Source organism: Streptomyces sp. SD15 (genome assembly GCF_054462255.1).
In genome coordinates this window covers 170699-285195 of sequence record NZ_JBTLMO010000005.1, presented here as the reverse complement: position 1 = coordinate 285195, position 114497 = coordinate 170699, and the positions used below count along the sequence as shown (strand labels likewise).

Genomic DNA, 114497 nt, shown 5'->3' with positions numbered 1-114497 from the left:
ACTCCCGCACGAGGACGGAGCAGGGGGCCGAGACGGTGATCGGGCCCGCGCTGCCGGCGGAGAAGAAGTTGGCGGCGGTCACACCGGTGGCGGTGTCCGTGATCGCCTGGACGGAGGCGGTGTTGGCCAGGACGGTGACCGTCGGGTCGGCCGCGCGGGCGGCGGTGAGGCTCGGCGTGGCGCCGGGCAGGAGGACGTAGCTGTAGGAAGCGCCGGTGGGGTCGGTGCCGTGGTCGACCCACAGGGTCAGGTAACGGCGGGTCAGGGAATCCGTCGAGCTCTCGGTGTTGATGTCGCTCCAGGCGCCGGTGCGGGCCCCGCGCAGCGCGTTCAGGGTGGCCCCGCCGGGGAAGACGTAGCCGCCGACCCCGGTGATCGACGCCCAGGAAGCATCGGTGAAGCTGCCGGACCAGCCCAGTGTGGTCGACTGGGCGGTCCCGTCGACGGTCAGCGCGTTGGCGGCGACGGAGCCGAGGTTGCGGTTGTCGACGGTGGTCTCGACCGCGTATCCGTCGGTGGCGGTGATCCCGGCGCCGAGGCAGACGACCTGGTCATCGAGGCAGAACCAGGACTTCTTGGCGGCCAGTGTGGAGCCGAGGCCGCGGGCGTCCTGGCCCAGCGCGCTGTACGTTCCGTCGGTGGCACCTCCGGCCCAGACGGCTCCCGCGGGCGGGGTGGGCCGGGAGGCTCCCTGTCCGTCCGTCAGCGGGATGCGGGACACGGTGGTACCGGGCAGGCGGTAGGGGTCGACGGTCGGCCAATAGGCGTCGGAGTACTGGCCGTTGCCGTAGGTGCCGCCCCACCAGTAGGTCATTCCGGAGCCGGTGTGCCAGCCGCGCAGGTTCTCGCCGTTGATGCACTCGTAGAACGCGGTTCTCGCGGAGCACATGGAGACGGCGAGGGCCCAGGAGCCGCGACGGTGGGTGGCCCGGTCCATGCTGCCGAAGACCCGGGAGGCGACCGGTTCGGCGACCGCAGTGATCGAGGTGTCGTCGAGGACGGACTGGCCGAGGGCCAGTACGGGCAGCGTCTGGTAGAAGTCCTCCAGGAACGGGGCCCAGTAGTCGCGCTCCAGCCAGCCTTTGGCCATCGCCTTCCAGGTGGCGGCCTCGTCGGCCGAGGCCGCGTCCGCCAGCATCAGGATGCTGCCGATGATGAGATGGCCGCGCACATGGTCGTCCTGCTGGATGCCCAGCGGATTGTCCACGGTCTTGACGCCGCGGCTGGTCGCCCGCCCGGACACGCCGTCCATCATCAGCCCGTTGAACAGGAACGGGGCGAAGGCGTCGGTGACGGCGTCGAGGACGAGCTGCCGGCTGTCGTCGGTCACCTCCCAGCTCGATCCCGCCAGGAGCGAGAGCAGACCGGCCAGTCCGCTGATCAGGACGGAGCCGTAGGACCCGGTGTAGGGCACGTTGGTGTGCTGGATGAACGATCCGTCGGCGTAGAAGCCGTCGCCGCTGCGGACCAGCGGGAACACGGGGGAGAGACCGGCGACGCCCGTGGCGATCTTCGCCGAGCTCTTGGCGAGGATGCCGCGCAGGATGAGCACGCGGCACAGGTCGACACGGTTGGCTCCGGTGCTGACCCCGCTGTAGGTGGCGACCGCGGAGTCCGGCACGAAGGCGTCGATCGCCGCCAGGTAGTTGGCGAGTTGGCCGCTGCTGAGCTCGGCGTGGACCAGGCAGGCGATGTCGAGCGAGAGACGCGAGGCGCCGATCTGCCAGTCCCACCAGTTGTCGTAGGTGGTGGTCGTCGGTGTGTACACGTTGGCGTACATCCAGTCGAGGCCGGTCAGGACGGCGGCGAGGAGGTCGGCGTCCCCGGTCAGCCCAGTGCCGTCGAAGGCCCATGCCTGGGCCATCCACTTCAGGCGCACGTAACTGGAGGTGACGTTGCCGCTGACGTCGCCGATCGGCAGGTCGTCCCAGAGAGAGGCGGTCGACGGGTTCATGTCAGAAAGGAAGCCGGACGCGGTGCTGCCCGTGCGGGCGAGCAGGGTGGCGAACGGCTCCTGCGCGGCGTCGTAGCCGCTGCCCAGCAGGGTCCTGTCGATCCAGCGCAGGCGAAGGGTGTCGTACTCGTCGGCGGCGAAGGCCGGCGGTGAGCCGATCGCGGCCATGCCCAGGGTGATGCCGGCCGTGGCGGTGGCGAGGTGCAGCAACTGTCGGCGAGTGAGCATCGGGGATCTCCTCTGCACCCCGTGCGGGGCGCGGTCATACGGACGTGGGCGCCCGTCGTCGGGTGGTTGTCCAGCTGCCCCGCTGGCCGGGTGGGTCAGTTGGGCGGGGACGGTAAACCGGTTTCATCCAAGGAGGCAACCCATCGGACTCAACTCGCCCCGGACTCACAGCTTGCTGACCGGTGGAGGGCCATTTCTGTGGAGGAACTCTTGACGGAACGTCTCGACGCTCAATAGCTTGACGGCCATCTCACGTGAAACCGGTTGCACATCATGAAGCAACCCCATCCCACACCCAAGGAGCAGTGAATCGGTGAGCCGTCGCATGACCGTCGCGATCGCGATGCAGCCAGAGGTCGCCGCCCTCGCCCTCACTGAAGAGCTCACCGCTCGGCTGGACAGGAGCGTGGACGTCCAGCCCGGCATCATCGTCGACTTCGCGGACCCGGCCTCCCGCAGAAACCTGGCGGACGTGAACGTGCTGCTCACCGGCTGGGGCTGCCCGCTCATCGACGGCGCCGTCCTCGACGCGGCTCCCCGGCTGCGCGCGATCGTGCACGCCGCGGGATCGGTCAAGCACCACCTCACACCCGAGGTCTGGCAGCGCGGAATCCTCGTCTCCTCGGCGGCCTCCGCCAACGCCTTCCCCGTCGCGCAATACACCGTCGGCGCGATCCTGCTCGCGGGCAAGCGTGCCTTCCGGCTGGCCCGCGACTACACACGGGGCCAGTACAAGAACAAGCTCGCCGACGACACCGGCAACCATGAGCGCGCCGTCGGGATCGTCGGCGCGTCCCGCACGGGCCGTCTCGTCCTGGAGCTGCTCGCCCCGCACGGCTTCCAGCTGCTGGTCAGCGACCCGACCCTGGACGCGCCCGCGGCGGCCGGGCTGCATCCGGCCGGACAGGTGGAGCTGGTCGAGCTGGACGACCTGCTGCGCCGCAGCGACATCGTCAGCCTGCACGCCCCGGCCCTGCCCGAGACCCACCACCTGCTCGACGACCGCCGCCTCGCCCTGCTGCGCGACGGCGCCGTCCTGATCAACACCGCACGCGGACAACTGATCGACACCGAGGCGCTGCTCCGGCACTGCGCAGACGGCCGGATCGACGCCGTCCTGGACGTCACCGACCCCGAGCCCCTGCCCGCCGGCCACCCGCTGCTGTCCCTGCCCAACGTCATGGTCACGCCCCACGTGGCCGGGGCGATGGGCACCGAGATACGCCGGCTCGGCGAGTTCGCCGTCACCGACATCGAACGCCTCACCACAGACGAGCCCTTGCACGGGGGCATCCGCGCCGACCAGTTGGCGCTGCTCGCCTGAGCCGGCCTTCCCCGTGCCACCCCTCGCACAGCGAACCCCGTCGCACAAAGGAGCACCAGTGAACACCCAGCCCCCGACGTTCTCGAGACGATCCCTGCTGAGAGCGACAGCGGTCGCCGCTTTCGCTGTGTCCGGCTCCGGCCTGCTGGCGGCCTGCGCCTCCGCCGACGGCGATGCCGACGCCGGCTCGGCCAAGGGCAAGGCCAGCGCCACCAACCCGTTCGGCATCGACGAGAGCGCCGCGCTGGACGTCGTCGTCTTCAAGGGCGGTTACAGCGACGAGTACGCCAAGTTCGACGAGAAGCTGTACGCCGAGAAGTACCCGAAGGCGAAGATCAGCCACTCCGGGATCACCGAGATCCAGACCGAACTGCAGCCGCGATTCGTCGCCGGCGACCCGCCGGACGTCATCGACAACAGCGGCGCCAAGAAGATGGCGATGGGCACGCTGGTCGCCGACGGCCAGCTGGCCGAGCTGGCCGACCTGCTGAAGGCCCCCTCGGTGGACGACCAGGACACCACGGTCGAGGACACGCTCCTGCCGGGCACGCTGGACGCAACCACGTTCGACGGCAAGGTGATGGGCCTTCCGTACGTCTTCACCGTCAACGGCTTCTGGTACTCCAAGGCACTGTTCGACAAGCACAGCTGGACCTGGCCGACCTCCTGGGACGGCCTGACCGAACTGGCCGCCAAGATCAAGAAGGCGGGCATCGCCCCCTTCGCGTACGGCGGCACGACGGCGCCCGACTACTTCTTCAGCCCGCTCATGGCCCTCGCGGCCAAGCAGGGCGGCGTCGACGTGATCAAGGCGATCGACAACCTGGAACCCAAGGCGTGGCAGGCCGAACCGGTCAAGGCCGCCGCGGAGGCGATCGCGGGGCTGGCCTCGTCCGGGTACTTCCTCAAGGGCAGCGAGGGACTGGACCACACCCAGGCGCAGACCGCGTGGGTGCAGGGCAAGGCCGCGATGTACCACGCCGGTTCGTACGTCGAGAACGAGATGAAGGCGATCACCCCGGACGGGTTCGACATGGTCTTCGGCCCGGTCCCCCCGCTCTCGTCGGACGGTGCCCTGCCGCAGAGCGCGCTGCACGCCACCGCCGGGGAGATCTTCGTCGTCCCCGCCAAGGCCAAGAACCTCCGCGGCGGCATGGAGTTCCTGCGGATCATGCTCTCCAAGGAAGCCGCGTCCAACTTCACCGAGACGACCCATGCCCTCACCGTCGTCAAGGGGGCCACGGGCGACAACGACTTCGGTTCCACCGCGCTGGGCTCGGTACTGCAGGCCGTCACCGCGGCCGGGGACGACCTGTTCAGCTACCGGTTCACCGGCTGGTACGCCGACCTGACCACCACGCTGAAGTCCGAGTTCGCCAACCTGCTCGCCGGGCGCATCGACGCGACCGAGTTCCTCTCCAAGATGCAGGCCAAGGCCGACGCCATCGCCGCCGACTCCGCCATCACGAAGTTCAAAAGCTAGGCCCTGTCCGGCGGATCACGCCACAGGCACAGAGGATGCGCCGTTCCTCGCCCCGCAGGGACGGCGGATCCCATCTCCCCCATCCCCGGAGTCGTTCGTGAACCACGGAAAAACCCGCATCATCCTCCTCTTCCTGGCACTGCCGCTCACCTTGTACGGGGCGCTGGTGGTCTCTCCCTACGCGCAGGCGTTCTCGATCTCGCTGACCAGCTGGTCGGGGTTCACCGCCGACAAGCCCTTCGTCGGGTTCGACAACTTCCAACGCCTCTTCCAGGACCCGGACTTCTGGCAGGCCCTGGGGCACAACGGGCTGCTCCTGCTGGTGGTCCCGCTGGTCACGATCGTGCTGGGGCTGTTCTTCGCCGCCATGCTCAATGTGGGCGGCTCGGGCGGCAAGGTGGCGGGAGTACGGGGCTCGGCCTTCTACCGCCGGGTCTACTTCCTTCCGCACATTCTCCCTGTGGTGATCACAGCGATCCTGTGGCAGTTCATCTACAACCCGCAGATCGGGCTGCTCAACGGCGGACTGGAGGCGACCGGTCTGGGCGGGCTGGCACGCACATGGCTCGGCGACCCGGCCGTCGCTCTGTGGTCACTGATCGCAGTGATGGTCTGGGCCGGTGTCGGTTTCTACGTCGTGCTGTTCAGCGCCGCGATGCAGTCCATTCCGAAGGACATCTTCGAGGCCGCCGAACTGGACGGTGCCGGACGCTTCCAGACGCTGACCCGCGTCACCCTGCCGCTGCTGCGGGAGTCCGTCCAGGTCGCCTGGATCTACCTGGGCATCCACGCGCTCGACGCGTTCGCGCTGTTCATGGTCCTCGCCCCAACCGGCGGCCCGGACAACTCCACCATGGTGCTCTCCCAGTACCTGTACCTGTCCGCGTTCGGGAACGGCAAGTTCGGTTACGCCACGGCGATCGGCGTGATGCTGAGCCTGCTGAGCCTGCTGCTGACGGCTCTCACCTTCCGCGGCTCCCGCAACAAGAACACGATCGAGTTCTGAGGCCCACCACGATGAAGACTTCGTCTCACCCCACGCATGCCGGCGCGAGCCTTGCGCACCCCCCGCGACAAGAGCACGACCGAGTCCCGAAGCCCACCACGACGGCAACTCCGCCGCGCCTCACCCGCGTCGGTGCCCCCCTGGCCACCGGCGCGACCCATGCCCTGCTCGTCTTCTGGGCCGTGCTGTCCACCGTGCCCCTGCTCTGGGCCCTGATCAGCGCGTTCAAGGACAACCGAGAGCTGTTCGGCAACCCCTGGCAGCTGCCCGGCACCTGGCATGCCGACAACTTCACCCGCGCCTGGTCCAAGGCGAGCATCGGCGACTACTTCGTCAACACCCTTGTCGTCGTGTTCGGTTCGCTGGTCCTCACGATGGTCCTGGGCTCCATGGTTGCCTACGTGCTGGCCCGGTTCACCTTCCCCGGATGCCGACTGATCTACTACGCGTTCGTCGCCGGAATGGCGTTTCCCGTCGTGCTGGCCCTGGTCCCGCTCTTCTTCGTTGTCAAGAACCTCGGCCTGCTCGGCAGTTACCACGGCCTGATCCTCGTCTACACGGCGTACGCGCTGCCGTTCACGGTCTTCTTCCTGACCAGCTTCTTCCGGACGTTGCCCACGGCGGTGGCCGAGGCCGCCCTCATCGACGGCGCCTCGCAGGAGGCCATCTTCTTCCGGGTCATGCTGCCCATGGCCAAGCCGGGCCTGCTGTCGGTCGGCATCTTCAACTTCCTCGGCATGTGGAACCAGTACCTGCTGCCGGTCGCGCTCAACACCGACCGCGACAAGTACGTGCTGTCCCAGGGGCTGGCGAACCTGGCCAGCCAGCAGGGCTACGAGGCGGACTGGAGCGCTCTGTTCGCCGGACTCGTCATCGCGGCGGTCCCCGTGATCGGCCTCTATCTCGCACTCCAACGACGCATCCAGGCCGGCCTCACCGTGGGGATGCTCAAGTGAGCCCGTTGTCCCCGGAGGAAACAGACAGGCAACCGTATACTTCAGGCATGCACGACCCCCAGGACGCGCCTCCACGAGCCGCCACCATCCGCGACGTCGCTGCAAGAGCCGGAGTCTCCCCAGCGACCGTCTCCCGGGTTCTGACCGGCAGCCGCCCGGTGTCCTCCGCGGCGCAGGCGCGCATCCAGCGGGCCATCAAAGAGCTGGACTATGTGGTCAACGCCCAGGCACGCGCCCTGTCGGCCCCGCACTCGCGCACCGTGGCGATCCTGCTTCCCGCACTGTCCTGGCAGTTCCACAACCGGGTCGCCAGCGGTATCGAACAACAGGCCGTCAACGAGGACCGGCTCTGCATCGTCTGTTCCACCAGAAGCAACCCGGACCGGGAGATCGCGCTGCTGGAGACACTGCGCCAGCACAACACCGAGGCCGTCGTGCTCATCGGCGGGACGGTTGTCACACCCCACTACGCCGAGCGCATCTCCCGCTTCGCCAGGGTCCTCGACGCCAGCGGCTCCAGGCTGGTGCTCTGCGGACGGCCCGCCCCGGCGCCCGACCTGCCGATCACGGTCGTGAACTACGACCATGAAGGTGGCGCCCACGCAGCTGTCAGCCACCTGTTGTCCCTCGGCCACCAGCGCATCGCCCTCCTCGGCGGCCCGCGTGACCACACCACGACCGACCTGCGCGTCGCTGGATACCGTCGCGCGCACCAAGACTACGGCATCACTCCGGATCCGGGCCTCCTCCACATCGGAGGAGCCGACCGGACGTTCGGCTACGAGACCGTGCGGTCCCATCTGGCAGCCGGGCGCCTGCCGTATACCGCGGCCTTCTGTTTCGACGACTACCTCGCGGCGGGCGCTATGGCCGCCGCCCGTGAGGGAGGTCTGTCACTCCCGGACGACCTGTCGCTCATCGGCTACAACGACGAGCCGATCTGTGCCGATCTCTACCCGCCGCTGAACTCGGTGCACGTGCCCTTCGACGAACTGGGCCGCGCCGCGGTGCGGATGGCACTGCACCGCGACGACCCGATGTACAGCGAGCAGAACGTCATGCTGGGCACGCACCTGGTCATGCGCCAGAGTGTGCGCTCCGCCCGTGCGAGACCGTAGGCAGTCACGTGGGCCGCCCCTGGCCGATTGGATCTCCGGGGCCCGCCGGGCCGGGACGCCGCCGGCTGACCAAGACGACGAACTGCTCCGGATCGCGACCTGGATCACAGACTTCCACAACGCTCGACGGCTCCACAGCGTGTGTCGCTTCAAGAGCCCGATCGACTACAACGCCGCAGATGTGCGTGCCACACCCCGCGTCTCCGCCGTGATCGACCGGACAGGTCCTAGTGGGCCGGCGTCAGCGAGGGGCTGGCTGCATGGGAAGGTCTCCACGATGCGAGGGGATTGACAGTGCCCGCCTTCCCCCGGAGTTCCTCGTGGATGTGCTGTCGCAGTAACAGAACTGGTTCCCGGACGAAACACGGAGCCGCCAGGCTGACTTCATCGCGCATGGCCCCTGTCGACGGGGGTGTGCCAGCCCACGGCGCCGGGCCCACGAACGGGTCCGAGGCCGACCGTGCCCGCGGACCTCTGTGTGTCCGCGGTGGGGGTGCAGGGGCGGTGACTGCACCTCGTAGGACTCGGAGAACACCACTCCGACGTACCCAGGAGTACTTGCCGCGATGACTGACATCACGACGCGTGCTGTGCCGCACACGACGCCTCAATCGACGTACGGCCTCGCCGAACTCGACAAGGAGACCCGCATGGGCGGGGCCGGAACCGAGACCACGGCGCGGGAGATCCGCCGCATCGACCTCTCCGACTTCGAGGCCCGCAAGGCCGAGATCACCGAGGAGCTGTGGGCGGCGGCCACGGACATCGGGTTCTTCCAGCTGGTCAACCACGGCATCGAACAGGCCCTGGTGGACGAGGCGTTCACGAACGCCGAGGGATTTTTCGCGCTGCCCGAGGCCCACAAGGCCCGGCATGGGCTGAAGAAGGGCCTCAACTCCGGGTGGGAGTCCATGACCCAGGTCAGGCCGTCCGTCGGGACACCGGACCAGAAGGAGTCGTACCAGGTCACCCGCCCTCACATGGAGGGGCTCTGGCCCGACGACGTCCTGCCCGAATTCCGGCTGCGCGCCCTCGACTTCGAGACGCACTGCCGCGAGGTGGCGATGCGGGTCCTGTCCTGCTTCGCCGACAAGCTGGGCTTCGCCGGCGACTTCTTCGCCCGCGCCCACGACCCTCAGAGCATGCACTATCAGTCCACCCTGCGGATGCTGCACTACTTCGCGATCCCCGAGGACGCCGAGCCCGATCCGAACGTGTGGCGGGCCGGTGCGCACACCGACTTCGACTGCCTGACGCTGCTCTTCCAGCGGGACGGACAGGGCGGGCTGCAGGTGTGCCCGGGGAAGGAGGCCGAGGCCCAGGAGTGGACCCCCGTGGTGCCGTCGGCCGACGCCATCACCTGCAACATCGGCGACATGCTGATGCGGTGGAGCGACGACCGGCTTCCGTCCAACTTCCACCGGGTCAAGTCCCCGGGCCCCGGCGAGGACCGGGGCGCCCGCTACAGCATCGCCTTCTTCGCCCAGGCCGACCGTGACGTGGTGGTCGAGGGGCCGGAGGGCCGGTATCCGCCGATCACGGCGGAGCAGTACATCCAGCAGCGCATCGCCGCCAACTTCGCACGGTAGAGGGGACTGTTGTGATGATGTCCGCGAAGCGGCGGGCGCCGTTCGGGCGGCTCGCGGTGCTGGGCCTCCAGCACGTTCTGGTGATGTACACGGGCTGTGTCACGGTGCCGCTCGTCTTCGGCGCGGCCGCCGGGCTCGATGCCTCGACCATCGCTCTGCTCATCAACGCGGACCTGCTGGTCGCGGGCGTCGTCACGATGATCCAGGGCGCGGGCGTCGGGCGGGTGCTCGGCGTCCGTATGCCCGTGATGGCCGGCGCTGCCTTCACCGCCGTGACGCCGATGATCCTGATCGCCGGTGAGTACGGGCTCCAGGCCGTATACGGTTCGATGCTCGCCGCCGGGATCTTCGGCCTGCTCGTCGCCTGGCCGTTCGCCAAGGCAGCGCGCTTCTTCCCGCCGCTGGTGAGCGGTGTGGTGATCACCGTGGTCGGCCTGGCGCTGATCGGTGTCGGCGTCAACCTTGTCGTCGGCAGCGACCCCAAGGCGGCGGACTACGCGGCGCCGTCGCGCCTCGCCCTCGCCGCCCTCGTCGTCATCGTGATCCTGCTGGTGGCGAGGTTCGGCCGGGGCTTTCTGGCCCAGACCGGCGTCCTGCTCGGGCTGCTGGCCGGTACCGCGGTCGCGGTACCGCTGGGTCTGGTGGACCTGTCCGCCGCCCGTGGCGCCGACTGGATCGGGGTGAGCGCTCCGTTCCACTTCGGGGCGCCCGAGTTCCCGCCCGTCGCGGTCATCTCCATGTGTGTCGTGATGCTGGTCCTGTTCGCCGAGTCGACCGCGGACCTGATCGCGGTCGCCGAACTCACCGGCAAGGAGCTGACGACCGCGGACATGGCGCGCGGGCTGGCCGCCGACGGCCTGTCCGGGGTGCTCGGCGGAGTGATGAACGCCTTCATCGACACCGTCTTCGCCCAGAACGTGGGCCTGGTGTCGATGACTCGGGTGCGCAGCCGCCATGTGGCCACCGTCGCGGGCGCCATCCTGGTTGTCCTGGGCTTGGTTCCCAAGCTGGGGGCGGTGGTGGCCGGGCTGCCCGGACCGGTCGTGGGCGCGGCGGGACTGGTCATGTTCGCCACGGTCGCTGCCGTCGGCATCAGCACACTGCGGAAGGTCGAGTTCGAGGGAACGCACAACCTGCTGATCGTCGCCGTGTCGATCGGCGTGGGCATGGCGCCCGACGTGGCACCGGACCTCTACTCCCGTTTCCCGGACGGTGTGCGCATCGTGCTGGGCTCACCGGTGACGAGCGCGACCCTGATCGCGTTCGGGCTGAACCTGGCCTTCAACCGGACCCACCCGGCACGCACGGGGGACGACGAGACAGAGGCAGAAAAGCAGACCCGGCCGACGTCCACCACCCCGGCGGAATACGTCCCATAGCGCGGGTGCCAGGGCGACCGCGCACGTCATCAGCGCGGGCTCGGGTCGGCGGGGTGCTGGTCGTCGGTGCCGGGTGTGTTCTGGACCGCGAGCTTACGGACGCGGTCGCGGTCGCCGAGGGCACGCCGGCGGTGCGGGACGCCACCCGGGTAGACGAGGCTGTCGCCCGGATCCAGGCGTTCGAGACGCGGGCCGGACGGAGTCTGCAGCTCGACTTCTCTCTCGCCGTCCACCACGTGGACGAACTCGTCACCGGGGTGCCCTCTACCCCTGTCGCTCTTTGGTCGGCGTTCTAGGGCCTGTCCGGCGGATCAGGTCGCAGGGAAGCAACGGCGCCTGATAATCGCCGGTGAGCGGGGCCTGGTGCGTGCAGCTGCAAGGCGGAGGAGGGCGTCGACGCGATGGGGGTCCCCCCTGTTCGAGCGAAGCCGAGAACTTGGGGGAGTCGGCAACCGACGACAACGCCGGAGGGGGTACCTCCCTGCTCGAGCGAAGCCGAGAGCTTGGGGGCGGGCGTGCCAGGCCCCGCGTCTGCGGCATGATCCGCCGGACAGGCCCTAGCGAGGGGCGTTCTGTACGGTGAGGACGTGCACCTCGGAGAGATCCTGATTGTCCGTCAGAACCCGCCAGCGGTGCGGGGTTCCGCCTGGGTAGAGCAGGCTGTCACCGGCGTGGAGGCGGTGCAGTTCGCGGCCGCCGGGGCCCAGTAGGTCGACCTCGATCGCGCCGTGCACCACGTAGAGGAACTCATCGCCCGGGTGGTCGTAGTACTCCTCGAAGTCGGTGGGTCCTCCCGTGTATTCGACCGGATGGACGGCGAATCGGGGTGCCCCGAGCATCCGGGCCGAGCCGCCGCTGTTGGCGACGGGGGTGCCGGTCCCTTCCCGTACGACATGGATGTCGGCGGGGGAGGTTGCCGAGTGTGCCAGCAGCGCCTGTTGGGTGGTGCCGAGCGCCTGGGCGATCCGGTGCAGCGAGGGCATGCTCGGGCGGGTCAGCCCGCGCTCCAGCTGACTGAGGAAGGGGTGTGAAAGGCCTGCGCTGCTCGCGAGTTGGACAAGGGTGAGGCCGCGCTTCTTGCGTAGCCGACGGATCGCGTTACCGAGCTGCTGGTCCGGATCGGCGGGGGTTTCGGTGGGGCGGTCTGCCATGGTGGAAATCCTAAGCGGTCACTTCGGAGGGGGATTTACTCCCGCGAAACACATGTCTCCTACGCTCAATGTTGATGTGACGAACATTCTAAGCGAGGAGCCCGAATGACCGCGACCACAGCCGACCGACCCGCCGCGGCCGGATTCCTCGATGCCATGGCCGCCCTCGCAGGCGGCGTCTGCGTGGTGACCGCCGCCGCAGCCGATGGCACACCTGCCGGATTCACCAGCACCGCCGTGATGAGCCTCAGCCACACGCCGCAGCTGATGGCGATCGGCGTCCAGCGCGGCAGCCGCACCCTGCCGCTGCTGAAGGACGGCGGCAGGCTCGCCCTCAACATCCTTGCCGCGGACGGCGAATCCGTCTCGCGGCGGTTCGCCGATCCGGCCGCCGACCGGTTCGCCGAGCTGGAGTGGACGACGGGAGAGGGAGGTGTGCCGCTGCTGCTCGCGCAGAGCACGTACGCCGTTCTGTGCCGCGTACGGGAAGAGGTGGCGGCCGGGGACCACCTGCTGCTGATAGCCGACATCGAGGAGATCATCCCCGGCCAGGGCGGGGTCAGCGCTCTCGTCCACCACGCCCGCCGCTACCACGCCATCGGCGCATGAGCGGGCGCGACTGGTTCTCCGTACAGGAGACCGCACCCGGGACCTTCCTCATCGCCGAGCCCGGGCACGTCAACAGCTATCTCGTCGTGGGCGACGACCTCGCCCTGCTGTACGACACCGGGATGGGTATCGGGGACATCGGGCGCGAGGTGCGCGCACTGACCTCGCTGCCGCTGCTCGTCGTCAACTCCCACCACCACTACGACCACCGGGGCGGCAACGCCTCACTCGTGGGCGAGGCCAAGGACTTCGCCGTCCACGAGGCGGGCGCAGACCTGCACGGCGAGCCCGCACCGCGCGAGTGGCTCGAGACGTACGAGCACATCGCCCAGGACATGCGACAGCGCTACATCGAGCTGAGCGCACTCTCCGCCGAGGGCTTCTTCCTCACCGACTCGCGCATCGAGGTGCGGCCCGTCCCCGAACTGACCCAGTGGCGTATCGACGCGGTGCGCCCGACCCGGCTGCTCAGGGAAGGGGAGCAGATCGACCTGGGCGGGCGGAGGCTGCACGTCCTGCACACCCCCGGCCACTCGCCCGACGGCATCTGCCTCTGGGAGCCCGGGAGCGGCCAGCTCCTCGCCGGCGACACGCTGATCAGTGGTGCTTTCTTCGCCCATGTGCCGGGCGCCGATGTACCCGCCTTCGCCGCATCGACTCGGCGATTGGCCGAACTCCCGGTCAGAACGGCCCTGTTGGGACACAACCTCCGCCACCGTGAGGACCATTACTTCGTGGGACGGGTCGCTGAAGCTTTCGACCAGGTGGTACGCCGACGGACCCGCCCGGTCCGCCGCCAGGACATGTTCGGCGCGCCCGCGATGTGGCACGCCTTCGACGGCTTCGCGGTGCTCACGGCACCGGAGAGCGGAGACACGCGATGACGGCGACGGCGCTGCTGCTGCGCGGGGCGCGGCTGCCCGAAGGGCAGGTCCGGGACGTACTGATCAAGAACGGGCGGGTGTCGGCCGTCGCGCCGGCCGGTCAACTCCTCTCCTCGTGCGAGGAGATGGACCTCTCCGGCTTCCTGTTGCTGCCCGCCCCCGCTGAACCCCACGCCCACCTCGACAAGGCCCTCACCTGGGACCTGGCCGGTGCACCGCCCTGCGACCTGCCGGGGGCGGTCGCCGCCTGGCGCGGCTATGCCGAGCAGGTGACGGAGGAGGACGTGCTGGTCAGGGCCCGCCGTGCCCTGGACGAGCTGGTCGCCAATGGTGCGACCGCCGTCCGCACCCACGCCGACGTCCTGCCCGGGCCCGATCCGCTCCGGGGGCTGCGGGCGCTGTTGCGGCTGCGCGAGGAGCTGAGCGAGCGGGTTGCGCTGCAGATCGCCGTACTGCACATCGAGGCGCCCGACGAAGTCCTTGACGAGGCACTGGAGTTGGGGGCCGATCTGCTCGGTGGCTGCCCGCACCTCTCCGACGACCCGCAGGCCGCTGTCGCCCGCGCCCTGGCCATCGCCGAGCGGCACGGCGTCGGCGTCGATCTGCATGCGGACGAGCATCTCCGTCCGGACCCGAAGGATCTGCTGCTGCTCGCCCAGGCGGTACGGGAGCGGGGCTTCGCCCACGGTGCGACCGCCAGCCACTGCGTGGGACTGGGCGGCCTGGACCCGGCCGAGGCCGCCCGGATCGCCAAGGAGGCGGCGGCATCCCGGATCGGGGTCGTCGCACTGCCGCTCACCAACCTCTACCTCCAGGGCCGCGACACCCCTGCCCGCACCCCGCGCGGTCTGACCGCCGTACGCGCCCTCCTGGACGCGGGCGTGCCCCTGGCCGGGGGTGGCGACAACATCCGCGACCCCTTCAATCCGGTGGGCAGGGCCGATCCCCTGGAGACCGCCGGACTCCTCGTCGCGGCAGGTCACTTGACGCTGCCCGAGGCCGTCCACGCGGTGACCACCGGCGCCCGCACGGTCCTCGGGCTACCCGCGGCAGGGCCGTACGAGGGTGCGATCGCCGACCTCCTCGCGGTACGGGCCGACTCGCTCTCCGGGGCTGTCGGGGCCTCGTACCCGGACCGGATCGTCTTCAAGGGCGGGCGAGCGGTGAGCCGTACGACGGTGATCCGCGAAGCGCTCTGACTGGTCCAGGGCGTAAACGCCCGGGACATCCCCCCGAAACAAAGAATGTTGATGCTACGAACATCGGTGAACGCACCACAGGCCCACAGGAAGGAGTTGACGTGGCGACAGCAGTGCAGACGGCGCTGAGCTTCGTAGCCGTCGACAAGCGTTTCGACAGCGGGACCACCGCGCTCTCGGGAGTGGAACTCCACGTCGGCGCAGGGGAGTTCGTCGCAGTCGTCGGCCCCTCCGGTTGCGGAAAGTCCACCCTGCTGCGGCTCGCCTCCGGTCTCGACGCCCCCAGCGCGGGCGAGATCAGTACCCCCGGCGGGGACATCGGCTACGTCTTCCAGGACGCCACCCTGCTGCCCTGGCGCAGCGTCCTCGCCAATGTGGCGCTGCCGGCCGAACTGGCCGGCCGTCCCAAGGCCGAACGGCACGAGCGCGCCAGGGACGCCATCCGTCTCGTGGGCCTGGACGGCTTCGAGGAGCAGTTGCCGGGACAGCTCTCGGGCGGGATGCGGATGCGGGTCTCGCTGGCCCGCGCGCTGATGATGCGCCCCGCGCTCTTCCTCTTCGACGAACCTTTCGGCGCGCTGGACGAGATGACCCGGCTTCGTATGCAGGAGGAGCTCCAGCGGATCTTCGCCGAGACGGGGTTCGCGGGTCTCTTCATCACGCACTCGGTGACCGAGGCGGTCTTCCTGGCCAACCGGGTCGTGGTGATGTCGGCCCGACCTGGACGCATCACCGCCGCATTCGAGGTCCCGTTCGCCCACCCCAGGCCCGCGTCGCTCCGTTACGAACCGGAGTTCGCCGCGATCGCGGGCGCGGTCTCCGGGGCCCTGCGAGGAGACGCCCAGTGACCGCGAACATCCCGGCCGCCCCGGCCGCCGACGCGCCGACTGTCCGCGCAACCACGGCCGCCTCGGTCACCGTCGGCCCGAGCGGCGAACCGTGTGCCGCTTCCGAACCGGCCGTCACCGGTTCGGGTGCTGCCGCTCCGGCCGACGAGGGGAAGACCCCCGTGCATCAGTCCGATGCTGCCGCCGGCGTCACGGCCGAGACTTTCCCGGCCGCCGAGGTGTCTGTCCGCACACGCCGGGGCCCCGTCGCGCTGCTCGCCCCCATCGGCTCGCTCGCCGTCGCCATCGGCCTCTGGTACGCGGTGAGTTACCTGCTTCTCGCCCCCGCCCGCCGCTTCCTCGTGCCGCCCCCGCATCAGGTCCTCCAGGTCGCCGTCCTCGACTGGACTCACCTGCAGCCCATGCTCCAGGCCCTCGCCCTCACCGCGCAGGTCGCTCTCGCCGGGCTCGCCATCGCCGCCGCCCTCGGCATCACCGGGGCCGTCGTGATGAGCCGCGCCCGCTGGCTGGAGCGCTCCCTCTATCCGTACGCCGTCATTCTGCAGACTGTTCCGATCCTCGCCATCGTCCCCCTCATCGGCCTCTGGTTCGGCTTCGGCTTCACCAGCCGGGTCATCGTCTGCGTCCTCATCGCCCTCTTCCCGCTGATCGCCAACGCCCTCTTCGGACTGCAGTCCGTGGACCGCGCCCACCACGACCTCTTCACCCTCCAGAAGGCGAGCCGCTGGGACCGCCTGCGCAAGCTCGAACTGCCCGCGGCGCTCCCAGCCATCTTCACCGGGCTGCGTACCTCCTCCGGGCTCTCCGTCATCGGCGCGATCGTCGGCGACATGTTCTTCAAGCAGGGCGCGCCCGGCATCGGCACCCTCCTCGACGTCTACCGCTCACGCCTCCAGTCCGAGGACCTCTTCGCCGCGATCATCCTCGCCTCCCTCTTCGGGGTCGCCGTCTTCGCGCTCTTCACGCTCCTGTCCCGCCTCGCCATCGGTTCCTGGCACGCGTCCGGCCGCAGCTGAGCCGGCCCACCCCCTCTCCGCTTCCTCGTCAGAGCCCCTCCCGGGAGACAGCCATGCCAATTTCCGTCAGAAGAAGCCTTGTTGCGGGACTGAGTACCTCGCTCATCCTCGCCGCCACCGGCTGCGGCGCCGGCGCCACCACAGCCGGGTCCTCTGTCGACCTCGAGCCCGCCCCCGCCGCCCAGCGCCTCGACAAAGTCTGCCCCGCCACCATTGTGGTCCAGGCCGACTGGGAGCCCGAGGCCGAACACGGCCCGCTCTACAACCTGGTCGGCCCCGGCTACACCGTCGACACCGACAAGAAGCGGGTCACCGGCCCGCTCGTCATCGGCGGCAAGGACACCGGCGTCAAGATCCAGGTACGGGCGGGAGGTTCGGCCGTCGGGTTCCAGAGCCCCGCCTCGCAGATGTACATCGACCAGTCCATCACCCTCGGCATGGTCACCACCGACAGCGCCATCCAGGCGGCCGGCAAGCAGCCCGTCACCGCGGTTGCCGCGCTGATGAAGAAGAGCCCGCAGGTCCTGATGTGGGACCCCAAGACCCACCCGGACTGGCAGACCGTCGCCGACATCGGCAAGAGCGACGCAAAGGTCGTCTACCGTGACGGTGAGATCTTCGCCCCGATGCTGGTGTCGAAGGGGCTCATCAAGAAGAGCCAGCTGGACGGGAGTTACGACAGTGCGCCGTCCCGCTTCGTCGCCGACCCCTCCATCGCCCAGCAGGGCTTCGCGACCGCGGAACCGTACCTCTACGAGCACGAGATCGCCGCCTGGAAAAAACCGGTCAAGTTCCAGCTGCTGGCCGATGTCGGCTACACCGTCTACCCGCAGGCACTCTCCGTCCGCACCGGCGCACTGAAGAAGCTCAGTCCCTGCCTGAAGAAGCTGGTCCCCGTCATCCAGCAGTCGGCCGCCGACTTCGCCGCCGCACCGGACACAGCGATCACGCTCATCGACGACATCGTCAAGCAGTACGGCACGAGCTGGGTCTACTCCAAGGGCACCGGCCAGTACGCCGCCAAGGAGATGGTCAAGCTCGGCATCCTCGGCAACGAGGCCGACGGATCGATCGCGAGCTTCGACAAGAAGCGCGTCGCCGACTCCCTGAAGACCTTCGGACCGCTCCTCACCAAGGGCGGCGTCAAGATCCCGGCCGGCCTGAGCGCCGACGACCTGGCGACCAACGCATTCATCGACACCAAGATCGGAATGAAGTGATGGCCGTCGACCCCAAGGGCACGACCCTGTCCGCCGCCGAACTGCGCCGGATGACCGAACTGGTCGTGGACGACGCGATGTTGGGCGCCGGCCCAGGTGCCACGCACCGCACCCCCGGCATCGACGCATTCTGTACGGAGGCCGCCGCACTCCTGGGCGAGGAAGCCGTCGTACGCGAGGACTCCGCCCTCGACAAGGCGTCCCGCGACTGGGCGCACATGTCGCCGATCCTCGCCGCCAAGCTCCCCGCCGGTCGCGCCGAGGTGGTGCTGCGCCCGTCGTCATACGAGCAGATCCAGCCCCTCGTCGCCCTCGCCCACCGCCTGCGCATCCCGCTCACCCCGCGCGGCAAAGGCACCGGCAACTACGGCCAGGCGATCCCGCTGCACGGCGGCGCCGTCCTCGACCTCACCGGATGCGGACGCATCCTGGGCGCGGGCGACGGGTGGATCAGGGCCGAGGCGGGCGCGAAGATGTCCGACCTGGAGGCGCATGCGCGCACGCTGGGCCAGGAGCTGTGGATGTTCCCCTCCACCTTCGGGACATCGCTCGGCGGCTTCCTCTCCGGTGGGAACGGCGGCACGGGATCGCTCGCCAACGGCACCAACGGGGACGGTTTTGTACGTGAGTTGACCGTCGTTCCGTGCACAGCGGAGGCCGAGCCCTTCACCGTACGCGGCGAGGAAGCACTCCCGTACATCCACGCCTACGGCACCACCGGCATCACCACGACCGCGACCGTCGCACTTCAGCCGGCCCGCGTCTGGACCGGCCTTTTCGCCTCCTTCGACACGTGGGCCTCCGCCACCGCCGCGCTCAGCGACCTCGTACGACTGGAGCCCGCCCCGCGCCTGGTCTCCCTCGACGAGCCCGGCCTCGTCGAGACCTTCGAGGCCGACCCGGCCCTCGACCCGGCCGAGCTGAGCGTCCGCGCGATCATCGAGGAGCAGGCCGGAGACGACGCTCGGGCAATCATCGAGAAGCGCGGCGGCCGGGTGACGGAGGTACGTCCCGCGCCGCGCGGTCCCGCCCTCATCTCCTCGCTCTCCTTCAACCACCCCACGTACCACCTGATGAAGGCCAAGGACGGCTACTTCCACCTGGAGATCGGCGGCGACGTACTGCTCGGCGACCCGGCGGCGGTCAAGGCCGTCTTCCCCGGGACGGTGCTGCACCTGGAGGGGATGCGCTCGGGGACCGTCGGCATGCTGATGGCGCACTACCAGGACGAAGCCACCGTGTACGAGGGGATCGGCGCCCTGGAGGCACTGGGCGTCGGCGTCCATGACGTCCACAACTGGTACGTCGACCGGCGCCTCGACCTCGTCCGTGCCACCGCCCGCACCGCCGACCCGCTGGGGTTGCTCAACCCCGGCCACCTCCTGGGAGCGCGCTGACCATGGCCTTCACCCGCTTCACCGACCTCAGCGGACCGTCGGTCACCGACCTGTCCGCCGACACCGTGGCCGTCCTTCCCGTCGGTGCGATCGAACAGCACGGGCCCCATCTTTCCGTCGCCACCGACTACTTCATGGCGGAGGCGATAGCGGAGGGCGCCGCCCTGGCCGCATCCGACGGCTGCGACATCACGCTGCTGCCGGGCCTCGCGTACACCAAGTCCGACGAACACGCCTGGTCGCCCGGGACGCTGTGGCTCAGCGCCTCGACGCTCCTCGCGGTACTGGACGACCTGGGACGCTCTCTCGCCACGGGGCCCGTCCGGCGGCTCGCGTTCCTCAACGCGCACGGCGGCAACAGTGCGCTGCTGGGAGTGGCTCTGCGCGAACTCCGTACCAAATACGGTCTGTTCACCTTCCTGCTGCACGCCGCGCTCCCTGCGGACCAGGGCGGCGCGTCCCCGTCCGGCGAGCTGGGTCTGGGGGTGCACGGCGGGCTGAACGAGACCGCGGCGATGCTCCACCTCCACCCGGAGACGGTGGACATGTCGCTGGCCGAGCGGAGTGTCCCCGAGCACCTGACCGCCTACGAGCACATCGGCTTCGGCAAGTCCGTCTCCTTCGGCTGGACGAGCGACGACTTCGGTACGGGCAACGGCGTCATCGGCGACCCCACCGGAGCCACGCCCGAACTCGGCCGCAAGCTCGTCGACACCGCCATCGCCAACAACGCGGCCGCACTGCGCGAATGCGCCCGCTTCCTGCCTTCCGCCTGACCGCCTTCCGCCTGACCACCTTCTGCCTGAACGCCTGACGTCGAGGACACCCGCCATGGCCATCCCCCCGCTCCACACGCCGCTCAGCAAGATCACCGCCCACCACATCACCGCGGGCGACACGGTCAAGCTCGCCGTCCTCACCGGACCGGCCGACGGCTCACCGACCACCGTCGTCTTCGAGGTGTGGGAGCCGGGCGGCGCCCAGCCGCTCAACTGGCACCCCGAGTCCGTGGAGACCTTCGTGGTGCTCGCGGGCGAGGGCCGCGCGGTCAGCGACGAGCACGAACGCGACCTCGCACCGGGTGATGTCCTCGTCCTGCCCCTCGGCTCCAAGCACCGGATCACCAACACCTCGGCCACCGAACGTCTCTACACCCTCACGATCATGTCCCCCGACGAGGGCTTCGCCGACCTGATCCAGCGCGGCCCCTTCGCGGTGCTCGACGACGCGGACCTGGCCGTCCTCGGAGCCGCCCGATGAGCACTGTGCCTTCCCGGGGGGCAACCCCCGGACCCCCGGCCGGACAAGCCGGTCGGCCCGCCACGCCCCACCGCCCTCGCGGGGCGAACCGCAGCGAACTGCTCGACGCCTTCTGGTCGTACGAACAGGCCCTCGGCGCCAATGACGTGGCGGGCCTCGACCACTGGTTCCTGGACGCCCCGGACACGGTGCGCGCCGAGGGTTCCATGGTGCTGAGCGGGCACACGGCCATCTCGGACTTCCGTCGCGGCCGCAGCGGGGGAGCCCCGGCCCGTAGGGTCGAGCGCGTCCATGAGGTGCGGATCGCCGAGGACGTCGCCGTACTGACCGCCGAAACGCTACGGGCCGACGGGTCGCGCGGGATGCAGACACAGGTGTGGCGGCTGACGGGGGAGGGCTGGCGGATCGCGGCCGCGCACGTCAGCGCGGTGCCGGACCCGGTGGCGGACGAGGCTTTGGACCCCGCGGTGTGGCGGGTCGTGGGCGAGCCGCTGGTCGCCGGGGCGGAGGAGGGGCCGCTCGCCGGTGTACGTACGGCCGTCAAGGACCTCTTCGCCGTCGCCGGACAACGGATCGGCGGGGGCAACCCGCAGTGGCTGGCCGATGCGCCGATGGAGCACCAACATGCCGACCCAGTAAGGGAATTGCTCAGCGCGGGCGCTCAGCTCGCGGGAATCGCCCAAACCGACGAACTCGCCTTCAGTCTCGCCGGGACCAACATCCACTACGGCACCCCCGTCAACCCCGCCGCCCCCGGCCGGATCACCGGCGGCTCCAGCAGCGGCCCGGCGGCGGCGGTCGCCCGCGGTTGGGCGGATCTGGGGCTGGCCACGGACACCGCGGGCTCGATCCGGGTCCCCGCCTCCTACTGCGGCCTCTACGGCTGGCGCCCCACCCACGGAGCCGTCCCCACCGGCGGCCTGCTCCCGCTGGCCCCGTCCTTCGACACGGCGGGACTGCTTGCCCGGGACCCCGACCTGCTGCGTACAGCGGCGAAGGTGCTCCTGCCCCGGGACGACGAAGCCCCGATGACCGCGCTTCTGGTCGACGACGCCCTCACCGCGCTCGCCGAACCCGAGGTCCAGGCATCCTTCGAGGCGGCATGCCGGGCGCTCTCCCTCCGTATCGGCCTGGAGCTCGTACGGACCGACACCGGTATGGCCCCACACCTGGAGGAGTGGCTGCCCGCCTTCCGTACCGTCCAGGCTGCCGAGGCGTGGGCCGCGCACGGGGAGTGGATCGAGAAGCACCCAGGCGCGCTGGGGGCCGACATCGAGGCCCGGTTCGCAGGGGGGAGCCAGGTCGCGGAGGGTGAAGTGCGTGACGCCACCTCCGGGCTCCTGTCCGCCCGTTCGGTCATCGTCGAAGCCCTTCCGCCCGGCGCCGCGCTCCTTCTTCCCGCCACGAGCAGCCCGGCCCCCCGCGCCGATGCGACACCGGCCGAGGTCGAGACCGTACGAGCCGCAACCCTCCGCCTCACCTGCCTTGCCTCGCTCGCCGGGCTGCCCGCCGTCACCATGCCACGGCTGCGGGTCCGCGACCTCCCGGTCGGCCTCTGCGCGATCGGCGCACCGGGCACGGACCACGCCCTCCTGGAGCTGACCCATGCATGAAATCGGCCCCAACTCCCGCAACTCCTGGAGCGCGGACGCCACACACGTCGACCTCCGCCGTCCGCAGCGCCCGGCCCGCCCCGTGACCGTGGAGGCCCAGCCCCAGATCCTGACGCTCGACCTGGCCTCAACGGCGATCGTCGTCATCGATATGCAGAACGACTTCTGCTCGCCCGACGGCTGGCTGGCCTCGATCGGCGTGGACGTGTCCCTGGCCCGCACCCCCATCCCCGTACTCCAGCGGCTCCTCCCCGCCCTCCGGGCGGCCGACGTCCCCGTCGTCTGGCTCAACTGGGGCAACCGCCCCGACCGCGCGAACCTCCCGCCCGGCGTCCTCCACGTCTACGACCAGGAGGGAACCGGAGGCGGCCTCGGCTCCCAACTGCCCACCGGGGCCAGGGTCCTGGAACGCGACAGCGCGTCCGCCGGTATCACCGCACCCCTCGTTGCGGCACCCGGCGACCTGCACATCGCCAAGTACCGCATGAGCGGCTTCCAGGACACCGAACTCGACAGCGTCCTGCGTAATCTCCGCGCCGACACGCTTCTCTTCGCCGGAGTCAACGCCGACCAGTGCGTCCTCGCCACCCTCATGGACGCAGCGAGCCTCGGCTACGACGTGCTGATGCTGGAGGACGCGGTGGCCACCACCTCACCCGCGTACTGCATGGACGCCACCGTCTACAACGTCCGCCAGTGCTTCGGCTTCACCCTCACCGCCGCCGACCTCCAGGAAGCCCTGTGACCCTGCTCCAACCCCACCGGGGCCCCGTCGACGGAGACCACTACCTGCCCGCGGACCCAGCCGCAGTCCACTGGGGTCTGCTCCCCAACGCCCGCTCCAAGCCGGCCCTTTCGGTCCTCTCCGGCGCGGTCGTCAGCCTCGACACCATCAGCCACGAGGGCATCCTCGCCGACCAGGGCCGAGACCCGGCCGCCTTCTTCGCCGCGGCCGGCATCCACGGCATCCTCCACGACACGGCCGAGCTCGCCGCTTCCACCCGCCTTCACGACCCCGCCGCCCACGGCCCGCACGTTGTCACAGGACCCGTCCACATCCAGGGGGCCGAGCCCGGCGACGTACTCGAAGTGGAAGTCCTCCGCCTGCGCCGTCGCGCCCCCTACGGCGTGATCAGCAACCGCCACGGCAAGGGCGCGCTCCCCGGCGAATACCCCCAGGGCCCCGGCCCCGACCCGGTCAGCCTGGTCGCCACCGTCGACGACGACGGCCGTGGCCGCCTCCCCGTGGGCGACGGTCGCGACATCCGCTTTCCGCTCCGTCCCTTCCTCGGCATCATGGGCACCTCCCCCGCCACCGAAGCCCCGGTCCACTCGGTGCCTCCCGGTCCGCACGGAGGCAATCTCGACGTACGCCACCTCGGCGTCGGCGCCCGCCTCTTCCTCCCCGTTGCCGTCGAGGGCGCCCTCTTCTACGCCGGCGACCCGCACTTCTCCCAGGGCGACGGCGAAGTGGCCCTCACCGCCTTCGAAGCCCCTCTGCGCGCGACCCTCCGCCTCACCGTCCACCGCGACCCCGCCCTCCGCCGACTCGCATCCCGCCTGCGCGCCCCCTTCGCCGAGACCGACACCGAGCACATCGTCATGGGCCTGGACACCGACCTCGACGAGGCGATGCGCCATGCCGTACGCGATGCCCTCACCCTCCTCGACGAGCGCTTCTCCGTCCCCGGCCCGGTTGCCCTCGCCTACCTCAGCGCGGCCGCCGACTTCCAGGTCTCCCAGGTGGTCGACATCGTCAAGGGCGTCCACTGCCGCATTTCCAAGGCGGACCTGACCTTCTGACGCCACACTGCTCGCGCTCTGCCAGGGGGAGCGATCCTGGATCTCAGGTCTCGACTTCTCCCGCCCCGGCATCCGTCCGACCCAGCCGGTCTGCCTTGCGCAGACCGGCGTGACGGCCGAGTGGGGAGCCAAGTCGGCTCTGGTTCCGCCGGTGGCGCAGTGACGATGGGCACGCCGACACGAGGCCGACGGCTGATCTCCGATTGCCCGCTCACCCGTGAGGTGTGACAAGTCCTTCCCCTGCCCATGCCGAGCCAGCGGCTGGGCGGCGGCATACAGTCACAGTGCCCCTGAAGCTCATCGGGAATTGTTTACGCTCGTTCGACGCTCATCGGCCTGCAGCGCTTCAGTTGCCTCAGATCGGGCAGGCCGCGGCCGAAGGCGTTGGTGTCGAACACGACTGCGTGCAACTGCGCTCGAGCCGTGGCATCGAGCGGTTGGGGCGACGTTGCGTTCATCCGCCTACCACCTCGTTTCCGGATGGACGCGAGTGGCCGTCCTGAGGCAGGGAGTTGCGGTGCGCTGCGGGAAGGAGCATTCCTGTTCTGCGCCAGCAACAACCAATACTTGAGGGGAACTTGGGGAGTAGAAAGCCGGAGGTGTTTCGCGAAACCGGCGAGGGTTCCCGCGGGTGGCCGACGGGAACCTCCTGATGGCGCGGCCCACGGAACGCGTGTGGCTGCCCGCAGTGAACCGCGCGTTGTCGCGGACAGCGGAGTTTGACGCCCAGTCATCGGATCGCTGCGGGTGATTGGTTAATTGCTGTATGTAGCCCGACATTCGCATGGCGCCCGAGGAGGGCATGCGCACGCACCTGGACCTCCAGGGCGGGCAGCCCGGCGGCGTGATGCTGCCGATCCATTGGGGCACCTTCAATCTGGCCCCGCATGCCTGGGCCGAGCCCGGCGAGTGGACCAAGGACGCCGCCGCGGAGGCCGGCCAAGCGGTGGCGCTGCCTCAGCCCGGCGAGCCCTTCGAACCCGCGGGAACGCTCCCCACCGATCCGTGGTGGCGAGCCGTCTCCGCGCCTCTCGCTCATCCGTGGCGGCGTACGAAAGGGCCGCACGTCACACCGGAGGCCACGGATGATTTCGACCTTGTGGGCGAGCGGTGACGCCCGCCTGGACGGTCTCACCAGGCTTGCGCGGCTGCTGGTGACATGCCGCACCAGGTGGTGACGACCCCGTAGGGCCGCGCCCGGATGGATCCCGGGCACGGCCCTACGGGGGTGTCAGTCGGTGGCCGTGGTCCTACTTCCGGTGGACGCCGACGTGGATGGTGCCGTTCGTCCTGGTCCCGGTGAGGTTGTCGTAGACGATGTGGCCGGTGGATTTCTTCCACACCTCGATGTGGAAGGTGTCCGGGCCGTCAGTGGCGGTGATGCGGAAGCCATAGCCGCCGCTGCCGTTGACCGTGCCGGAGCCCTGGATGACGGCCCGGGAGTCGGTGACCACGAGCCAGTCGGTGCCGGTGGACCGGAAGGCCAGTCGTGCGGGACCGAAGTCGAAGGCGGCCCGTCCGGTGGGGGCGGTGGCTTTCTTGGCGTACCGGGCGGTGAAGGAGAAGGCGGCCTTGCCGGTCAGGGCCGGCTTGGCCGGGTAGGCCCCGGCGGGCGAGGTGAGCGTGCCCGCGCCGTCGGCGGCGCCGGCGGCACGGTCGTAGACGATGAGCTCGGGCAGTGTCGAGCTGTCACCGGCACCGTCGTCGTCGGTGACGGTGATCACCGGGCGGTGGATGCCCGCCGTGGCGAACTCGTGCTCGGCGCGGCAGCCGGAGGCGGTGAGGGCGCCGGTCGTGGGGCCGGTTCCGTCCTGCCAGTCGACCGCGCAGGTGTGGCTGTCACCGATGCCTGGGTCGTCGAACACCGCGGTGACGGTCACGCGCCTGCCCACCGGGACGGGGGAGCGGGGGCCGGTCGCGGAGGTGATCGCCGGGGCCGCGTTGGCGACCTTGACGCTTGAGGTGTCGCTGCTGCGGCCGCCGGTCAGAGTGACCTCGAAGGTGCCGTCGTCGGTGCAGGTGAGAGTGGTCCGGGCTGCCCCGGGGGCCGCGACGGTGCAGGGCGCTCCGTCCTGAACGGTCCACTTCGGGGTGCCTGCCCCCGAGACGCTGCCGGCGAGCGGGATCTCGTCGCCTTCGGCGCCGCCGGCGTCCGGGCCCGCGTGGACGACCGTGACGGGGTCGATGCCGGTGAGGGTGGGGACCACCTTCTCGATCAGGCCGTCGACACCGAACTCCAGCTTGTCGACGGTGGTTTCGCGGTGTGTGCCGTCACCCGCCGGGATGGCGAAACGGTGGTAGGTGATGTACCAGTCGTCGGTGTTCGGGACGTGGACGACGGAGTGGTGGCCGGTGCCCCTGATGCCCTGGGAGAGGTCCTTCTCCAGGATCACTCCCCGCTTGGTCCAGGGACCGGTGGGTGAGGAGCCGGTGGCGTAGGCGACGCGGTAGTTCTCGTCCCGCGTGTCGTTCTCGGACCACATGAAGTAGTAGGTGCCCTCACGCTTGATGACGAAGGCCCCCTCGTTGTAGCCGCTCGGGGTGATGTCCTTGACCTTCGAGGCGTCGATGGAGGTCATGTCCTCGTCCAGCGGGACCACGTACGCGTGGCCGTTGCCGAAGTACAGATACGACTGGCCGTCGTCGTCAGTGAACACCGCCGGGTCGATCATCTGGCCGCTGAAGTCGCCCGCCTTGAGCAGCGGTTGGCCCAGAACGTCCTTGAAGGGGCCGGTGGGCGAGTCGGCGACGGCGACACCGATGTTCGCGTCGGCGCAGAAGTAGAAGTAGTACTTCCCGTCCTTCTCGGCGATGGTCGGCGCCCAGGCCCGGCTGTCGGCCCAGCTGACGTCCGGACCGAGGTCGAGGATGACACCGTGGTCCGTCCAGTGGACCAGGTCGGTGGAGGAGTACGCCTTGAACTGCGTGCCGCTCCACCCTTCGAAGCCGTCGGTGGTCGGGTACATGTAGAACGTGTCGCCGAAGCGCACGATGTTCGGGTCGGCGTTCAGCCCCGGCAGGACCGGACTCTTCATGATCAGAGCCGAGACGGTCCAGGAGCGCTTCGTCCCGTCGGAGCCCGTCACCTCGTACGTCACCGGCTTGGTGAAGTCGTGGACGCTGCCTGAGGCGGGGCTGATCGCCGCACCGTGGGCGAGGGTGAACTCCGGTGCCAGGGTGGTGAGATCAGTACCCTCGGTCAGGGGCAGGGTGATGCTGCTGTCGGCGTCGTCGACGAGGGCGTCGACCTTCAGTGCCGGATGTGTCGCCCTGGCGATGCCGGTGGTGTTGCCGCTGAGCTCCAGGACCTCCGCGGCCGACAGGGCGCGGCCGTAGATGCGGAAGTCGTCGACCTCACCGGCGAAGTACGGGTCGGCCGAGTACAGGGACCTGCCGATGTAGCCGCTGTAGTCCTTGCTCGCGTCGTACAGGTCGGACGGCTCGATGGGGACACCGGTCGCACGGGCGGCCTCGACGCCGTCCACGTAGAGGACCATCGTGTCGGTCGCGCCGTCGAGTGTCACCGTGACGTGCCGCCACTCGCCCGCGGTGAGCTGGGAGCCCGCCGTCAGTTTCGACTCCGCGGACCAACTGGCCTTCGTGATGGCCGAGTACAGCTTCGAGCCGCCGTTGGAGGGGCTGGCGAAGAGGTACTTGTCGCTGTCGGGCCCGAGGCCGAACAGCCACTGCCAGTTGTCGCCGCCCTGCCACTTGGCGTACGTGGAGACGGTGACGCTGCCGGCGCCGTCGAGAACGCCGTTAGGGATCTTGACGTACGGGGATGTGGCGGAGTCGCCCGACATCTTGAACGAGCCGTCGTTCACCCCGTTGCCGAAAGCGGGCGTACGGACGTACGTCCCGTGGTAGCCGTGACCGCTGGAGTCGCGGACGGTGGCTGTACCGGTCTCGTCGAAGCCGTAGTGCACGAGCAGGTCGGCCGGAACGTCGGGCCCCTCCTCGGAGACCGTGACCTCCGCGCGCACCGGGATCGCGATGCCGTCCGGCAGAGTGCCCGTCACCGTGAAGGTCCCGGCCTGCGCGTACGCCGATTCCGGGACGTCCTCCCAGGTGACGGAGACGGGCCGCTCGACGCCGTCCGCGTACTCGGCGAGGACGGTGGCCGGCAGCACCGGGGCGTCACCGACCCGGGTCGTGACCGACACGTCCTCGACGCTCTGCACGAGCTGGTCGGGCTGGTAGGAGCGCAGCAGACGGTCGTACTCGGCCTGGGTGACCGGGAGTACGGTGCCGTGGCGGGGCTTGGCCGGCAGGTCGTAGCCGGTGGACGGGGTCCAGGCCCCGGAGCCGAGGTCGGTGGTCTCGAACGGTATGTAGCCGCGGCCGCCGAACTCGTCGAGGAACGCGTACCACTTGTCCTCGGTGTTCGACTTGAACACCAGCGGGCCCTCCGCAGCGCTCATCGCGCCCTTGCCGATGCCCTCGGCGACGGCGTCCCAGGACGCGTTGAGGAGCGAGTCGCTCTTCTCCTCGAAGATGAACTTGCTGTTGGGCGTGGAGGAGGTGTTGTTGCGCTCGTCCTTGGACAGCCGGTAGTAGGTGTCGTCGTGCTGGATCATCGTGGAGTCGATGACCGAATAGCCGCGGTCGATCCAGACCTTGGGCTCGCTGAAGGTGTAGAAGTCGCGGGTCGTGGCGTACATCATCCGGTTGTACGTGTCGCCGGAGTGCGCCTCGTTGTCGTACAGCTTCGAGGCCCAGAACACCACGTACTCGCCGAGCTTCGCGTCGTAGAACGCCTCCGGAGCCCAGGTGTTGCCCGCACTGTCGGGTGAGACCTTCACGAGGCGCTGGTTCGTCCAGTGGACCAGGTCGGTGGACTCCCAGACCATGATGGACTTGCTGCCGGTGCGCTGGGAGGCGTCCCAGTCGCCGTTGCCGTAGATCCTCAGGTCGGTGGCGATCTGGTAGAACTTGTCGCCCTCCGGGGAGCGGATGATGAACGGGTCGCGCAGTCCCTTCTCGCCTAGCGTGGAGGTGAGGACCGGCTTGCCGTCGTTCAACTCCCGCCAGTGCAGCGGGTCGTTGCCCTTGCTGAGGGCGGCGTACAGCTGTTCGCCGTCCGCGGTGCCCTCACCGGTGAAGTAGCTGAACATATAGCCCTTGAGGGCTTGCTTCTCGGGGAGTTCGGGCACCTGGGCGGTCAGGGTGCGGGTCGCCGTGGCGTCGCCCTTGGTGACGGTGGCGGTGAGGTCGACGGCGGTGGACCCGTCGCCGTGCGCGGGGCGGCTGACCGCGCCGTCGGCGGAGACGACCTCAGGCTTCGCGGAGGACCAGGTGACGGTGGTGCCGTAGGCGCCGTCCGTGGGGAGGGTCAGGTTGCCGCGTACGTCGTCGAGGTTGTGGACGGTCAGTGCCTCGGCGGCCTGCCGGGTGGCGGTGGTGTCGTCGAACGCGGCAAGGACCGTGACGTCGAAGGACCTGGTCTCGGTGACGGTGCCCTTTTTGAGGGTTGCCGTGAGCGTGGCGTGGCCGTCGGGTTCGCCGGCGGCGGGTCGGGTGACCTTGCCGGTGTCCGACACCACGGAAGGACGGTCGCTGGCCCAGCCGATCGCGGAGCCGCCGGCCGTGCCGGTCTTCGGCAGGTCCAGATCGGAGGTGACGGCGCTGGTGTCACCGAGGCTCAGGGCGGCCAGGTCGTCGGCGACGCCCTGCGTGGCGACGGGGAGGGAGAGCTGCTCGACCTCCGCGTCGGCCAGTGCCCGGTCGTAGACCCGGAAGTCGCGGATCCGGCCCTTGAAGAGCTTGTCGCCGGAGTAGACGGACTTGCCGATGTAGTTGGCGGTGGTGGTGCCGGAGCCGATGTCGCCGGGGGTGCTGGTGACCGACGTGTTGCGGCCGACCTCCACGCCGTCCTCGTAGAGCACGCCCGTGGTGCCGGTCTGGGTGTAGGCGAGGTGCTTCCACACCGAGCGGGCGAGGTTGTGGGAGTCGGACGGCTTGGTGGTCTGCTCGGTCGACCAGTTGCCGGTGGCGAGGGAGGTGCGGAGGGAATTTCCGGTGGTGAACAGGTAGCCGTTGCCGTTGCTTCCGCTGGAGTTGCCGAAGCCGTAGATGAAGTACGGCGTGGTCTGGGCGGAGTCGATCAGCACGTCCATCGACACGGTGATCGAGGCCATGCCCTTCATGACGTTGTCCGGCACCTTGATGTAGGTGTCGGAACCGTTGAAGGCGAGCCCCTGACCGGACGCCGACCAGTCGGCGGTGCCGTTGACCGTGCCGTCGCGGCCGTTTCCGGAGGCGTCGCTCACGGTGCTGCCGGAGCCGGCGTCGAGTTCGTACCAGAGGGCAAGGCCGTCGGTGATGTCCGCGGCCTCGGCTGTCTCCGCCGCGCGGGCGGGAACGGCGGGCCCGGCGAGGCCCAGGAGCAGCGAGGCGGCGGTCAGTCCGGCGAGATGACCCGCGAGGCGTCTTGCACGGCTGCGAAGGCGTGCGATGTGCGTCATGTGGAGGTTCCCTGCTGAGGCATGGCTGACGGCGGAGGGGAGGCGGAGGCGGAGGCGGACGGCGGGCGTGCTGATCCGACGGCGGGAACCGTGGCCGAGGGCTGCCCGCCGTAACGCTTGTGTGACGTCGTGTTGCGAGAGTGTCAATCGGTGTGTGGCGCACCGTCAAGAGTTTTCGAACAATGTCCGACGGGTCGAACACTCGGTGGCGGCTGGGTTGTCCGTGGGGTCGCGCGCGGGTCGCCGTGCCGCTGGACGCGGCAGCGTGCGGGACTTCGCCTCGTCTGCGTGGTCGCCCCTGCGTTGCTCGCCCGTGTGCTCCCCGCACCCAAGTCGGTCACCGGGACCGGTGTGGGCGTACCACTTCGAAGGATGTGTCGTACACGGTCGGTTGGTCATCGTGGTCGTCGGCCCGGCGAGCGAGCGGAGACGCTGGGAAACGGCCAGAGGGCACCTCAGGACAGGACAACGCGGCCCGACGGACGGACCGGTCGGCTCTCCCGATCCGCGTACGCGCAGAAAAGCTGGGATGCTGAGTGGGGAGTGCCCTGACCGTGACCTGACGGACAGTGGTGGTGAACGCCGTGGCTGGGATCGACGAGAACGGCCCGGGACCGACGATTCCGCACGTCGATCCCATGGGAGACCCGTTTTTGCGCACACGGTTCGCCCTGCCGACGAGCCCCGCCACGTTCCTGCGACGGGAGCGGCTGGCCGAGCACCTCGACCAGGCTCTGCTGACTCCGTTGACGATGGTCAACGGAGCGGCCGGCGCGGGCAAGACCCTGCTGGTCGCCGACTGGGCCGCGGGCCTGGGACAGCCGGTCGCCTGGCTCACCACCGACGCGGCGGACCAGGGTTCCGGGATGTTCTGGGCCTATGTGCTCCAGGCCCTGCGCACCGCCGGTGTGCCGGTGCCCTGCGAGATCGGCTGCCCAGCGGACGCGAGCCGGGTGGACCACAAGCTGCTGGCACGGCTCGCCGCCCATCTGAGCGGGGCCGACCCGCCTGTGATCGTCGTGCTCGACGAGTTCGACCGTGTGACCGCTCCCGAGATCGCGGACCAGCTGGAATTCGTCCTGCATCACTCCGGGCGGGGGATGCGCCTGATCCTCGTCACGCGCACCGAACCGCTGTTGCCGCTGCATCGCTACCGGGCGGTCGGTGACATGACCGAGATCCGGGACGCGGAGCTGGCCTTCACGCCCGAGGAGGCTGCCGCGTTGCTGGAGCGTCACGGTCTGAGCCTTCCCGTGCAGGCCGCTCGCGCACTGGTGGACCGGACCCAGGGCTGGGCCGCCGGTCTGCGCCTGTGTGCCCTGGCCGCGCAGCAGAGCCCCGATCCGGAGACCTATCTGAAGGAGTTCGAGGCAGGGCGGAGTACGGTCGCCGACTTCCTCCTGGCCGAGGTGCTCAAGCGGCAGACGGCCGAGACACAGGACCTTCTGCTGCGCGTCAGCGTCCTGGACCGCTTCTGTCCCGAGCTGGCGAACGCGCTCACGGAGCGGACCGATGCCGAGCCCATTCTGGCCGAACTGCACAGCGAGAACGCGTTCGTCGAGGACCTCGGGCACCTCTGGTACCGCCTCCACCCGCTGTTCGGGGAGATCCTCCGGGCCCATCTCAGGGTGCGCTGTCCCGGACTGGAGCCCGAACTCCACCGGCGGGCGGCGCGGTGGCTTCGGCGTTCCGGATCGCTCCCGGAAACGCTCGCCCATGGTGCCGCCGCGGGCGACTGGGAGTTCACCGCCGGTGTCTTCGTCGATGACCTGGCGATCGGGCAGCTCTTCACCGGCCTGCGTTCCGACGACCTGGCCGAGCTGTTCTCACGGATGGGGCCCGAGGTCTCCAGCCCCGCGACGGACCTCGTACGCGCGGCCCATGACCTGTTCCAGTGCGACCTCGACCGTGGCCTGGCCCATCTGCACCGTGCCGAGGAGAGCCTGGCCGCGGACGTGCCCGACTTGGCGGCGGCCCAGCTGAGCTGTGCTCTGCTGGAAGCGCTGGTGGCCCGGCTGACCGGTTCTCCCGCAAGGGCGGAAACGGCCGCGAAGGCGGCTGAAGAGCTACGGCAGCAGGTCCCCGCCCATCTCCTCGACAAGCATCCCGAACTCACCGCTCTCCTGCTGACCCATCTGGGCTCGACGCGCCTGTGGGCCGGGCGTTTCGAGGATGCGCGAGCCGTCCTGTCCGTGGTGGTCGGACGTTCCGACGAAGCCTCGACGGCGCTCCCCCGACAGGAGTCGTTGGGCCTCCTGGCGCTGATCGACTACCTGGACGGCCGGCACGGCAAGGCCGAGCGGAAGGCATGGACGGCGATGGCCGAGAGGGAGCGGTTCGGCCTGTCCGGGCCGTCCGGCCTCGACTCCGGCATCTGGCGGCTGGTCCTGGCCGCCGTGGCCGTCGACCGCAATGAACTGGGACAGGCCCAAGCCCTTCTCGACGAGGAGGCCGACTCCCGTGCCGCGATTCAGGACCCGGTGACGGCGGCGGGCCGGGCCATCGCGACGGCGCGTCTGCTGCTGGCCCGAGGCAACGCACGGGCCGCCCTGGCGGCAGCGGCCCCGGCCGTTCGCGCCGAAGTGGTCTCTCCCTGGGCGGAGGGCCAGGCGGCCCTGGTCGCCTCCGCCGCCCACCTCGCCGAAGGCCACCCGGAAAGCGCCGCCAGGGTGCTGCGAGAGGTGCCCGACGACCAGCCGGCGTATGCCGTGGAGGCCGCCCGGGCCCAGCTTGCCGCGGGGAATCCCCTGGCGGCGATCGACACGCTCGACCGTCTCCGCACCGAGGGCCGCACCGGTCCGGCGGTCACCGTCCGGGCCATGCTGGTGCGGGCGCAGGCCGCAGACGGGGTGGGGGACCGTGCCACCGCCCACAAGCTCGTCGCCCAGGCACTCCTCGAGGCCCGGCGTGAGCGCCTGCGGCGGCCTTTCCTCGAAGCCGGACCGTGGATCCGCCCCCTCCTGGGCACGGCGTCGCTTCAGGGGCTGGCCGAGGACTGGCTGATGCCCGGTCCGCCGAGACGCGGCCAGCCGCCTCGGGCCGAGGCTCAGCCCTCGTCGCTCGTCGTGGAGGAGCTGAGCGGCCGCGAGCGCGATGTGCTCCAGCGGCTGGCCCAGATGATGTCGACGGAGGAGATCGCCGCCGACCTCTATGTGTCGGTGAACACGGTGAAGACCCACCTCAAAAGCGTCTACCGAAAGCTGGCGGTGAACCGCCGCAACGACGCGGTGCGCCGTGCGCGCGAGCTGCGTCTGCTGTGACCACGCGCAGGTGAGTGCCCCAGAAGCCGGTGCCCGGAGGGCTTTCGCCCGTGGCGGGTGAGGCACCGGGTGACGTCCTCGGATGTGATGGGCGGTGGCGGTCGGGTGCCGGACGACCGCCGCCCGACCGCCTCCGCCGGCGTCCCGGGCCGACTCATGAGGTGGACACCGTGAAGCATCGGCGGGCTCTGATCGTCCTTGGCACGGCCCAGTTCGCGCAGCTCGGAGGCCTGAAAACGGCGATCCTCGCCACCGGGGGAATCACCCTCGCCAGTTTCCTGGTCACCTCGCACCTGCCGACCGGCCGGGCGAGCCGTCCCGAGCAAGCGGGCGCCGGTGCTCCGGCCGACGCCCTCGGTGCGATGCGCTGAGTGCGAGGTGAGGCCGTGATGTCCGAGACCGACCGCACGACGGCCGAGGCGCGCCGTGCCGAGCGCCGGGCCAACGCCGACTACACCGGCGGTGTCTACGGCTCCATGCTCGCCGCCTCCGTGGTGGTCGGCGCCGGCACGCTGGGCTCGTTCCCCCTCATTCAGCTGGTGCTGCTGCTGTTGCTCACCGGCCTGGTGTTCTGGGCCGCGCATGTGCACGCCCAGTTGTTCGGGGCGCGCCTGGCGCAGTACAGCATGGACCGCCTGATGGTGCTGGACGTGTGCCGAGAGGAGTGGCCGATCGTCAAGGCCGCCGTCCCGCCGGCCGTGGCCGTGGCCGTCAGCCCGCTGCTCGGACTGGATGCGCAGGGCGCCGTCTGGCTGGCGCTCTCCGTCGCCGTGGCCGGGCAGGTGGGCTGGTCGGCGGCCGCGGCACGTCGTGCCGGTGCCTCCTGGCGCATGGTGGCCATCAGCGCCTCGGTCAACCTGGTGATCGGCCTGCTGATCATCCTGTTCAAGATTGTTCTGACGCACTGACACAGGTGGTCCGCGTGTCGACCGACGGATCACCTTTTCAGGGTGAGGCCGGGCGACGCGCCGAGGCCGACGATCGCAGGGAAGGGCTTAGTCCGCCTGCCCCCAGACCGCCCGCGGGAGGCAGCTCATGCGCTACGAGATCCGCGTCAACGGACTTATGTCGGAGACGCTGGCCAAAGCCTTCCCGGAGCTTGATCACGTGAGGATGTCCGGTCAGACCGTCCTGTTCGGTCCGGTCGTCGACGAGGCCCACCTGTACGGGCTGCTGGCCCGCTGCCGTTCGCTGGGATTGCGCGTCGTGGAGATGCGCCAACTGCCGGAGTGACCGGCCGCCACGACGACCGGCGGTCGCCGCGCGGGCGCCGCGATGACACGGTGGGACGGACCGGGCGGGACGACCTCGAAGGAGCTCTGCCTCAAAGGCGCACTACGGCTGTCGCGTCAAGGCGCGCCCGCTGTCGCGAAGCCGGTCGCCGGCTGTCCCCGTTTGCACCGGCCGTGGCACGAACGCCCTGCGCGCTTACGTGCGTTCCTGTCGTACGCCGCTTTCTCGGCCGGTGACAAGGAGGCGGCGACGGTGAGGGCGGCTCGGGCAACGACCACGACCCGTCGCCACCGGCCGGGACGGAGCTGCCGACCTGCCGGAAGGGCCCTGCCCGGCGTGCTCCGTCCGGGCAGCCTCTGGGCCCTTCAGGGGCGGATCACCCGCTGTGGGTGATCCGGCCGCCGTCGGCGCGCGGGACGGTGGCCGAGCGGCCCCGTCCACCGTCCCGCCGGTGGTCCGGGCAGCGGCCCGCTCGATCGCGCGAGGAGGAGCCATGACCGTACCGCTTGGTTCGGTACCGAAATCCGGACCGGAGCACCTGCCCGACGAGGCGGCCGCGACGTCGGCTGTCGACCCCGCGGACGTGCTGGCGGCGCTCGGCAGCTCATGGACCTGGATCCTGGGGTCGGCGGTCACGACGCTGGTGCCGGGCATCCTGATCCTGGTCTGGCCCGACGAGACCCTGCACGTCCTGGCGGTGCTCATCGGCCTGTACCTGCTCGTGACCGGGGGGTTCCGCTTCGTGGCGGCCTTCGCCCGGCAGGAGCACGGCGAACGGCTTGCCGGGCTGCTCCTCTCGGTGCTGTTCGTCCTGGCCGGGGTGCTCTGTCTGCGCAACCCGATGCAGACCATCGCCGCGCTCTCGCTGATCGTCGGAGTCGTCTGGCTCGTGTCCGGCATGCTGACCGCCTACACGGCCCTCGCCGCCAAGGACCTGCCGCACCGCGGCTTCGTCTTCGGCGCCGCGGCGCTCGGCATCGTCGCGGGGATCGTGGTGCTGGCCCTGCCGGCGGAGTCGGCCCTCGCGCTGACCCGGCTGCTCGGAGTGTGGCTCGTGCTGCTCGGTGTGGCCGAGCTCGTCCTCGCCTTCGCCTGGCGGGCCGCGCTCCACAGGTCGCACACCGCAGACCGGCGCGGCACCTCAGGGACGGTCTGAGGCCCCGCGTGGAGCTCTGACCGGCTGTTCGCGGTCCGGTGTCGGCTGCTCCGGCTCATCGTCTCGACGGTCGTCCCCCTTTCAGGCGCCGCTGCCCAGCGGCGCCTGAAAGGGGAGTGGCCCCCGGGGGCGGGCACGGTGGTCTCGAGTCGGACCGTCCACATGCGTCTGCCACCACGCTCACGATCACCCGTCTCGGGTGAGGTCGCCCGCTCGTTGCCGTGTGCACGCTGAGGACGGCACAGAACGGCTGCCGAGCGAAGGCTCGGAACGGAGGACGGACATGAGCGCGCAGATGTACCTCGCGTACGACTATCCGCTGCTGAGCGCCTTCTGGACGATGCTGTGGTTCTTCCTGTGGATCCTGTGGTTCATCCTGCTCTTCCGGATCATCGTCGACATCTTCCGCGACGAGGACATGGGCGGTTGGGCCAAGGCAGGCTGGCTGGCGTTCGTCATCCTCCTGCCGTTCCTGGGCGTCTTCGTCTACGTGATCGCCCGTGGCAAGGACATGGGTCGCCGCGAGGTGGCGCAGGCACGCGAGCAGCAGAAGGCCTTCGACTCCTACATCCGGGAGACCGCGGGCGGCAAGGGCGCACCCAGCAGCGTCGACGAACTCGCCAAGCTGTCCGAGATCCGCGCCCGCGGTGACATCACGGACGACGAGTTCCGCAGGGCGAAGGAACTGGTTCTGAGCGACTACGGCCCGCCGGCCGACAAAGGCTCCGTCACCTCCACCTCCGGTCGCTGAGCACACCGGACGACACGAAACGAGGCGTCACGATGACCACGTCACACACCACGCACGCGCAGCCGACGAAACAACACTGGGCGAGCGGCCTGATGGCCTTCGGGGCCGTCATGCTCATGATCGCCGGAGTGCTCGACATCTTCCGGGGCATCATGGCGATCGCCGAGGACGACGTCTTCGTCGCGACCCAGAACTACGTCTTCCAGTTCGACCTCACCGGGTGGGGCTGGATCCACCTCATCCTGGGCGCGGTCGCCGTGATCGTCAGCCTCGGACTGTTCCAGTCGGCGATGTGGGCGCGTGTCCTCGGCGTGGCCATCGCCGGACTCATCATCATCGCCAACTTCCTCTCCCTGCCGTACAACCCGATCTGGTCGGTCGTGATGATCGCCTTCTCGGCGTTCGTCATCTGGGCTCTGTGCGTGGCACGGCCCGAGGAGTCCCCCGACGCGTACGCGCGTGCGCCGCGCAACGTATGAGGGAGTACCGGCGCAGGTGGCGGTACGGCGCCGGAGAGGATCGGCGCCGTACCGGGACCGCGGTGGGAGGCACCCCCAGGTGGGACAACACGGCAGAAACACGAGCGGACCCGGAGAAGGAGCCGCGGCCACCGCCCGCAACTCGGTTCCCAGGCCGCCGTGGCCGATGTCGAAGGCAGGTCGGCGGGAGTCCAGCGGGTGGGGCGCGTACGGAGAAGGCCCCGGCTGGACGGGGGAGACCAGCCGGGGCCGTACAAGGTGACTGGCGGAGGGCGGTCGCCGCTCGGCGGAAGGCTCCATGGGGCTTCAGCCGGACGATCGTCCCCATGGGCTATAGGTGAGGCCCGGGGACACTGTCCCCTCCGCAGTCACATGGTGAAGAACGGTCGACTGCCGGGGGTTGTTCCCCGCCCCGCCCGGCAGCCGCTGTGAGGTGGCACACCCATCGACCCCGGGGGAGGGTCAGCCGAGGAAGTCGGCGACGAGCGCGGCGAACTCGTCGGGGGCGGCCAGCCGGATGCCGAGGGATTCGGCCTTGGCACGCTTGGATCCGGCGCCTTCACCGGCGACGACCAGGGTGGTCTTCTTGGAGACGCTGGAGGAGGCCCGGCCGCCGGCGCGCTCGATCAGTTCGTTCATCTGGTTGCGGCTGAGCTTCTCCAGTACGCCGGTCATCGCGCCGGTGACGACGACCGCCATCCCGGCCAGCGGCCCGCCCGCCGCCTCCACCTTCTCCTTCTTCTCCTCGCGCTGCGCGCTGCCCTCGGCGTCGCCGGCCGCTGGGTCGGGCGGGGTGGCGCCGGGCTCGGTCATGTTGACTCCGGCCGCGGCGAGTTTGTCGATGAGCGGGGCGAGTTCGGCGAGTTCGGCGACGATGGACGGGGCCTTCTCGGTGCCGATGCCCTCGACCTGCCGCATCGTTTCGGCATCCGCGGCGCGGAGGTGGTCCATGGTGGCGAAGTACCGGGCGATGCGGCGGGACATGGAGCGGCCGGTGCCGCGCACACCGAGCGCGCACAGCACCCGGGACAGCGGCTGCGCCTTGGCCGTGCTGATCGCGGCGAGGAGATTGTCGGTGCTGGTCTCGCCCATCCGGTCCAGGCCCAGGAGCTGCTCGCGGGTCAGGGCGAACAGGTCGGCGAGATCGGCGACCATACCGGCTTCGACGAGCTGGACGACGCGGGTGTGGCCGAGGCCTTCTATGTCGAGCTGGTCGCGGCCGGCGGCGTAGGAAAGGGCGGCGACCAGGTGGCAGTTGCGGCCGTTCTCACAGCGCCAGCGCTGCTCGCCGGTGTCGATGCCGGAGCCGCACCGAGGGCACACCTCCGGGAAGACGATGGGCTGTTCGTCGCCGGTGCGCAGGTGAACGACCGGGGCTTCGACGCGGGGGATGACATCGCCGGCGCGGTGGACCATGACGTGGTCGCCCAGACGCAGGTCGCGCCGGGTGATGTCGCCCGGGTTGTGGAGGGTGGCATAGGTGATGGTGGAGCCGTCGATGTCGACCGGCTCGAGCACGGCGCGCGGGGCGATGATGCCGGTGCGGCCCACGTTCCACTCCACCTCCAGCAGCCGGGTGATCTTCTCCACGGCCGGGAGTTTGTAGGCGATCGCCCAGCGCGGGGCACGCGAACCGGATCCGGCGGCCTGCTGGTCGGCGGCCAGGTCGGCCTTGATGACGATCCCGTCGATTCCGAACGGCAACTGAGCCCGCAGCGCGGCGATCTCCTTCACCCGGACCAGCACCTGCTCGGCCGTTCCCGCGGTGGTGCCGGGGACGGCGGTGGTGGCGGTGGTGTTCACCCCGTACACGCCGGCCTGGGTCATGAGGTTGCTGTGCGCGAGTTCGCCCAGTCGCGCGGCGAGCGTCGACTCGGTGCCGGGCAGCGGGAGGAGGCCGTAGCCGAAGAAGGTCATCGGCACGGTGTAAGCGCGGTCCTTTGCGCGCAGGGTGCCCGCAGCGGCGTTGCGCGGGTTCGCGAACGGCTGCCCGCCGTGCAGGGCGCGCACCTCGTTGGCGTGCTCGAACTGGGCCGTGGTCATCAGGATTTCGCCGCGCGCCTCCACCGTGACCGGCTCGGCCAGCTGCTGCGGGAGTCCTTCGATGGTGCCGATCGCGTGCGAGACGTCCTCCCCGGCCGTCCCGTCGCCGCGGGTGATCAGCCTGGTGAGGCGGCCGCGGGTGTAGCGGGCGGCGATCGCGAGGCCGTCGAGTTTCGGCTCGACACTGAAACGCTCCACGTCGTGGCCGATCCGCCGGGCCAGTGAAGCGGTCCAGGCGGTGAATTCCTCGGGCGAGAACACGTTGTCCAAGCTCAGCATCGCCACGGTGTGCGGGACGTCCCCCTCCACTGCGCCACCGGCGACCTTCCCGATCGGTGAGTCGGGCAGCACCTCGCCGGGATGGTCGGCCTCCCACGTCGCGATGGAGCGCACCAACCGGTCGTAGGCGTCGTCGTCCAGCACCGAGGTGCCGCCCGTGTAGTAGGCGGCCGAGGCCTTCACCGCGTCCTCGACCGCCTGCGCGTAGGCGGCGGCATTCACGATCACTGCAGCTGCTGTTGTCATGCCGGTCATCCTGCACGCCACCACTGACAACGCCCTGCCGGTCGCCCTGGAGCCTGACCGACCGCGGTCACCGCCGTCGGCCGATACGCCGGGTGACGTCGGCGTCGAGACCACGGAAGACGCCGGAGAGCCGGGGAGGAGGCGCCGGCGGGCTGAATTTCCTGAATGTCCGATTGGCGGAGGAGGTCGAGGAGCGAACCGCTCCTTCGCCCCTGCCGTACGACCCCGACCGCTTCTGACCAGCTCTGATCGAATCCACGCCCCAGGGGAACGCATGCCCGAGTGTGTTATCGGTCTGCAGTGCGACGCCTCATACCAGAGCGGGACGCTGTCCGTGGGAGTTTGTCAACTGCCCACCGCACATGATGCGTTGCCGACTACTGTCAGTTGCCGTCGGGCGACGCAGGGCCGAATTTTTCGGCTCGCGCGACCGGCACCGCGATGGCGCACGCCCGAGTCGCGCAGACCCGCGGGAGCCCCGTGCCCCCGACGCACCAGTACGAGGACGCAGATGTCTCACCTTCGCGCACCGGCCGCACGCGCAGACCGCCGTGAGGGCGGGCGGCACGGGCGACCGGTCGCCCGCACCGTCCCCCCGCTGCCCGAGAGCCACCTACGGCCCCAACTGCTGCGCCTGGCGGTCCTGCCGCCGATCGCGGTGGCCCTCAGCGCGTGCGCGGCCGTGCTGTTCACGGTCCGCTCCACCGGCGCACGCCCCGGCCTCACCCTGTGGGCGGTGCTCGCCGGCGCTACGGGCGTGGCCCTGGCGGGCATCCTGATCGCCGCCGTGGCCGCCGACCGCGCCGCCAAATCCGTACGGGAACGCCTCGGAGCCCTGCGTCGCGCCAGCGCGCGCACGGAGGCCGACCTGCGCACCGTCGTCGAGGGCCTGCGGCGCGGTGAGAGCCCGCCCGCGCCCAAGGCGCGCCGCCAACCCCCCGAGGACGCCGACGACTTCGAACTGCTGGCCGCCGATCTCTCCCGTGCGCACGACGGCGCCGTCACCGCCGTCGTGCAGGCGTCCCAGCTCTCCAGCCAGGCCGGCAGTGAGCAGAAGGTCGAGGTCTTCGTCAATCTCGCACGGCGGCTTCAGTCCCTCGTGCACCGCGAGATCTCGATCCTCGACGAGCTGGAGAACGAGATCGAGGATCCGGACCTGCTCAAGGGCCTCTTCCACGTCGACCACCTCGCCACCCGCATTAGACGGCACGCCGAGAACCTCGCCGTCCTCGGCGGCGCCGTCTCGCGCCGCCAGTGGAGCAACCCCGTCTCCATGACCGAGGTGCTGCGGTCCGCGATCGCCGAGGTGGAGCAGTACTCGCGGGTCAAGCTGGTACCGCCGATCGACGGCACCCTGCGCGGGCACGCCGTCGCCGACGTCATCCATCTGCTGGCCGAACTCGTCGAGAACGCCACGGTGTTCTCGGCCCCGCACACCCAAGTGCTGCTGCGCGCCAACCTCGTCACCTCCGGGCTCGCCGTCGAGGTCGAGGACCGGGGCCTGGGCATGCCCCTGGGCGAGCAGAACAAGATGAACGCGCTGCTCGCCGACCCCGATCAGGTGAATGTCGCCAGCCTTCTGCAGGACGGCCGCATCGGACTGTTCGTGGTCTCCCAGCTCGCGCGGCGCCATGGCATCCACGTCCGGCTCCAGACCAACATCTACGGCGGCGTCCAGGCCGTACTCGTCGTGCCGCAGGGGCTGTTGGGCACGATGCCGGGCGACCCCGGGGACGTAACCCAGGCGCAGCCCCAGCAGACGGCGGGCGCACGGCGTCCGCCCGCGAGACCGCCGGCGCCGCCCACATCTCCCCGAGGGCCTGGAATGTCGTCCGTGCCCTCCGGCGGCGGGGTGCCCGCCGCGCCGGTGACGGGCGGCAGCGGGCCCACGCCACTGCCGATACGCGGCGCCCGCGCGGAGCGGCCCAATCCGGCGGACGCCGTCCCCGGCATCCGTCCCGAGGACCGGCACACCGCCGAGGAGAACGCGGGCATGCCGCCCACGCCCCGCAACGGCGCGGTCCGCGGCACCATGGGCAAGCCCCAACTGCCCAGGCGACGCGCCCAGGAACACATCGCACCCCAACTGCGCGACGGGCCCGCACCCCGTCCCGAGACGGAGTACGTCGTCGGCCACGACCCGGGCCTGATGGCGGCGTTCCAGCGGGGGATCGGGCTGGCGGAGGCCCAGCACGCGGAGAGCCCGCACGCGGAGGCACAACCCAGGCAGGCGGCCCACGTGGAGGCCGTTCCCATGGAGGCACCGCACCTGGGCCGGGCGCACACCGATCGGTCTCACCTCGATCCGGGGCACATGGACGCGTTGCCGCCGCTGGAGGTGGTCCGCGTCGACCAGTCGTCCATGAGCGCACCCCGCATGGACGTACCGCCTCTGGACGTACCACCGATGGGCGCGCCACACATAGCCGAGCCGCACACGGCGCATGCGTCGGCCCCGCACGAGTCGCAGGGGACGCGGGATGCCGCGCCCGGACACGACCTCACCGCCCGGCGCGACGGGAGCGCATCGGCCGGATGACCATCCCCCTCACCACCCCCACCCTCACCCCCTCCGCTCCCGCAGACCTTCGTACCTCAAGGAGTCGATCCACCATGGCGAGCGATGCGCCGACCGCCCAGGTATCCGATCTCGACTGGCTGATGAGCGGCCTCGTGCAGCGCGTGCCGCACACCACCAGCGCGGTACTGCTTTCCTGCGACGGGCTCGTGAAGTCGGTCCACGGCCTCGACCCGGACAGCGCCGACCACATGGCGGCCCTGGCCTCCGGCCTCTACTCCCTCGGCCGCAGCGCCGGTGTCCGCTTCGGGGACGGCGGCGACGTACGACAGGTCGTCGTCGAACTCGACTCGACGCTGCTGTTCGTCTCCACCGCGGGCTCCGGCACCTGCCTCGCCGTGCTCGCCGGACGCGAGGCCGACGCGGCGGTGCTGGGCTACGAGATGGCGATGCTGGTCAAGAGCGTCCGCCCGTATCTGATGACCGCGCCCCGGCAGGCCTCCGTCGAACCGCCGGCGATGAGGCCTTGAACGTGGCCGCGGCCGGCGACGGGCCCTGGCTCGATGATGCCGCGGGGCGCCTGGTGCGCCCCTACACGGTCAGCAACGGGCGGACCCGGCCGACGACCGCGCTCGACCTCCTGTCGCAGGTGATGGTCACCGGGGCCACCCCCCTCGGCTACCTCGGACCGGAGTACACCCAGGCGCTCGAACTGTGCCGGGCGCCCGTCTCGGTCGCGGAGATCGCCGCCCAACTGAAGCTGCCGGCGGTGGTCACCAAGGTGGTGCTCTCCGACCTCGTCGACTGCGGGGCGTTGACCACGAAGCCCCCGGACTTCTACCACAACCCCACTGACCGGTCTCTGCTGGAGGCAGTGCTCGATGGACTACGACGACAGCTCTGACCCCTTCCCCACCGCGCTGAAGATCTTGGTGGCGGGAGGTTTCGGGGTCGGCAAGACGACCTTCGTCGGCGCGGTGAGCGAGATCGCGCCGCTCAGCACGGAGGAGCTGCTCACCACGGTCAGCGCCGCGACCGACAACCTCGACGGCGTCGAGAACAAGGTCGAGACCACCGTGGCGATGGACTTCGGCCGCATAACCCTCGACCCGCAGCATGTGCTGTACCTCTTCGGCACGCCCGGGCAGGAGCGGTTCTGGTTCATGTGGGACGAGCTGTCCGAGGGCGCGCTCGGCGCGGTGATTCTCGCCGACACCCGTCGCCTGGAGGACTGCTTCGCGGCAGTCGACTTCTTCGAGCAGCGCGATCTCCTTTTCATCGTCGCCGTCAACGAGTTCGACGGCGCCTACCGGTACGACCCCGAGGAGGTGCGCGCGGCCATCGGCCTCGACGCCGGGATTCCCATCGTGCGCTGCGACGCCCGGATCTCCAGCTCGGGCGTGCAGACCCTGCTGACCCTGGTCCGCCACCTCCTCGCCCACGCACCGACGCGCGCCCCGAGCCATGGAGCCCACACATGACGTACGCCCCGAGCCATGGAGCCCACACATGACGTACGCCCCGAGCCATGGAGCCCACACATGACGTACGCCCCACATCACGGAGGACATGGATGAGTTACGACCCGCCACGCCCGGCCGGTCGTCTGCTCCTGACCCCGGAGGACAAGGACGCTCCCGCCCGGGTCCGGCGGTTGCGCCGACTGGGCCTGGGGGAGCGTGCGGAACCCGTCCTCGACGCCTTCGCGGACCGGCTCGCCGAGGTCGCCGCGGTGCCGTACTCGATGGTCAACTTCATCGACGAGAATCGCCAGTTCTTCGCGGGTCTGCACACCCCGGACGGAAATTTCTCGGTCGACCGACCGCTCCCGGCCGCCGTCGCGGACGGTACCGACGGCAACGCCCCTGGTGCCGGCCGCTATATGGCCCGCGACTACGGCTTCTGCCCCTATGTGGTGGTCCGGCGCAGGGCACTGGTGCTGGAGGACGTCTGCGACTACCCGCGGTTCGCCGGGAACCCCGTCGTCGACGAGATCGGCGTCCGCTCCTATCTCGGCGCTCCGCTGATCGACCACACGGGCATCGCCCTCGGCACGGTCTGCGTCGTCGACCTCGAGCCGCGGCCGTGGGGAAGGGCCGGGCTGGAAGCCATGAAGTCGATGGCGGCGGAACTGGTCGAGCAGCTCGAACACAGAGAGGGCGGCGGGGGGTTCTGAAGCCCTCGGCCTGGAGACTCCTGGAGGAAGCCCCCGGCGTGTGAAGGAAAGCTGCGGCGGCGCTTAAGAAATCCTCGATGGACCAAGAGCGCCGCCGTACGGCAGATTGCTAGGGGATTTCACCCCTCTCCCCGGTACGGGCTCCTTCGGCGTGCCCTGCTCCGGGATCTCACCCACAGGAGCCACAGCTTGAAGGCGCTGGTCAAGGAGAAGGCGGAGCCCGGGCTCTGGCTCGTGGACGTCCCGGAGCCGGAGGTCGGCCCCGGCGACGTACTGATCAAGGTCCTCAGGACCGGGATCTGCGGCACCGATCTGCACATCCGCAACTGGGACGGCTGGGCCCAGCAGGCCATCCGGACGCCACTCGTGCTCGGGCACGAATTCGTCGGCGAGGTCGTCGGCACCGGCCGCGACGTCATCGACATCGGAGTCGGCGACCGCGTCAGCGGCGAGGGCCATCTGGTGTGCGGCAAGTGCCGCAACTGCCTGGCCGGGCGCCGCCACCTGTGCCGCGCCACGGTCGGCCTGGGCGTCGGCCGCGACGGCGCGTTCGCCGAGTACGTGGCTCTGCCCGCCGCCAATGTGTGGGTGCACCGGGTCCCTGTCGACCTCGATGTCGCCGCGATCTTCGACCCGTTCGGCAACGCCGTGCACACGGCGCTCTCCTTCCCGCTGGTCGGCGAGGACGTGCTGATCACCGGCGCGGGCCCGATCGGTCTGATGGCCGCCGCGGTGGCCCGGCACGCGGGGGCCCGCAACGTCGTGGTCACGGACGTCAGCGAGGAGCGTCTGGAGCTCGCCCGAAAGATCGGCGTGAGCCTCGCCCTGAACGTCTCGGACGCGACGATCGCCGACGGCCAGCGGGAGTTGGGGCTGCGCGAGGGCTTCGACATCGGCCTGGAGATGTCGGGGCGCCCCGAGGCCATGCGCGACATGATCGCCAACATGACGCACGGCGGCCGGATCGCGATGCTCGGTCTGCCCGCCCAGGAGTTCCCGGTCGACTGGTCCCGCATCGTCACCTCGATGATCACGATCAAGGGCATCTACGGCCGTGAGATGTTCGAGACCTGGTACGCGATGTCGGTCCTGCTCGAAGGCGGCCTCGATCTCGCCCCCGTGATCACCGGCCGCTATGGCTTCCACGACTACGAGGCGGCGTTCGCCGACGCGGCGAGCGGCCGCGGCGGCAAGGTCATCCTCGACTGGACACTTTGATTTTTGGCTCGGTTCGCCTCCGGGGCGCCTGAGCCCCTTCGGCTCACTCGCCCACCGCATCCTATGGAGCCCCTGATGTTCGATTCCGTACGCGACGACCTGCGCACCACCCTCGACGAGATCCGCGCCGCCGGCCTGCACAAGCCCGAGCGCGTCATCGGCACCCCCCAGTCCGCGACCGTGAGTGTCACGGCGGGCGGCCGCCCCGGCGAGGTCCTCAACTTCTGCGCCAACAACTACCTCGGCCTGGCCGACCACCCCGAGGTCGTCGCCGCCGCCCACGAAGCTCTCGACCGCTGGGGCTACGGCATGGCCTCCGTGCGCTTCATCTGCGGTACGCAGGAGGTGCACAAGGAGTTGGAGGCGCGGCTGTCCGCGTTCCTCGGCCAGGAGGACACGATCCTGTACTCCTCCTGCTTCGACGCCAACGGCGGCGTCTTCGAGACCCTCCTCGGTGCCGAGGACGCGGTCATCTCCGACGCCCTCAACCACGCCTCGATCATCGACGGCATCCGGCTGTCCAAGGCGCGCCGCTTCCGGTACGCCAACCGTGACATGGCCGATCTGGAGCGGCAGTTGAAGGAGGCATCGGGTGCCCGACGCAAGCTGATCGTCACCGACGGCGTCTTCTCCATGGACGGCTATGTGGCCCCGCTGCGTGAGATCTGCGACCTCGCCGACCGCTACGACGCCATGGTCATGGTCGACGACTCGCACGCCGTCGGCTTCGTCGGCCCGGGCGGCCGCGGCACCCCCGAGCTGCACGGCGTCATGGACCGCGTCGACGTCATCACGGGCACCCTCGGCAAGGCGCTGGGCGGCGCGTCCGGCGGTTACGTCGCCGCTCGCGCCGAGATCGTCGCGCTGCTGCGCCAGCGCTCCCGCCCGTACCTTTTCTCGAACACGCTGGCCCCGGTGATCGCGGCGGCCTCACTGAAGGTCCTGGACCTGCTGGAGTCGGCGGGCGACCTGCGCGACAGGCTGGCCGAGAACACCGCGCTGTTCCGCTCCCGGATGACCGAGGAGGGCTTCGACATCCTCCCCGGCGACCACGCGATCGCCCCCGTCATGATCGGCGACGCGGCTGTCGCCGGACGGATGGCGGAACTGCTCCTGGAGCGCGGCGTGTACGTGATCGGCTTCTCGTACCCGGTCGTGCCGCAGGGCCAGGCGCGGATCCGGGTGCAGCTGTCCGCCGCGCACTCGACGGACGACGTGAACCGGGCGGTGGACGCCTTCGTGGCCGCCCGCGCGGAGCTGCGTGCCTGACGCGTAGCCGGGTTCCTGACGCGTAGCCGGGCGCCTGACCTGAGAGAATCGGTCGCATGATCGAAGCGCGGCGGCTCCACATCCTCCGTGCGGTGGCCGACCACCGCACGGTCACGGCGGCTGCCGCCGCGCTCTATCTCACGCCCTCCGCCGTCTCCCAGCAGCTGACCGCCCTGGAGCAGGAGACCGGCCACCGGCTCGTCGAGCGCGGCGCCAAGGGCGTACGACTGACTCCCGCCGGCGAGATCCTGCTCGGCCACACCAACGCGGTCCTGGCCCAACTGGAGCGCGCCGAGGCGGAGTTGGCCGCGTACAGCGCGGGTTCCGCGGGCACGGTCACGGTCGCCTCCTTCGCGACCGGTATCGGCCTGGTCGTCGCCCCCGCCCTGGCCCGGCTCGCCCGTACGGCACCCGGCATCCATGTCCGCGTCCAGGACGCCGAGGGCGATGCCAGCCTGCCGATGGTGCTCGACCGGCAGGTCGACATCGCGGTCGCCGTCGAGTACCGGGGCGCCCCGGCCGCGGACGACCCGCGCCTCGCCCACGTATCCCTGTACGCCGAGCCCTTCGACGCGGTCGTCCCGGTCACCCACCGGCTGGCCGACGCCGACGAGGTCCCGCTCGCCGAACTCGCCAAGGATCCGTGGATCGGTCCGTACCCCGGCAATCCCTGCCATGACGTGGTGGTCCTGGCCTGCGAGAACGCGGGATTCCAGCCCCGCCTCGAGCACTCCTCGGACGACTTCCGTGCCGTCGTCGCCCTCGCTTCGGCCGACGCGGGCGTCGCCCTGGTGCCCCGCTCGGCCCTGCGCGGCATGGACCTCACCGGCGTGCTCGTGCGCCCGGTCGACGGAGTCGCGCCCACCCGCCGGGTCTTCGCGGCCGTACGACGTGGCGCGGAGGACCATCCGCTGATCCGCCCGGTGCTGGAGGCATTGGCGGAGGCGGCGACCGTGGAGTGAGTGTCGAACGGGCGCCTACAGCAGGGACGTGAGGTGGCGCAGCTCCTTCACGAGGGGAGGCTGGGGGAGTGGGACCGTCCCGAGCTCGGGGTGGTGGGGGCGGGTGATGTGCGGGTGGACGTCGGCGATGAGCGGCGGGTTGACCACGGGCGCGGTGACGCGGTCGCCGCACATGTAGGTGGGTTCGAAGTGCTGGCGCACCAGCTGGGTACGCCAGAGGTCGGCGTCGTGGTACTCGCCGCTGTGGGCGTGTTCGAGGAAGAGGCAGTACTCGGCGACCGGGTGGCCGACGCCGGCCGCGAAGCGCCACCAGAACCGTGCTCCGCTGCTGTCGCCCGCCACATGCAGCAGGCACGCGAAGACCAGGGCGCCGGTCGTGTCGGCGTACTGGCTGTCGATGAAATCGCTCAGGTGGCGGTCGGCGTCCGGACCGAACAGCACCAGGAGGCTGACGGCGTTCAGGTCCCACCAGGCGCGGTCGGCATCCGGGGTGCGGTCGTCCTCGGGGGTGGTCCACTCGGCGTGCGCGAGGGCGGCTTCGGGGTTGCGCGGGCGGTGACGGGCTGCCTGACGGCTGCGCAGGCGGGCTTCGGCGGCCGCGAGGTCGTAGTTGTTGTACCGGTCCTGGGTGCGGGCCTTGGCCAACAGGTCGTCGATGGTGCGGCGGTCGGGCGGCAGGGTGCTCATCAGGGGGTCTTCCCGTCGGAGTGCTCCGGGCTGTGGAGTTTGAGCAGGGTGGCGAGGCGACTGCGTCCGGTACGGAGCTGGGAGCGGACGGTGGCTTCCTCGTTGCCCATCAGCAGGGCGGCTTCGGCGGCCGTGAAACCTATGCCGTAGTAAAGGAGGATCGCGTCGCGCTGGCGCTCGCTCAGGGAGGCGACCGCCCCGTACAACGCGATGGCGTCGGTGAGGGTGTCGTACGGATCCTCCGTGGGGTCCGCGAGGGCGGCCTCGAAGGCGGCGACCTCCATCAGCTCCGGGCGGCGCCTGCGCTTGCGGTGCATGTCGATGATGCGGCGCTTGAGGACCGTCCAGGCGTAGCCCTCCAGGTTCTCCATCCGCAGCATCCGTGGCCAGCGGTCCATGACCTGGTCGAAGGTCAGGTCCACGGCCTCTTCCGCGTCGGCGTCGGAGCCGAGCTGGAGGTAGGCGTAGCGCATGTAGTCCTGGCGTCGCTGATGGTGAAAGCCCCAGTACGCCATCTGCGTGGCGCGATCCCACTGGTCGATGGGTATCACCCGTGGCACACCGATGGCCCCGCCGGTCTCCTCCGGCCCGCTGTCGCCGCTCACGGGACGTCCCGGGTGGACTCGGAGCTGCGGGACGGGGCACGGGTGCCGGTCAGTCCGGTGATGCCGATGCGCACGCCGGCCGTCAACAGTCGGCGGCACGCACGGAGTACGTCCGGGCCGAACACCCTCAGGGCAAGCGCGATCTCGAACAACCACGCGGCAGCGCTCTGCTGCACGGGGTCCTCCCCTGTACCTGTTCTGTTTCCAGGTGCCGTGTCCCACCCCGGCACCAGAGGCACCATCCGCCTCCATCCATGAAGCGTCCATGGCGACCCGAATGTGCACTCGGGTATCGAAAAATATTACGTTCAGTATCGGTCTGATAGCAGCTAGTTCAATCATCGACCATTGTCGGCCGTCGGCCGTCGGGTGATTGTCGGTGCCATTGGCTACGGTGCGTCTCATGCCGGATGCCGAAGATGTACGTCGTATCGCCCTCTCCATGCCGGATACGACGGAGAAGATCGCCTGGAGCATGCCCACGTTCCGGGTCGCGGGGAAGATGTTCGCCACGCTCCCCGAGGACGAGACCTCCATCGCCGTGCGCTGCCCCAAGGACGAGCGCGACGAACTCGCCCTGGCGGAGCCCGGGAAGTTCTGGATCGCCGACCACGAGGCCGCCTTCGCCTGGGTCCGGGTCCGTCTCGCGGCTCTGGAGGACGGCGACGAACTCCGCGACATCCTCGCCGACTCCTGGCGCCAGTCGGCCCCGCCCCGACTGCTCGAGTCCTACCCGGAGCTGGGGCTTCCGGCGGTCGACTGAAATTCCGCCGGCGTTGTCAGTGCGCCGTGGCATGATCCGGAGGCAGGAGTGGAGAGTGGGACGCTCGGCTCGTCGGGGAGCCGTGGGGGATCGGCGGGGGGCACGGGCGGGATGTACGGGAGGTCGCCGGGCGGGAAGCCATCGCGGGCCGGGGCGTCCCCGCCGGCCGCAGAGGCCCCGACGGCGCAGGTGACGACTGAGCCGGGAGCACCCGGCGATATCGCACCGGACGCGGTCTCCCGCATCGTGGAGAAGCGGACCGCGGCGGCTCCCGGCGGCGACGTCCGGGGCCCGACCGGCCGAGCCGTCGGCTGGATCACGCCTCTGCGCGGGACCCCGGACCACGATGACGTGGCCACTGCGAGTGGCCCTCGGCCCGTCTGGTCCCGGGACTTCGCGCTGTTCTTCGTCGCGCGGGCCCTCGCCCGGCTCGGTGACACCATGCTGCCGGTGGCGCTCGCCGCGGGACTGCTGCAGCACGGGTTCGGGGTGGGGGCGATCGGCCTGGCGATGGCCGCGTCGGCCGCCTCCTTCGCCGGTCTGGTGATCTTCGGCGGGGTCATCGCCGACCGGTTCAGCACACGCAAGCTGATGATCGGCGCCGACCTGGTGCGGCTCGTCACCCAGTCCCTCGCCGCCGTGCTCTTCTTCGCCGATCACGTGGTCCTCTGGCAGATCTGCGCGATCGGGGCCGTCAACGGCGTGGCGGGCGCGGTCTTCCAGCCCGGAGTCGCCAGCACGGTGCCCCGCCTCGCCACCGACGTCCAGGGGGCCAACGGCGCGATCCGGATCGCCGAGTCCGCCGCCCAGCTCGCGGGTCCCGCCCTCGCGGGCCTGCTGGTCGCGTTCTCCTCGGCCGGTGGTGTCTTCGCGGCTCACGCGGCCACGTACGCGCTGAGCGCTCTGTGCCTGCTGCTGCTCCGTCCGCTGCCCGTCACGCCCACGAACCAGGCGCACGGCAGCAGCTTCAAGGACGATCTCGCCGTCGGCTGGCGGGAGTTCAGGACCCGGACCTGGCTGTGGGGCGTCATCGTCATCTGGTGTGTGTACATGATCTCCATCTGGGGCCCGACCGTCCCCCTGGTGGCGACGCAGGTGGTCCAACAGCACGGCCCGCGCGCCTACGGACTGCTCAACTCGGCCCTTGGTGCCGGCACGGTCATCGGCGGACTGATCGCGCTGCGGCTGCGTCCCCGACGCATGTTGCGGGCCGGTTCGATCGCCCTCTTCTCCTTCGCCTTTTTCCCGGCGTCGGTCGGAGCCGGGCTCGGGCTGACGGCCATGTCGGCCGGAGCGGTGATCGCCGGGGCGGGCATGTCGTTCTGGAGCGTGATGTGGGCGACCAGTGTGCAGACGCAGGTCGCGCCGGACGTCCTCAACCGCATCCACGCGTACGACGTCGCGGGCTCCCTGGCGATGATGCCCGTCGGCCAGGCCTTGGCGGGCCCGGCCGCTGCGGCTCTCGGCGCGGGCAATGTCCTGCTCGTCGCCGGCGCGATGACCCTGGTCGTCTCGACGGCCCTGCTGTCGGTGCCCGCGGTACGCGACCTGGTGCGCGTCGACCCACCCGCACCCCTGCCCCGTACGACCGCGGGGATACGCGAACCGGCGCGGCGCGGCAGCCAATGAGCCATCGGCGGGTGCGGCCGGTTGCCGCAGGCGCGCGTGGCGCGCGGGCCGCCGACGGTCACACGCGCTCCGGGGCTCCCAGGAAGCCGCCGATCCGCTCCCGCAAGGCCCCCGCGTCGAGTCCGTTCGCGGCCAAGTGCTCGTCGACGCTTCTGTACCGGCGCAGCTCACGGCGGCCGACACCGAGACCGAGGACCCACGGCCACGTCGCCGGGTGCGCCGGGACTCCACGAAGCCGTCCGCGCCGATCTCCGCGAGGACGACTGCGACCCGCGGGTCCTCACGGAGCAGCCGCGAGGCGACGGAGGCGAAACGGTCACGCATGGTGTCCATGGGAGGAGTTCCTTTCAGGGTCGTACGGAATGCCGGGCGGCACCTGTGATGGGCGGCCTGCCTCAGGCGGATTTCGGTTCGACCTGGGCGACCACCACACGCGGACGGCCGGGGCGGGGTGCGGTGAAGGCGGCGTACAGCGCGTCGTGGTCACGGCCGTCGACGGTCTGGGCGGATCAGCCCGCGGCCTCGAACCGGGCGGCGATGCCACCGGGCCGGGCATGGCTGGCGGACGAGTTGTCGATCACGACGGTGTGCAGCCGGTCGAGACCGGTCGGCCCGGCGTAGGCGATCGCCTCGTGATGGCTGCCTTCGTCCAGTTCCGCGTCGCCGACCAGCACCCACACGCGTGGCGTGCCGAGCCCCTGTGCGCGCAGGCCCAGCGCGGTGCCGACGGCGATCGGCAGACCGTGCCCGAGCGATCCGCTGCCGACCTCGGCGCCAGGCACGTGTACCCGGTCGGGGTGGTGCCCGAGCGGCGAGGCGTACGAGCCGAAGCCCGGCAGCCAGTCGACGGGCACGAAGCCCTTGGCCGCCAGCACCGCGTAGTACGCCATTGGCCCGTGCCCTTGGAGAGCAGGAACCGGTCCCGCTCCGGATCGCCCACCCGCTCGGGCCCGACCCGCAGCACCCGGTCGTACAGCACCCACAGCGCGTCCATCGTGGACGTCGCCGCCGGCCCGTGCTTCTCGTCGCCGGTCATGAGCCCCATCAGTCGGGGCAGGTCCGTGTACTCGTAGTCGCGTTTCTCGGTGATCGTCATGCAGACGATCCTGCAACCTCAACCAAACTTCGGGTCAAGTGCCCGCCAATGCCCTCCGTCGGCCCCGCGTAAACGAGTGCGCGATCACCGGCCCGAGTGCGGTATTGTTTCGATGCGCGTTCGGCCAGGGGAAACCCCAGGTCAAACGGGCAACGGGACGTGGCGCAGCTTGGTAGCGCACTTGACTGGGGGTCAAGGGGTCGCAGGTTCAAATCCTGTCGTCCCGACCAGCTTCACCGCAGGTCGGAGGCCGCTTTCTCAGCGATGGGAAGGCGGCCTTTGTCGTGTCCGCGGGGGTGGTGGTCGCAGTGTGGTCGCGGTGCTGTATCCGCTGTCAGGTCGCGAGCCGCAGCACGTCTGCCAGGCCGCGTTCAGCGGTGCGGTGTTCCGACGGGAGGATGTAGGCGCGCAGGCCGCAGGCGGTCGCGCCGCCGTCACGGACCGGGTTGTCGCCGACCATGAGGGTGGCGCGGGGGCCGGTGCCGAGGTCGGCGCAGGCTTTGAGGAACAGTTGCGGGTCGGGTTTCTCGCGGCCCTGTTCGTAGGAAATGACGCAGGTGTCGATCAGGGCGTCCAGTCCGTGGTGGGCGAGGCGGGTGCGCAGGTCCCAGGCGAAGTCGCTGACGATGGCAATGGGCAGTCCCCGCTCACGCAGGGCGCGCAGGACCGGTTCGGTGTCGGGGTAGGGGACCCAGGCGTCCGGGGCGGTGAGTACCCGGTAGGCCGTCTCCTCCGCGCCGCGCAGGAAGTCCACCTGCTCCCACCATCCCCACATGGCGCGACGGTGCTGTGCGGCAGAGAGGCCGCGGCCCTCCTGGAGGGCGACGACGGAGGGCAGCCGGAAGGCGGCGCGCAACTGGTCGGAGATCTCGGCCACCGCGCCGAGCCCGTCCAGCACGGCGAGGCGCCCGGAGGCGGAGCCCACCCGGCGCGGCCACGTTTCCAGGTCGATCATCTGGAAGATGGTGTTGCTGAAGTGGAACAGCACGGCCTGGACCGGAGGAACGGGCGTGGCCATCTCGGCATCGCTGGGGTGGTAGGCGCTCGGTGTTTCGAACAGGGTGTGGATCACGAGGAGCGCTCTTCGGGTTCGATCGTCTCGACGGGGACTCCGAGGTCGCGGATGGCCGCGAGTTCCGCCTCGGGAGTGCCGGTGTCGGTGATGACGGCGTGGTAGTCGGCCACGGTGCCGTACGCGTACGTGGCGGTCTTGCCGAACTTCGAGTGGTCCACCAGGAGCAGCGCCTGTTCGGCGGAGCCGAGCATGGCCGGCTTCACCTCCACGTAGTCGTTCACGGGGGGAAGAGCCGGCCCTCCAGGACGGCCGTGGCGGACATCAGGGCGAGGCTCGCGGTCCATCTGCACGGCCTGGCCGGCCTCGTCGACGGTGCGCCGAGCTGATGGTCGGGGAGAGGCACTTCCGCGCCCCCGATTTGCCTCAGAGGCAACTCTGCGTGCGCGGAACACCACTTGGCGTGAGGGCTCCGTAACTCCGCTTTATTCCGGATGACCTCGTTCGGTAATTCCCGCTGGCTGAAGTGGTCGTCACAAGCAGCGGCGAGGTGTCAAGACCTCGGCGCCTCGCATGGAGGACTTTCATGCCTGAGCTGTATTTCCATGTGCGCTGGCCCGACGGAGAGACCCAGCGCTGCTACTCACCTTCCACGGTAATCGAGGACTACCTCACCACCGGTGGCGTGTACGAGCTCGGCGACTTCGTGGAGCGGAGCCGGACGGCGCTCGGTATCGCGAGCGACCGGGTGCGCGAGAAGTACGGGTTCGCGTGCACGGGGGCGTCCGACCAGCTGGCGCAGATCGAGGAGACCGCGGCCTCGTACGCCTCCCTCGACGGGGCCAAGGTCACCGTCGAGGCCCTGCACAACGCCGACGGGAGCGCGCGGTGAGCGCGCGGCGGCTGGCCGGGGCCCACTATCCGGTGGCGGTCGTCGGTGGTGGTCAGGCCGGTCTGTCGGTCAGTTACTGCCTGCGCGAGCGCGGCATCGAGCACGTCGTCGTCGAGCGGAACCGGGTCGGCCACGAGTGGCGCGCGCGCCGCTGGGACTCGTTCTGCCTGGTGACCCCCAACTGGCAGTGCAAACTGCCCGGTTACCCCTACCAGGGGGACGACCCCGACGGCTTCATGGTCCGCGACGAGATCATCCGGTATCTGGAGGAGTACGTCGCCTTCTTCCAGCCCCCGCTGGTCGAGGGCGTCGCCGTGACCGGACTGCGCCGGTGCCCCGGCGGCGTCTTCGAACTGACAACCAGCGACGGGGAGTTCACGGCCGACCAGGTCGTCGTGGCCACCGGTCCCTACCACACCCCGTCTGTCCCGCGGATGGCCGAGCGGCTGCCCGCCGACGTAGAGCAGATCCACTCCTCCCGCTACGGCAACCCGGCCCAACTCCCCGACGGGGCCGTCCTGGTGGTCGGCACGGGACAGTCCGGCTGTCAGATCGCCGAGGACCTGCACCTGGCCGGCCGACAGGTCCATCTGGCCGTCGGCAGCGCGCCCCGCGTCGCCCGCTTCTACCGCGGCCGGGACTGCGTCGCCTGGCTCGACGACATGGGCTACTACGCCCGCAGCATCGACGAGTTCGACGACGCGGGTACCGTCCGGATGCGGGTCAACCACTACGTCACCGGGCGCGACGGCGGCCGCGACATCGACCTGCGCGCCTTCGCCCGCGACGGGATGCGCCTGTACGGGCGGCTGACCGGCGTCGACGGTACGCGGCTGGAGTTCGCCGACGACCTGAAGGTCAACCTCGACCGGGCGGACGCCGTGGCCGAGGGCATCAAGGACAGCATCGACGCCCACATCACCGCGCAGGGCGTCGAGGCCCCCGACGAGCCCCGGTACATACCGGTGTGGGAGCCCTCCGAGCAGCCGGCCTCACTGGACCTGGAGACCTCCGGCATCACCTCCGTCGTCTGGTCGACCGGTTTCACCCGAGACCACCGGTGGGTCGAGATACCCGCCTTCGACGGCCGCGGCTACCCCATGCACTGGCGGGGCGCCACCAGCACGCCCGGCCTGTACTTCCTGGGCCTGCCCTGGCAGTACTCGTGGGGCTCCGGGCGCTTCGAGGCGGTGGGCCGGGACGCCGAGTTCCTCGCGAACCACATCGACGCCTCGCGCCGCATGGCCGACGTCTGCGGCACCCTCACCGGCGCCCCCAGCGAACTCGCCTCCGCGCTCCCGATCGGATGAGCAAGCTTTAAGGACCCAGAAACATGGTCTACGACGCACACCGCCATATCGGCGTCCTGCCCGCCTACCCCTTCTACGGCGGCCCGCCCGTCAACCCCGACACCACCGCCCGTGCCACCGTCAAGCAGCTCGTCGCCGACCTGGACGCGGAGGGCACCGAACGCGCCCTGGTCATCCCGAACTACGGCGTCCCCGACCCCGGTATCGCCTTCTCCTTCAACGAGTTGGCGATCGAGGCCGCCCAGAGCGACGACCGGATCCGGGCCGGACTGTGGGTCTCGCCGCGCCCGGAGGACTCGGAGCGTACCGAACTCGCCCTGGCACTGGCCGGCGAACGGGGCGTGAAGGCGCTGAAGCTGAGCTTCCTGTTGGGCGGGCGCCCGACCGACCCGGCCTGCCGTCCGGTGCTGGACCGGATCTTCCACGAGGCCGGCCGTCACGGCCTGGTCGTCCACGTCCACACGTCGCCGGGTGCGGCGTCCGACATCGACGAGGTCGGCCATCTCGTCGACTGGTACGCCGACCGGGTCCCCGTCCATCTCGTGCACTTCGGCGGCGGGATGAGCGGCCACATCAAGCTTGCCGGCTCCCGGTTCTTCGACTGGATCGAGTCCGGCAAGCGCGTCTACACCGACCTCTCCTGGGCCATCGGCTTCACGCCCCACTGGCTGGCCCAGGAGATCGAGCGCCGCGGCATCGGCCACGACCGGGTGCTCTTCGCCAGCGACCAGCCGTGGGGCGACTTCACGGGCGAGTACGCCCGCCTCGCCGAAGCGACCGGCGGCGGCGAACTCGGCGAACTCGTCTTCCAGGACACCTTCGCCGCGCTGTACGACTGACCACCTCCAACCACCGCCTCGTACAAGGAGACGCCATGTCCAAAACCGTTGAACTCACCGAGATCGAGCAGAAGTCCCTCAACGAGATCCCCCACCCCTCCCTCCCCGAGGGCACCAGCATCTACGGCGACACCAAGGTCTTCCCCGACTACAAGGCGGAGGACGGCGAGACGTACTTCACCCTCGTCCACGGCATCGCCCACGAGTCCTCGGTCTCCTTCGTCGCCGTGCTCCAGGCCACCCGCGCCCTGCGCAAGGGCTTCGAGACCGCCATCTACTTCTACGGCCCCGGTTCGCTCAACTGCCTGGCCACGCGCGGCTTCCCGACCGTCGGCAACTCCGCCTTCCCGGGCGAGCACAACATCAACAACCAGCTCAAGACCTTCATCGCGGAGGGCGGCAAGGTCTTCTGCTGCCGCTTCGGACTGTCCCTGCACGGCGCCCGCGAGGAGGACCTGATCGAGGGCGTCATCCCGACCCACCCCCTGGACGTCCAGGACGCGCTGATCCACTACGCGCGCAAGGGCGCCATCATCAACTCCACCTACCAGCTGTAAGGGGCGCACCGTGAGCGTTGGCACCAACACAGCGGTGGACGTGCGGATCACGACCCGCGCCGAACTCGCCCTGCACGGCGTTGCTTTGGACGCGCCCGTGCGGCGGCCGGACGGCGCGGGCCCGAGCGACGACGGACACGTCCTCGTCGAGGGTGCCAACGCCGCGCTGCCCACCAACCCCGACAGCCCCTACTCTGTACGCGACGGCAAGGTGTGGCTCGGTGACGAGGAGACCGGGCTCACCTTCAAAGCCGTACAGCGACCGAAGTTCTACGACCTGACGACCGCCGACGGCACCCCCTACGAGCACATCGCCCGTCTGCACGGCGCCGACGTCCTCGCCACCACCGTCGTCCAGACCTGTATCCGCTACGTCGAGTCCGACCGCTGCCGCTTCTGCACCATCGAGGAGTCCCTGCGCTCGGGGGCGACGGTGGCCGCCAAGACGCCTGCCCAGCTTGCCGAAGTCGCCGAGGCGGCCGTCCGGTTGGACGGCGTCAAGCAGATGGTGATGACCACCGGCACGACGACCGGCTCGGACCGCGGCGCACGCAATCTCGTACGCTCTGTCCGCGCCGTCCTCGAAGCCGTGCCCGGCCTGCCCATCCAGGTGCAGTGCGAACCGCCCGGCGACCTGGCCTGGATCCGCGAGCTCCACGAGGCCGGAGCCACCGCCATCGGCATTCATGTCGAATCCCTGGACGACGAGGTGCGCCGACGCTGGATGCCCGGCAAGTCCACAGTCCCGATGGCCGGGTACGAGGCCGCCTGGGACGAGGCGGTGCGGGTCTTCGGGCCCAACCGCGTCTCCACCTACCTGCTCGTCGGCCTCGGCGAGGATCCCGACGAACTCATCGCGGGCGCGGGGAAGTTGATCGAGCGTGGCGTGTACCCCTTCGTCGTCCCCTTCCGCCCGATGAAGGGCACGCTCGCCGCCCGCGACGGGATCGAGCCTCCCGGCGCGGAACTCCTGAAGTACGTCACCGAGGGCGTCGCGGCCAAGCTGCGCGCCGCCGGGATGAACGGTGCCGACCAGCAGGCCGGCTGCGCGGCCTGCGGCGCGTGCAGCGTGCTGAAGACGGCGGGCGGGTGATGTACGTGCACCTCGACGGCTCCACGGCACCGCCCACGGCGGACGGGTCGGTCGACATCCTGGCGCTGCTCGGCGACCGCAGCACTCTCGCTCGCCGGCCCGCGTTCCACATCGAACAGGCCACCGAAAAAGCCGAGTTGGCCGCCTACCACTGCCTGCGCCGGGACGCTTTCGTCCATGAGCAGGGCCTCTTCGCGGGCCACGACCTCGACGACCGGGACGCCGACCCCCGTACGCTCGTGCTGGTCGCCAAGGACCACGCGGGCGCCATCGTCGGCGGCGTACGGCTCGGTCCTGTCGCGGACGGTACCGACATCGGCTGGTGGGCCGGCGGGCGACTCGTCGTCGCCCGCGCCGCCCGCGGCCCGCACGGCATCGGCGCCGCACTCGTCCGTGCTGCCTGTGCCCGGGCGGAGGCCGAGGGCGCGCTCCGCTTCGACGCGACCGTCCAGGCTCGCAACCACGTCCTCTTCAAGCGGCTCGGCTGGCGCTCGGTACGGGGGACGACGGTCGCGGACGCGCCGCATGTGCTGATGCGATGGCCGATCGGGCGGATCGCGGATCTCGTGGCGGCCACCAAGTCGCCCCTCGGGCCGCTCCTCGCGGCCCTCCCCACAGCGGCGGCCCGTGCCCTCGGCCAGGACCCGGTCGGCGGTGCCCTGGGCGTGGGGGCGCGGGCCGTCCCCGGCAGCGTCGGCGTACCCGGTGGCGCCGACGCCCCGGGCATCCTGGGCGCTCCCGGTGGCGCCGGCTTCGTGGGCGATGACGGGGCCCCGGTCCCCGGCACGGATGTGATCGCCGCCTGCGACGCGATCGTGCCGTCCATGGTGGAGCGGGACCCCGAGTGGGCGGGCTGGTGTTCGGTCCTCGTCAACGTCAACGACCTTGCGGCGATGGGTGCTTCACCGATCGGACTGCTCGACGCCGTGGGCGCGAAGGACGCCGCACACGCCGCGCGCATCCTCGTGGGACTCGGGGAGGCGGCGCGGGCGTACGGCGTTCCGGTCCTCGGCGGGCACACCCAACTGGGTGTACCCGCTGCCCTGTCGGTCACCGCTCTCGGCCGTACGGACCGCCCGGTCCCGGGCGGCGGCGGGCGCCCCGGACATGCCGTACGGCTGACCGCGGACCTCGGCGGGAGCTGGCGCGCGGGCTACCGGGGCCGCCAGTGGGATTCGTCCACCCGTCGTCGTACGGACGAACTGCGCGCCATGACCGGCGCGGTGGCCGCCGCGCGACCCGCCGCCGCCAAGGACGTGTCGATGGCGGGGATCGCCGGGACCCTCGGCATGCTCGCCGAGGCGAGCGGCTGCGGGGCCGTCCTCGACGTGGCCGCCGTGCCGCGGCCGAGGACCGCGACGACGGGTGACTGGTTCACGTGTTTCCCCGGCTTCGCGATGCTCACCGCCGACGCGCCGGACGCGCCGCCGCTGCCCGCCGGGCCCGCGACGGGTGCCGTGTGCGGAGAGCTGACCGAGGGACAAGGTGTCGGGCTGCGCTGGCCCGACGGAGAGATCACCGAAGTGGTCACCTCCACGGTGACCGGGATGGGGACCGCATGAGCACGCTGCGTATGGCGGCCGCCGCCGCCGAGTTCGGCCGCGACCTCGAAGAGGACTTCGCCACCGCCGAACGCCTGATCAAGGAGGCCCGGGCCGAGGGCGTACGGCTCCTCGCCCTGCCGGAGGCCTGCCTGGGGGGCTACCTGCTCAGCCTCGACGACGACGGCGACCTGGACGAGGGACCGCCCCCGCTCGCTCTCGACGGCCCCGAGATCCGCCGACTTGCCTGTCTGGCAGGCGAGTTGACGGTCGTCGCGGGCTACTGCGAGGCCGCCGGCGACGCCCGCTACAACAGCGTGGTCTGCGTCAACGGCGACGGCGTGCTCGGCAACCACCGCAAGGTCCACCAGCCGCTCAGCGAGGACGCCAGCTACGCCTCCGGCGACCGCTTCCACGCCTTCGACACCCCGGTCGGCCGGCTCGGCATGATGATCTGCTATGACAAGGCATTCCCGGAGTCGGCTCGCGCGCTGGCCCTGGACGGCGCCGAGATCGGCGTGGTCGTCTCGGCCTGGCCCGGCTCACGGACCAACGCCGCCACGGATCTCGTCAATGACCGCTGGAAGCGGCGCTTCGACCTCTTCGACCGGGCCCGCGCCCTGGAGAACCAGATCGTGTGGCTCTCCGCCAACCAGGCCGGTACCTTCGGGTCGCTACGCTTCGTCGGCAGCGCCAAGGTCGTCGACCCCGGCGGCGAGATCCTCGCCGACACCGGTGTCGAAGCCGGCCTGGCGATCGCCGAACTCGACGTCGCCCAGGCCCTGGAGACCGCCCGCCGCTCGATGGGGCACCTGCGCGACCGGCGCCCGGAAACCTACACGTACGCAGGAGCAGTCCGCACATGAGCACGATCCGGATCGCGGCCGCCGCCGCTCACTTCGGCCGCGACCTGGAGTTCGACCTCGCGCGCATCGCGAAACTCATCGACGACGCGCGCGGCTCGGGCGCCGGACTGCTCGTCCTGCCTGACGCCGCGCTCGGCGGCTACCTCGCCGACCTGCGCCACCCCGACCCCGAGGCGCTGCCCCCGGCCCTCAAGCCGGACGACCCGCTGATCCTCCAGGTCGCCCGCCTCGCCGCCGAGATGGTCGTCTGCGTCGGCTACTGCGAGGACGGCGGCGACGAGCGCTACAACGCCGCGGTGTGCGTCAGTGGCGACGGCGTCCTGGGCCGCCACCGCAAGGTGCACCTGCCGGCCGGGGAGGTCGCGGCGTACGCGCCCGGCGACCGCTTCGACGCCTTCGACACCCCGGTCGGCCGGGTCGGCATGCTCATCGACTACGACAAGACGTTCCCGGAGTCGGCCCGCTCCCTTGCCCTGGACGGAGCCGAGATCCTCGCCTGCCTGTCCGCCTGGCCCACCAGCATCACCAACCGCGCCCCGCGCATGGCCCAGGACCGACAGGCCAAGCTCTTCGACCTCTACGACCAGGCACGCGCCGCCGAGAACCAGGTCGTCCTCGCCTCCTCCAACCAGACCGGCGCGATGGGCGGCATGCGGTTCCTCGGCCAGTCCAAGGTGGTCAGCCCCGGCGGCGACATCCTCGCGCGCACCTGGGCCAAGGCGGGCCTCGCCGTCGCCGAGGTCGACGTGGCCGCCGAGATCGACCGGGCCCGCCGCGTCCTGCGCCACCTGGACGAGCGCCGCCCCGCCGCCTACCGGGAGACTCCCTCGTGAAGATCGCCCTGCTCAGCTACTCCACCAAGCCGCGCGGCGGCGTCGTCCACACCCTCGCCCTCGCCGAGGCGCTGGCCGCGGCCGGGCAGGACGTCACGGTCTGGTCGCTGGGCCGGGGCGGCGACGACGGCTTCTTCCGGCCCGTGGACCCGGCCGTACACGTACGGATCGTGCCCTTCCCGGACGGGCCGCCGGACGAAACGGTCGGCGCCCGCATCCTGCGCTCCATCGCGACCTTGCGTGCGGCCTTCGACCCGGGGCCGTACGACATCGTCCACGCCCAGGACTGCATCAGCGCCAATGCGGCGGGCCGCTGCGTCCGTACGGTCCACCACCTCGACCACTTCACGACGCCCGAACTGGCCGCCTGTCACGAACGGGCCATCGTCGAGCCGTACGCGCACCTGTGCGTCTCTCAGTCGGTGGCCGACGAACTCGCCCAGGGCTGGGGGCTCAAGGCCGAGGTCATCCCCAACGGTGTGGCGTACGAACGCTTCGCGACCACGGCCTCGGCCGCCCGAGCCCGCTGGAGGGACCGGCTGGGCCGCTACGTACTGAGCGTCGGCGGCATCGAGCCTCGCAAGGGGTCACTGGACCTGCTGGAGGCGTACGCGCTCCTGCGGACCGACCATCCCGACGTGCGGCTGGTCATCGCGGGCGGTGAAACCCTCTTCGACTACCGTGCGTACCGGGCGAGTTGGGAGACTCGGGCCGCCGAACTCGGCATCGAACCCGTCGTCCTCGGACCGGTCCCCGACGACGAGCTCCCGGCGCTCGTCGCGGCCGCCGACGCCTTCGCCTTCCCCTCCCTCAAGGAGGGCTTCGGGCTCGCCGCGATGGAGGCGCTGGCCGCCGGGGTCCCGCTCGTCGTCCGCGACCTCCCCGTCCTGCGCGAGGTCTTCGGACCCGCAGCCCGCTTCGGCGCCACCCCGGAAGACCTGGCCGACGAGCTCGGCCAAGCCCTCACCCATCACGACCCGGCCCGGCAGGCCGCCGGCCGGGAACTGGCCGCCCACCACACCTGGGACACCGCCGCGCAGCGCCACCTGGACTTTTACCACGCCCTGAGCTGAGCGTCCCCCCTCGCAGGGGATCAGCTACTCGACGGTGACCACGACTTCCGCCGGATCGCACTCGGGTGCGGTGGCGAGGATGCGGATCTTGCCGGGGCCGGTCGGGCGGAGGACGGCGAGGGCGCGGCCTTCGTAGGTACGGCGTTCGGCGGCGTCGAAGCGTTCCTCGCTGGACGGGGCCGCACTGCCGAAGCCCAACAGGACGCCCGCGCCGGAGACTTCGAGGCGCACCGGGCGGTCGGCCGCGGTGTGGAGGGTACCGTCCGGGGCCGTCAGGGTGAGGGTGACGTAGGCGAGGTCGCCGCCGTACGCCTTGATCACCGGGCGGTCGGCCGCGGCACGCGGCCTCACCGGACCGGTCGCCGAACGACGGGCGTGGCGGCCGGTTTCGGCGCCGTCGCGGTAGGCGATCGCGAGGAGTTCGCCGGGCTCGTACGCCGTGTCGAACTCGGTGCGGAAGCGGTGGTCCTCGCCCACCGGTCGCCGCCCCAACGACCGCCCGTTGACGAGGAGGTCGACCTCGTCGGGGTCGCCGTAGACCTCGATCGTGACCGGTTCGCCTTCGAAGCCGGGCCAGGTCCAGGTGGCGACGGTGTCACTCCACGCCCACGGCGTCCCCGCGTACGTCTTGCCGTGGTGCTGCGGGCGTCGGACGGCGAGGTAGGGCTGTGTGCGCAGGCCGAAGACGATCTCGCGGTAGTAGGAGGCGGGGCGGCGGTGGCCGGTGATGTCGAGGTCGCCGCAGCCCGCGACCAGATCCAGTTCGCCGCACGAGCCACCTGAGCGCCGGCTCCGCCAGCACGCTGACGGAGCCGGCGCTCAGTTACTGACGCCGCTGGCCAAGGACACAGAACTCGTTACCTTCAGGGTCTGCCAATACAACCCACGATTGATCACCCTGGCCAATATCAACACGCTGTGCGCCATGAGCCACCAGACGAGCCACCTCGGCGTCCTGGTCATCAGGCCTGAAGTCGAGATGCAGTCGGCTCTTGGCCTTCTTGCTCTCATCAAGCCGGACGAAGTCCAACCCCGGCAGGCGATCCGGCTCCGGGCGGATCTCGAACTCCTCATCAGAGGAGTGGACCACAACCCAACCAAGAGCCGTGGCCCACCACTGCCCCAAGGCCACCGGATCTACCGAGTGAACAATTACTTGTTCCCATTCCAAGGTCATCCGCCGAGCTTAGACCTGCCAGGGCTTCGAAAACAGACTCGTATGAAGAGGGCCAACTGGCCTGCAGTTTCGCTTAGGGCCTGTCCGGCGGATCTTGCCGGACAGGCCCCTGGGCCCGAGGAGGGCTCAGCGCTTGAGCGTGAAGGTGAAGTCGCCGGAGAGCTTGCCGCTCAGCCGGACTGCCGAAACGAGTTTCCCCTCCGTGATCAGTTTTTCGACCTCGGCCCGCGAAAGACCGCAACCTTCAGCGATCAGTCGCACCGGCCGGACAGGGATCCGCGCCGCAAAGCGGACCGAGACGTCTATCACCTCGCGGTCCAGGTGGTCCGATCCGCCGGTGTCGAGGCGCCAGGCGTTGTCCCAGTCGAGGGCGATGCGATTACGGCGCTGCACGACCGGATCCTGGAGCAGCTCAGCTGTCAGGCCAGGGTCGTTGACATGCAGCCGGTCCAGCAGCTCAGGTCGTACAGAGCGCACATTCATCCGCTCCAGGACCGTGAGCTTTGCAGTTTCCCCGCAAGCGGTACAGAGCGCGAGGAGCCAGGCGTCGATGAGCTTGTGGTGTGCGTTGACGCGAAATTTACCGCTTGCCCGGAAGCGCTCGGACGCGCACGCGTGGCAACGGCGGAGAACGAGCGGCAGGCAGGTGGGCACGGCCACCCAGTTTTTGAGCACAGAAGTACACCGGTTTCAGTGAGAAGTCCGCAGCAAAAAGCAGCGCGGCGCACATGCGCGACGCGCGACGAATCAGCGCTCGGGAGGTCTCACAGGGTGTACAACGGCACGTCCTTGACTAGGGTCTGTCCGGCGGATCATGCCGGAGACGCGGGGTCTGGCACGCCGATCTGCGGCGTTGTCGGGCTCAGCGAAGTTAGTGGGGGTCGGGCTGGCACAGCGCTCCACTTGGCCATTCGGAGACACGGCCGTCTCGGCCGGCCCCACGGCTGGGTCAGCCCGGCTTGACCGCCAGCGTCGCAAAATAGTTCGACATGTGTTGAGCGGATGCGTTGGATTGGTGCGGCGCTTCCGCGAAGCCGGTGAGGACGAACCCCGCGGCGAGTTGCCCGCCGATCTGGTCGGTGAGGGTGTGGCTGTATTCAAGAGGGGCATCCGCGCCGAACTTCGTGGCGCGTTCCTCGGCGGAGTACTGCGTGACATCGCTGTAGGGCAGCTTGTGCACGACGATCAGCTCGCCGCGCTCGTCGAGCGCCTCGTGGTCGAACAAGTACACATCAGGGTTGAGGAAGCCCACGAGTAGAGTTCCGCCCGGTCGCAGGACGCGGAAGCACTCACGCCACACCGGTGCCAAGTCTGGTACGAATAGGTTAGAGACCGGATGGAATACGACGTCGAATGTTGCGTCGCCGAAGGCGCTGAGGTCGCGCATGTCGCCTAGGACGGTGCGCAGCTCGAGTCCGTCGCGCGCCGCCACCATCTGGTCCTGGCCGAGCTGGCGGGGTGAGTTGTCGAATACGGTGACCCGCGCCCCTGCGGCGGCGAGGATCGGACCCTGCTGGCCACCGCCGGAGGCCAGGCACAACACGTCCTTGCCGGTCAGGTCCGTCGGCAGCCAGGAGCGGTCGACTGGCTCACGCCCGATGAGAACAATCGACCAGTCGCCCATGCGGGCGCGCTCGACATCCTCAGCACTCACCGGCCTCGACCACTCGTTGCCCTCTTGGACATACTTGTCCCAGGCTGCCCGATTGTGGGCAACGGGGTCGACAACAATGTCCTGCACGTTTAACTCCCTGCTACAGCCAAGCGGACACCTGCGGTACTGACAGTTCGGTGCCGCCAGCCAACACGATTGCAGGGTGCGGGCTCAACGAAATTAGCGGGCATCGAGGTGTCCACGGGCTCGACGGGTGGTCGCGCAGCGGGTGCGTAAGCGCTGGTTGCCGGGGTTGCGGAAGCCGTAGGCGTCGCGGGCGATGGTCTTGATGACCCGGTTGGTGCCTTCGGAGCCGGCGTTGGTGATCCCAGTGTGCAGGAACGCAAGGATCTCTGGCCACCATGTCTCGACGGTTGTGGCTAGGCGCTGCAGTTCGGGAAGGTCGGCGTCGGCGCATCGGCGGTAGAACCGGTACAGCAGATCGCGGACCTGTTCCCGGTCTGGGCGGGTCCGGGCGGTGGCAAGCAGGTCCAAGAGGTCTTCCTTGGCGTTCCACGCAACGGTGATCGGCGCGCCGATCACCCTGGGCAGGTTGGACAGCTCGTCGAGGAGAGCGTCGACTTGCTCGCCGCGCATCCGGGCGGCGGAGCGGGTGAGCCGGTTGCGCAGTTCCCACTCGCGGTTGCCCTTGCGGCCGCGCCGGCCGCGGTGGGTCACGGTGACCCGGCGGCGGACCTCGGTGAGGGTCTGGTTCGCCAGCTGCACCAGGTGGAAGTGGTCCACGACCAGGGTGGCCTGCGGCAGGACCCGGCGGATCGCCGACTTGAAGATCGTGCACATGTCGATCGCGACGTACTGGACCGCGTCGCGCCAGGCTTGGTCGCGGTCGGCCAGCCAGTCGATGACCGACTGGGCGGTGCGGCCTTCGACCTGCCCGAGCAGGCCCTGCTTGCCGGACAGGTCGACGAAGCCGACGTGCCAACGGTCCACGGCGGTCTGCCAGATCCCGGTGGCATCGTCGGGGATCCATCTCGGCCGGCCTCGGCGGATCTCGTCGATACCGAGCGCCTGCACCGGCTCGGGCTGGGCCGGCAGCACCGCCCGGGCGTGACTGGTGAACGCCGCCGCAACGACCGGCCAGGAGAGCGCATAGTCGCGGGCCGCCTGGACGACCGTGCGGCCCTGATCGGCCACCGCCGCCCCGGCCGCAGCCCGTAATCGTGTGGTTAGCCGCTTACGTGGGGTACTGGCGGGACCAACTCGGTGAACGAGCGACGCCGGCACGCCAGCTCGTCGCAGCGCCAGCGGCGCTTGGCCCACACCAGCCGCGGTCGGCGGCCACCGACCGACAGGTCACGCGGCCGGGTCACCCGCCGGCCCTTCGACCGCCGCGCCCGGGTGCCGCAGTCTGGGCAGTGGCGTGCCCGCTCATCAGCGGTGACCAGGTGCACCACCGGCCCGTCGGTGCCGTCGGCGACCCCGACCACGGCCAGGCCGTCAAGGCCCAACAACCGCGTCGTATCGTTTGCCACGTCCGTAGCTCTTCTGTTGTGATCATCTTGCTTCGACAACTTGTCGTGGTCGTAGCCCCGGTCGGCGTAGAGCGCCTTGGGTCGTCGGCGAGGCCGTCCGCGTCGGCCGAGTACCGGCGGAATGGCCTCGATCAGCGGGATGAGTGGGATGAGCTGGGTGACGTCGTTGCGGTTGCCGCCGGTCAGAGAGATGGCGAGCGGGATGCCGTGCGCTTCGGTGATCAGATGGTGCTTGGAGCCTGTTCGGGCACGGTCGATCGGGCTCGGTCCGGTTTTGGGCCGCCTTTCATGGCTCTCACGTGGGAGCCGTCGATCACCGCCCGGGACCAGTCCAGGGCGCCGGCGGCGTGCAGCTCGGCCAGCAGCGATTCGTGCAGGCGCTGCCACACACCCGCGTCGTTCCAGTCCCGCAGGCGCCGCCAGCAGGCACGGAATGCCGGTGTAGAGCACGAACAGGATGCCCGACAGCACCTTCCGGTCGTCCAGAAGCTTGCGTCCCGGGTGATCCGCGCGCCGCGGCACGACCGGCAACAACGGCTCGATCCGTGCCCACAGCTCATCGGACACGATCCACGGCAGCTGTCCACCCCTTCTCATGCGCAGGCTAACGCTCCATCAGACACCAACATTCCAAGGGAACGCGCTGGGCCGGGGGCCGTATTGCCTCCACAAACGCTCATGATCACGGTGGCCGCTTCCATGCGGGCAGGCACTCCGGAAGCCTCCGGACCTGCAGGAACCGGTCAGTTATCAAGAACTACAGCCGCCCTGAGAGATCTTTTCCGTAAGAGCGGATTTGCGGTCGTCGGAAGACGGGGCGAGTATTTTTTTAGGGCGGAACGGCCGGGGCAAACCTTGATGCCGACGCCATCGGATGTGTACCGCGGCCTTCGGACCGTGACGCTCACAGGCAGTGAGCGTCACCGCGAAGGTACCGCCGTGGCGAAGAAGATCGAACATGCGGGTGCTCAGCCGGTGGCGTCGGCCGGGGCGACGGGTGGGCTGTCCAGCTGGATCACCTGACGGGAAGGCAACCGCCACATGGCTGCATGACCGTGTCGATGGTCGATAGTCGCTGTGGGGCGCGAAGCAGATCGGAAGGAGTCTGCCCATGCGGATCGCCGTGGATCTGAATCGGTGCCAGGGATATGCCCAATGCGTGTATTTGGCGCACGAGGTCTTCAGATTGACTGGCCAGGAGGCCCTCACCTATGAGCCGAACCCCGATGACGAGCGGCGCCTGCAGGTTGAGCGAGCCGCTGCGGCGTGTCCGGTGCAGGCGATCGTGCTCGACCGCTTGGACGGCGCGGAGGGGAGTGCGACGTCATGACCGTGTCGGCAACGGTCGCAGGGCTGGTGCGCGAGTTCAGGGCCAACGGCCGGATCGTCATCGTCGGTGCGTCCCTGGCCGGACTGCGGGCCGCCGAAGCCCTGCGTGAGGAGGGCTTCACCGGGTCTGTGACCATCATCGGGGACGAGCCGTACGAGCCCTACGACCGTCCTCCGCTGTCCAAGCAGGTGCTCAAAGGCTGGGTGCCGGCCGACCACACCAAGCTGCCGCGTCTGCGAGAAGTGAATGCGCAGTGGCGGCTCGGGGTGGCCGCCACCGGGTTGGACCGGGCCGCCAAGCAGGTGCGCCTGGCCGACGGCGAGCAGATCCCGTACGACCGATTGCTGATCGCCACGGGCACCCGGGCGCGACAGTGGCCGAACCCGGACGAGGCCGCCCTGGACGGGGTCTACACGCTGCGCTCGCGTGATGATGCCGCACAGCTGCAGAAGGCGCTGGCCGCGCCGCCGTCGCGGGTCATGGTCATCGGCGCCGGGTTCATCGGCTCGGAGGTGGCCTCCGTCTGCCGGGATCTCGATCTCCAGGTGACCGTCGTCGAGCGGGGCTCGGCGCCGCTGGTCGGCGCACTCGGCGGGGTGATCGGTGAGATCGCCGCGGAGATGCAGCGCGACCACGGTGTGGACCTGCGCTGCGGGCTGGGCGTGTCGTCACTGGAGGGCGACTCCGGCGGACACGTGCGGCGTGCTCATCTCTCGGACGGAACCACCGTCGACGCCGACGTGGTGGTGGCCTCGCTGGGGTCGATCCGCAACGTGGAGTGGCTGGAGGGCGCCGGGTTGGCGTCCGGTTTCTGGGGCGTCGGTTGCGACGCCGGCGGTCGCGCCTTCGACGTCAACGGCGTGGTCACCGACAGCATCTACGTGGCAGGGGATGTGGCGCGCGCCCCCCACGTGCTGTACGAGTACCAGTTCCTCGCGATGGAGCACTGGGACAACGCCGTTCTGGGCGCCGAGGTCGCGGCCCACAACATGGTGAACCTCGAGCCCCACTATCGCCCGCATCTGTTGCTGCCCGGCTTCTGGTCCGGTCAGTTCGGCGTCAACATCAAGTCCGTCGGCGTGCCTCCTTTCGGCGACGAGATCGTCTTCACGCAGGGGTCCGTCAAGGATCGCCACTTCGCCGCTGCCTACGGTCGCCGGGGCCGCATCGTCGCCGCCGTCACCTTCGATCACGGCAAGTGGCTGGAGTACTACGGGAAGCTGATCGAGCACTCGGGTCCGTTCCCGCCTCCGCCGCCGGGCTGGGACCAGCCCGGCGACATGAAGCCGATCCCGGCCGAGTTCCCGCAACCCGGCGTCCCGACGGCGATCCCCGACGTCGTCCTGACCGGCCACGACCCGAGCGAGCGGAGGGCCGAGTTCCGGTCTCGCCCTCATTGACGCGCCCGCCGGGTCGGGCGTGCAAGCGGACAGCATCGACAGGAAGAAGGAGTGGAGCCTCGTGGTCGAGGAAACCCCCTGGCAGCAGGCCCTCCGCTACGCCAACCGCGCCAATCCGTACCCGTTCTACGAGGAACTGCGCAGGACACCGGTGGCGCGGCAGCCGGACGGCACCTACGTCGTCAGTACCTACCAAGAGATCGTCGCGCTGCTGCACGACCCCCGGGTCAGTTCGGATCCCACGAAGCTCCCCGTCCCGGTTGCGACCCCGGCCGAGGGCTCGGCGGAGGCCGAGCCGATCACGGAGGCGGTCATCTCTTTGGAGCCGAACATCATCACCCAGGATCCACCCGAGCACGATCGAGATCGCCGGATGATGACGCCGCGTTTCGTCGGCCCGCCCCATTCCCCTCACCTGATCTCCGACCTGGAACCCGAGATCCGCCGCATCGTGGACGGCCTGCTGGACAACATGCGGGGCAAGACCCGGATCGATGCCGTCGACGAGTTCGCCTACCCGCTGCCGGTGGCCGTGATCTGCAAGGTCCTGGGCGTGCCACTGGAAGACGAGCGACGCTTCCACGGCTGGATCGAGACGGCCCTGGACTCTTTGGATTTCGGCCCCGAGGCTGCCTCGGAGGAGATGCAGAGCCGACTGGCCGGGGGGCGCGAGGCCGTGAATGAGTTCGGGCAGTTCGCAGCTGAGCTGCTCGACCGGTACGCCCAGCAGCCCGGCCCGGGCATGCTCTCGGCGATGGTGAACGAGGACGGCCCGGAGGGAGGGATGTCCAAGGGCGTGCTCGTGAGTAATGCCTTGCTCCTGATCTTCGCCGGGCATGAAACCACGGTCAATCTCATCGCCCACAGCGTGCTCACCTTGCTGCGGCACCCCGAGGCGCTCGAGGAGCTGCGCCGCCGTCCCGAGCTGATCGTGCCCGGGGTCGAGGAGTTGCTGCGCTTCGAGTCGTCGGTGCAGTTCTGGCACACCCGCTCCGCAGTGGAAGACATCGACATCGCAGGCACCACCATCCCGAAGGGCGCGCCGATCTTCCTGGCATACGGCTCGGCGAACCGCGACCCGAAGCGGTTCGCCAACCCCGACGAGCTTGACCTCGAACGCCGGGACAACCAGCACCTCGGGTTCAGCCAGGGCATCCACTTCTGCTTCGGCGCTCCGCTCGCGCGGCTCGAGGTCCAGGTCGCGGTCGGCGAGTTCGTCCGCCGGGTGGGAAACCCCCGGCTCGTAGAGGACCCACCGCCGTACCGCCACAACCAGATTTTCCGCGGGCCGCGCCACGTCCTGGTCGACATCGACGGGATCCGCGACTGACTCGGCATGCGTAAAGGATCGCTATGCGGGCTTTTCAATTGGTCGGATGGCAGCAACCGCCCGAACTGCGTGAGGTGCCGGTGCCCGAGCCCGGGCCGGGGCAGGTGCTGGTGAAGGTCGGGGGTGCCGGTGCGTGCCACTCGGATCTGCACATCATGGAGGCACCCGGACCACCACCCGGGTTCGCCACGGAACTGCCCTTCACGCTCGGCCATGAGAATGCGGGATGGGTGGAGAGGCTGGGACCGGGTGTCACCGGGTTCGCGCCCGGAGACCCTGTGATGGTCTACGGTCCCTGGGGCTGTGGGGTGTGCGCCAACTGCCGGGAGGGCCGGGAGAACTACTGCCAGAAGGTCAGTGGTCAGGGCGGGGGCCTGGGAGGCGGTCACGACGGCGGAATGGCTGAGTACCTGCTGGTCCCGGCGGCGCGATTCCTCATTCCGCTGGGCACCCTCGACCCCCGCCAGGCCGCCCCGCTCAGCGACGCGGGGCTGACCAGCTATCACGCCGTCAAGCGATCGGTGCACCTGCTGGGGCCGGGCTCGACCGCGGTGGTGATCGGGGTGGGCGGTCTGGGCCAGATGGCCATCCAGATGGTGCGAGCGCTCAGCGCGGCGACCACGGTCGTCGCCGTGGACACCGATGCCGGCAAGCTGGAAACCGCCAAGCGCATGGGCGCGGACGAGGTGCTGCTCTCGGGCGAGGAGGCGGTCACGCGCATCAAGGACATGACGGGGCAGCAGGGCGCTCAGCTCGTACTGGACATGGTCGGCATAGACCCGACTCTGCGGATGGCTGCTCAGGTGGCCAGGGTGCTTGGCCACCTGACCATCGTCGGTCTCGGCGGCGGAGCCCTGCCCGTCAACTTCTCGAGCCCGCCGAACGAGTGCGCGGTCGCCTCGACATACTGGGGCTCCCTTCCCGAACTGATGGAAGTGATCACCCTCGCCCAGCAGCAAAAGATCAAGATGCTGGTTGAGCACTTCCCCTTGGAACGCGCGAACGAGGTATACCAGCTCCTGCACGACGGCAAGATCCAAGGACGCGCCGTCATCACCCCCCACCCGTGAGTACTGTCATCAAGGCGACCGGGCTGGTGCCGTAGGCCGTAACTGTCGGGAGGAAACGTCATGGAGGCGGTGGCCGGTGCGATCGCTGGACCGGGCCGGTGGCGGACGGCACAGTCAACAGCGGGCGTGGTAACGGCAGCTGTGCTGACGCCTGTGACGGTGACGTGCGCCAGGCTGATGAACGCGGCCTGTCGGCGCTTGCCATGACCGAGAACGCGTTCTGCGCGGGTGCGTGGTCGAGCACCGTGATGTGATCCGCGGCGGTGTTGGCGCCGGCGTTGCCGGGCCGCAGCCGGCCGGACAGTGCTTCACCGGTGTTGGCCAGGAAGCACAGCAGCGGGTGGTAGCCAAAGCCGCCCTTATAGGTGGGTGCTGCCTGATCTTTCTCGGAGTGGCAGGTGACCAGCGTCGCGTCGAGGTCCAGGATCAGCCCGGGCAGCATGCGTCCCGCGGCCCGGGCCGCGGGTATGCCCTCGCCTCGTTCCGCGGCCTGCAGCCAGGCGACTTCCCGAGCCTGGGCGCGGGCCGAGCGCAGAGAAGCCAGTGCCCGCTCGTCAACGTCGGCGAGCAGCCGCCAGGCCGTCGGTGTCGAGGCGACGGGGCCGAACACCTCGCTCTGGTCCCGCGGTACGGCCAGATCCGTGATGGCCTCGCCGCCATCGGCGAGCATCACCGCGAGATCGGTGGCGATCCGGCCCGGATCATGCCCGGTCCCGCGCGGGCGAAGCGACCGCAACGCGGTGGAGTACGCGGTGGTCAGCCCAGTGGCATCGGCAAGATCCGCCAGTAGCCGTGCCCCGGCATGACCGACCACCCCCGAACCATCGGTACTGACATGGACCCTGGGACGCAAGATAGCCTGCACGTAGAAAGTGCCCTCCGCCTGGACCGACAGAACCCCTCGGCAAGGTTCATCGTCCCAGGTCAGGAAGGCGCTTTCGCATTTCCGCCCCATCCCCCGCCGTACCCAAGCGAAACGGCGAGGCTAACCCGCTGTCTGCGTGAGCGATGCGTGAGCGGAGGCTATGGCACGGGCTGCCGCAGGGGGGACCCAGCACCGGTTCGGCGCCGCTGCAAGGAGGGAGAGTTGTATGCCTGACGTCTGCGACGGGCCCGCAGGCGCTGCCACGTCTGCGGGCCGCCCTAAGCGTGCCAACGGCTTGCTCAGAGGAGTTCGCGCAGTTGGTCGAGCAGGAAGCGGACAAGTGCGGTGACGACGGCACTCAAAGTCGCGTTCTGTACTTCGTTCAGGTGCGACTGCTGGTGTTGCGGTCGATGTTTGCGCGGCATGGTGGGTCCTGACGTTGTAGGAGATGCGACGTTGGGCCGGCCTGCTCACCACCATCGGGGGCCGTGGGTGCCCTACGCTGAAGTGCGATGACGCCCGCATCTTGGTCACAGATTGCCCAGTTCAGAGGCATGCCGTGTCCGCTCGTGGACACGATGGTGCGATGAAAAGCGACGGGGAGAGAGGGCGGCAGCGCCAGGAGAAGCCTGCAAGACCCGGGAGCGGCAAACGACTCATCTCACGCCCAGCCGTGGCGCCGGGCCCCCTGCGCACTCTGAAGAGATTGATCTACGAGGCGTACGTGGCGGCTGGTGCGCCGACGCTCGACGACATGGCGTCGGCCGTGGCCGAGGACGACGAACTGCGTGCCTGTCCGTCCCGGGACACGATCAACCGGCTGGTCGGAGATGCCTCGACGGTCGGTAAGCAGGCAGACGCCGTGGCGCTCGTCACGGTGCTGACGCGGATGGCCGGAGGCGATGCGCGTCAAGCCGCCCGGACGGCGGCCACATCATGGACCCAAGCACAGCTCAGCGAGCCCCTTGGTCGTCCCCTCGCCGACATCGATCCGTACGATCTTGAAGTTCATCGGTCGATCACTGTGCGCGGCGCCAGCGGACTGCCCACCTATGTGGAACGTGCCCACGACATCGAGCTGCGCCGACTCGTTGCCGACGCCGTCCAGGGCGCCAGTCGACTCGTTCTGCTGGTCGGCACGTCGTCCACGGGCAAGACCAGGGCGTGCTTCGAGGCCCTCCGACACCTGCCTCGTGACTGGAGGTTGTGGCACCCCATCGACCCGGAACGGCCCAGGGCCGCACTGGACGCTCTCGACCAGGTGGGCCCCAAGACCGTGGTCTGGCTCAACGAAGCTCACCATTACCTGCTGCATCGCGAGCACGGCGAGCCCATTGCTGCTGGTCTTCGCACGCTCCTGGCTGATTCCACGCGGGCTCCGGTCCTGGTCCTCGGCACCATCTGGCCCGGCCCCGGCTACTTCGACGACGTGCGCTCCACACCCTCACCGGGGGAGCCGGATCCGCATGCCCAAGCGCGTGTCCTCCTCGCCGGACGAGTCATCCATGTCCCGGCGGCCTTCTCCCCTTCCGAGGTTGATGAACTCAAAAGGTCGCCGGACCCACGGCTTGCAGCCGCTGCCAGCTCTGCCCAAGACGGCATGATCGCCCAGTACTTGGCTGCGGCCTTCGAACTGATCGACATTTATACCGCGGCACCCCCAGGAACCAAGGCTCTCCTCAATGCCGCGATCGACGCACGCCGACTCGGCCACCCGGTCAGCCTTCCTCTTCCCTTTCTCGTTGCTGCAGCGGAGGGGTATCTGACCGACAGCGAATGGGAGCTACTGCCGGACAACTGGCTCGAGCAGGCAATTGACCAGCTCACCAATCCCATCAAAGGAGCACGTGGCCCTCTGCACCCGCAAAGACGTCCTCGTGGCTCCATGGAGCCCGGAAACCCCGCAACTCGACAGACGTACCGACTGGCCGACTTCCTCGAAGATCACGGCCGAGCTGAACGCCGCCTTGAACGGGTGCCCCCGTTGTTCTGGCAAGCAGCCTTGCGCCACTGTGAGGACGAAAGCGCCCACAGACTCGCATTGGCTGCAGCGGCCCGAGGTTTTGCAGAAGTTGCTTGCCGCCTTTGGGGAAAAGTCGGTGCATATGAGCAAGTAGCCCGCACCCTGACCGAGATGGACAGGCTGGATGAGGCTCTGCCTTGGTACGAGCGCGCCGCAGCCGAAGGGAACGCTCTGGCCTTCCGCCTCGCCGGCCGTCATCTGGCCGAGGCAGGGCGCGCCGATGATGCCCTGTCTTGGTATGAACGTGCCGCTGCCGCCGGCGATGCCGAGGCTCTTTTATGGGCAGGCGATCAGCTCGCGGAGACAGGCCGTGTAGACGAGGCATATGACGATTGAGCCTCGGCTCTGACTCCGGCGACCAATCTCCGGCGAGCCAGGCAGGCGGCGTCGGCGATGTGCTCCTCGGGCTGCTCTTGGCCCTGGCGTTCGGTGAAGTGTGAGGAGGTGCTCCTGGCCAGACGCGTCGAGTGGGTGAGCGATGCGTGAACGGACGGCCCAGGACCAGCTGGATTGGCTATCACGCTGTCGAGCTCGACAAGTCTCTGACCAGGAAAAACCGGACCAGTCGTGATCGTGGATCACCATTCGTCACGACCATGCAGGCCCTCGTAATGCGTAGCTCTCGGGTTCGAACCCCGAAGGCGGCTCCGAGGGGAACCACAGGTCAGGCCTATGACCTCGAGGTTGAGCACGCCGCTCATCGGCGCTTCCGTGCGGATCGAGCTGCGTAAGCGGCCAGTTTTTCCCGACTTCCTCCGGAGTGTCAGTGGCGGTCCGTACGCTCGGTGGCATGGTGGGGGACGAACTGCGCGAAGAACTGCCCGATGAGGGGAGTGGCACCGAGGCCTGGCAGCGGCTGAGCGCGTACGGCTATCTCAGCGCGCCCGAGCGTCTGGAGTACGTCGCGGTGATGCGGGTGTTCTGCGGCACGCTGCTCGCGGACCTGGCCGTACCCGACGTGCTCGCCAAGCTGGCACTGGCGGGCAACCCGGGGGCGGCGCTCGACGCGGAGACGCTCACCGCCCGCCTCGAACAGCTCGTGCGCTGGGGCAATCTGCTGCGCAGCACGCACACCGTCAGGGCGACCAGCATCGCCGAGTACCAGCGCTCCCGGTCCCGGTACCAGCTGTCCAAGCTGGGAGAGCGCGTGCAGCGCGACGCCGACGCGGTGCTGGCCGGAGCGGACGCCGCGCGCGAGGTCAGCAGCGAGCTGCTCACGCTCGTCGACCGTGGCCTGCGCGAGATCGCCGCCATGGTCGCCGTGCCGGGCGGCGCGGACCCGCAGCGGGCGCTGGAGAGAATCAGCACGCTCTTTGTGCAGTTCGCCGAATTCGCCGATTCGGTACGGGACTTCTACGCCTACCTGGGCCAGGTGCTCGCCCGCTACGACCTCGACGGAGCCGAGTACCAGGGGTTCAAGGAGTTGCTGCTCGACTACGTGGAGGCGATCACCGAGGACGTCTCCTTCCGCGCCCCGCGCATCGCCGCACACCTGCGGGCGATCTGGCCCCACCTGCCCACGCTGCTGAGCCGCATCGACGCACACGCGGCAGGTCTCGGGGCACTCTCCGACGCGCTGCCCGAGACGCGGGTGCAGCGCAGCCGCGGACGGGACCTGGCGGACTGGGAGGGGCTGCGCGACTGGTTCACCGACAGCGACGGGCACGGCAGCCAGGTGGACCAGCTCAGGGACGCGACCCTGCGCGCCCTGCAGTCGCTGCTCGCCAACGCCAAACGGATGCTGCGCTCGGCGTCCGGGGAGATGTCCCGCCGCAAGGACCTGCTCAGGCTCGCGGCCTGGTTCGACGCCGCGGAGCCCGAGGAGGCCCACGACATCGCGGTCGCAGCCTTCGGACTGTACGGAGCACGGCATCTGGGGGTGGCGCCGGATCCCGACCTGCCCGTACCGGCGTACGTGAGCTGGTGGACCGGGCCCGTCGTGGACGTACCGGTGGCGTTGCGCGAGCGCGGCAGCCGGGCCCCGCGCGGGCGGGCCGCAGCGGTGGAGGACCACGGCGAGCAGAAGCGCCGCCTCATGGGGCAGGCCCGCGAGCAGGCCTCGGCCCGCCAGGCCGCGGCCGCCGAACTGCGCAGCGCATCCGGCCGGTTCGAGCAGGTCAGGCTGGGTTCCGCAGCCATGCGACTGCTGCTGGAACTGCTCACCACCGCCCTCGGCAACGCCCAACTGCACAAGGAAGCCGGTGACTTTCTGCTCGACGGCGCGCAGGCGAGCGACGCGGACCTGGGCATCAGGCTGACGGCGTGGCGTACTCCGGGCAGGCATACACTCCTGCGCTCCGTGGACGGCGACCTGACGGCGGACGACCTCACCCTGGTCGTCGAGAGCGCCTCGGCGCCGGCCGCCGAGGAGGCGAGCGCGTGATGGCCCTGCCCTCCGCGCACGACGTCGCACTCGCTGCCGAGCGCCGCGCCGCCGCCCGCCTGCTGCTGGCCCACCCCCTGGTCACCAGCAACGGCCCGTACAGCGACACCTTCCCGCTGATCCGGCGCCACGCAGACTGGCTGGCCCCGCGCTTCCAGCAGGTGTTCGGCTACCGCCTCCTCGTCGAGGCGTCGTACGCCCGCCTGTTCAAGGCAGGCCTCGGCCCCGGCTCCGGCCACCGCCTGGAACGGCCTTCCACCGGCACACCGTTCACTCCACGGACGTACGCCTACCTGGCCCTCGCCCTCTCGGTCCTCGTCACCGCTCCGGAACAGCTCCTGCTCTCCCAACTCGTCGCCGACCTGAGGGCCGCGGCCGTGGACGCCGGGATCGAGATCGGCGACACCGGGCGGCAGGCGGAGCGGCGCACCCTCGCCGCCGCGCTGCGGCAACTCGTCGACTGGGGCGTCCTGGCGGAGACCGAGGGCCACGTCTCGGCCGTCGCCGAGGAGCGGGGCGGCGAGGCGCTGCTGAACGTGGACCGCGAGATCGCCCGCGCGGTCGTCGCCGGCCCGCTGGCCCAGAGCCGCGACGGCGCGGATCTCGTACACCGCGCCGCCGACCCCGGCTTCGGCGGCCCGCGTACGTACGTCCGCAGGCGCCTCGTCGAGACTCCCGTCGTCCACCTCGACGACCTCACCGGTGCCGAGCGCGAATGGCTGCGGACCCGGCAGCGGCGCGAGTCCCAGGCCTTCTCCGAACTGTTGGGCCTGGAGGCCGAGATCCGCGCCGAGGGCATCGCCCTCGTCGACCCGGACGACGAACTCACCGACCTGCACCTGCCCGGCACCGGCACCGTAGCTCAAGCCGCGCTGCTCCTTGTGGAGCGGCTGGTGGACCGACTGCGTCCGGAGGATCCGGGCCACCCCGCGGTCGGCGGGCGGCTGGTCATCGGCGTACCCGTCCCGGACGGGCTGCTGCCGGAACTGCTCGACGAGCTGATCGAGGAGTACGGCCGGCGCAGCAACTGGCAGCGCGGCCTCCTGGAGGACCGGGACGGGCTGCTCGCCGCCGTCCTCGACCTCCTGGTCCGCATGCGCCTGGTGGCGCCCGCCGGCCCGGTGCGCGCGGACGGCCACGGCCTGCCCGAGGGGTACGAGGACACCGCGCCGGACGGCCGGTCCGTCACGGACGTCACGGGTGCCCGCGGGCAGGACCGTCCGGATGCTTGGGTGCTGCTCGCCGCGGCGGCCCGGTTCGCCACCACGGTGGCCGTCAGGTCCCGTACCGAACCGTCCGCAGCGAACAACGTCACCGAACAGTCCACAGCTAACTACGTCACCGAACAGTCCACAGCTAACTACGTCACCGAACGGTCCGCAGCGGACCACGTCACTGAGGAGCCGCCCCGGTGAACCGCCCCCCGTCCCGGCACCGTTACCGCCTGCACCGCGCCGGCATCCGGAACGTCTGGCAGTACGACGAGCAGGAGTTCTCCTTCGGTGACGGTCGTCTGCTGCTGCGCGGCAAGAACGGCGCGGGCAAGTCCAAGGCCCTGGAGATGCTGCTGCCGTACCTCCTCGACGGGGACGCCCGCGCCCTGGACGCCACCGGAACGGGCCGGACCACGCTCCTGTGGCTGATGCTCGACGGCTTCGAGCAGACCAACCGACTGGGTTATCTCTGGGTGGAGTTCGTGCGGACGGGCGAGGAGGGGGACGACCAGCACCTCACCCTCGGCGCGGCCGTCCGCGCCTCGCGGTCGACCAGGACGGCCAAGCCGTTCTTCTTCGTCACCCCGCTGCGGGTGGGCGAAGACCTGCATCTGGCCCCCGGCGGCCAGCCGCTCCCTGTCGACCAGCTCAAGTCGCTCGTCGGCGCGGAGAACGTCACCGAACGCGCCGTGGAGCACCGGGCCCGGGTCGCCCGCCACCTGTTCGGCCTCACCGACCCGGCGCGCTATCGCAACCTGCTTCACCTGCTGCATCGCCTGCGCCGCCCGACCATCGGCGACCGCATCGACTCCGGCGGCCTGGTCTCCGTCCTCGCGGAGACGCTGCCCGCGCTCGACGACGAGATCGTGGAGAAGGTGGCCCGCAACCTCGACGATCTGGACGCCGTACGGACCGACCTCGGGCGCCTGGAGCGGACCGACGAAGCGCTGCGGACCTTCCTCACCGCTTACCGCGGCTACCTGCACGGGGCGCTGCGCCGCCGGGCCGACCAGGTGAGCGGCGAACTGGAAGGGCTGGCGGAGCACCGACGTGCGGCGGGTGAGGCGGCGAAGAAGGCGGCGGAGCTCCGCACGAGCGAGGACGAACTCGCCGCTCGCCTGAATGTGCTCAGGACGGAGTCGGAGGCAGCCGAGACGGACCTCGCCGCCCTGCACGACAGTGCCGCCTACCGCAGCCTGAAGGAACTGGCGGAGAAACGCGCCACCGTGACCGCCCTGCACAGCGCGGCGGCGACCGCCTTCAAAGCTCTGCGCCAGGCCCACAGCAGCCAGGAGGAGGCAGGACGGCGTCTCACCGACGAAGCCGGAAGGCTCGGCGAGGAGCTGGTCGAACTCGGCACGGTGCATGGCGAGTTGCTGCGGGAGGCGGAGCGGTCCGGGCTCGACCCCATGCACGTGGGGGAGCCTGCGGTGGTCCCCGTAACTTCGGTCGCGGCCGCGGCGACGGCCGAACTGACGGCCCCGGACGGCGACTTCCACCTCGTCCGCCACGCCGAGGTGCTGGCTGTCGACTCGGAAGCCTGCGCGGGCACCCTGCACGGCTGGGACACCCAACTGGACGCCGCGGGGCCGGTGATCAGGAACCGCGCCCGAGCCGTGACCGAAGTCGTCGCGCTCATGGAGACATCGCGCCAGGCCCAACGGGAAGCGCGCGAGGCCGATGGCGCCCGGGAGCGTGTGGAGGAGCAGGCGGAAGAGGCACGTTCGCGGGCCGGACGCCGCCGGCAGGAGACGGCGCGTGAGGGGGAGGCGTACTCCGACGCCGTACGGACCTGGACCGAGCGACTGCAGAGTCTCACCGGCGTGTCCCTCGACGCCGTACGCGCCCTGACCGCTCACGACCCGGCGGAGGGCCCGCTGGCCGCCCATGCCCCCGACGAGGTGGCCGACACCGCCCGTTCGGCCGTCGACCCATGGCTGACAGAACTGGGCGAACAGCGCGACACGCGCGCCGTGGCGATCCGCGAGCTGGCCGCCGAACAGGACCGCCTGCAGCGTGAGCGCAACGACTGGGAACGCCGCACCGACCCCGCGCCCGTGCCCCCGCCCCACCGATCAGCGCCCCGCACGCCCGGCACCGGCGCACCCCTGTACCGGCTGGTGGACTTCGCCGAGGACGCCGAGGACCTGGAGCCGACGGCCCGGGCAGGCCTGGAAGCCGCACTCGAAGCGAGCGGCCTGCTCGACGCCTGGGTGTGCGCCGACGGCACGGTCCTGGACGCGGCCGCGCAGGACACCCTCCTGGTCCCCGGGACACCGCCCGCCGGACCCACGCTGGCCCAGGTGCTGCGCCCGGTCGCGGCGCCGGACAGCGGGGTGACGGCCGAGCGGGTCGACAGCGTGCTCCAGGCGGTGGCCCTGGTGAGGGAGGGAGCCACGGGCACGATGGGGGCCATGGGCACAACGGCAGACTCCGCGATCGGCACCGACGGCTCGTGGAAGCTGGGCGTCGCCCGCGGACGTCACAGCAAGCAGATCGCCGAATACGTCGGCGCGGAGGTGCGCGCCGAGACCCGCCGCCGTGCCCTGGCCGAACTCGAGCGGCAACTCACGGACCTGCACGAGAAGTTGACCGAGCAGCAGAGCAGTCTGCGGATCCTGACCGACCACCGTACCCAGGTGGCCGACGTCCTGAGCCACCCGCCCACGGCCCGCCGGCTGACCGACGCATGGGCCCGCTCGGCCGAGGCCGAGCGCACCGCACAGGTGCTGGCCGGCCAAGCGTCCGCGGCCACCCGCGAGGCGGAGCAGGCGCGCGCCCGCGCGGTCGCCGCCCGGCGTGAGACCGAGGCGACCGCGAGCGCGAGCGACCTCCCGGTCGACCCGACCGCACTCGACGCCGTACGTCTCGCCCTGGACCGCCTCGGCACGGGCACGGAACGACTACGCCGACGGCTGCGCGCGGTCGCTTCCTCCGCCCACGGCCACCGCCAGGGCCGCGAAGGCTACGAGCGCGCACTTGCGTCCTGCCGGGAAGCGGAGTCCGACTACGCCGAGCCGCTCGCCCGCCTGGACGCCGCCCGTCGAACGGTCCGGGCCCTGGAGGAGGCGCTGGGAGCGTCGGAGCAGGAGATCCTCGCCCGCGAGGACGAGGCGAAGCGCCGCCTGGAGGCGGTACGGCGCCAACTCCCCGGCATTCAACGGGACATGAGCGCCGCCCATGACGAACGCGTGCGTGCGGAGGAGGACGAGCGGGTACGGCGCGAGGCGCTGGCGGTGCAGGAGGGCGAGGCGATCGCAAGCGGTAGGCGACTGCGTACGGCGTTGTCCCTGCCGGGCGTGAGCAAGGGCGCGGGCCTCGACGTTCCGGCGCAGGGCGAGGAGGACTCCACGGACGCGGACTTCAGGGCGGACGACACACACGGCCGCACAAAAGCGCTGCGCCGACTGGTGGAGACGGTACGGAGGCGCCTGGACGCAGAGCGACGCGACATCTCGGACACCGCCCTCCTCAACCGTCACACAGAGTTGCGCGACCAGCTTTCCGGCGGCTACGACGCCACGCTCGAGGAACATAACGGCATCAAGGTCTGCCGCCTCGTCGACGACCACGGCCCGCACGACATCGCCGTGGTGGGTGAGCGCATCGCCGCCCAGGCGGCCGAGGCACGGGACCGGCTGACGGAACGCGAGCGCGAGGTGTTCCAGCGATTCCTGACGGGAGAGCTGGGCGACCACCTGTCCTCCCAGGTCCTGGCCGCAGGCGCCCTGGTGGCCGCCCTGAACGCCACACTGTCCACGGTCCGCACGTCACACGGCTTGGGCGTCACGCTCGACTGGAAGCTGGCCGACGGCGTCGAAGCGGACGTCAAGGCGACCGTCGACCTCCTGCGCAGCCCCTCGGGCCTGCGCACTCGCGAACAGTCCGAGCAGCTCCGCGACGTACTTCAGCGCCGTATCGAGGACGCCCGCCGCGCCGACCCGGGCGCGGGCTACGCGGCCCATCTGCGCACCGCCCTCGACTACCGCGACTGGTTCACCTTCACCCCCTGGGTCGTGAATGACGCGGCCCCCGGCACCCGCCGCAAACTCTCCGGCCGCACGGGGCTCAGCCAGGGCGAGCAGCGGGTGTTGTCGTATCTGGTCCTCTTCGCGGCAGCGGCCGCGCACTTCACGAGCCTCGCGGAGTCGGCCCCGCACGCACCCCGCCTGATCCTCCTGGACGACGCCTTCGCCAAGGTAGACGAGCCCACCCACGCCCGCCTCGGCCGCATCCTGGTCGACCTGGACCTGGACTTCGTCCTCACCAGCGAACGCCTGATCGGCAACTGGCCCGACGTGCCGTCACTGCACATCTACGAGTGCCTGCGCGACCCGCATGTGCGGGGCGTGGCCACGCTCCACTACACGTGGAACGGGCGGCAGAGGCGGCTGGTGTCGGTGTGACGGAACCCGGCATGACGGAACCCGGCATGACGGAACAGGGGCCCGCCGCCGACGCCCTGGTGTTCCTCACCCGCCCGGGTCTCACCCGCCTCTGGACGGCCGTACGAGCACGCCTGGAACGCAATGGCCTGCAGTCGACCGGCACGGTCAGGCTCCAGAACCTGGACGCGCAGGAGCGGGAGGCCATGTCCCTCCTCCTCGCGAAACCGCTCACCGCCTCCACCGCCACCATCCGCCTGACGGACCTGGACACTCGCCTGCGCGCCAGCGCGGTCGGCCGCGGCCTGGCCGCGACGCTGGCGGAACTGGGGCCGCCCCTGACCGACCGCCGCGCGGCCCGGGACGCGGCGGCGGCGCAACGGGCGGGGCTGTGGTCCGCCGTGGAGGCGGCCCTCGGCGCCACCGCACTGTCGTCGCAGCCCTGGGCGGGCCGGTGGCTGGAGGAGATACGACGCACCGGTGCGGTTGCCCGCCAGGACCGGCGCACCGCGACCACGATCCTCACCCAGGCGATCCGGACCCTGGCGACCCTCTTCCCCGGCCCGGACGTGGAGCCCACCCCCGCCCATTGGGGCCGCGGCGAACTGGCCACCCGCACCACCGGCTCGGCCCACGGCCTGGACGACGGCACCCTGCTCTCCCGCCTGGTCCTGCGCGGTATCGCACTGGCGTCCGGCGCCGACTTCCCCGTCGACGCACCGGGCCGCCGGGCCCTGTGGCGCCTGGCCTCGGTCACCCCGGACGAGGTGTCCAGCACAGTGCTCACGTACGGCCTGCGGCCGCGGGGCGGGACCTGGGGCGAGAGGGTCCTGCGGGAGCGGGCGGACCACAACCTGGAGACGCATCTGACCCTGCGCGAACTGCGCGTCCTGCATCTGGAGATGCCCACCCAGGCCCGGGTCCACGTCTGCGAGAACCCGCGCGTCGTCGAAGCCGCGGCCGACGCCGGCTGCACCGCGGCCCTGATTTGCACCTCGGGCAGCGCGACGACGGTCGTCCTCACGCTGCTGGACGCGCTGGCCACCGCCGGCTGTGCCTTCGCGTACCACGGTGACTTCGACTGGCCGGGCATCGCACTGGCCAACCGTGCCGTGGAGCGGTACGGAGCGGAGCCCTGGCGAATGAGGGCGACGGACTACGAGTACCTCGCGACGCGCGCGCAGGTGCACGGCACACCGCAGCTCCTCCTCACCGGCACGCGGATCGAGGCCACCTGGGACCCGGAACTGGCCCCGACCATGGAAGCCCTGGGAATCGCCCTGCACGAGGAGGCGGCGCTAGATCTGCTCCTGGAGGACCTCGGGTAACGCGTCGCCTCGTCCTTGGTCGGACATGACGTGCCCCTTCCATGCAGGTATGCCGACCCTGTCGGACGAATGGCTTGCTGGGCCGTACGCCGCCCCTCTCGCGCCCTCTCGATTGATTCGCGGCGTTGAACGCCGGGATCACCGGCTTGGTCGTGCCCGTACCACGGGCAAGCGAAGGACACCCCGCGCACCGCCGCCCCGCTGCGCCGCAGCCATGCAGCGCTACGTGGACGGCATGCTGGGGGTCAGCGAGTACGTGCGCCCTTCGCGCCCCCACTCGCCCCACGTCGGCTTCGGTCCGGCGTCCATCGCGCGCAGGCACGGTCGGCCGATGTGCGCGTAGACCTGGTCATTCGCAGGTGCCACGCCACCGCGCTCACCTCCCGAGCGGGACTTGTACCTGCCACCTACCCGTCCGGGGCCCGTCGCACCAGCGGCTGAGAGGGTCGGCCAACCGGGCGGATCCTCCGGCCGTTTCACCCGGCATCTGCCGGGTAACCGGCCTGGTGAGGGCCCCGATGCCGCCTGTCCGGCGAGGGCCCCGATGTCGCCCACCGCGCCCGAGAAGGGAGCCATCATGGGCACCCCTCCCAAAGATCCCGTACCGCCCAGTCCCACACCGGCACCCGGACCGGGTCCCGGTCCGCAACCAGGCCCTGTGCCAGGTCCGGTGGCTGCTCCGGGCGGACCCGATCCGGTGCCGCCGACGCAGCCCCAGCCCGAACCCGATCCCCCGCCGCCGCGCGCCCCGCGGCCCGATCCGCATCCTCAGTCCGGCCCGACGCCTGGGCCGGTACCGGCCCCAGAGCCCGTCACTCGGGAGGGTGGGAGCCTGGGCCGGCACCCGCACCGAAGCCCGTCGTCCGGGAGGGCGGCACGCTGAAGCGCGCTCCGGGAGGAAGACGTGAAGCTGCAGTTCCTCAACCCCCTGTACGAACGCCCCGGCCCGATCGCCTCCGTCTACCTCGACACCTCCCGTGACATCGACGAACCCGACCGGGCCATCCAGCTGCGCTGGCGGAACCTGCGGGACGGCCTGCTCGCCCACGAGACCGACCATGCCACCCTCGGCGCCATCGCCGACGTCGTCGGCGCCGACCGCGCCGTGGCAGGACGACACGGCCAGGCGATCTTCGCCGCGCATGGACACCTGCTCCTGGCCGAGGTCCTGCCCGAGCCGCCCGCACACGACACTGCGCGGTACGGCATGCTCCCCGACACACTGCCGCTCGCCCTCCAGCACGCTCCGGACATCCGCTACGCGGTCGTCGTTGCGCACCGTATGCACACCGCGGCAGCCGACGACGGTGAGGACGAGCTCGAGGTCGCCTACGACACCGGCAGCTGGCCGATGAGCCGAGTCGCGCCCTCCCAGGCCCCCCAGCGCCGGATACCGGCGGAGGGCTGGCCCAAGGAAGCCGAACAGCTCATCAGCGAACTGGCGGACAGCGTGGACGGGGACGGCACCGAGGTGATCGTCCTGTCCGGCGACCCGTGGGCCACCAACACCCTCATCCGGCTGGCCCCGAGGAAACTGCAGGACCGCTTTGTCAGGCTCAAGGACAGCGGCCACTGGCGACCGGAGCCTGGCCGGGCACTCCTCGAGACAGGGCTGGGCGCTTTGTTCGCCGACACGCTGCCCGACCACGACCGGCAGCGGCTGGATGCCTTCCTCTCTCAGCGCGCCCGTCACCGAGACGACATCGAAGGCCTCGCGGCCACCGTGACCGTCTTGCAGCGTGCCCAGGCCCAGGCACTGATACTCAACCAGCCGGCGTCTGCGGTCCCACCTCTCTGGGTGGGCACGGAGCCGACCCATATCGCTCTCTCGGGCGCGGACCTGCACGCCTTCGGAGTGCTGTACTACTGGGAGGAGCCCGCGGGCAGCGCGCTGATCCGAGCCACCGCCGGAACCAGGGCCGAGCTGATCGCCGTGACGCGGTACGCACTGCCCCTGAGGGAAGGCCTCGCGGTACTTCTCCGGTACCCCGGCAAATGACCCGCCCCGGACAGGCACTCGGCCAGGGTGCCCTTCGCGGTCCGATCGAACTGCTTGGCGACTTCCGGCGGTGGATCCAGTCCGGGAAGTAGTCGGGGACGTCCTTGTGGAAGAACGACTTCCCGCCGTACCCGTCGGGATGGCGTTCCATGGCCACCGGCCGTCCGCGCAGATGGGTCAGCATGGGGCGGGAGACGGTGCGGTAGAAGTCGATCAGTTCGGCCTTGGTGATGCCGTCGTCGGGGAAGAGTTCCTTGTCCGGATCGGATACCGCGACGGTTCGGCCCCCAACGCGGATGTCGTCCTTCTTACTCACCGTTCCTCCTTCGGCCTCTCCCGTACCACTTGGCCGGCGGCGTTGCGGTGGTGGGTGAACCGCAGAGGAGCGCGAAGGGTGAGGGCGCGGTGCACCGCCCCGCGGACGCGCAGTGGCGGGGAGGTGAGGTCGTGGCGGTCCAGATGCAGCGGGTCGAAGACGTAGTACGTGACCGCGACCGTGCTGCGCCGGGCCTTGTCGGCGTCGTGGATGCCCATGGGCTGTTGCAGCCGGACGAAGCTGGTGCGTGTGCCGGGGAGGGTGACGGTCTTGCCGTCGACGACGAACTCCTCGCAGTTCTGCCGGGCGAGGGCCCGGGCGACCTCGGGGTAGGTGTCCGTGCGGTGCTCCCCACCGCGGGAGGCCAGTCGTGTCCCGTCGCCGTCCCCGTCGCGGAACGCCTTGCACCGGCCCCCGTCCAGCTTGCGCTCGAAGCACCGTCCGGGGTTGGAGAAGTAATCCTCGGCCAGTGTCGCGAGCATGCGTCGTACGGCGCGTGGCTGAGCGTTGGCGCGCAGGCCCATATCCCCTGTGTAGGGCCAGTGCGCCCACTTCGCGACCGGGCCGATTGAACGCTCGTACAGAGGCACGTCGGACCTCCGGGGGACCGCGGCAAACCCGCGCGTCGGCCGGAATGCACCCGGTGGTTGTGCAATGGCTCGGCAACGGCAGTAAAGCTCGTTGCACCCCGGGCTTCGGATGGGATGCGATCACCCGTCCGGCGCGGTGCCATGGAGCAAGCGGGAAGAGGTGAGCGCAGCCATGGCGCGTGCGGTGTGGAACGGGGCTTTGACCTTTGGCCTGGTGTCGTTGCCGGTCCAGTTGTTCACCGCGACGGACAGCCACACCATCCGGTTCCACCAGCTCCAGCGTGGAACCTCGGACCGGGTGCGCAACAAGCGAGCGAGGAGCTCGTCGAGGCCCTCTCGAGTGCCCGGGGACGCCGACATGCCGCGGCATCCTGACCTGGCACGGTTTCAGCTCTCCTTGGCTCGTACGGCGGCGCGGAAAGCTGTCATGCAGGGTGAGCAACAGCTTTCTGTCGGCGCATCACCGAAGGGCGGAGTAGGAGCTGGCGTGGCCTGGGCCAGCTGCCGTCCGCAGAGGGTGGTGTGGGCATCATCCCTGGCGATGACGTGCCAAACCATGCCGGAAGTGCCAGTCGTCGCGGGGCCCGCTCGCATCTCGTACATGAGCCTCTCCCTCGATTCACCCCTGGCGGGGACGGTCGGCCGGCTTGCCTGACGGAACCCGGGGGCATTGACGCCGGCACCTGGCACCCGCCCGTCCATCCATGCAACCCCGGGTGCGCCGAACGGGCCATCGGAACTAACCCAGCCGGGTGAATTCAACGGCTCTGGATGGTGGCCTACTTACTCCAGGCCAGCCCCGCCCGCCCTTCGCCACGCTGGGCTTGCGGGATACCGGCAATGACCCCCCAAGACCTACCCCCAAGACCTAAAGGGCACCGACAGGGCTGTGCCGAGCAGGGTCGCCACAGCAATCGCGCCCAGGGCGATGCCCCACGCCATGGGGCCGAGAGGGGTGCAGCCGAAGAATTGGCTGACGCCAGGGGTCTGGATGATCGCGCCGAGGACCGCCGCCGAGCCGAGCCCTGCGGCGAGTAGGTGCCGGTTCCAGCCGCCGGTGGTGATCGTCTGCGCGAGCTGAGTGCCGACGACCGCTGCGAGCGCCACCGTACTCGCGCGTCGGCCCCTGCCTGTCACTCGCGCCGCGCCCCAGGCCAGGCCGGCGCCGGTGGCGGTGGTGAGACCGCGTAGCAGCATTTCATTGGTCAGTGCCGTGCCCAGGGAGCGGTGGGGGCCTTCCCGGAGGAGCCGTTCGCCGACCTGGCCGCCCGGCTCGCGCACGGCGATGGCCGGCGACGGCGCGAGGTCGGTGAGCAGGTTGACCAGCATGATCTGACGGGCATTCAGGGGAGTGCTGCCGGTGAGAGCCGAGACGAGCACGCTGAAAGTGACCTCGCCGAGATTGCCGCCGATGAGAACAGCCGGCGCAGCCCGGACCGAGGCCCACATGGCCCGGCCTTCCATGAGGGCGGCGAAGGGCCGGCTATCCGGATGTGCGGGTGGTGACCGTGAAGAGTCCTCCATCCGGGTCGCGCAGCATCGCCTGGTCGGCGGCGGCGTCGATGGTCCCGTCGGGTGACACGGTGCTGCCGCCGAGCTTGATGGCCTTCTCGACGGCGTAGTCGATGTCGGGGACGTAGAAGTGCACGTGCCAGCGAGGCTGGATGTGTGGGTCGGGAGCGGCTTCGATCGCGCCGCCGACGAGCCGTGCGACGGCGGTGCCGTGGTGGCGCAGGACAACCTGGTCGTCCTCGTAGGCCACCTGGCAGCAGCCGGGTTGCCCACACCCCCAGTCGAGGACCTCGGCGTAGAAGATCGCCGCTTCGAACGCATCCCTGGTGCGCAGTTCCAGCCAGGCGGGCGCCTCTTCCTTGCCGACACCCCAGTCGGGGATGACCCTGCCCTGCCAGATGCCGAAGACCGCACCGTCCCGGTCCGCGGCCAATGCGGCCCGGCCGGTACCGAGGTTGAGCGGGCCGACAGCGACGGTGGCGGCGCGCTCGCGAATGCGCCCAGCGACCGCGTCGGCGTCGTCGACGGCGAAGTACGGGGTCCACGCGACGGCCACGGCCAGGCGCGTGGCGAGTGCACCGAGGCCCGCGACCGGGGCTCCGTCGAGGAAGGCGACGGAGAATTCCTCGCCGAGCCGTGTGGGCCGGAACTCCCAGCCGAATACTCGGCCGTAGAAATCCTCAGCGGCGTGCAGATCGCGGGCCATGAGGCTGACCCAGCACGGAGCGCCGAATACCGCATCACTTGATGTCGACACAAGCTCCAACCCATCCGCTGAGGGGTGACCGGAACTTCTCCACGATACCCCACACTGAAGCCCTGACTGACAAAAAGTGTCCGGGAGGTCACAAGCTGTTAATTACCGAAAGGGGGGCCTCGGCTTTCGGCTGCTATCTTGTGCGGACAGGGCGAATTACTGCGCACCGAAGGATTCGCCTTCTACGAAATAACGGATTCCGGGTCTAGGCCAGGGGAATGCGTGAAAGGTTCTCTCCACACCGGGCACTCGAACGGCACCGCGGGGCATAGCACCGATGGGGCGAACAGGCGGGGCTCAAGCTGCTCCGATCGGAGCGAGCCGCTCTTCGGCGCTACAAACCGAACGCGGTGGCCACGAGCGTGGGTATGCATGAGCCATGCAACAGATCACTGTGACGGCGAATGGCCGGCAGATGATGGCATGGCGGATCGCCGGATCAGCGCCGTCGGTGGTGTGCGTCCACGGCGCCGGGATCTCCAGCCGGGAATTCCTCCCGTTCGTTGAGATCCTTCGCCGCGGCCGTGATCGTGGTCCGTGGACCTCCCCGGATTCGGCGCGAGCGGCGGGCCCCTGCGCCCGCTGGGCCTGCGCGCGCTCGCCGACGCGCTCGTCGAGTGGCTCACCGCCGTAGGTCTGGAGCAGGTGGTGCTCCTTGGTGGCTCCTTCGGCTGTCAGGTGTCCGTCGATGCGGCCGTCCGGCATCCGGACCGCGTCGCTGGGCTCGTGCTCGTGGGACCGACCGTCGACAGTTACCAAGCGCCCAGACAACTCCTCGATCGGACGGTGGTGAACCGGAAGGGCACCAAGGTGCCCGACGGGCGCGAGTCGGCGCTGGACTACAGCCGCTCAGGTTCAGGACTCGAGGAATTCAAGCGCCCTTGTCACGAATTCATCGTGGTATTGGAAGATTCCCCCGTGTCCGGAATCCCGGTAGAGGCGGACGAGTTCACTCTGGGGCAGGCGTGCGGCCAGGTCGAGTGTGTTCTGGCTGGGCATCATCCGGTCGTTCTCACCGTTTGCTATGAGGACCGGTTGGCGAATGTGCGACAGGTCCGACGGTGCCTGGCGGCCCCATTGTTTGATGGCCTTCAGCTGGGCGCGGACCGAGGGCAGGGAGATGTCTTTGTCGCGGTGGTGCGTGCGTTCCTTCAGCCGTTCGAGGAAGGCACGTCCGGCCCGTCGGCCGCCTGCGGTCTCGGTGAAGAAGAGGGAGAGCTTGGGATCCTGGCGGGTCAGCGCGCCCTTGAGTGTGGCCCGGACGGTGAGTGCCGGGACCTTGTCGATGCCGGGGCCCCCGGCGGGACCCGTGCCTGCGAAGATGACCTTGCGGACGAGGCGCGGTTCTTCTTTCGCGATGACCTGTGCGATGAACCGCCCATCGACAGGCCGAGCAGATCGACCTGGTCGAACCCGAGGGCTCGGACGAACAGCATCGCGTCGCGAGCCATCGCCTCGATCGTGTCCGGCATGGAGCCGCTCGATGCCGCTAACGGACACGGAGCGGGTCGACGCGTTCTTGTACGACGACGTCGAGGGGGATGGGGGATTCCGCGGCGTGTTCATGTCCAGGTCCTTCTGTAGCGGGTTTCAGGGCCCTTCGCGTTGCCGCTGGCGGTGTCGTTCCGGCGCTCGTGGAGGACCTTGATTGCCCGGCAGAACCGACGGGTCGGATCTTGCCCGCTTCGATGAGAGGGGTGAGCTCGCGCAGCTGGTCCCCGCTGGCCTTCATGAACAGGAACGAGTACGTCACGTTGCGGCGCCGGGCGCGTCGTCGGGTCCGGAAACTCGGCGCGGACCTCACCAGCCGGATGATCGGATTCGCTCCCAGCTCCCTGGCGAAAGCGGCGTCGGGAGGGCCCGCGACACTGATGACCTTCCCGCCGGGCTTGAGCACGTCCAGGGACTTCTTGAGCGTCTCGCCGCCGAGCGAGTCCAGGACGACGTCATAGTGGTGCAGCACCGTCTCGAACGCCTGCTTCTTGTAGTCGACGACAACGTCCGCGCCCAGACGCTTCACCAGGTCGACGTTGGCCGTGCTCGTGGTGGTCGCCACATGCGCCTCCAGTTGCTTCGCCAACTGGAGGGCGATGGTGCCCAGGACGCCGGAACCCGCGTGGATGAGGACCTTCTCACCCGGCTGAAGGTGCGCCCGCTCGACCAGCACCTGCCACGAGGTCAGGGCGACCAGGGGAAGGGACGCTGCCTCCTCCATGGTCAGCGTGGCCGGCTTGATCGCCAGGTCGTCCTGGTGCACCGCGATGAGTTCGGCGAACGTGCCGATCCGGTCCTTGTCGGGCCGGGCGAAGACCTAGGACCTGTCCGGTCGATCACGGCGGAGACGCGGGGTGTGGCACGCGCATCTGCGGAGTTGTCGTCGGTTGCCGACGCTCCGCGTCGCCGCCCTCCTCCGCCTTGCAGCTGCACGCACCACACCCCGCTCACCGGCATCGGACAGGCGCCGCTGCTTTCCTCCACCGTGATCGACCGGACAGGTCCTAGTCGCCCACCGCGAACCGCGTAACGGCCGCACCGACTTCGGCCACCACTCCGGCCAGGTCGTTGCCCAGGACGAACGGGACCCGGTACGGCAGGATCGCCTTCATCTCCCCGTCCCGGATCATGCGGTCGAGCGGGTTGATGGGTCCCAGGCCGATGGCTCACGACCGAAGGCGGGCACCAGGTCCCAGCCGGGCGGTGACTTCCCCAGGGGCCAGGGCGGAGTGCTCCGCGGAGCACTCGACGACGACGCGGACCGGAGCGTCGCAGTCGGTGTGGCGAACGTCCAGTACTGGGCCCTCGGGACCGAGGGTGTGCGCCTCGCCCCACTGGCTCAGCGCCATCACGACGGGCCACAGGTCCCAGCCCTTGCGGGTCAGGCGGTACTCGTTGCGGGGGCGGCTGCCCGGCTCCTGGTAGGGGACGGTCTTCAGGATGCCGACCGCGATCAGCTTTCGGAGGCGGTCGCTGAGGACGGCCTCCGACAAGCCGATGTGTCGGTGGAAGTCGTCGAAGCGGCGGACTCCGTTGATGGCGTCACGCACGATCAGCAACGTCCATTTCTCTCCGACCACGTCGAGCGTGCGCTGGACGGGGCAGTTCTCCGTGCTCGCCTCAAGCCACTCCATCTTGCCATCCTAAGGGTCTGGCTTCGTCATTGACAGTCAGCTGAGCGAGAGGCTAGCTTCACCTGTAAAAGCCAGATGGAAGGCGCTCGGTCGTGGGACGAACACGTACGTATCACTGGGAAGATCCCGCGATCCTGGCGGAAGCCGCCGGACGCATGGCCGGCATCGACTTCCTGCGCGAGGTGCAGGCGGGGCAGTTGCCGGGGGCGCCCATCAGCTACGCCATCGACTTCACCCTGGACGAGGTGGAGCACGGCAGGGCAGTCTTCTCCCTGACGCCGGGTGAGGAGCACTACAACCCGATCGGCAGCGTGCACGGCGGCATCTTCGCCACCTTGCTCGACTCGGCGGCGGGTTGCGCCGTCCAGTCGACTCTCCCGCAGGGCATGGCGTACACCTCGCTCGACCTGACGGTGAAGTTCCTGCGGCGGATCACCGTGGACACGGGCACGGTGCGCGCCATCGGCACGGTTGTCAGCAATGGCCGTCAAATCGCCCTGGCCCAGGCGCAGTTGGTCGACGCGACGGGTCGTCTGCTCGCCCATGCCACCAGTAGCTGCATGCTCTTCCCGGTGCCTTCCCCTCAAGGATGACCCTCAGCTGCGACCGGTGTCTGTGCGGTGGCGCCGGACTCCTTTGACCTCGGCGCAGCACGCCGGGGTACGAGGCGAAACGGCTACGGCGCACGTCGGTGGCGGCTTGTAGCTCCTCGGGTTGCCGGGCCGCCGTGCGCCGCAGCCGTGTCGAGGCGCCCGAAGCCGGCGGTTCCCTCGGGCGCCGGGCCTGCCGTCCGTCGGCGTGGGTGGGGTGGTCGGTGTAGCTGGACGCGCCGCCGCCGTAGAAGGTGGCGGGGTCGGCGGTGTTCAGGGGTGCGGCGGAGCGTACGCGCTCGACGAGGTCGGGGTTGGCGAGGGTCATGGTGGCGACGGTGATGACATCGGCCAGGCCGTCTTCGACGTCCTTGCTACCGGTGGGGATGTCGGTGTCGGGCCGGTTCAGCATCAGTGCGGTCGGCCACAGCTTGCGGAGGGTGAAGAGGAGTTCCTCGTCGCCACCGTGGCGTCGGCGCCGGCCGCGACGGCGTGGTCGACGGGCCGTGCCCGCGGAGTCCGGTGGCCGCGCTCGCCCATCGTCGGCCGGCCGTGAGTCAGCCGTTCACGGGGTGTGACCGGCGCGGCGGAGAACAGGGCGCAGGACCTCGATGACGCCGGGGTCGTCCACCGTGGAGGGGATGGGTTCGTCGTGGCCGTCGGCGATGCCGCGCATCGTCTTGCGCAGGATCTTTCCCGAGCGGGTCTTGGGCAGGGCGGCGACGACCGTGACGTCCTTGAGGGAGGCGACGGCACCGATGCGTTCGCGTACGAGCTGGACGAGTTCGGCCTCGACCTCGCTCGGTTCGCGGCTGATGCCGGCTTTCAGGACGACGAAGCCGCGCGGTACTTGTCCCTTGAGGGTGTCGGCGACGCCGATGACGGCGCATTCGGCGACGTCGGGGTGGGCGGCCAGGGCCTCTTCCATGCTGCCGGTGGACAGCCGGTGTCCGGCGACGTTGATGACGTCGTCGGTGCGGCCCATGACGAAGACGTAGCCGTCGTCGTCGATGTGGCCGCTGTCGCCGGTGAGGTAGTAGCCGGCGTAGCCGGAGAGGTAGGAGGCGACGTAGCGGTCGTCGTCCTTCCAGAGAGTGGGGAGTGCACCGGGCGGCAGGGGGAGCTTCACGACGATCGCACCGTCGACGCCCGCGGGCGCCGGATCGCCCGAGGCGTCGAGGACGCGGACGTCCCAGCCCGGCAGAGGTCGGGTGGGGGAGCCGGGCTTGAGGGGAGCGGCCTCGATGCCCACGGGGTTGGCGACGATGGGCCAGCCGGTCTCGGTCTGCCACCAGTGGTCGATCACCGGGACGTCCAGGAGGGCGCTCGCCCAGTGGTAGGTCTCGGGGTCGAGGCGCTCGCCGGCGAGGAAGAGGTAGCGCAGGTCGGTCAGGTCGTAGTCCGCGGTCAGCGTTCCCTTCGGGTCCTCCTTGCGGATGGCCCGGAAGGCGGTGGGTGCCGTGAACATGGTCTTGACCCGGTACTCGGCGGCAACGCGCCAGAACTGGCCCGCGTCCGGGGTGCCGACCGGCTTGCCCTCGTACAGGACCGTCGTGGCGCCGACCAGCAGAGGCGCGTAGACGATGTACGAGTGCCCGACGACCCAGCCGACGTCGGAGCCGGTGAACATCGTCTCGCCCGGGCCCACGTCGTAGACGGCTCCCATCGACCAGTGGAGCGCGACCGCGTAGCCGCCGCAGTCGCGCACGACTCCCTTCGGCTTCCCGGTCGTTCCGGACGTGTAGAGGATGTAGAGGGGATCGGTGGCGGGAACGGGAACGCAGTCGGCCGGTGGAGCGGCGGCGACCAGGTCGCCCCAGTCGAGATCGTCGGGCCCCAACTCGGCCGGCTCCTCCGGGCGTTGCAGGATCACACTCTTTTCCGGCTTGTGGACCGCGAGTTCGATCGCCCGGTCGAGCAGGGGCTTGTACGGGATGACACGCTTGCCCTCGATGCCGCAGGAGGCGGAGACGACCACCTTGGGGGCCGCGTCATCGATGCGGAGGGCGAGTTCGGGCGGGGCGAACCCGCCGAAGACGACCGAGTGGACCGCGCCGATGCGTGCGCAGGCCAGCATCGCGACAACGGCATCGGGGACCATCGGCATGTAGATGACCACACGATCGCCGTGCCCCACGCCGAGCTGCGCGAGTGCTCCGGCGAAGGCCGCCACCTCGTTCCTCAGCTGCGCGTAGGTGTAGGTGCGCCGGGTGTCGGTCACGGGTGAGTCATAGATGATCGCGGGCTGTTCGCCGCGGCCGGCTTCGACGTGCCGGTCGACCGCGTTGAAACAGACGTTGAGCCGACCGTCGGGAAACCAGCGGTAGAAGGGTGCGCCCGAGGAGTCCAGGGCGCGTTGTGGAGTGACATCCCAGTCGATGCCCTCTGCCGCCTTCAGCCAGAAGCTCTCCGGGTCCTCGGTACTGGCGCGGAAGACATCCTCGTACATTCCCATCGCGCACTCCTTTGTGGCTTCGGGGTTTTGCCGCTTCGGGGCCGGACTGCGGCGGTGGTGTACAGAGCGGTGTGGGACACGAATACCGCGTGTCGGCCGACAGGGTGGAGCAGGACGGCTGACACCAGCCGCCGGTCACCGCTATCGCGGTGGCGCAGGCGGACTGGCCTACGAGCCTCCCGCAATCATGCCCTCCATGCCCGTGCGGATCGCTGTGCATCCGGGTTCCTGCTGTTCCGGGAGAACCTCCGGAACAGGACGGCGCCGGACTTCGCCGAAGCCCGGCCGCAGCCGGTGACGAGCCGTTCTTCCGCTCATGCGCCGAGATGGCGCCTCAGCCACGCACCCATCTGCTGGATCGCCTGGTCCACCTCGGGGACGCGCCCCGGCAGCATCACCGCGAGCGTGCCGCCGATCGAGTGGCCCGGGCTGCCGATGTGCCCCGGCTCATAGCCCTGCGAGAGCAGCCACCGGTAGGCCGTCTCGGCGTCGTCGAGCTGCGCCGGGTGGGGGTGTTCGGGCGCCAGGCGGAAGTCCACGACGAGGGAACGGGCGCCGGCCGCCTTCGCGATGTGGCCGGCGGCCTTGCGGTCCGAGTGCATCGAGGCGGTGACCGACCCGCCGAAGTGGAAGTGGAGCAGCGCTCGGTCGGGGTCGGCGCCCGCGCCTTTCGTGTGAGGCCGGCCGAGTGAGCTGAGCGCGGTCCCGCCGGCCGATCGGCGCGAACTCCGTCGTCAGCCATCCGGGGTGCGCTCACTGCGCCTGGCTCGGGCCTGGGGGAGGCGGACCTCGGCGGGGTTTGCCACAGCGGGACCTGGAGCACCAGCGGCGGTTGTGGGCGGGGGAGAGCGGTCCAGGACGGCGGCCGCGGCGGGGGCCGGGGTGCCCGGTGCGGCAGACCGGTCTGCTGAAGCCGGAGGACCAGGTCGCCCGGATTCCGGAGCGTCTCCTCCGGCCCTGCAACATCGCGAAGTTCCGTCGACTGGGCTACTCGGAGGAGGAGATCGCCGGTGGCAGCGACCGCATCGTCCACGACCTCGCTATCCGTACGAGATGACGGGACCCCTCCCGGCGTGGGGCGCCGGCCACGCGGCGGGCCCGGATGCCGTCATTGAGGCCCGGTGCACACGGCCCGGTCGTGGCCTTCGGGCTCGACACCCTCAGGCTCGGTGCCGCCGAGGCCGGAGTACACGAAGTCGACGAGGCGTCGGCCCGCCGTCGATGATTGCTGCGCGGGCATAGATCACGGCATCGGGACGCTGAAGCGGACGTCCGAGGGATCGCCGCCGAGGTGGTGGACCATGTAGGTGGTCGCCTCCCTCGTCCGCCAGCGGTCCCCCTGCGGCGGGCGGTGGCGGAAGCCACCGCTGTTGAGTTGATGAACAGGTTGTTCGATCAGGAGCGAGTCGGCCCCTCGCGGGGGAGCCGGCCGCGCCGACGGAAAGGAACCGTCCATGGACGAGCAGGGTGAGCGCTTCGACGTCGTCGTTCTCGGCGCGGGCCCCGGCGGATACGTTGCCGCCATCCGGGCCGCCCAACTGGGCAAGAGCGTCGCGGTGATCGAGGAGAAGTACTGGGGCGGTGTCTGCCTGAACGTGGGCTGCATCCCCACCAAGGCCCTGCTGCGCAACGCCGAGCTCGCACACATCTTCACGCGCGAGGCGAAGACCTTCGGCATCAAGGTCGACGGGCAGATCTCCTTCGACTACGGGGAGGCCTTCCGCCGCAGTCGGAAGGTCGCGGACGGCCGGGTCAAGGGCGTCCACTACCTGATGAAGAAGAACAAGATTACGGAAATCAGCGGTCGCGGCACGTTCCTCGACCCACACACGGTCCAGGTGGCCGACTACGACGGCAACACCCGCACCATCAACTTCGACCACTGCATCATCGCCACCGGAGCGACCCCCAAGCTGCTGCCCGGCACTCGCCGCACCTCCCGGGTGGTGACGTACGAGGAACAGATCCTCGCCGAGGACCTGCCGCGCTCCATCGTGATCGCCGGCGCCGGGGCCATCGGTATCGAGTTCGCCTACGTCCTGCACAACTACGGCGTGAAGGTCACCGTCGTCGAGTTCCTGGACCGCCTCGCCCCACTGGAGGACGTCGAGGTCTCCGCCGAACTGGCCAAGCAGTACCGGAAGTTGGGCATCGGCGTGCTCACCTCGACCCGCGTCGAGTCCATCGAGGAGTCCGGCCCGCAGGTCCGCGTCACCGTCACCGGCAAGGACGGCGCCCAGCAGATCCTGGAGGCCGACAAGGTCCTCCAGGCGATCGGCTTCGCCCCGAACGTCACCGGCTACGGTCTGGAGAACACCGGCGTGCCCGTCAGCGAGCGCGGCGCCATCGACGTCGACGGCCGCTGCCGGACCTCCGTCCCGCACATCTACGCCATCGGCGACGTCACCGCGAAACTGATGCTTGCGCACGCCGCCGAGGCGATGGGCGTGGTCGCCGCCGAGACGCTCGCGGACGCCGAGACCATGGAACTGGACTACGCGATGATCCCGCGCTCCACCTACTGCCAGCCACAGATCGCCAGCTTCGGCTACACCGAGGCGCAGGCGAGGGAGAAGGGATTCGACGTCCAGGTCGCCAAGTTCCCGTTCACCGCGAACGCCAAGGCCCACGGCCTGGGCGATGCGACCGGCTTCGTGAAGCTGATCAGCGACGCCAAGTACGGCGAGCTCATCGGAGGCCATCTCATCGGCCCGGACGTCACCGAACTGCTTCCCGAGCTGACCCTGGCCCAGCAGTGGGACCTCACGGTCCACGAGGTCGCCCGCAACGTCCACGCCCACCCCACCCTGGGCGAAGCGGTCAAGGAAGCCGTCCACGGCCTCGCCGGCCACATGATCAACATGTAGTGGGGCGGGGAACGCCCGGACCGCGGCGTGCGTGCGGCCGGGTGCCGGATGGCGTCCATCAGCAGGTCAAGCATGCGGCCCAACCGGTCGCGCCCGCCTGCCGGTGAGGTGGTCTTCGCCCCCCTTCTCGTCCGGCACGCCGATCAGCCTCCATGACGGACGGGTTGCCCGCCGGCACGTCCTCGATCTCCTTGGCGTAGATGTTCTCTCCGCCGCGGATGATCATGTCCTTCGATCGCCCGACCAGGGTCAGACAGCCCTCCGCGTCGAGGTGGCCGACGTCCCCCGTGCGGGTCGGGGCGGGTGGTGGCGGGTGAGGTGCCGGTCCGGACCATGGCCCGGCGGGGCGATCTGAGGGCGCCGAGCGCGCCCTGGATGGATGCGGCGCCGAGACCCCCCGCGTGCGGTGCGATGCCGGGCGTGGCTAAGTAAGACGATCAGTCTACTTAGGCCTCCACCGTAGCTGGCCCACCGGCTATGTAAAACGATCGGTATCCTTAAGGCTGTGACCGAAACTCACCCCGTACGTAGGCGTCGTGGGCGTGGCGCCCGGGAGCGGATCCTCAAAGCGGCGACCGAGCTGTTCACGGCGCAGGGGATCAAGGCGACCGGGATGGATCAGCTGTCGACCGTCGCCGAAGTGTCGAAACGCACTCTCTATACGCACTTCCCCAGCAAGGACGAGCTCGTCGGGGCATACCTGCAGTCCCTGGTGGACGCTCTCCTACCCGTCCCCCTGTCACCCGCCCAACCGACACCGAGCCCGCGTGAGCAGCTCCTCGCCGTCTTCGACTGGAAGCGGCCGGAAACCGCCGCTCCATTTCGGGGATGCCCGTTCCTGAACGTGAGCGTCGAGGTGCCTGACCCTGGGCATTCCGCCCATCAGCTGGCCGCGGCGTACAAGAGGGAGTTCGCCCGCCGTCTCACGGACATCGCACGGCAGGCCGGGGTCGCCGACCCGGAAACCCTCGGTGAGCAACTGGCGCTGCTCTTTGACGGTGCGGCCGCACGTGGCACAGCACTCAACAGCAGTCGCACCGGCGCGTGCGCGCGATCCATCGCGGAGTCGTTGGTCGATGCCGCTCTCGCCGACGTCGGCCGGGCATCTCCGTGACGAGGTCGGCAACCTTCCCTGCGAGTCGTCACATCCGTGACGGTGCGGACAGCCGTGCGGCGCAGGCTGGTCTCACTCACTGAGGCGGAGTCGACCGACCCACTCTGACGCTGCTCGCAGTCGGCCGGCAATCACCCGGTCCAGGCGGCCGAATCTGTCGCCCGGTCGGCCTGGCTGAGCACGTCGATTCCTGCCGCTTGGCTTCGGCAACGTAGGCGTTGCCGAAGGGGCTCGGTGTCGAACGCCGTGGCCGCGACGACCGGGATATTCCTCTGCTCGAGGAAGGAACCCGGCTCGGTCCCGACATCGAAAGGGGCCAGGTATTCCCTCTGGTTCTGGGCGAAGGCCCTGACGTGGTCCTGCACGGTCTTGATAGCGGTCTTGATGGCGGCAAGCGCCTGCTCGGAGACGGTTGCGACGATCCTCTTTATCTGCTCCTCGTCCAGCCGAGAATGTGGCGGCAACCATTTGTCGGACTTCTCGGCGCACTCGCGGACCGCGGCGTTATCACGCTCCCGGATAAGGAAGGCCGCTGTCCACGCAGAGCACCCGGCGCATCGCGGTGGTGGCCGGGGAGCTCACCAACCCCTGTCACCCCGAGCTGGTCGAACCTGGGCCTCCTGGACCGTCGTCGATCCGACCGCCGTGCGCCGGCGACCTCGAAGCGCTTGCGCCGCTGGTCGTATACGGAAATCCCGAAAGGGATTCTGCATTTGACAACTCTGCCAGGTTTATGTTCCTCGGGAATTTCCTCGTCTCGCTGCTTCGATCACAAATCGGCCGGCTCCGTCAAGCGCGAAAACAATCACACGGGGGAGGTGTGCAGGCAGTGGTGGTCGGGTGTTAGGGTCCGTTTCTGTCCCGAGGCGGGACTGTGCACCGCAACCCGCTCGAATTGTTCAACGGGCACGGCGCTTGACAACGTGCCAATCGTTCTCTCTCGCCCTGCATCCGGACGATCCCGGAAATCGATTTGACATTCCAGGCTCTTTCTCGTCCGGATGAAATTCTTTTTCGCGCTTCCTCGCCATCCCTAGGAGTTCTCCCTTGTCTGCCGACAGCACGATCACCACCCCCGCGCAGCTGGGTACCGATGCGCCCGGGGCTCCCCCGGGCGGGCGGCACCTCGGCATCGCGCTCTTCGTGATCGCCGCGGCCCAGCTGATGGTGGTCCTCGACAACACCATCACCAACATCGCCCTGCCCGCCATACAGACCGATCTCGGCATGTCCGACGCGAACCTGGCGTGGATCGTCAACTCCTACGCGCTGGCCTTCGGCGGGCTGATGCTGCTCGGCGGCAAGGCCGGCGACCTCTTCGGCCGTCGGCGGATGTTCCAGGTCGGCATCCTCGTCTTCACCCTGGCCTCCCTGCTGGGCGGACTCGCCCCGAACGAAGGGCTGTTGATCGGCGCCCGCATTCTGCAGGGCGTCGGCGCGGCACTCGCCGCGCCCAGTGCGCTGGCTCTCATCACCACCACTTTCCCGATGGGCAAGTCCCGCAATACGGCCATGGGCGTGTACGCGGGCATGGCCGGCGTCGGTGCCACGGCCGGCCTCCTGCTCGGGGGCGTCCTCACCGACGCCCTGAACTGGCGCTGGGTGTTCTTCGTCAACATCCCCATCGGCCTGGCCGTCCTCGCCGGCACGAAGACTCTCGTCGAGGCCGAACGCCACCCCGGCCGCCTGGACGTCCCGGGCGCGATCACCGGCACCGGCGGTCTGATAGCCCTGGTCTACGGCATCACGCGCGGCGGCGAGCACGGCTGGACGAACGGCCTGTCCCTGGCCTCCTTCGCGACGGCGGGCGTACTGCTGGCGGTGTTCCTGGTCATCCAGTCGCGTGCCGCGGAGCCGATGATGCCCTTGCGCTTGCTCAAGGACCGCAACCGCTCCGGCAGTTACGCCTCGATGCTGCTCCTCGGTGCGGGCATGTTCGCCACGTTCTACTTCCTGACGCTGTACATGCAGCTGATCCTCGGCTACAGCGCGGTCAAGACCGGCTTCGCCTATCTGCCCTTCAGCATCGGCATGGCGGCCGCCGCGGGCGTCAGCTCCAAGCTGGTCAGCCACATGGCACCCCGGCTGATCGCCGGACCGGGCCTGCTGGTCGCCGCGGCGGGCATGTTCTGGTTCGCCACCCTGAAGGCCGACTCCTCGTACGCCGGGCACCTGTTGCCGGCGATGCTCGTCACCGGCATCGGACTGGGCATGAGCTTCGTCCCGTTGACGCTCGGTGCGGTGAGCGGCGTCGACCACCAGGACACGGGCATGGCCTCGGCGTTGCTGAACACCGCCCAGCAGATCGGCGGCGCGCTCGGTCTCGCCGTTCTGTCGACGATCTCCACGTCCGCGGCCGACGACAAGCTGCCCCAGGCGGCCTCCGCTCTCTACCGGGGCCTGGCCGTCAAGGACTTCCCCCTGGTGGCAAGGGCGGGCGAGGCCCTCACGCACGGCTACACGATGGCCTTCGTCGCTGCGGGCGTCGTGTTCTTGGCCGGCATGGCAGTCATGTTCGCGGCCGTCAACGCCGGCAAGCAGCACCACGCCGAGGGTGCGGCCCCCCTCCACATGGGCTGATCTCACGGAGGGTGAGCGCCCTCCACATGGGGCCGCACACCCTCCGGCTGTGCGGCCCGGTAGGTCGAGCCGACTCCCGACACGGTCACGACGACGTACGGCGTCAGGCGTCGCACCACGATGCCCGGCGCCGTACTGAGAAGGGACAGACACCATGACCACCCCGCGGCGCGCTCAGCCGACGCACCGGTCCGAACCCCAGCGACTGCCCGAGCCCCTTCCGACCCTCACCCGGGCCTTCGCCCTGCTGGGCAAACGCTGGAACGGCCTGATCATCGCGGCCCTGGCCAAAGGCCCGGCCGACTTCGCTCAGCTTCGCGAGCGCGTCCCCGGCATCAGCGACCGCATGCTCGCCCAGCGCCTTCAGGAACTGACCACGGTGGACCTCGTCGCCCGAACCGTCCGGCCGGGCCCGTCGCCGCGCACCCAGTACACCCTCTCTGCCCACGGCAACGCCTTCCTCATCCCCCTGGCCGCCCTGACCGTGTGGGCGCAGGACCACCTTCCTGCGAACGGCTCACCGGCAACGGTCAGACCGCCCACGCCAGACAGGCGAAGGTCCGGTGGTTCAGGTTCTGCAGGCGACGTAGCGACCCCTGGGCGGGCGGCCGTTCCTCCCTGAGGGGCTGCCGGTGCAGCCGGTTCTTCGTCTGCCGGCGTGGATATCCATGGCCGCAGGTTCAGAAATCTGCGCAGCGGGTGGGTGTGGCGGCACGGCCGAAAACTGGTGCCGCCGGGCCTGGATATGCTCGCCGTGCTAAGATTGATCTTTAGGTACAGAAGGAGATTTGGCATGGCTACTGGCACCGTTAAGTGGTTCAACGCGGAAAAAGGCTTCGGCTTCATTGAGCAGGATGGTGGCGGCCCGGACGTCTTCGCCCACTATTCGAACATCGCCGCCCAGGGCTTCCGTGAGCTCCAGGAAGGCCAGAAGGTGAACTTTGACGTCACGCAGGGTCAGAAGGGCCCGCAGGCAGAGAACATCACTCCCGCCTGACGCTGAAGCGTATGAGGCAGCTGGGACCCACACCTCGCGGTGGGGTCCCAGCTTGCTGCGTTTTGCGGGGTGCGCCCGACGTCGGGTGAACCTGGAACTCACTGTCGAGCGTCGTCACTCACCGTGCCGGATCGACCAGATTTGTTTAATCTTACATTTTGGCTCGATCTTGCAATTCATTCGGTTCATGCCTGCCGAGAATTCCTCGATACGTGCCATATCGAGGAAGGTTCTCATGAACCGTTCAGCACGTACGTACGATCGCTTCTCCCACACCCGCAAGAATGGCTTCGCCGGTTCCGATCGGGGTGCCCGCTCCCGGTCGCAGGGTGAGTTCGCGCTGCCGGTCGCCCTCACCCCGGCCCTCCCCGCAGTCGCGACCTTCGGGGAACTGGACATCCCCACCGAGTTGCTGAAGCTGCTCACCGACCTCGGCATGAACGAGCCGTTCCCGATCCAGGCCGCCACACTGCCGAACTCCCTCGCAGGCCGCGACGTCCTGGGCCGGGGGCGCACCGGGTCGGGCAAGACGCTCGCGTTCGGCCTGGCCCTTCTCGTGCGCACGGCCGGGCAGCGTGCCGAGGCCCGGAAGCCCCTGGCCCTGATTCTCGTCCCCACGCGCGAGCTGGCCCAGCAGGTCACTGATGCGCTCACCCCGTACGCCCAATTGCTGAAGCTGAGGCTGGCCACCGTGGTCGGCGGCATGTCGATCGGCCGACAGGCCGGCGCACTGCGCGCCGGGGCCGAGGTCGTCGTCGCGACTCCGGGCCGCCTCATGGATCTCGTCGAGCGCAAGGACTGCCGGCTGGACCGGGTGAACATCACTGTCCTGGACGAGGCCGACCAGATGGCCGACATGGGCTTCATGCCCCAGGTCACCGAACTGCTCGACCAGGTACGTCCCGACGGCCAGCGCATGCTGTTCTCGGCCACGCTGGATCGCAACATCGACCTCCTGGTGCGTCGCTATCTCCATGACCCGGTGGTGCACTCGGTCGACCCGTCGGCGGGCGCCGTCACCACGATGGAGCATCACGTGCTGCAGGTGCACGGCGCCGACAAGTACGCCGCGGCCACCGAGATCGCCGCCCGCGACGGGCGGGTGATCATGTTTCTGGACACCAAACACGGCGTTGACCAGTTCACCAAGCACCTGCTGAGCAGCGGTGTGAAGGCCGCGGCACTGCACAGCGGTAAGTCGCAGCCCCAGCGCACTCGCACCCTGGCACAGTTCAAGACCGGCCATCTCACGGTGCTGGTGGCAACCAACGTCGCGGCCCGTGGCATCCATGTCGACGACCTCGACCTTGTCGTCAATGTCGACCCGCCCAACGACCACAAGGACTACCTGCATCGTGGCGGCCGTACCGCCCGCGCCGGTGAGTCCGGCAGTGTCGTCACACTGGTCCTGCCCAACCAGCGCCGTGACATGGCCCGTCTGATGTCCGACGCGGGTATCAGGCCGCAGGTCACTCAGGTCCGCTCCGGCGAGGCCGAGCTGAGCCGCATCACCGGCGCCCAGGCCCCCTCCGGTGTGCCCGTCGGCGGCAGCGGGCCGGCCACAGAGCGCCCGAAGCGCGGCGGTGCCCCCTTCCGGGGTCTGGGCACACGCCCGGGTCGGTCCGGTCGCGCCGGCGGCGAGTCCCGGCGGTCTGCGGAGGCCCGCCAGACGGCCGAGGCCCGCAAGGCCGCCCGGGTCCGTCGTGGCGCCTAGAGGGTGTCGTTTGGATCACCGCGGACCCGGGGTGATCCAAACGACACCCCCTAGGCCGAGCGCGGGCTCCTCGTAGGTCCGTGATCCGGCCGGGGCACGCTACCCGCCCCGGCCGGGCACCTGGCCTCAGCCGGAGGCATCCGGGTGAGTGACCTGACTCTCATGGCACGGCGGCGGTATTGCCGGGACCATGGGGTTCCTCATCGGCAGGTCGAAAGGACCGGGGATGCTCCGCAAGGTACTGGTCGCCAACCGTGGCGAGATCGCGATTCGCGCTTTCCGCGCCAGTTATGAACTGGGCGCGAGAACCGTCGCCGTCTTCCCGCACGAGGACCGTAACTCGCTGCACCGGCTGAAGGCCGACGAGGCCTATGAGATCGGTGAGCCGGGGCACCCCGTGCGGGCCTACCTCTCCGTCGAGGAGATCATCCGTGCGGCCCAACTGGCCGGCGCCGACGCCGTCTACCCGGGCTACGGCTTCCTGTCCGAGAACCCCGAGCTGGCACGGGCGTGCGAGGAGGCGGGCATCACGTTCGTCGGGCCGAGCGCGCAGATCCTCGAGCTGACGGGGAACAAGGCGCGCGCGGTGGCCGCCGCCCGCGCGGCCGGCGTACCGGTGCTGGGCTCCTCCGCGCCTTCCGCCGACGTGGACGAACTGGTGCGAGCCGCTGAAGCCGTCGGCTTTCCCGTGTTCGTCAAGGCGGTCGCCGGCGGCGGAGGGCGCGGTATGCGCCGCGTCGAGGACCCCGCGCTGCTGCGCGAGTCCATCGAGGCGGCGGCTCGCGAGGCGGCATCCGCCTTCGGCGACCCCACGGTCTTCCTGGAGAAGGCCGTCGTCGATCCCCGCCACATCGAGGTGCAGATCCTCGCCGACGGGCACGGCAATGTCATTCACCTGTTCGAACGAGACTGTTCGGTGCAGCGCCGCCACCAGAAGGTGATCGAGCTGGCGCCGGCGCCGAACCTCGACCCGGCGCTGCGCGAGCGGATCTGCGCCGACGCGGTGAGGTTCGCCCGGGAGATCGGCTACCGCAACGCGGGCACCGTCGAGTTCCTGCTCGACCGCGACGGCAACCACGTCTTCATCGAGATGAACCCGCGCATCCAGGTCGAACACACAGTGACCGAGGAGGTCACCGACGTCGACCTCGTACAGGCGCAGCTGCGCATCGCCGCCGGCGAGACACTGGCCGACCTCGGCCTCGCGCAGGAGACCGTCACCCTGCGCGGCGCCGCACTGCAGTGCCGGATCACCACCGAGGACCCGGCCAACGGTTTCCGCCCGGACACCGGCAGGATCAGCGCCTACCGCTCGCCCGGCGGCTCGGGCATCCGCCTCGACGGCGGCACCACCCACGCGGGTACGGAGATCAGCGCGCACTTCGACTCGATGCTGGTCAAACTCACCTGCCGGGGCCGGGACTTCACGACGGCGGTCAACCGCGCCCGGCGTGCCGTGGCCGAGTTCCGCATCCGCGGCGTGGCCACGAACATCCCGTTCCTGCAAGCCGTTCTCGACGACCCGGACTTCCAGGCGGGCCAGGTCACGACGTCGTTCATCGAACAGCGCCCGCACCTGCTCACCTCGCGTCACTCCGCCGACCGCGGCACGAAACTGCTCACCCATCTCGCCGACGTGACCGTGAACAAGCCGCACGGCGAGCGGCCGGAGCTGATCGACCCGAGCACCAAACTGCCGCCGCTGCCCGTCGGCGAACCGCCGGCCGGCTCGAAGCAGCAGCTCACCGCACTCGGCCCGGAGGGCTTCGCCCGATGGCTGCGCGAGTCACCCACCATCGGCGTCACCGACACCACGTTCCGGGACGCACACCAGTCGCTGCTCGCCACCCGAGTCCGTACCAAGGACATGCTCGCCGTCGCCCCGCTGGTGGCGCGGACCCTGCCACAGCTGCTGTCACTGGAGTGCTGGGGCGGTGCCACCTACGACGTCGCGCTGCGTTTCCTCGCCGAGGACCCCTGGGAGCGCCTGGCCGCGCTGCGCGAGGCCGTACCGAACATCTGTCTGCAGATGCTGCTGCGCGGCCGCAACACCGTGGGGTACACGCCGTACCCGACCGAGGTGACCGACGCCTTCGTGCAGGAGGCCGCGGACACCGGGATCGACATCTTCCGGATCTTCGACGCGCTCAACGACGTCGGGCAGATGCGGCCCGCCATCGACGCGGTGCGGGAGACCGGAACGGCCGTCGCCGAGGTCGCCCTGTGCTATACCTCCGACCTGTCCGACCCGTCCGAGCGGCTGTACACCCTGGACTACTACCTGCGGCTGGCCGAGCAGATCGTGGCCGCCGGGGCCCATGTCCTGGCCGTCAAGGACATGGCGGGGCTGCTGAGGGCCCCGGCCGCGGCGACGCTCGTATCAGCCCTGCGGCGCGAGTTCGACCTGCCGGTGCACATCCACACCCACGACACGGCGGGCGGCCAGCTCGCCACCTATCTGGCCGCGATCCACGCCGGCGCCGATGCCGTGGACGGTGCGGTGGCGTCCATGGCGGGCACCACCTCGCAGCCGTCCCTGTCGGCGATCGTCGCCGCCACCGACCACTCGGAGCGGCCCACCGGGCTGGGCCTGCGGGCCGTCGGTGAGCTGGAGCCGTACTGGGAGAGCGTCCGTAAGATCTACGCACCGTTCGAGGCAGGCCTGGCCTCGCCGACCGGACGCGTGTACGACCACGAAATCCCCGGCGGTCAGCTCTCCAACCTGCGCACCCAGGCGGTGGCGCTGGGCCTCGGCGACCGGTTCGAGGAGATCGAGGCGATGTACGCCGCCGCCGACAGGATGCTCGGGCGGCTGGTCAAGGTCACCCCGTCCTCCAAGGTGGTCGGCGATCTCGCCCTGCATCTGGTCGGCGCCGGGGTGACGCCCGAGGAGTTCGAGGTGACGCCGAACAAGTTCGACATCCCCGACTCCGTCATCGGCTTCCTGCGCGGTGAGCTGGGGACGCCGCCCGGTGGATGGCCGGAGCCGTTCCGCAGCAAGGCCCTGGAGGGGCGCGCCGAGGCCAAGCCCGTGCAGGAGCTGACCGCTGAGGACCGTGCGGGACTGGAGAAGGACCGGCGCGCGACGCTCAACCGGCTGCTGTTCCCCGGCCCGACGCGCGACTTCGAGGCACACCGGCAGACCTACGGCGACACCAGCGTGCTGGACAGCAAGGACTTCTTCTACGGTCTGCGGCCCGGAAAGGAGTACGCCGTCGACCTCGAGCCGGGCGTTCGGCTCCTCATCGAGCTGGAAGCCGTCGGTGAGGCCGACGAACGTGGCATGCGCACCGTGATGTCCACCCTGAACGGCCAGTTGCGGCCGATCCAGGTACGCGATGACTCGGCGGCCTCCGCCGTCCCGGCGACGGAGAAGGCCGACCGGACCAACCCCGGCCACGTCGCCGCGCCGTTCGCCGGAGTGGTGACGCTCGCGGTCGCCGAGGGCGACGAGGTGGCGGCCGGTACCACGGTGGCCACCATCGAGGCGATGAAGATGGAGGCCGCGATCACCACCCCGAAGGCCGGGAGGGTGTCCAGGCTCGCCATCAACAAGATCCAGCAGGTGGAGGGCGGCGACCTTCTCTTCGAAATCGAGTGAGCACCTACAAGGCACGTTGCGGGAGATGGAGCACCGGGTGTTCGACGGCACCGCTGCCACGGCGCCCGCACGGCGGCCGGGCCGCGCACGGTCCGCCGGCGGACCCCGCCGCGTGCTACCCGGTGGTCGGCGTACACGGCGTCGATCGAGACATACCCATGGGCCTCGACGAAACCGAGAACTCGCCCGCGCGCCCGCTCCCCGTCACCCCGTCACCCCGGCGTGCGCCAGGCAGCGGGCCAGATCCGAGCGGGAACGGACGCCCAGCTTGCGGTAGACGCGGGTGAGGTGCGCCTCGATCGTCTTGCGGGACAGGAACAGCGACGCGGCGGCCTCGACGTTGCTGAGTCCCTCACCGATGGCGCGTGCCACCTGGAGCTCCTGCGGCGTGAGCAGTGCCACCGGCGGCGGTTCGTTCCCGTGGACGGCGGTGCGGTGCCCGGTGGCCGCGACCTCCGCCGCGGCCCGGACCGCCCACGGCACGGCGCCCAGCGCGGTGAACGTCCGCTGTGCGAACAGCAGCGGCTCACGTGCCGCCGACGGCCGCCTGAACCGGCGCAGCACCGCTCCTCCGACGAGCCGCGTCCGAGCCCGCTCGAAGGCCATCTCCTTGTCTGCATGGGCGCGTTCCGCGACAGCCAGCCAGTCGGCGGCCTCCTCGGCGGAGTGCGCGAGCATCACCCGGCAGCGCGCGTGCGCGGCCGCCGGCCACGCCAGACCGGTCGCCGCGTCGCGTTCCCGCAGCCAGTCCGCGACGGCTATGGCCCCCTCCCGCGCCCCCGTGCGCAGACAGGCCTCGGCGAGGTCGGCCACCCACGGCATCAGGGAGGGATTGACCAGCCCCATCCTGTCCGCCATCGCGAACGCCGCCTCCAGGTGCGTACGCGCCCCCTCCGGATCACCGGCGGCCAGTGCGGACGTACCGAGCGCACCGCGTGCGAACAGGGTGAGGCCGCGCAGTCGGCCGCCGCACCAGCGCTCGTACTGCGCCACCCGCCGCTCACAGTCCGCGAAGTCGCCGCGCAGCGCGTCCAACCGCGCGAGCTGGACCAACGCGTAGCCCGTCATCGCCAGATGCCCGAACTCCTCGGCCCAGCGCAGCGCCTCGGTGGCGTCTGCGCGGGCCATCGGCCAGCGCGACCACATCTCCACCTCGCACCGCCCCAGCAGCGCGTACGGCAGGAGGGCCGGGGAGTTGTCGCGGCGCATCCCCTCGATCGCCGTGTCCAGTACACGGCGGGCGAGGTCCCTGTCCCCCGTCCAGGACAGGCCCTGCGCGATCTCCATCGTGGCCTGGCGTTCCTCGGGGCCGGGCCGGCCGCGCGTCTCCTCCAGCAGGGCGAGCAGGGCCTTACGGCCTTCGCGTACGTCGCCGCCGAGAGCCTGCGCCCGGGCGCGCATGACGGCGGCGTGCCGGCGCTGTGTGCCGCGGGTGCCGTCAGCCAGCTCCTCGCAGCGGGCGGCGATGTCGCATGCGCCGCGCATCTGGCCGTCCATCGTCGCGGGCACCACCGCGGCCCCGTACAGCTGACAGGCACGGGAGCGGTCCACCGACTCCACCGCGCGGGCGGCGCCGACCAGTAACTGGTGCGCGCGGCCCGGATTTCCGAGCCAGGTGCAGGCCTGGCCGCGCAGCAGCTCGATGTCCGCGGTCAGCAACGGGTCCTGGCTGTGCGCCAGAGCCTGTTCGCACCACTGGGCGGCGTCGCGCGTCGTACCGCCGTAGAAGGCGTCGCGCGCGGCTTCGAACAGGCGGCGGGCCGCGTCGGCGGGGTCCGGCGACAGCTCGGCGGCGCGGTGCCAGGCGGGCGCGGCGGCCGCCAACGCACCGCGCTGCCGGGCCTGCCGGGCGTCGGAGACCAGGCGAGCGGCGACCGACTCGTCCGGACCGGGGGCGGCAGCGGCCAGGTACCAGGTCTGCAGTTCGCCCGAGCACAGGCCGGCCAGCCTTCGGTACACCTCCAGCCGCCGGACCGTGGCGCACTGTCCCAGCACCACCGGCCGCAGCACGGGATGCCGCAGCTCGCACGCGCCGCCCCGCATCCGCACCAGGCCGGCCGCCTCGGCCGCGTCCAGATCGGCCGTCGTGAGCCCGTCGGACGCCAACGCCCGCTGCAGCAGGGGCCATTGCGGGGTCCGGCTGGCGGCGACGTACACCAGCGCCTCGCGACTGCGCGGGGGCAGCGTGCGCAGCTGCCCGCGCCACGCGCCCTCCACCAGTGGCCCCGGTGCCTCCCACGAGTCGTCCCACGGCTCGGCACCGCTCGCACGGGCCCGGGCGAGCGCCGCCGCGTACTCCACCAGGACCAAGGGGTTTCCGTGCGCCAGCCGTACGATCCGGCCTGCCGCCGGATCCGCCCGGTCGAGACCGTGGCGCCGCAGCAGCGTCCAGCACTCGTCGTCCCTCAGCGGCCCCAGCGCGGCGCGCGGCACGCTCTCCTGGATCCCGTCCTCCTCCGGCCCACTGCGTGCGGCCATGACCAGAGCCACTCGCTCCGTGGCCAGCCGCCGGGCCACGAACTGCAGGACCTGTCGTGACGAAGGATCGGCCCAGTGCAGATCGTCGACGAGGACCAGCAGGGGCCGCGTCTCCCCGGCGGCGGCCAGTACGCCGAGCGCGCCCGCGCACACCGCGTACGGGTTCGGCTCGGTCACGTCCGCGAGCGTCAGACAGCCCTCCACGGCTCGCCGCTGGGCCGGCGGCAGTTCGCCGAAGTGGTGGCGCAGCGGCAGCAGCACATCGGCCAGCACCGCGTACGGCAGCACGGCTTCCGACTCCACTCCGCAGGCCCACAGCACCTGGGCGCCTTGGCAGCGGGCGGCCGCGTGACGCAGCACCATGCTCTTGCCGATCCCCGGTTCACCGCTCAGCAGCAGCGCACCGCCCCCATGGGGCAGGTCGTCCACCAGACCGGCCAGCAGGTCCTGTTCGGCGCTCCGGCCGACCAGGGCGTCGGTCCCGGGGCCGGACATCGCCCCACCGGGTACGGCGGGAACGTCCGGTGCGGCGGCGGGAATGCCCGGGACGGCGGAAACCGAGACGCCGTACGGTTCGTGCGGCGCGGCGAGCCGTGGGCCGTTCGCACACATGTCGTCCAGTACGCAGACCGGATCGGGTGCCGCGCCGCCCGCCGGTACGCCGGTCATCGCTGTTTCGTCCATGACGCCCCCGTACGCCTGCCGCTCCATTGCGGCCGTCCGTCATGTCACCAGCGTGCCCCCGGAAGGGTGATCGGCGTGGGCGGTCGGAATTCCTGGTCCGGGTTCGGGGCTCGCCAAACTTCAAATCCCCGGCGAACAAGGGGAGTTTCCCCGACGCGCCGGGCGAGGGGTGCCGCGAGGCCGTCCCGTGTGGTCTTCCGCGGCACGGGGAAGAGGTCGACGGGTGGTCGAGCCGCGCGAGCCGTTGCACGACGGGAGCCGTCGAGATCACCGTCCCGGCATCCCACCTGCGCCTGCGGGGCGCGGCACACCCGACCGGGGGAACCACCGAGGTCGCCGACCCCACCGGAGCGCAACCACTCCCGCCCTACGAGGTCCGCACGACCGAGGCCCCCGCCGCGCTGTCGGGACCGTGTCGCCCCGCGTCCCGGGACAACGGGCCTACGGCGCCTTCCGTACGGTGCCGCCGCGACCGTACCGAGAACGACCGGCTGAGGGTCCGCAGGGAAAGGTATGCGCCGACCGTCGTCGGGACGGGGACGGTGGGGCCACCGGGTGCGTAGACCCTGCCCTGCGCGTCCGGTGCCGGTGACCCAGCGGATGGCGTAGGCGTTCTCGCGAGATGGCAGTCGGAGAACGCGCGGGCGCGCGTGTCCGTGCGGAAGTAGGGAGTTCCCCGAAGCGGCGGCACGACCGGTCGGAAAGACTCGCCTCTTCCTAGACCGGAAAGGGGCACGGGATGGCTGAGCAGGGACAGTTCCGGCGGGTGATCACGAACCTCACGCACGGCGGTCACGCGATTCTCGACAGTGCGGACGAGGCGGAGAAGACCGCCCAGACCCAGGAAAGCCTGAGCACGCGCAGCACGGTGGTTCAGGAGTCCACCGACGTCGCCGCGCACGTGGGCACCACTTCCTTCGACTACTTGTTCCCCGAGCTCGCGGAAAAGTTCCCGGAGCACCACCTGCCGCAGGACGACATCGCAAGGGTCGTCAAAGCCCTGCTCAAACTGGGTTCGGCGATCGTGGAGACCCCGGACGAGGTGCGCGACCCGGAGCTCAACTCGCCGATTCCGGCGATCTACACCTACTGGGGCCAGTTCGTCGACCACGATCTGACGGCCGCGACCGACCGCGATCTGGTGATCAACATCACCGATGAGAACCTGCCGCCCGTGCCACCGGAGGAAGTGATCAAGAAGCTGCAGAACCTGCGGCTCCCGGCGCTGAACCTCGACTCGGTCTACGGCGACGGGCCGTTCGCGGCACCGGCGGTGGGCAAGGTGGCCGTTCCCTACGACGGGATCAAGCTCCGGCTGGGCCTGCTCTCGCCGGTTCCCGCAAGTGTGGGCGCGCTGATTCCCCCGGTCGACGACACCCAACGGGATCTGCCACGCGATGCCGAGCGCGCCCCGCTCGTCGGCGACAACCGCAACGACGAGAACCTCGTGGTGGCGCAACTGCATGTGGCGTTCCTGCGGTTCCACAACGCGGCGGTCGACTGGGTGCGCGACAACGAGCCCGAGTTCGAGTCGGACGCCGAGGTCTTCCGACGGGCCAGGGACCTCACCCGCTGGACCTACCAGTGGTTGTGCGTGCACGACTATCTGCGCACCGTGGCCCGCCCCGACGTCGTCGACCGTGTGGACACAGCGGAGGGGAACCTGCTCGACCTGGACCGTCGCGGCACCTATATGCCGGTCGAGTTCTCGGTGGCGGCCTTCCGCTTCGGCCACAGCATGGTGCGCGGCGCCTACGACTGGAACCGCAACTTCGGCCGCCCCGGCGACAGGTCCGCCGCGTCCACCCTGGTCCAACTCTTCCAGTTCACCGGCAAGGGCGGTTTCGCCGGCCCGCTGACGACGACGCTTCCGTCGAACTGGCCGGCCGAGTGGGACCGGATGGTCGACAAGAACAGCCAGTTCGCCAACCGCTTCGCGCGGCTCATCGACACCAGGCTCGCGCCACCGCTCGCCGAGCTGCCCAACGAGGGCAACGACCCGGGCCTGGCCGACCGGATCAGGAAACTGCTCAAGCACCTCGCCCAACGCAACCTCCTGCGCGGCTACCGACTGGCCGCCCCCACCGGACAGGCGGTGGCCCAGGCGCTCGGCGTCACACCCCTCAGCCGCACGGAGCTCGAGCAGGACAGCAGCGACGCGGTCAAGAACGCCCTGGAGGCGGGTGGCCTGTTCGACAGGACCCCGCTGTGGTTCTACGTGCTGAAGGAGGCCGAGGTGAGGGAGCTGGGCCGACGGCTCGGAGAGGTCGGCAGCCGCATCGTCGCCGAGACCATCATCGGCCAGATCCGCCAGGACTCTGGTTCGTACGTCAACCAGACGAGCTGGAGCCCCGCGCAGGGCGTCCTGCTCCCGAACGGCCGCCCGGTGCGCACGATCGCGGACTTCCTCCGCTTCGCCGGCGTCCTCTGAGCCGTCCCCCCACCCCCCACCCCCCCCGCGCCCTCGCCGACCCGCTTCGGCGGGGGCGCACGTCCGCCGCAGGGACTTCCCCGAAGCGCCGGACCTCTCGATCCAAGGAGCATGCGCGCATGGACCTACCACAGCAGCGGCAGAG

Annotated in this window: 95 protein-coding genes, 1 tRNA gene and 11 pseudogenes (2 of these 107 running past the window's edge); 70 read left to right on the top strand and 37 right to left on the bottom strand. The window is 70.0% G+C overall.

Features of this window, described 5'->3' with window-relative positions; all coding sequences use genetic code 11:
* Nucleotides 1–2182, bottom strand: partial view of a polysaccharide lyase family 8 super-sandwich domain-containing protein gene (locus ACX28W_RS07765; RefSeq protein ID WP_458997996.1) — the 5' portion only. 713 nt of this gene lie to the left of the window's left edge; 2182 of the gene's 2895 nt are visible here — the first part of the coding sequence; it begins with the start codon at nucleotides 2180–2182; the stop codon falls past the left edge of the window.
* Nucleotides 2183–2495: 313 nt separating this feature from the next.
* On the opposite strand from ACX28W_RS07765, the gene ACX28W_RS07760 reads away from it, so the two are divergent.
* The 7 genes from ACX28W_RS07760 (at nucleotide 2496) to ACX28W_RS07730 (ending at nucleotide 11037) form a co-directional block, all read left to right on the top strand.
* On the top strand, nucleotides 2496–3506 hold the full coding sequence (locus tag ACX28W_RS07760; protein ID WP_458997995.1) for a hydroxyacid dehydrogenase: 1011 nt from the start codon (nucleotides 2496–2498) through the stop codon (nucleotides 3504–3506).
* A 58-nt stretch (nucleotides 3507–3564) separates the two neighbouring features.
* Nucleotides 3565–4989, top strand: a complete 1425-nt coding sequence (ngcE, locus tag ACX28W_RS07755) for an N-acetylglucosamine/diacetylchitobiose ABC transporter substrate-binding protein (RefSeq protein ID WP_458997994.1) — start codon at nucleotides 3565–3567, stop codon at nucleotides 4987–4989.
* Nucleotides 4990–5086: 97 nt separating this feature from the next.
* Nucleotides 5087–5995, top strand: coding sequence for a carbohydrate ABC transporter permease (locus ACX28W_RS07750; RefSeq protein ID WP_458997993.1), 909 nt, complete (start codon nucleotides 5087–5089; stop codon nucleotides 5993–5995).
* Nucleotides 5996–6006: 11 nt separating this feature from the next.
* Entirely contained in the window at nucleotides 6007–6951 is a 945-nt protein-coding gene (locus ACX28W_RS07745) for a carbohydrate ABC transporter permease (RefSeq protein ID WP_458997992.1), read from the top strand.
* Between the two features lie 47 nt (nucleotides 6952–6998).
* Complete coding sequence (locus ACX28W_RS07740; RefSeq protein ID WP_458997991.1) at nucleotides 6999–8069, top strand: LacI family DNA-binding transcriptional regulator; 1071 nt, start codon at nucleotides 6999–7001, stop codon at nucleotides 8067–8069.
* Nucleotides 8070–8635: 566 nt separating this feature from the next.
* Complete coding sequence (locus tag ACX28W_RS07735; protein WP_458997990.1) at nucleotides 8636–9658, top strand: isopenicillin N synthase family dioxygenase; 1023 nt, start codon at nucleotides 8636–8638, stop codon at nucleotides 9656–9658.
* Nucleotides 9659–9672: 14 nt separating this feature from the next.
* A complete protein-coding gene (locus tag ACX28W_RS07730) occupies nucleotides 9673–11037 on the top strand; it encodes a nucleobase:cation symporter-2 family protein (protein WP_458997989.1) in 1365 nt (454 codons plus the stop codon).
* A 29-nt stretch (nucleotides 11038–11066) separates the two neighbouring features.
* On the opposite strand, the pseudogene ACX28W_RS07725 reads toward ACX28W_RS07730, so the two are convergent.
* Together ACX28W_RS07725 and ACX28W_RS07720 are read right to left on the bottom strand one after the other, a co-directional pair.
* Nucleotides 11067–11291, bottom strand: a pseudogene (locus ACX28W_RS07725) (cupin domain-containing protein); the annotation flags it as partial.
* A gap of 303 nt (nucleotides 11292–11594) precedes the next feature.
* Nucleotides 11595–12188: a helix-turn-helix domain-containing protein gene (locus ACX28W_RS07720; protein WP_458997988.1), complete on the bottom strand. Its 594-nt coding sequence runs from the start codon at nucleotides 12186–12188 to the stop codon at nucleotides 11595–11597.
* 105 nt (nucleotides 12189–12293) lie between these two features.
* On the opposite strand from ACX28W_RS07720, the gene ACX28W_RS07715 reads away from it, so the two are divergent.
* The 13 genes and pseudogenes from ACX28W_RS07715 to ACX28W_RS07655 form a co-directional block, all read left to right on the top strand.
* Nucleotides 12294–12797 carry a flavin reductase family protein gene (locus tag ACX28W_RS07715; RefSeq protein WP_458997987.1) on the top strand — a complete coding sequence of 168 codons (504 nt, stop codon included), beginning with the start codon at nucleotides 12294–12296 and terminating at the stop codon, nucleotides 12795–12797.
* The gene (locus ACX28W_RS07710; protein ID WP_458997986.1) at nucleotides 12794–13681 is read left to right on the top strand and encodes an MBL fold metallo-hydrolase; all 888 of its coding nucleotides are present in this window, start codon (nucleotides 12794–12796) and stop codon (nucleotides 13679–13681) included. The genes ACX28W_RS07715 and ACX28W_RS07710 overlap by 4 nt, the downstream gene beginning before the upstream one ends.
* Nucleotides 13678–14880 (top strand): amidohydrolase family protein, encoded by a 1203-nt coding sequence (locus ACX28W_RS07705; protein ID WP_458997985.1) that lies wholly within the window; start codon nucleotides 13678–13680, stop codon nucleotides 14878–14880. Before ACX28W_RS07710 ends, ACX28W_RS07705 begins: the two co-directional genes overlap by 4 nt.
* 101 nt (nucleotides 14881–14981) lie before the next feature.
* Nucleotides 14982–15728, top strand: a complete 747-nt coding sequence (locus tag ACX28W_RS07700; RefSeq protein ID WP_458997984.1) for an ABC transporter ATP-binding protein — start codon at nucleotides 14982–14984, stop codon at nucleotides 15726–15728.
* A complete protein-coding gene (locus tag ACX28W_RS07695) occupies nucleotides 15725–16744 on the top strand; it encodes an ABC transporter permease (RefSeq protein ID WP_458997983.1) in 1020 nt (339 codons plus the stop codon). Before ACX28W_RS07700 ends, ACX28W_RS07695 begins: the two co-directional genes overlap by 4 nt.
* Before the next feature lie 53 nt (nucleotides 16745–16797).
* Nucleotides 16798–17964: a substrate-binding domain-containing protein gene (locus ACX28W_RS07690; RefSeq protein ID WP_458997982.1), complete on the top strand. Its 1167-nt coding sequence runs from the start codon at nucleotides 16798–16800 to the stop codon at nucleotides 17962–17964.
* Nucleotides 17964–19361: an FAD-binding oxidoreductase gene (locus ACX28W_RS07685; RefSeq protein ID WP_458997981.1), complete on the top strand. Its 1398-nt coding sequence runs from the start codon at nucleotides 17964–17966 to the stop codon at nucleotides 19359–19361. The genes ACX28W_RS07690 and ACX28W_RS07685 overlap by 1 nt, the downstream gene beginning before the upstream one ends.
* A 2-nt stretch (nucleotides 19362–19363) precedes the next feature.
* Nucleotides 19364–20137, top strand: a complete 774-nt coding sequence (locus ACX28W_RS07680) for a creatininase family protein (protein WP_458997980.1) — start codon at nucleotides 19364–19366, stop codon at nucleotides 20135–20137.
* A 55-nt stretch (nucleotides 20138–20192) separates the two neighbouring features.
* Nucleotides 20193–20621, top strand: coding sequence for a cupin domain-containing protein (locus ACX28W_RS07675; RefSeq protein WP_458997979.1), 429 nt, complete (start codon nucleotides 20193–20195; stop codon nucleotides 20619–20621).
* Nucleotides 20618–22234: an amidase gene (locus tag ACX28W_RS07670; RefSeq protein WP_458997978.1), complete on the top strand. Its 1617-nt coding sequence runs from the start codon at nucleotides 20618–20620 to the stop codon at nucleotides 22232–22234. Before ACX28W_RS07675 ends, ACX28W_RS07670 begins: the two co-directional genes overlap by 4 nt.
* The gene (locus ACX28W_RS07665) at nucleotides 22227–22979 is read left to right on the top strand and encodes a cysteine hydrolase family protein (protein WP_458997977.1); all 753 of its coding nucleotides are present in this window, start codon (nucleotides 22227–22229) and stop codon (nucleotides 22977–22979) included. The genes ACX28W_RS07670 and ACX28W_RS07665 overlap by 8 nt, the downstream gene beginning before the upstream one ends.
* A complete protein-coding gene (locus ACX28W_RS07660; RefSeq protein WP_458997976.1) occupies nucleotides 22976–24037 on the top strand; it encodes an acetamidase/formamidase family protein in 1062 nt (353 codons plus the stop codon). Before ACX28W_RS07665 ends, ACX28W_RS07660 begins: the two co-directional genes overlap by 4 nt.
* Before the next feature lie 772 nt (nucleotides 24038–24809).
* Nucleotides 24810–25151: pseudogene (locus ACX28W_RS07655) on the top strand (MBL fold metallo-hydrolase); the annotation flags it as partial.
* Nucleotides 25152–25287: 136 nt separating this feature from the next.
* On the opposite strand, the gene ACX28W_RS07650 reads toward ACX28W_RS07655, so the two are convergent.
* Entirely contained in the window at nucleotides 25288–30501 is a 5214-nt protein-coding gene (locus ACX28W_RS07650) for a family 43 glycosylhydrolase (RefSeq protein WP_458997975.1), read from the bottom strand.
* Nucleotides 30502–31070: 569 nt separating this feature from the next.
* On the opposite strand from ACX28W_RS07650, the gene ACX28W_RS07645 reads away from it, so the two are divergent.
* The 7 genes from ACX28W_RS07645 to ACX28W_RS07615 all read left to right on the top strand — a co-directional run bounded on the left by ACX28W_RS07645 (nucleotide 31071) and on the right by ACX28W_RS07615 (nucleotide 37380).
* Entirely contained in the window at nucleotides 31071–33761 is a 2691-nt protein-coding gene (locus tag ACX28W_RS07645) for a LuxR C-terminal-related transcriptional regulator (protein WP_458997974.1), read from the top strand.
* A gap of 170 nt (nucleotides 33762–33931) precedes the next feature.
* A complete protein-coding gene (locus tag ACX28W_RS07640; protein ID WP_458997973.1) occupies nucleotides 33932–34132 on the top strand; it encodes a hypothetical protein in 201 nt (66 codons plus the stop codon).
* A gap of 18 nt (nucleotides 34133–34150) precedes the next feature.
* Complete coding sequence (locus ACX28W_RS07635; RefSeq protein ID WP_458997972.1) at nucleotides 34151–34669, top strand: hypothetical protein; 519 nt, start codon at nucleotides 34151–34153, stop codon at nucleotides 34667–34669.
* Nucleotides 34670–34796: 127 nt separating this feature from the next.
* Nucleotides 34797–34994, top strand: a complete 198-nt coding sequence (locus tag ACX28W_RS07630) for a hypothetical protein (RefSeq protein WP_362066043.1) — start codon at nucleotides 34797–34799, stop codon at nucleotides 34992–34994.
* Between the two features lie 493 nt (nucleotides 34995–35487).
* Nucleotides 35488–36150, top strand: a complete 663-nt coding sequence (locus ACX28W_RS07625; RefSeq protein WP_458997971.1) for an HdeD family acid-resistance protein — start codon at nucleotides 35488–35490, stop codon at nucleotides 36148–36150.
* Nucleotides 36151–36433: 283 nt separating this feature from the next.
* Nucleotides 36434–36901 (top strand): SHOCT domain-containing protein, encoded by a 468-nt coding sequence (locus ACX28W_RS07620; RefSeq protein ID WP_458997970.1) that lies wholly within the window; start codon nucleotides 36434–36436, stop codon nucleotides 36899–36901.
* A gap of 32 nt (nucleotides 36902–36933) precedes the next feature.
* On the top strand, nucleotides 36934–37380 hold the full coding sequence (locus tag ACX28W_RS07615; protein WP_458997969.1) for a DUF7144 family membrane protein: 447 nt from the start codon (nucleotides 36934–36936) through the stop codon (nucleotides 37378–37380).
* Between the two features lie 462 nt (nucleotides 37381–37842).
* Here ACX28W_RS07615 and ligA read toward each other — a convergent pair whose 3' ends face one another.
* Entirely contained in the window at nucleotides 37843–39948 is a 2106-nt protein-coding gene (gene ligA / locus ACX28W_RS07610) for an NAD-dependent DNA ligase LigA (protein ID WP_458997968.1), read from the bottom strand.
* 511 nt (nucleotides 39949–40459) lie between these two features.
* Between ligA and ACX28W_RS07605 the strand changes: the two genes are divergently transcribed.
* The 8 genes from ACX28W_RS07605 to ACX28W_RS07570 all read left to right on the top strand — a co-directional run bounded on the left by ACX28W_RS07605 (nucleotide 40460) and on the right by ACX28W_RS07570 (nucleotide 48091).
* Entirely contained in the window at nucleotides 40460–42487 is a 2028-nt protein-coding gene (locus ACX28W_RS07605; RefSeq protein ID WP_458997967.1) for a sensor histidine kinase, read from the top strand.
* 74 nt (nucleotides 42488–42561) lie between these two features.
* On the top strand, nucleotides 42562–42996 hold the full coding sequence (locus ACX28W_RS07600) for a roadblock/LC7 domain-containing protein (protein ID WP_458997966.1): 435 nt from the start codon (nucleotides 42562–42564) through the stop codon (nucleotides 42994–42996).
* Nucleotides 42997–42998: 2 nt separating this feature from the next.
* Complete coding sequence (locus tag ACX28W_RS07595; RefSeq protein ID WP_458997965.1) at nucleotides 42999–43370, top strand: DUF742 domain-containing protein; 372 nt, start codon at nucleotides 42999–43001, stop codon at nucleotides 43368–43370.
* A complete protein-coding gene (locus ACX28W_RS07590) occupies nucleotides 43348–43947 on the top strand; it encodes a GTP-binding protein (protein WP_458997964.1) in 600 nt (199 codons plus the stop codon). Before ACX28W_RS07595 ends, ACX28W_RS07590 begins: the two co-directional genes overlap by 23 nt.
* 92 nt (nucleotides 43948–44039) lie before the next feature.
* A complete protein-coding gene (locus ACX28W_RS07585; RefSeq protein ID WP_458997963.1) occupies nucleotides 44040–44642 on the top strand; it encodes a GAF domain-containing protein in 603 nt (200 codons plus the stop codon).
* Between the two features lie 189 nt (nucleotides 44643–44831).
* Nucleotides 44832–45860, top strand: coding sequence for an L-threonine 3-dehydrogenase (gene tdh / locus ACX28W_RS07580; protein ID WP_458997962.1), 1029 nt, complete (start codon nucleotides 44832–44834; stop codon nucleotides 45858–45860).
* Nucleotides 45861–45935: 75 nt separating this feature from the next.
* Nucleotides 45936–47129 carry a glycine C-acetyltransferase gene (locus ACX28W_RS07575; RefSeq protein WP_458997961.1) on the top strand — a complete coding sequence of 398 codons (1194 nt, stop codon included), beginning with the start codon at nucleotides 45936–45938 and terminating at the stop codon, nucleotides 47127–47129.
* Between the two features lie 56 nt (nucleotides 47130–47185).
* Complete coding sequence (locus ACX28W_RS07570; protein ID WP_458997960.1) at nucleotides 47186–48091, top strand: LysR family transcriptional regulator; 906 nt, start codon at nucleotides 47186–47188, stop codon at nucleotides 48089–48091.
* Between the two features lie 15 nt (nucleotides 48092–48106).
* Here ACX28W_RS07570 and ACX28W_RS07565 read toward each other — a convergent pair whose 3' ends face one another.
* From ACX28W_RS07565 to ACX28W_RS07555, 3 genes are read right to left on the bottom strand one after another with little or no spacing between them, the layout of a single operon-like run.
* Entirely contained in the window at nucleotides 48107–48778 is a 672-nt protein-coding gene (locus ACX28W_RS07565; protein ID WP_458997959.1) for a hypothetical protein, read from the bottom strand.
* A complete protein-coding gene (locus tag ACX28W_RS07560; protein ID WP_458997958.1) occupies nucleotides 48778–49383 on the bottom strand; it encodes an RNA polymerase sigma factor in 606 nt (201 codons plus the stop codon). The genes ACX28W_RS07565 and ACX28W_RS07560 overlap by 1 nt, the downstream gene beginning before the upstream one ends.
* Entirely contained in the window at nucleotides 49380–49559 is a 180-nt protein-coding gene (locus ACX28W_RS07555; RefSeq protein WP_458997957.1) for a hypothetical protein, read from the bottom strand. Before ACX28W_RS07555 ends, ACX28W_RS07560 begins: the two co-directional genes overlap by 4 nt.
* Nucleotides 49560–49786: 227 nt before the next feature.
* Between ACX28W_RS07555 and ACX28W_RS07550 the strand changes: the two genes are divergently transcribed.
* Nucleotides 49787–50146, top strand: coding sequence for an MmcQ/YjbR family DNA-binding protein (locus ACX28W_RS07550; RefSeq protein WP_458997956.1), 360 nt, complete (start codon nucleotides 49787–49789; stop codon nucleotides 50144–50146).
* A gap of 324 nt (nucleotides 50147–50470) precedes the next feature.
* Nucleotides 50471–51775 (top strand): MFS transporter, encoded by a 1305-nt coding sequence (locus ACX28W_RS07545; RefSeq protein ID WP_458998012.1) that lies wholly within the window; start codon nucleotides 50471–50473, stop codon nucleotides 51773–51775.
* A 58-nt stretch (nucleotides 51776–51833) separates the two neighbouring features.
* Here the strand turns inward: ACX28W_RS07545 and ACX28W_RS07540 are convergent.
* The 3 pseudogenes from ACX28W_RS07540 to ACX28W_RS07530 all read right to left on the bottom strand — a co-directional run.
* Nucleotides 51834–51971: pseudogene (locus ACX28W_RS07540) on the bottom strand (transketolase); the annotation flags it as partial.
* A gap of 20 nt (nucleotides 51972–51991) precedes the next feature.
* Nucleotides 51992–52108: pseudogene (locus ACX28W_RS07535) on the bottom strand (transketolase); the annotation flags it as partial.
* Nucleotides 52109–52170: 62 nt separating this feature from the next.
* A pseudogene (locus ACX28W_RS07530) lies at nucleotides 52171–52871 on the bottom strand (transketolase).
* A 153-nt stretch (nucleotides 52872–53024) separates the two neighbouring features.
* Here ACX28W_RS07530 and ACX28W_RS07525 point away from each other — a divergent pair.
* A tRNA-Pro gene (locus ACX28W_RS07525) sits at nucleotides 53025–53101 on the top strand.
* A gap of 104 nt (nucleotides 53102–53205) precedes the next feature.
* On the opposite strand, the gene ACX28W_RS07520 is transcribed toward ACX28W_RS07525, so the two are convergent.
* Nucleotides 53206–53943, bottom strand: coding sequence for an HAD family hydrolase (locus tag ACX28W_RS07520; protein ID WP_458997955.1), 738 nt, complete (start codon nucleotides 53941–53943; stop codon nucleotides 53206–53208).
* A complete protein-coding gene (locus tag ACX28W_RS07515) occupies nucleotides 53940–54167 on the bottom strand; it encodes a hypothetical protein (protein WP_458997954.1) in 228 nt (75 codons plus the stop codon). Before ACX28W_RS07515 ends, ACX28W_RS07520 begins: the two co-directional genes overlap by 4 nt.
* A gap of 302 nt (nucleotides 54168–54469) precedes the next feature.
* Here ACX28W_RS07515 and ACX28W_RS07510 point away from each other — a divergent pair, with 302 nt between their 5' ends.
* Genes ACX28W_RS07510 through ACX28W_RS07470 form a run of 9 tightly spaced genes read left to right on the top strand, consistent with a single transcriptional unit; the run spans nucleotide 54470 to nucleotide 62887 of the window.
* Nucleotides 54470–54775, top strand: coding sequence for an MSMEG_0570 family nitrogen starvation response protein (locus ACX28W_RS07510; protein WP_458997953.1), 306 nt, complete (start codon nucleotides 54470–54472; stop codon nucleotides 54773–54775).
* Complete coding sequence (locus ACX28W_RS07505; RefSeq protein WP_458997952.1) at nucleotides 54772–56085, top strand: MSMEG_0569 family flavin-dependent oxidoreductase; 1314 nt, start codon at nucleotides 54772–54774, stop codon at nucleotides 56083–56085. The genes ACX28W_RS07510 and ACX28W_RS07505 overlap by 4 nt, the downstream gene beginning before the upstream one ends.
* A gap of 23 nt (nucleotides 56086–56108) precedes the next feature.
* Complete coding sequence (locus ACX28W_RS07500; RefSeq protein WP_458997951.1) at nucleotides 56109–56924, top strand: amidohydrolase family protein; 816 nt, start codon at nucleotides 56109–56111, stop codon at nucleotides 56922–56924.
* A 35-nt stretch (nucleotides 56925–56959) separates the two neighbouring features.
* A complete protein-coding gene (locus tag ACX28W_RS07495; RefSeq protein WP_458997950.1) occupies nucleotides 56960–57481 on the top strand; it encodes an MSMEG_0572/Sll0783 family nitrogen starvation response protein in 522 nt (173 codons plus the stop codon).
* A 10-nt stretch (nucleotides 57482–57491) separates the two neighbouring features.
* Nucleotides 57492–58574 carry an MSMEG_0568 family radical SAM protein gene (locus ACX28W_RS07490; RefSeq protein WP_458997949.1) on the top strand — a complete coding sequence of 361 codons (1083 nt, stop codon included), beginning with the start codon at nucleotides 57492–57494 and terminating at the stop codon, nucleotides 58572–58574.
* Complete coding sequence (locus ACX28W_RS07485) at nucleotides 58574–60136, top strand: MSMEG_0567/sll0787 family protein (RefSeq protein WP_458998011.1); 1563 nt, start codon at nucleotides 58574–58576, stop codon at nucleotides 60134–60136. Before ACX28W_RS07490 ends, ACX28W_RS07485 begins: the two co-directional genes overlap by 1 nt.
* Entirely contained in the window at nucleotides 60133–60981 is an 849-nt protein-coding gene (locus tag ACX28W_RS07480; RefSeq protein WP_458997948.1) for a carbon-nitrogen hydrolase family protein, read from the top strand. Before ACX28W_RS07485 ends, ACX28W_RS07480 begins: the two co-directional genes overlap by 4 nt.
* Nucleotides 60978–61814: a carbon-nitrogen hydrolase family protein gene (locus ACX28W_RS07475; protein ID WP_458997947.1), complete on the top strand. Its 837-nt coding sequence runs from the start codon at nucleotides 60978–60980 to the stop codon at nucleotides 61812–61814. The genes ACX28W_RS07480 and ACX28W_RS07475 overlap by 4 nt, the downstream gene beginning before the upstream one ends.
* Nucleotides 61811–62887, top strand: coding sequence for an MSMEG_0565 family glycosyltransferase (locus ACX28W_RS07470; protein ID WP_458997946.1), 1077 nt, complete (start codon nucleotides 61811–61813; stop codon nucleotides 62885–62887). The genes ACX28W_RS07475 and ACX28W_RS07470 overlap by 4 nt, the downstream gene beginning before the upstream one ends.
* Before the next feature lie 24 nt (nucleotides 62888–62911).
* Here the strand turns inward: ACX28W_RS07470 and ACX28W_RS07465 are convergent, their stop codons facing one another.
* Nucleotides 62912–63565, bottom strand: a complete 654-nt coding sequence (locus tag ACX28W_RS07465; protein ID WP_458998010.1) for a DUF4982 domain-containing protein — start codon at nucleotides 63563–63565, stop codon at nucleotides 62912–62914.
* On the opposite strand from ACX28W_RS07465, the gene ACX28W_RS07460 reads away from it, so the two are divergent.
* On the top strand, nucleotides 63521–63670 hold the full coding sequence (locus tag ACX28W_RS07460; protein ID WP_458997945.1) for a hypothetical protein: 150 nt from the start codon (nucleotides 63521–63523) through the stop codon (nucleotides 63668–63670). The genes ACX28W_RS07465 and ACX28W_RS07460 overlap by 45 nt on opposite strands.
* A 40-nt stretch (nucleotides 63671–63710) precedes the next feature.
* Here the strand turns inward: ACX28W_RS07460 and ACX28W_RS07455 are convergent, their stop codons facing one another.
* The 6 genes and pseudogenes from ACX28W_RS07455 to ACX28W_RS07430 form a co-directional block, all read right to left on the bottom strand.
* Nucleotides 63711–64064 (bottom strand): VOC family protein, encoded by a 354-nt coding sequence (locus ACX28W_RS07455; protein WP_385424196.1) that lies wholly within the window; start codon nucleotides 64062–64064, stop codon nucleotides 63711–63713.
* 126 nt (nucleotides 64065–64190) lie between these two features.
* Nucleotides 64191–64739 carry a DUF1062 domain-containing protein gene (locus ACX28W_RS07450; protein ID WP_458997944.1) on the bottom strand — a complete coding sequence of 183 codons (549 nt, stop codon included), beginning with the start codon at nucleotides 64737–64739 and terminating at the stop codon, nucleotides 64191–64193.
* Between the two features lie 274 nt (nucleotides 64740–65013).
* Nucleotides 65014–65805, bottom strand: coding sequence for a class I SAM-dependent methyltransferase (locus ACX28W_RS07445; RefSeq protein ID WP_458997943.1), 792 nt, complete (start codon nucleotides 65803–65805; stop codon nucleotides 65014–65016).
* Nucleotides 65806–65898: 93 nt separating this feature from the next.
* Nucleotides 65899–66873 carry an ISL3 family transposase gene (locus ACX28W_RS07440; RefSeq protein WP_458997942.1) on the bottom strand — a complete coding sequence of 325 codons (975 nt, stop codon included), beginning with the start codon at nucleotides 66871–66873 and terminating at the stop codon, nucleotides 65899–65901.
* A 32-nt stretch (nucleotides 66874–66905) separates the two neighbouring features.
* Nucleotides 66906–67130, bottom strand: coding sequence for a transposase family protein (locus ACX28W_RS07435; RefSeq protein ID WP_458998009.1), 225 nt, complete (start codon nucleotides 67128–67130; stop codon nucleotides 66906–66908).
* A 114-nt stretch (nucleotides 67131–67244) separates the two neighbouring features.
* Nucleotides 67245–67808, bottom strand: a pseudogene (locus ACX28W_RS07430) (IS5 family transposase); the annotation flags it as partial.
* A 514-nt stretch (nucleotides 67809–68322) separates the two neighbouring features.
* Between ACX28W_RS07430 and ACX28W_RS07425 the strand changes: the two are divergent.
* The 4 genes from ACX28W_RS07425 to ACX28W_RS07410 all read left to right on the top strand — a co-directional run bounded on the left by ACX28W_RS07425 (nucleotide 68323) and on the right by ACX28W_RS07410 (nucleotide 72341).
* The gene (locus tag ACX28W_RS07425; RefSeq protein ID WP_458997941.1) at nucleotides 68323–68541 is read left to right on the top strand and encodes a ferredoxin; all 219 of its coding nucleotides are present in this window, start codon (nucleotides 68323–68325) and stop codon (nucleotides 68539–68541) included.
* Nucleotides 68538–69941, top strand: coding sequence for an NAD(P)/FAD-dependent oxidoreductase (locus ACX28W_RS07420; RefSeq protein WP_458997940.1), 1404 nt, complete (start codon nucleotides 68538–68540; stop codon nucleotides 69939–69941). Before ACX28W_RS07425 ends, ACX28W_RS07420 begins: the two co-directional genes overlap by 4 nt.
* 61 nt (nucleotides 69942–70002) lie before the next feature.
* On the top strand, nucleotides 70003–71271 hold the full coding sequence (locus ACX28W_RS07415; protein ID WP_458997939.1) for a cytochrome P450: 1269 nt from the start codon (nucleotides 70003–70005) through the stop codon (nucleotides 71269–71271).
* 23 nt (nucleotides 71272–71294) lie between these two features.
* On the top strand, nucleotides 71295–72341 hold the full coding sequence (locus tag ACX28W_RS07410) for an NAD(P)-dependent alcohol dehydrogenase (RefSeq protein WP_458997938.1): 1047 nt from the start codon (nucleotides 71295–71297) through the stop codon (nucleotides 72339–72341).
* Between the two features lie 220 nt (nucleotides 72342–72561).
* Here ACX28W_RS07410 and ACX28W_RS07405 read toward each other — a convergent pair.
* Together ACX28W_RS07405 and ACX28W_RS07400 are read right to left on the bottom strand one after the other, a co-directional pair.
* A pseudogene (locus tag ACX28W_RS07405) lies at nucleotides 72562–73236 on the bottom strand (transposase); the annotation flags it as partial.
* Between the two features lie 269 nt (nucleotides 73237–73505).
* Entirely contained in the window at nucleotides 73506–73631 is a 126-nt protein-coding gene (locus tag ACX28W_RS07400) for a hypothetical protein (protein WP_458997937.1), read from the bottom strand.
* Nucleotides 73632–73912: 281 nt separating this feature from the next.
* On the opposite strand from ACX28W_RS07400, the gene ACX28W_RS07395 reads away from it, so the two are divergent.
* From ACX28W_RS07395 to ACX28W_RS07375, 5 genes are all read left to right on the top strand, one after another.
* A complete protein-coding gene (locus tag ACX28W_RS07395; protein ID WP_458997936.1) occupies nucleotides 73913–75565 on the top strand; it encodes a hypothetical protein in 1653 nt (550 codons plus the stop codon).
* A gap of 454 nt (nucleotides 75566–76019) precedes the next feature.
* The gene (locus ACX28W_RS07390; RefSeq protein ID WP_458997935.1) at nucleotides 76020–77612 is read left to right on the top strand and encodes a TIGR02677 family protein; all 1593 of its coding nucleotides are present in this window, start codon (nucleotides 76020–76022) and stop codon (nucleotides 77610–77612) included.
* Nucleotides 77612–79027: a TIGR02678 family protein gene (locus tag ACX28W_RS07385; protein ID WP_458997934.1), complete on the top strand. Its 1416-nt coding sequence runs from the start codon at nucleotides 77612–77614 to the stop codon at nucleotides 79025–79027. Before ACX28W_RS07390 ends, ACX28W_RS07385 begins: the two co-directional genes overlap by 1 nt.
* Complete coding sequence (locus ACX28W_RS07380; protein WP_458997933.1) at nucleotides 79024–83232, top strand: TIGR02680 family protein; 4209 nt, start codon at nucleotides 79024–79026, stop codon at nucleotides 83230–83232. The genes ACX28W_RS07385 and ACX28W_RS07380 overlap by 4 nt, the downstream gene beginning before the upstream one ends.
* Nucleotides 83233–83243: 11 nt before the next feature.
* Nucleotides 83244–84539, top strand: a complete 1296-nt coding sequence (locus tag ACX28W_RS07375) for a TIGR02679 family protein (RefSeq protein ID WP_458997932.1) — start codon at nucleotides 83244–83246, stop codon at nucleotides 84537–84539.
* Nucleotides 84540–84761: 222 nt separating this feature from the next.
* On the opposite strand, the gene ACX28W_RS07370 is transcribed toward ACX28W_RS07375, so the two are convergent.
* Nucleotides 84762–84905 carry a hypothetical protein gene (locus ACX28W_RS07370; protein ID WP_458997931.1) on the bottom strand — a complete coding sequence of 48 codons (144 nt, stop codon included), beginning with the start codon at nucleotides 84903–84905 and terminating at the stop codon, nucleotides 84762–84764.
* Between the two features lie 538 nt (nucleotides 84906–85443).
* On the opposite strand from ACX28W_RS07370, the gene ACX28W_RS07365 reads away from it, so the two are divergent.
* Nucleotides 85444–86538, top strand: coding sequence for a baeRF2 domain-containing protein (locus ACX28W_RS07365; protein ID WP_458997930.1), 1095 nt, complete (start codon nucleotides 85444–85446; stop codon nucleotides 86536–86538).
* Between the two features lie 67 nt (nucleotides 86539–86605).
* Here the strand turns inward: ACX28W_RS07365 and ligD are convergent.
* From ligD to ACX28W_RS07340, 5 genes and pseudogenes are all read right to left on the bottom strand, one after another.
* A pseudogene (gene ligD, locus ACX28W_RS07360) lies at nucleotides 86606–86854 on the bottom strand (non-homologous end-joining DNA ligase LigD); the annotation flags it as partial.
* Nucleotides 86851–87444, bottom strand: a complete 594-nt coding sequence (locus ACX28W_RS07355) for an ATP-dependent DNA ligase (RefSeq protein WP_458997929.1) — start codon at nucleotides 87442–87444, stop codon at nucleotides 86851–86853. The gene ACX28W_RS07355 and the pseudogene ligD, both read right to left, overlap by 4 nt.
* Before the next feature lie 120 nt (nucleotides 87445–87564).
* Complete coding sequence (locus ACX28W_RS07350) at nucleotides 87565–87804, bottom strand: hypothetical protein (protein ID WP_458997928.1); 240 nt, start codon at nucleotides 87802–87804, stop codon at nucleotides 87565–87567.
* Between the two features lie 495 nt (nucleotides 87805–88299).
* Nucleotides 88300–88893 carry a cation transporting ATPase C-terminal domain-containing protein gene (locus tag ACX28W_RS07345; RefSeq protein ID WP_458997927.1) on the bottom strand — a complete coding sequence of 198 codons (594 nt, stop codon included), beginning with the start codon at nucleotides 88891–88893 and terminating at the stop codon, nucleotides 88300–88302.
* A 34-nt stretch (nucleotides 88894–88927) separates the two neighbouring features.
* A complete protein-coding gene (locus tag ACX28W_RS07340) occupies nucleotides 88928–89662 on the bottom strand; it encodes a VOC family protein (protein ID WP_458997926.1) in 735 nt (244 codons plus the stop codon).
* Between the two features lie 588 nt (nucleotides 89663–90250).
* On the opposite strand from ACX28W_RS07340, the pseudogene ACX28W_RS07335 reads away from it, so the two are divergent.
* Nucleotides 90251–90466: pseudogene (locus tag ACX28W_RS07335) on the top strand (alpha/beta fold hydrolase); the annotation flags it as partial.
* Nucleotides 90467–90568: 102 nt separating this feature from the next.
* Here ACX28W_RS07335 and ACX28W_RS07330 read toward each other — a convergent pair.
* The 4 genes and pseudogenes from ACX28W_RS07330 to ACX28W_RS07315 form a co-directional block, all read right to left on the bottom strand.
* Nucleotides 90569–91279, bottom strand: coding sequence for an alpha/beta fold hydrolase (locus ACX28W_RS07330; RefSeq protein ID WP_458997925.1), 711 nt, complete (start codon nucleotides 91277–91279; stop codon nucleotides 90569–90571).
* A gap of 97 nt (nucleotides 91280–91376) precedes the next feature.
* Nucleotides 91377–92024 (bottom strand): annotated as a pseudogene (locus ACX28W_RS07325) (NADP-dependent oxidoreductase); the annotation flags it as partial.
* 186 nt (nucleotides 92025–92210) lie between these two features.
* Nucleotides 92211–92355: pseudogene (locus ACX28W_RS07320) on the bottom strand (alcohol dehydrogenase catalytic domain-containing protein); the annotation flags it as partial.
* Nucleotides 92356–92373: 18 nt separating this feature from the next.
* Nucleotides 92374–92841: a winged helix-turn-helix transcriptional regulator gene (locus ACX28W_RS07315; RefSeq protein ID WP_458997924.1), complete on the bottom strand. Its 468-nt coding sequence runs from the start codon at nucleotides 92839–92841 to the stop codon at nucleotides 92374–92376.
* Nucleotides 92842–92933: 92 nt separating this feature from the next.
* Between ACX28W_RS07315 and ACX28W_RS07310 the strand changes: the two genes are divergently transcribed.
* Nucleotides 92934–93434: a PaaI family thioesterase gene (locus tag ACX28W_RS07310; protein ID WP_458997923.1), complete on the top strand. Its 501-nt coding sequence runs from the start codon at nucleotides 92934–92936 to the stop codon at nucleotides 93432–93434.
* A gap of 562 nt (nucleotides 93435–93996) precedes the next feature.
* Here the strand turns inward: ACX28W_RS07310 and ACX28W_RS07305 are convergent.
* Together ACX28W_RS07305 and ACX28W_RS07300 are read right to left on the bottom strand one after the other, a co-directional pair.
* Nucleotides 93997–95886, bottom strand: coding sequence for a propionyl-CoA synthetase (locus ACX28W_RS07305; protein ID WP_458997922.1), 1890 nt, complete (start codon nucleotides 95884–95886; stop codon nucleotides 93997–93999).
* 314 nt (nucleotides 95887–96200) lie between these two features.
* Nucleotides 96201–96527 (bottom strand): alpha/beta hydrolase, encoded by a 327-nt coding sequence (locus tag ACX28W_RS07300; protein WP_458998008.1) that lies wholly within the window; start codon nucleotides 96525–96527, stop codon nucleotides 96201–96203.
* Nucleotides 96528–96775: 248 nt separating this feature from the next.
* Between ACX28W_RS07300 and ACX28W_RS07295 the strand changes: the two genes are divergently transcribed.
* On the top strand, nucleotides 96776–96943 hold the full coding sequence (locus ACX28W_RS07295; RefSeq protein WP_458997921.1) for a hypothetical protein: 168 nt from the start codon (nucleotides 96776–96778) through the stop codon (nucleotides 96941–96943).
* 51 nt (nucleotides 96944–96994) lie between these two features.
* On the opposite strand, the gene ACX28W_RS07290 is transcribed toward ACX28W_RS07295, so the two are convergent.
* Nucleotides 96995–97126 carry a hypothetical protein gene (locus ACX28W_RS07290; protein ID WP_458997920.1) on the bottom strand — a complete coding sequence of 44 codons (132 nt, stop codon included), beginning with the start codon at nucleotides 97124–97126 and terminating at the stop codon, nucleotides 96995–96997.
* A gap of 214 nt (nucleotides 97127–97340) precedes the next feature.
* Here ACX28W_RS07290 and lpdA point away from each other — a divergent pair, with 214 nt between their 5' ends.
* Nucleotides 97341–98753 carry a dihydrolipoyl dehydrogenase gene (lpdA, locus tag ACX28W_RS07285; RefSeq protein ID WP_458997919.1) on the top strand — a complete coding sequence of 471 codons (1413 nt, stop codon included), beginning with the start codon at nucleotides 97341–97343 and terminating at the stop codon, nucleotides 98751–98753.
* Between the two features lie 505 nt (nucleotides 98754–99258).
* On the top strand, nucleotides 99259–99867 hold the full coding sequence (locus tag ACX28W_RS07280; RefSeq protein WP_458997918.1) for a TetR/AcrR family transcriptional regulator: 609 nt from the start codon (nucleotides 99259–99261) through the stop codon (nucleotides 99865–99867).
* A gap of 131 nt (nucleotides 99868–99998) precedes the next feature.
* Here ACX28W_RS07280 and ACX28W_RS07275 read toward each other — a convergent pair whose 3' ends face one another.
* On the bottom strand, nucleotides 99999–100388 hold the full coding sequence (locus ACX28W_RS07275; protein ID WP_458998007.1) for a hypothetical protein: 390 nt from the start codon (nucleotides 100386–100388) through the stop codon (nucleotides 99999–100001).
* Between the two features lie 526 nt (nucleotides 100389–100914).
* Here ACX28W_RS07275 and ACX28W_RS07270 point away from each other — a divergent pair.
* The 5 genes from ACX28W_RS07270 (at nucleotide 100915) to ACX28W_RS07250 (ending at nucleotide 108759) form a co-directional block, all read left to right on the top strand.
* A complete protein-coding gene (locus ACX28W_RS07270; RefSeq protein WP_458997917.1) occupies nucleotides 100915–102447 on the top strand; it encodes an MFS transporter in 1533 nt (510 codons plus the stop codon).
* Nucleotides 102448–102601: 154 nt separating this feature from the next.
* Complete coding sequence (locus ACX28W_RS07265) at nucleotides 102602–103069, top strand: winged helix-turn-helix transcriptional regulator (protein WP_458997916.1); 468 nt, start codon at nucleotides 102602–102604, stop codon at nucleotides 103067–103069.
* Between the two features lie 171 nt (nucleotides 103070–103240).
* Nucleotides 103241–103444 (top strand): cold-shock protein, encoded by a 204-nt coding sequence (locus ACX28W_RS07260; protein ID WP_062705208.1) that lies wholly within the window; start codon nucleotides 103241–103243, stop codon nucleotides 103442–103444.
* Between the two features lie 235 nt (nucleotides 103445–103679).
* Nucleotides 103680–105158 (top strand): DEAD/DEAH box helicase, encoded by a 1479-nt coding sequence (locus tag ACX28W_RS07255; protein WP_458997915.1) that lies wholly within the window; start codon nucleotides 103680–103682, stop codon nucleotides 105156–105158.
* A gap of 226 nt (nucleotides 105159–105384) precedes the next feature.
* Complete coding sequence (locus ACX28W_RS07250) at nucleotides 105385–108759, top strand: pyruvate carboxylase (protein ID WP_458997914.1); 3375 nt, start codon at nucleotides 105385–105387, stop codon at nucleotides 108757–108759.
* 204 nt (nucleotides 108760–108963) lie between these two features.
* Here the strand turns inward: ACX28W_RS07250 and ACX28W_RS07245 are convergent, their stop codons facing one another.
* Nucleotides 108964–111921, bottom strand: a complete 2958-nt coding sequence (locus ACX28W_RS07245; RefSeq protein ID WP_458997913.1) for an AAA family ATPase — start codon at nucleotides 111919–111921, stop codon at nucleotides 108964–108966.
* A 739-nt stretch (nucleotides 111922–112660) separates the two neighbouring features.
* Here ACX28W_RS07245 and ACX28W_RS07240 point away from each other — a divergent pair.
* Together ACX28W_RS07240 and ACX28W_RS07235 are read left to right on the top strand one after the other, a co-directional pair.
* The gene (locus ACX28W_RS07240; RefSeq protein WP_458997912.1) at nucleotides 112661–114352 is read left to right on the top strand and encodes a peroxidase family protein; all 1692 of its coding nucleotides are present in this window, start codon (nucleotides 112661–112663) and stop codon (nucleotides 114350–114352) included.
* 119 nt (nucleotides 114353–114471) lie between these two features.
* Nucleotides 114472–114497 carry the 5' end (the start) of a trypsin-like serine peptidase gene (locus ACX28W_RS07235; RefSeq protein WP_458997911.1) on the top strand. 2044 nt of this gene lie beyond the right edge of the window, so the window shows 26 of its 2070 coding nt (coding positions 1–26); its start codon is at nucleotides 114472–114474; the stop codon falls past the right edge of the window.

What these genes read in the sequence shown, in the direction of transcription:
- ACX28W_RS07745 (WP_458997992.1), top strand. Translation starts at nt 6,007, where the DNA reads ATGAAGACTTCGTCTCACCCCACGCATGCCGGCGCGAGCCTTGCGCAC.
- ACX28W_RS07740 (WP_458997991.1), top strand. Translation starts at nt 6,999, where the DNA reads ATGCACGACCCCCAGGACGCGCCTCCACGAGCCGCCACCATCCGCGAC.
- ACX28W_RS07735 (WP_458997990.1), top strand. Translation starts at nt 8,636, where the DNA reads ATGACTGACATCACGACGCGTGCTGTGCCGCACACGACGCCTCAATCG.
- ACX28W_RS07730 (WP_458997989.1), top strand. Translation starts at nt 9,673, where the DNA reads ATGATGTCCGCGAAGCGGCGGGCGCCGTTCGGGCGGCTCGCGGTGCTG.
- ACX28W_RS07720 (WP_458997988.1), bottom strand. Translation starts at nt 12,188, where the DNA reads ATGGCAGACCGCCCCACCGAAACCCCCGCCGATCCGGACCAGCAGCTC.
- ACX28W_RS07715 (WP_458997987.1), top strand. Translation starts at nt 12,294, where the DNA reads ATGACCGCGACCACAGCCGACCGACCCGCCGCGGCCGGATTCCTCGAT.
- ACX28W_RS07710 (WP_458997986.1), top strand. Translation starts at nt 12,794, where the DNA reads ATGAGCGGGCGCGACTGGTTCTCCGTACAGGAGACCGCACCCGGGACC.
- ACX28W_RS07705 (WP_458997985.1), top strand. Translation starts at nt 13,678, where the DNA reads ATGACGGCGACGGCGCTGCTGCTGCGCGGGGCGCGGCTGCCCGAAGGG.
- ACX28W_RS07690 (WP_458997982.1), top strand. Translation starts at nt 16,798, where the DNA reads ATGCCAATTTCCGTCAGAAGAAGCCTTGTTGCGGGACTGAGTACCTCG.
- ACX28W_RS07685 (WP_458997981.1), top strand. Translation starts at nt 17,964, where the DNA reads ATGGCCGTCGACCCCAAGGGCACGACCCTGTCCGCCGCCGAACTGCGC.
- ACX28W_RS07680 (WP_458997980.1), top strand. Translation starts at nt 19,364, where the DNA reads ATGGCCTTCACCCGCTTCACCGACCTCAGCGGACCGTCGGTCACCGAC.
- ACX28W_RS07675 (WP_458997979.1), top strand. Translation starts at nt 20,193, where the DNA reads ATGGCCATCCCCCCGCTCCACACGCCGCTCAGCAAGATCACCGCCCAC.
- ACX28W_RS07670 (WP_458997978.1), top strand. Translation starts at nt 20,618, where the DNA reads ATGAGCACTGTGCCTTCCCGGGGGGCAACCCCCGGACCCCCGGCCGGA.
- ACX28W_RS07665 (WP_458997977.1), top strand. Translation starts at nt 22,227, where the DNA reads ATGCATGAAATCGGCCCCAACTCCCGCAACTCCTGGAGCGCGGACGCC.
- ACX28W_RS07650 (WP_458997975.1), bottom strand. Translation starts at nt 30,501, where the DNA reads ATGACGCACATCGCACGCCTTCGCAGCCGTGCAAGACGCCTCGCGGGT.
- ACX28W_RS07635 (WP_458997972.1), top strand. Translation starts at nt 34,151, where the DNA reads ATGTCCGAGACCGACCGCACGACGGCCGAGGCGCGCCGTGCCGAGCGC.
- ACX28W_RS07630 (WP_362066043.1), top strand. Translation starts at nt 34,797, where the DNA reads ATGCGCTACGAGATCCGCGTCAACGGACTTATGTCGGAGACGCTGGCC.
- ACX28W_RS07625 (WP_458997971.1), top strand. Translation starts at nt 35,488, where the DNA reads ATGACCGTACCGCTTGGTTCGGTACCGAAATCCGGACCGGAGCACCTG.
- ACX28W_RS07620 (WP_458997970.1), top strand. Translation starts at nt 36,434, where the DNA reads ATGAGCGCGCAGATGTACCTCGCGTACGACTATCCGCTGCTGAGCGCC.
- ACX28W_RS07615 (WP_458997969.1), top strand. Translation starts at nt 36,934, where the DNA reads ATGACCACGTCACACACCACGCACGCGCAGCCGACGAAACAACACTGG.
- ligA (WP_458997968.1), bottom strand. Translation starts at nt 39,948, where the DNA reads ATGACAACAGCAGCTGCAGTGATCGTGAATGCCGCCGCCTACGCGCAG.
- ACX28W_RS07605 (WP_458997967.1), top strand. Translation starts at nt 40,460, where the DNA reads ATGTCTCACCTTCGCGCACCGGCCGCACGCGCAGACCGCCGTGAGGGC.
- ACX28W_RS07600 (WP_458997966.1), top strand. Translation starts at nt 42,562, where the DNA reads ATGGCGAGCGATGCGCCGACCGCCCAGGTATCCGATCTCGACTGGCTG.
- ACX28W_RS07590 (WP_458997964.1), top strand. Translation starts at nt 43,348, where the DNA reads ATGGACTACGACGACAGCTCTGACCCCTTCCCCACCGCGCTGAAGATC.
- ACX28W_RS07585 (WP_458997963.1), top strand. Translation starts at nt 44,040, where the DNA reads ATGAGTTACGACCCGCCACGCCCGGCCGGTCGTCTGCTCCTGACCCCG.
- ACX28W_RS07575 (WP_458997961.1), top strand. Translation starts at nt 45,936, where the DNA reads ATGTTCGATTCCGTACGCGACGACCTGCGCACCACCCTCGACGAGATC.
- ACX28W_RS07570 (WP_458997960.1), top strand. Translation starts at nt 47,186, where the DNA reads ATGATCGAAGCGCGGCGGCTCCACATCCTCCGTGCGGTGGCCGACCAC.
- ACX28W_RS07565 (WP_458997959.1), bottom strand. Translation starts at nt 48,778, where the DNA reads ATGAGCACCCTGCCGCCCGACCGCCGCACCATCGACGACCTGTTGGCC.
- ACX28W_RS07550 (WP_458997956.1), top strand. Translation starts at nt 49,787, where the DNA reads ATGCCGGATGCCGAAGATGTACGTCGTATCGCCCTCTCCATGCCGGAT.
- ACX28W_RS07510 (WP_458997953.1), top strand. Translation starts at nt 54,470, where the DNA reads ATGCCTGAGCTGTATTTCCATGTGCGCTGGCCCGACGGAGAGACCCAG.
- ACX28W_RS07500 (WP_458997951.1), top strand. Translation starts at nt 56,109, where the DNA reads ATGGTCTACGACGCACACCGCCATATCGGCGTCCTGCCCGCCTACCCC.
- ACX28W_RS07495 (WP_458997950.1), top strand. Translation starts at nt 56,960, where the DNA reads ATGTCCAAAACCGTTGAACTCACCGAGATCGAGCAGAAGTCCCTCAAC.
- ACX28W_RS07485 (WP_458998011.1), top strand. Translation starts at nt 58,574, where the DNA reads ATGTACGTGCACCTCGACGGCTCCACGGCACCGCCCACGGCGGACGGG.
- ACX28W_RS07480 (WP_458997948.1), top strand. Translation starts at nt 60,133, where the DNA reads ATGAGCACGCTGCGTATGGCGGCCGCCGCCGCCGAGTTCGGCCGCGAC.
- ACX28W_RS07475 (WP_458997947.1), top strand. Translation starts at nt 60,978, where the DNA reads ATGAGCACGATCCGGATCGCGGCCGCCGCCGCTCACTTCGGCCGCGAC.
- ACX28W_RS07455 (WP_385424196.1), bottom strand. Translation starts at nt 64,064, where the DNA reads ATGACCTTGGAATGGGAACAAGTAATTGTTCACTCGGTAGATCCGGTG.
- ACX28W_RS07425 (WP_458997941.1), top strand. Translation starts at nt 68,323, where the DNA reads ATGCGGATCGCCGTGGATCTGAATCGGTGCCAGGGATATGCCCAATGC.
- ACX28W_RS07420 (WP_458997940.1), top strand. Translation starts at nt 68,538, where the DNA reads ATGACCGTGTCGGCAACGGTCGCAGGGCTGGTGCGCGAGTTCAGGGCC.
- ACX28W_RS07410 (WP_458997938.1), top strand. Translation starts at nt 71,295, where the DNA reads ATGCGGGCTTTTCAATTGGTCGGATGGCAGCAACCGCCCGAACTGCGT.
- ACX28W_RS07400 (WP_458997937.1), bottom strand. Translation starts at nt 73,631, where the DNA reads ATGCCGCGCAAACATCGACCGCAACACCAGCAGTCGCACCTGAACGAA.
- ACX28W_RS07390 (WP_458997935.1), top strand. Translation starts at nt 76,020, where the DNA reads ATGGTGGGGGACGAACTGCGCGAAGAACTGCCCGATGAGGGGAGTGGC.
- ACX28W_RS07385 (WP_458997934.1), top strand. Translation starts at nt 77,612, where the DNA reads ATGGCCCTGCCCTCCGCGCACGACGTCGCACTCGCTGCCGAGCGCCGC.
- ACX28W_RS07375 (WP_458997932.1), top strand. Translation starts at nt 83,244, where the DNA reads ATGACGGAACCCGGCATGACGGAACAGGGGCCCGCCGCCGACGCCCTG.
- ACX28W_RS07350 (WP_458997928.1), bottom strand. Translation starts at nt 87,804, where the DNA reads ATGTCGGCGTCCCCGGGCACTCGAGAGGGCCTCGACGAGCTCCTCGCT.
- ACX28W_RS07345 (WP_458997927.1), bottom strand. Translation starts at nt 88,893, where the DNA reads ATGTGGGCCTCGGTCCGGGCTGCGCCGGCTGTTCTCATCGGCGGCAAT.
- ACX28W_RS07340 (WP_458997926.1), bottom strand. Translation starts at nt 89,662, where the DNA reads ATGGCCCGCGATCTGCACGCCGCTGAGGATTTCTACGGCCGAGTATTC.
- ACX28W_RS07330 (WP_458997925.1), bottom strand. Translation starts at nt 91,279, where the DNA reads ATGAACACGCCGCGGAATCCCCCATCCCCCTCGACGTCGTCGTACAAG.
- ACX28W_RS07315 (WP_458997924.1), bottom strand. Translation starts at nt 92,841, where the DNA reads ATGGAGTGGCTTGAGGCGAGCACGGAGAACTGCCCCGTCCAGCGCACG.
- ACX28W_RS07305 (WP_458997922.1), bottom strand. Translation starts at nt 95,886, where the DNA reads ATGGGAATGTACGAGGATGTCTTCCGCGCCAGTACCGAGGACCCGGAG.
- ACX28W_RS07290 (WP_458997920.1), bottom strand. Translation starts at nt 97,126, where the DNA reads ATGCCCGCGCAGCAATCATCGACGGCGGGCCGACGCCTCGTCGACTTC.
- lpdA (WP_458997919.1), top strand. Translation starts at nt 97,341, where the DNA reads ATGGACGAGCAGGGTGAGCGCTTCGACGTCGTCGTTCTCGGCGCGGGC.
- ACX28W_RS07265 (WP_458997916.1), top strand. Translation starts at nt 102,602, where the DNA reads ATGACCACCCCGCGGCGCGCTCAGCCGACGCACCGGTCCGAACCCCAG.
- ACX28W_RS07260 (WP_062705208.1), top strand. Translation starts at nt 103,241, where the DNA reads ATGGCTACTGGCACCGTTAAGTGGTTCAACGCGGAAAAAGGCTTCGGC.
- ACX28W_RS07255 (WP_458997915.1), top strand. Translation starts at nt 103,680, where the DNA reads ATGAACCGTTCAGCACGTACGTACGATCGCTTCTCCCACACCCGCAAG.
- ACX28W_RS07250 (WP_458997914.1), top strand. Translation starts at nt 105,385, where the DNA reads ATGCTCCGCAAGGTACTGGTCGCCAACCGTGGCGAGATCGCGATTCGC.
- ACX28W_RS07245 (WP_458997913.1), bottom strand. Translation starts at nt 111,921, where the DNA reads ATGGACGAAACAGCGATGACCGGCGTACCGGCGGGCGGCGCGGCACCC.
- ACX28W_RS07240 (WP_458997912.1), top strand. Translation starts at nt 112,661, where the DNA reads ATGGCTGAGCAGGGACAGTTCCGGCGGGTGATCACGAACCTCACGCAC.